The sequence below is a fragment of the Bradyrhizobium sp. SZCCHNGR1005 genome, assembly GCF_032489995.1.
GTDB lineage: Bacteria > Pseudomonadota > Alphaproteobacteria > Rhizobiales > Xanthobacteraceae > Bradyrhizobium.
On the sequence record NZ_JAUEZC010000003.1, the window covers coordinates 1,005,172 to 1,119,160 of the forward strand.

At 61.1% G+C, this 113,989-nt stretch carries 103 protein-coding genes, 1 tRNA gene and 3 pseudogenes (1 of these 107 cut by a window edge); 41 read left to right on the plus strand and 66 right to left on the minus strand.

Annotation, left to right across the window (positions count from 1 at the left end; translation table 11 throughout):
- A protein-coding gene (gene argH / locus QXZ85_RS17120) for an argininosuccinate lyase (RefSeq protein WP_316174500.1) crosses the window boundary here: on the minus strand, positions 1-514 show its beginning. 878 nt of this gene lie to the left of the window's left edge; the window shows 514 of its 1,392 coding nt (coding positions 1-514); it begins with the start codon at positions 512-514; the stop codon falls past the left edge of the window.
- A gap of 98 nt (positions 515-612) precedes the next feature.
- Here argH and tlpA point away from each other — a divergent pair, with 98 nt between their 5' ends.
- Positions 613-1,314 carry a thiol:disulfide interchange protein TlpA gene (gene tlpA / locus QXZ85_RS17125; RefSeq protein WP_315764092.1) on the plus strand — a complete coding sequence of 234 codons (702 nt, stop codon included), beginning with the start codon at positions 613-615 and terminating at the stop codon, positions 1,312-1,314.
- 34 nt (positions 1,315-1,348) lie between these two features.
- On the opposite strand, the gene QXZ85_RS17130 is transcribed toward tlpA, so the two are convergent.
- The 6 genes from QXZ85_RS17130 to QXZ85_RS17155 all read right to left on the minus strand — a co-directional run bounded on the left by QXZ85_RS17130 (position 1,349) and on the right by QXZ85_RS17155 (position 5,383).
- Entirely contained in the window at positions 1,349-1,546 is a 198-nt protein-coding gene (locus QXZ85_RS17130) for a putative motility protein (protein WP_315764090.1), read from the minus strand.
- Positions 1,547-1,616: 70 nt separating this feature from the next.
- Positions 1,617-2,495, minus strand: coding sequence for a 3-hydroxybutyryl-CoA dehydrogenase (locus tag QXZ85_RS17135; RefSeq protein WP_315706430.1), 879 nt, complete (start codon positions 2,493-2,495; stop codon positions 1,617-1,619).
- Positions 2,496-2,595: 100 nt separating this feature from the next.
- Complete coding sequence (locus QXZ85_RS17140) at positions 2,596-3,540, minus strand: electron transfer flavoprotein subunit alpha/FixB family protein (RefSeq protein ID WP_315743828.1); 945 nt, start codon at positions 3,538-3,540, stop codon at positions 2,596-2,598.
- Positions 3,540-4,289 carry an electron transfer flavoprotein subunit beta/FixA family protein gene (locus tag QXZ85_RS17145; RefSeq protein ID WP_315706432.1) on the minus strand — a complete coding sequence of 250 codons (750 nt, stop codon included), beginning with the start codon at positions 4,287-4,289 and terminating at the stop codon, positions 3,540-3,542. Before QXZ85_RS17145 ends, QXZ85_RS17140 begins: the two co-directional genes overlap by 1 nt.
- Positions 4,290-4,557: 268 nt before the next feature.
- Positions 4,558-5,130: a cob(I)yrinic acid a,c-diamide adenosyltransferase gene (locus tag QXZ85_RS17150; protein WP_316174502.1), complete on the minus strand. Its 573-nt coding sequence runs from the start codon at positions 5,128-5,130 to the stop codon at positions 4,558-4,560.
- A gap of 58 nt (positions 5,131-5,188) precedes the next feature.
- On the minus strand, positions 5,189-5,383 hold the full coding sequence (locus QXZ85_RS17155) for a twin transmembrane helix small protein (protein WP_315706434.1): 195 nt from the start codon (positions 5,381-5,383) through the stop codon (positions 5,189-5,191).
- A 134-nt stretch (positions 5,384-5,517) separates the two neighbouring features.
- Here QXZ85_RS17155 and QXZ85_RS17160 point away from each other — a divergent pair, with 134 nt between their 5' ends.
- The gene (locus QXZ85_RS17160; RefSeq protein ID WP_315706435.1) at positions 5,518-6,411 is read left to right on the plus strand and encodes a YihY/virulence factor BrkB family protein; all 894 of its coding nucleotides are present in this window, start codon (positions 5,518-5,520) and stop codon (positions 6,409-6,411) included.
- Here the strand turns inward: QXZ85_RS17160 and QXZ85_RS17165 are convergent.
- Both QXZ85_RS17165 and gluQRS read right to left on the minus strand, forming a co-directional pair.
- The gene (locus tag QXZ85_RS17165) at positions 6,338-7,486 is read right to left on the minus strand and encodes an ATP-binding protein (protein WP_409977561.1); all 1,149 of its coding nucleotides are present in this window, start codon (positions 7,484-7,486) and stop codon (positions 6,338-6,340) included. The two genes, QXZ85_RS17160 and QXZ85_RS17165, sit on opposite strands and share 74 nt — an antisense overlap.
- 517 nt (positions 7,487-8,003) lie before the next feature.
- Positions 8,004-8,873, minus strand: a complete 870-nt coding sequence (gene gluQRS, locus QXZ85_RS17170) for a tRNA glutamyl-Q(34) synthetase GluQRS (protein WP_316174504.1) — start codon at positions 8,871-8,873, stop codon at positions 8,004-8,006.
- 114 nt (positions 8,874-8,987) lie between these two features.
- On the opposite strand from gluQRS, the gene QXZ85_RS17175 reads away from it, so the two are divergent.
- From QXZ85_RS17175 to QXZ85_RS17195, 5 genes are all read left to right on the plus strand, one after another.
- Complete coding sequence (locus tag QXZ85_RS17175) at positions 8,988-9,734, plus strand: DNA-3-methyladenine glycosylase 2 family protein (protein ID WP_316174506.1); 747 nt, start codon at positions 8,988-8,990, stop codon at positions 9,732-9,734.
- 17 nt (positions 9,735-9,751) lie between these two features.
- On the plus strand, positions 9,752-10,843 hold the full coding sequence (locus tag QXZ85_RS17180; protein ID WP_316174508.1) for a DUF2855 family protein: 1,092 nt from the start codon (positions 9,752-9,754) through the stop codon (positions 10,841-10,843).
- Between the two features lie 246 nt (positions 10,844-11,089).
- The gene (locus tag QXZ85_RS17185; protein WP_315706440.1) at positions 11,090-11,647 is read left to right on the plus strand and encodes an HNH endonuclease; all 558 of its coding nucleotides are present in this window, start codon (positions 11,090-11,092) and stop codon (positions 11,645-11,647) included.
- A gap of 155 nt (positions 11,648-11,802) precedes the next feature.
- On the plus strand, positions 11,803-12,969 hold the full coding sequence (gene ercA, locus QXZ85_RS17190; RefSeq protein WP_315706441.1) for an alcohol dehydrogenase-like regulatory protein ErcA: 1,167 nt from the start codon (positions 11,803-11,805) through the stop codon (positions 12,967-12,969).
- Positions 12,947-14,227 (plus strand): sensor histidine kinase, encoded by a 1,281-nt coding sequence (locus QXZ85_RS17195; protein WP_315743832.1) that lies wholly within the window; start codon positions 12,947-12,949, stop codon positions 14,225-14,227. The genes ercA and QXZ85_RS17195 overlap by 23 nt, the downstream gene beginning before the upstream one ends.
- A gap of 199 nt (positions 14,228-14,426) precedes the next feature.
- Here the strand turns inward: QXZ85_RS17195 and QXZ85_RS17200 are convergent, their stop codons facing one another.
- The 4 genes from QXZ85_RS17200 to QXZ85_RS17215 all read right to left on the minus strand — a co-directional run bounded on the left by QXZ85_RS17200 (position 14,427) and on the right by QXZ85_RS17215 (position 16,634).
- The gene (locus QXZ85_RS17200; RefSeq protein WP_315706443.1) at positions 14,427-15,347 is read right to left on the minus strand and encodes a diguanylate cyclase; all 921 of its coding nucleotides are present in this window, start codon (positions 15,345-15,347) and stop codon (positions 14,427-14,429) included.
- A 124-nt stretch (positions 15,348-15,471) separates the two neighbouring features.
- Complete coding sequence (locus QXZ85_RS17205; protein ID WP_315743834.1) at positions 15,472-16,026, minus strand: A24 family peptidase; 555 nt, start codon at positions 16,024-16,026, stop codon at positions 15,472-15,474.
- Positions 16,027-16,035: 9 nt separating this feature from the next.
- A complete protein-coding gene (locus QXZ85_RS33790) occupies positions 16,036-16,296 on the minus strand; it encodes a Flp family type IVb pilin (protein WP_409977553.1) in 261 nt (86 codons plus the stop codon).
- 149 nt (positions 16,297-16,445) lie between these two features.
- A complete protein-coding gene (locus QXZ85_RS17215) occupies positions 16,446-16,634 on the minus strand; it encodes a Flp family type IVb pilin (RefSeq protein WP_315706445.1) in 189 nt (62 codons plus the stop codon).
- A 441-nt stretch (positions 16,635-17,075) separates the two neighbouring features.
- Between QXZ85_RS17215 and QXZ85_RS17220 the strand changes: the two genes are divergently transcribed.
- The 4 genes from QXZ85_RS17220 (at position 17,076) to QXZ85_RS17235 (ending at position 22,373) form a co-directional block, all read left to right on the plus strand.
- Positions 17,076-18,365, plus strand: coding sequence for a TadE/TadG family type IV pilus assembly protein (locus QXZ85_RS17220; RefSeq protein WP_315743836.1), 1,290 nt, complete (start codon positions 17,076-17,078; stop codon positions 18,363-18,365).
- A 13-nt stretch (positions 18,366-18,378) separates the two neighbouring features.
- The gene (locus QXZ85_RS17225) at positions 18,379-18,888 is read left to right on the plus strand and encodes a TadE/TadG family type IV pilus assembly protein (RefSeq protein WP_315706447.1); all 510 of its coding nucleotides are present in this window, start codon (positions 18,379-18,381) and stop codon (positions 18,886-18,888) included.
- A gap of 3 nt (positions 18,889-18,891) precedes the next feature.
- Positions 18,892-19,311, plus strand: a complete 420-nt coding sequence (locus QXZ85_RS17230) for a pilus assembly protein (RefSeq protein ID WP_315706448.1) — start codon at positions 18,892-18,894, stop codon at positions 19,309-19,311.
- 239 nt (positions 19,312-19,550) lie between these two features.
- Positions 19,551-22,373 (plus strand): EAL domain-containing protein, encoded by a 2,823-nt coding sequence (locus tag QXZ85_RS17235; RefSeq protein ID WP_315743839.1) that lies wholly within the window; start codon positions 19,551-19,553, stop codon positions 22,371-22,373.
- Between the two features lie 94 nt (positions 22,374-22,467).
- Here QXZ85_RS17235 and QXZ85_RS17240 read toward each other — a convergent pair whose 3' ends face one another.
- From QXZ85_RS17240 to QXZ85_RS17305, 15 genes and pseudogenes are all read right to left on the minus strand, one after another.
- Complete coding sequence (locus tag QXZ85_RS17240; protein ID WP_315743841.1) at positions 22,468-22,995, minus strand: tetratricopeptide repeat protein; 528 nt, start codon at positions 22,993-22,995, stop codon at positions 22,468-22,470.
- Positions 22,996-23,266: 271 nt separating this feature from the next.
- Positions 23,267-23,626, minus strand: a complete 360-nt coding sequence (locus QXZ85_RS17245) for a hypothetical protein (RefSeq protein ID WP_315706451.1) — start codon at positions 23,624-23,626, stop codon at positions 23,267-23,269.
- 29 nt (positions 23,627-23,655) lie between these two features.
- Entirely contained in the window at positions 23,656-25,164 is a 1,509-nt protein-coding gene (locus QXZ85_RS17250) for a type II and III secretion system protein family protein (protein ID WP_315706452.1), read from the minus strand.
- 467 nt (positions 25,165-25,631) lie between these two features.
- Positions 25,632-26,594 (minus strand): type II secretion system F family protein, encoded by a 963-nt coding sequence (locus tag QXZ85_RS17255; RefSeq protein ID WP_315727531.1) that lies wholly within the window; start codon positions 26,592-26,594, stop codon positions 25,632-25,634.
- A 19-nt stretch (positions 26,595-26,613) separates the two neighbouring features.
- Complete coding sequence (locus QXZ85_RS17260) at positions 26,614-27,573, minus strand: type II secretion system F family protein (protein WP_315743843.1); 960 nt, start codon at positions 27,571-27,573, stop codon at positions 26,614-26,616.
- Between the two features lie 3 nt (positions 27,574-27,576).
- Entirely contained in the window at positions 27,577-28,875 is a 1,299-nt protein-coding gene (locus QXZ85_RS17265) for a CpaF family protein (protein ID WP_410052719.1), read from the minus strand.
- 103 nt (positions 28,876-28,978) lie between these two features.
- The gene (locus tag QXZ85_RS17270; RefSeq protein WP_315743847.1) at positions 28,979-30,178 is read right to left on the minus strand and encodes a CpaE family protein; all 1,200 of its coding nucleotides are present in this window, start codon (positions 30,176-30,178) and stop codon (positions 28,979-28,981) included.
- Positions 30,178-31,128: a Flp pilus assembly protein CpaB gene (cpaB, locus tag QXZ85_RS17275; protein ID WP_315743849.1), complete on the minus strand. Its 951-nt coding sequence runs from the start codon at positions 31,126-31,128 to the stop codon at positions 30,178-30,180. The genes QXZ85_RS17270 and cpaB overlap by 1 nt, the downstream gene beginning before the upstream one ends.
- A gap of 225 nt (positions 31,129-31,353) precedes the next feature.
- The gene (locus QXZ85_RS17280; protein WP_315706458.1) at positions 31,354-32,952 is read right to left on the minus strand and encodes an HD domain-containing phosphohydrolase; all 1,599 of its coding nucleotides are present in this window, start codon (positions 32,950-32,952) and stop codon (positions 31,354-31,356) included.
- Positions 32,953-32,979: 27 nt separating this feature from the next.
- Positions 32,980-33,324 (minus strand): annotated as a pseudogene (locus QXZ85_RS33795) (response regulator); the annotation flags it as partial.
- 15 nt (positions 33,325-33,339) lie between these two features.
- On the minus strand, positions 33,340-33,804 hold the full coding sequence (locus QXZ85_RS17285; RefSeq protein WP_315706459.1) for a response regulator: 465 nt from the start codon (positions 33,802-33,804) through the stop codon (positions 33,340-33,342).
- A complete protein-coding gene (locus tag QXZ85_RS17290) occupies positions 33,797-35,374 on the minus strand; it encodes a sensor histidine kinase (RefSeq protein ID WP_315807276.1) in 1,578 nt (525 codons plus the stop codon). Before QXZ85_RS17290 ends, QXZ85_RS17285 begins: the two co-directional genes overlap by 8 nt.
- Positions 35,371-35,622 carry a hypothetical protein gene (locus QXZ85_RS17295; protein ID WP_315706461.1) on the minus strand — a complete coding sequence of 84 codons (252 nt, stop codon included), beginning with the start codon at positions 35,620-35,622 and terminating at the stop codon, positions 35,371-35,373. The genes QXZ85_RS17290 and QXZ85_RS17295 overlap by 4 nt, the downstream gene beginning before the upstream one ends.
- A gap of 78 nt (positions 35,623-35,700) precedes the next feature.
- Positions 35,701-38,283, minus strand: coding sequence for a PAS domain S-box protein (locus tag QXZ85_RS17300; RefSeq protein WP_315706462.1), 2,583 nt, complete (start codon positions 38,281-38,283; stop codon positions 35,701-35,703).
- 71 nt (positions 38,284-38,354) lie between these two features.
- A complete protein-coding gene (locus QXZ85_RS17305) occupies positions 38,355-39,380 on the minus strand; it encodes a phosphate/phosphite/phosphonate ABC transporter substrate-binding protein (protein ID WP_316174515.1) in 1,026 nt (341 codons plus the stop codon).
- A gap of 1,559 nt (positions 39,381-40,939) precedes the next feature.
- Between QXZ85_RS17305 and QXZ85_RS17310 the strand changes: the two genes are divergently transcribed.
- Positions 40,940-41,173 carry a hypothetical protein gene (locus QXZ85_RS17310; protein WP_315706464.1) on the plus strand — a complete coding sequence of 78 codons (234 nt, stop codon included), beginning with the start codon at positions 40,940-40,942 and terminating at the stop codon, positions 41,171-41,173.
- Positions 41,174-41,651: 478 nt separating this feature from the next.
- On the opposite strand, the gene QXZ85_RS17315 is transcribed toward QXZ85_RS17310, so the two are convergent.
- From QXZ85_RS17315 to QXZ85_RS17330, 4 genes are all read right to left on the minus strand, one after another.
- Positions 41,652-43,454: a hypothetical protein gene (locus QXZ85_RS17315; protein ID WP_315750834.1), complete on the minus strand. Its 1,803-nt coding sequence runs from the start codon at positions 43,452-43,454 to the stop codon at positions 41,652-41,654.
- A gap of 229 nt (positions 43,455-43,683) precedes the next feature.
- A complete protein-coding gene (locus QXZ85_RS17320; protein ID WP_315750832.1) occupies positions 43,684-44,676 on the minus strand; it encodes a phosphatase PAP2 family protein in 993 nt (330 codons plus the stop codon).
- A 210-nt stretch (positions 44,677-44,886) separates the two neighbouring features.
- The gene (locus QXZ85_RS17325) at positions 44,887-45,429 is read right to left on the minus strand and encodes a GDSL-type esterase/lipase family protein (protein ID WP_315706467.1); all 543 of its coding nucleotides are present in this window, start codon (positions 45,427-45,429) and stop codon (positions 44,887-44,889) included.
- 112 nt (positions 45,430-45,541) lie between these two features.
- Positions 45,542-46,858, minus strand: a complete 1,317-nt coding sequence (locus QXZ85_RS17330; protein WP_316174518.1) for a hypothetical protein — start codon at positions 46,856-46,858, stop codon at positions 45,542-45,544.
- A 1,025-nt stretch (positions 46,859-47,883) separates the two neighbouring features.
- Between QXZ85_RS17330 and QXZ85_RS17335 the strand changes: the two genes are divergently transcribed.
- Positions 47,884-49,140, plus strand: a complete 1,257-nt coding sequence (locus QXZ85_RS17335) for an Hsp70 family protein (protein WP_315706469.1) — start codon at positions 47,884-47,886, stop codon at positions 49,138-49,140.
- 22 nt (positions 49,141-49,162) lie between these two features.
- Here QXZ85_RS17335 and QXZ85_RS17340 read toward each other — a convergent pair whose 3' ends face one another.
- Together QXZ85_RS17340 and QXZ85_RS17345 are read right to left on the minus strand one after the other, a co-directional pair.
- Positions 49,163-49,663, minus strand: a complete 501-nt coding sequence (locus QXZ85_RS17340) for a cytochrome P460 family protein (protein WP_315706472.1) — start codon at positions 49,661-49,663, stop codon at positions 49,163-49,165.
- 161 nt (positions 49,664-49,824) lie between these two features.
- A complete protein-coding gene (locus QXZ85_RS17345; protein ID WP_316174520.1) occupies positions 49,825-50,874 on the minus strand; it encodes an alpha/beta hydrolase in 1,050 nt (349 codons plus the stop codon).
- A gap of 167 nt (positions 50,875-51,041) precedes the next feature.
- On the opposite strand from QXZ85_RS17345, the gene QXZ85_RS17350 reads away from it, so the two are divergent.
- Together QXZ85_RS17350 and QXZ85_RS17355 are read left to right on the plus strand one after the other, a co-directional pair.
- Positions 51,042-52,592: a winged helix-turn-helix domain-containing tetratricopeptide repeat protein gene (locus QXZ85_RS17350; protein WP_315743864.1), complete on the plus strand. Its 1,551-nt coding sequence runs from the start codon at positions 51,042-51,044 to the stop codon at positions 52,590-52,592.
- 146 nt (positions 52,593-52,738) lie between these two features.
- Entirely contained in the window at positions 52,739-52,915 is a 177-nt protein-coding gene (locus QXZ85_RS17355; RefSeq protein ID WP_315706475.1) for a Flp family type IVb pilin, read from the plus strand.
- Positions 52,916-52,986: 71 nt separating this feature from the next.
- Here QXZ85_RS17355 and QXZ85_RS17360 read toward each other — a convergent pair whose 3' ends face one another.
- Positions 52,987-53,391: a four-helix bundle copper-binding protein gene (locus QXZ85_RS17360; RefSeq protein WP_315706476.1), complete on the minus strand. Its 405-nt coding sequence runs from the start codon at positions 53,389-53,391 to the stop codon at positions 52,987-52,989.
- A 253-nt stretch (positions 53,392-53,644) separates the two neighbouring features.
- Here QXZ85_RS17360 and QXZ85_RS17365 point away from each other — a divergent pair, with 253 nt between their 5' ends.
- Positions 53,645-55,162, plus strand: a complete 1,518-nt coding sequence (locus QXZ85_RS17365; protein WP_315706477.1) for an AMP-binding protein — start codon at positions 53,645-53,647, stop codon at positions 55,160-55,162.
- A gap of 93 nt (positions 55,163-55,255) precedes the next feature.
- Here the strand turns inward: QXZ85_RS17365 and QXZ85_RS17370 are convergent, their stop codons facing one another.
- Positions 55,256-56,656: an ABC transporter ATP-binding protein gene (locus QXZ85_RS17370; protein ID WP_316174522.1), complete on the minus strand. Its 1,401-nt coding sequence runs from the start codon at positions 56,654-56,656 to the stop codon at positions 55,256-55,258.
- The gene (locus tag QXZ85_RS17375) at positions 56,632-56,928 is read right to left on the minus strand and encodes a hypothetical protein (RefSeq protein ID WP_316174524.1); all 297 of its coding nucleotides are present in this window, start codon (positions 56,926-56,928) and stop codon (positions 56,632-56,634) included. The genes QXZ85_RS17370 and QXZ85_RS17375 overlap by 25 nt, the downstream gene beginning before the upstream one ends.
- Positions 56,929-57,128: 200 nt before the next feature.
- Here QXZ85_RS17375 and QXZ85_RS17380 point away from each other — a divergent pair, with 200 nt between their 5' ends.
- Positions 57,129-57,359 (plus strand): hypothetical protein, encoded by a 231-nt coding sequence (locus tag QXZ85_RS17380; RefSeq protein ID WP_315706480.1) that lies wholly within the window; start codon positions 57,129-57,131, stop codon positions 57,357-57,359.
- A 78-nt stretch (positions 57,360-57,437) separates the two neighbouring features.
- Positions 57,438-58,409 (plus strand): S1C family serine protease, encoded by a 972-nt coding sequence (locus QXZ85_RS17385; protein ID WP_315706481.1) that lies wholly within the window; start codon positions 57,438-57,440, stop codon positions 58,407-58,409.
- Positions 58,410-58,462: 53 nt separating this feature from the next.
- Here the strand turns inward: QXZ85_RS17385 and QXZ85_RS17390 are convergent, their stop codons facing one another.
- Positions 58,463-60,406, minus strand: a complete 1,944-nt coding sequence (locus tag QXZ85_RS17390; RefSeq protein WP_315768605.1) for an Mbeg1-like protein — start codon at positions 60,404-60,406, stop codon at positions 58,463-58,465.
- A gap of 341 nt (positions 60,407-60,747) precedes the next feature.
- Here QXZ85_RS17390 and QXZ85_RS17395 point away from each other — a divergent pair, with 341 nt between their 5' ends.
- The 4 genes from QXZ85_RS17395 (at position 60,748) to QXZ85_RS17410 (ending at position 64,421) form a co-directional block, all read left to right on the plus strand.
- Positions 60,748-61,818 carry a phospholipase gene (locus tag QXZ85_RS17395; RefSeq protein ID WP_315768604.1) on the plus strand — a complete coding sequence of 357 codons (1,071 nt, stop codon included), beginning with the start codon at positions 60,748-60,750 and terminating at the stop codon, positions 61,816-61,818.
- Between the two features lie 140 nt (positions 61,819-61,958).
- A complete protein-coding gene (locus tag QXZ85_RS17400; protein WP_315768603.1) occupies positions 61,959-63,308 on the plus strand; it encodes a hypothetical protein in 1,350 nt (449 codons plus the stop codon).
- A gap of 3 nt (positions 63,309-63,311) precedes the next feature.
- Entirely contained in the window at positions 63,312-64,130 is an 819-nt protein-coding gene (locus QXZ85_RS17405) for a hypothetical protein (RefSeq protein ID WP_315743880.1), read from the plus strand.
- Positions 64,131-64,214: 84 nt separating this feature from the next.
- A complete protein-coding gene (locus tag QXZ85_RS17410) occupies positions 64,215-64,421 on the plus strand; it encodes a hypothetical protein (protein WP_315706486.1) in 207 nt (68 codons plus the stop codon).
- Between the two features lie 121 nt (positions 64,422-64,542).
- Here QXZ85_RS17410 and QXZ85_RS17415 read toward each other — a convergent pair whose 3' ends face one another.
- From QXZ85_RS17415 to QXZ85_RS17435, 5 genes are all read right to left on the minus strand, one after another.
- Entirely contained in the window at positions 64,543-65,205 is a 663-nt protein-coding gene (locus QXZ85_RS17415; RefSeq protein ID WP_315706487.1) for a DsbA family protein, read from the minus strand.
- 17 nt (positions 65,206-65,222) lie between these two features.
- A complete protein-coding gene (locus QXZ85_RS17420) occupies positions 65,223-66,008 on the minus strand; it encodes a sulfite exporter TauE/SafE family protein (RefSeq protein WP_315706488.1) in 786 nt (261 codons plus the stop codon).
- Between the two features lie 43 nt (positions 66,009-66,051).
- Positions 66,052-66,777 carry an LrgB family protein gene (locus QXZ85_RS17425; RefSeq protein ID WP_315706489.1) on the minus strand — a complete coding sequence of 242 codons (726 nt, stop codon included), beginning with the start codon at positions 66,775-66,777 and terminating at the stop codon, positions 66,052-66,054.
- On the minus strand, positions 66,774-67,178 hold the full coding sequence (locus tag QXZ85_RS17430) for a CidA/LrgA family protein (protein WP_316174544.1): 405 nt from the start codon (positions 67,176-67,178) through the stop codon (positions 66,774-66,776). The genes QXZ85_RS17425 and QXZ85_RS17430 overlap by 4 nt, the downstream gene beginning before the upstream one ends.
- 115 nt (positions 67,179-67,293) lie before the next feature.
- Positions 67,294-67,788 carry a hypothetical protein gene (locus QXZ85_RS17435; RefSeq protein WP_316174526.1) on the minus strand — a complete coding sequence of 165 codons (495 nt, stop codon included), beginning with the start codon at positions 67,786-67,788 and terminating at the stop codon, positions 67,294-67,296.
- Between the two features lie 192 nt (positions 67,789-67,980).
- On the opposite strand from QXZ85_RS17435, the gene QXZ85_RS17440 reads away from it, so the two are divergent.
- Positions 67,981-68,271: a PsiF family protein gene (locus tag QXZ85_RS17440; RefSeq protein WP_315706491.1), complete on the plus strand. Its 291-nt coding sequence runs from the start codon at positions 67,981-67,983 to the stop codon at positions 68,269-68,271.
- A 200-nt stretch (positions 68,272-68,471) separates the two neighbouring features.
- A complete protein-coding gene (locus QXZ85_RS17445; RefSeq protein ID WP_315807285.1) occupies positions 68,472-69,557 on the plus strand; it encodes an AbrB family transcriptional regulator in 1,086 nt (361 codons plus the stop codon).
- Here QXZ85_RS17445 and QXZ85_RS17450 read toward each other — a convergent pair.
- Entirely contained in the window at positions 69,554-70,048 is a 495-nt protein-coding gene (locus tag QXZ85_RS17450) for a disulfide bond formation protein B (protein WP_409977563.1), read from the minus strand. The two genes, QXZ85_RS17445 and QXZ85_RS17450, sit on opposite strands and share 4 nt — an antisense overlap.
- A 202-nt stretch (positions 70,049-70,250) precedes the next feature.
- On the opposite strand from QXZ85_RS17450, the gene QXZ85_RS17455 reads away from it, so the two are divergent.
- Both QXZ85_RS17455 and QXZ85_RS17460 read left to right on the plus strand, forming a co-directional pair.
- Positions 70,251-70,335: transfer RNA gene (locus QXZ85_RS17455), tRNA-Leu, on the plus strand.
- Between the two features lie 116 nt (positions 70,336-70,451).
- The gene (locus tag QXZ85_RS17460) at positions 70,452-71,927 is read left to right on the plus strand and encodes a tyrosine-type recombinase/integrase (protein WP_315727526.1); all 1,476 of its coding nucleotides are present in this window, start codon (positions 70,452-70,454) and stop codon (positions 71,925-71,927) included.
- 1 nt (position 71,928) lies between these two features.
- On the opposite strand, the gene QXZ85_RS33800 is transcribed toward QXZ85_RS17460, so the two are convergent.
- From QXZ85_RS33800 to QXZ85_RS17480, 5 genes are all read right to left on the minus strand, one after another.
- Positions 71,929-72,213, minus strand: a complete 285-nt coding sequence (locus QXZ85_RS33800; RefSeq protein WP_409997793.1) for a helix-turn-helix domain-containing protein — start codon at positions 72,211-72,213, stop codon at positions 71,929-71,931.
- 786 nt (positions 72,214-72,999) lie between these two features.
- Positions 73,000-73,431, minus strand: a complete 432-nt coding sequence (locus QXZ85_RS17465) for a universal stress protein (RefSeq protein ID WP_315727524.1) — start codon at positions 73,429-73,431, stop codon at positions 73,000-73,002.
- Positions 73,432-73,474: 43 nt separating this feature from the next.
- Positions 73,475-74,587: an ABC transporter permease gene (locus tag QXZ85_RS17470; protein WP_315727522.1), complete on the minus strand. Its 1,113-nt coding sequence runs from the start codon at positions 74,585-74,587 to the stop codon at positions 73,475-73,477.
- Between the two features lies 1 nt (position 74,588).
- Positions 74,589-77,369, minus strand: coding sequence for a ribosome-associated ATPase/putative transporter RbbA (gene rbbA / locus QXZ85_RS17475; RefSeq protein ID WP_315727520.1), 2,781 nt, complete (start codon positions 77,367-77,369; stop codon positions 74,589-74,591).
- Entirely contained in the window at positions 77,366-78,394 is a 1,029-nt protein-coding gene (locus QXZ85_RS17480; protein WP_315727963.1) for an HlyD family secretion protein, read from the minus strand. Before QXZ85_RS17480 ends, rbbA begins: the two co-directional genes overlap by 4 nt.
- Before the next feature lie 448 nt (positions 78,395-78,842).
- Between QXZ85_RS17480 and QXZ85_RS17485 the strand changes: the two genes are divergently transcribed.
- Positions 78,843-79,418 carry a TetR family transcriptional regulator gene (locus QXZ85_RS17485; protein ID WP_315727518.1) on the plus strand — a complete coding sequence of 192 codons (576 nt, stop codon included), beginning with the start codon at positions 78,843-78,845 and terminating at the stop codon, positions 79,416-79,418.
- Positions 79,419-80,036: 618 nt separating this feature from the next.
- On the opposite strand, the gene QXZ85_RS17490 is transcribed toward QXZ85_RS17485, so the two are convergent.
- The 5 genes from QXZ85_RS17490 to QXZ85_RS17510 form a co-directional block, all read right to left on the minus strand.
- Positions 80,037-81,830: a caspase family protein gene (locus QXZ85_RS17490; protein ID WP_315727516.1), complete on the minus strand. Its 1,794-nt coding sequence runs from the start codon at positions 81,828-81,830 to the stop codon at positions 80,037-80,039.
- A 257-nt stretch (positions 81,831-82,087) separates the two neighbouring features.
- Positions 82,088-82,795 carry a L,D-transpeptidase gene (locus QXZ85_RS17495; RefSeq protein WP_315727514.1) on the minus strand — a complete coding sequence of 236 codons (708 nt, stop codon included), beginning with the start codon at positions 82,793-82,795 and terminating at the stop codon, positions 82,088-82,090.
- A gap of 655 nt (positions 82,796-83,450) precedes the next feature.
- Positions 83,451-83,795, minus strand: coding sequence for an amidohydrolase family protein (locus QXZ85_RS17500; protein WP_315727961.1), 345 nt, complete (start codon positions 83,793-83,795; stop codon positions 83,451-83,453).
- A 39-nt stretch (positions 83,796-83,834) separates the two neighbouring features.
- Positions 83,835-84,053 carry a hypothetical protein gene (locus QXZ85_RS17505; RefSeq protein WP_315727512.1) on the minus strand — a complete coding sequence of 73 codons (219 nt, stop codon included), beginning with the start codon at positions 84,051-84,053 and terminating at the stop codon, positions 83,835-83,837.
- Between the two features lie 248 nt (positions 84,054-84,301).
- Positions 84,302-84,697, minus strand: coding sequence for a lysozyme inhibitor LprI family protein (locus tag QXZ85_RS17510; RefSeq protein WP_315727510.1), 396 nt, complete (start codon positions 84,695-84,697; stop codon positions 84,302-84,304).
- Positions 84,698-84,944: 247 nt separating this feature from the next.
- Here QXZ85_RS17510 and QXZ85_RS17515 point away from each other — a divergent pair.
- A pseudogene (locus QXZ85_RS17515) lies at positions 84,945-85,097 on the plus strand (transposase); the annotation flags it as partial.
- A complete protein-coding gene (locus QXZ85_RS17520; RefSeq protein WP_315730366.1) occupies positions 85,064-86,047 on the plus strand; it encodes an IS3 family transposase in 984 nt (327 codons plus the stop codon). The pseudogene QXZ85_RS17515 and the gene QXZ85_RS17520, both read left to right, overlap by 34 nt.
- Before the next feature lie 241 nt (positions 86,048-86,288).
- Here the strand turns inward: QXZ85_RS17520 and QXZ85_RS17525 are convergent, their stop codons facing one another.
- The 3 genes from QXZ85_RS17525 to QXZ85_RS17535 form a co-directional block, all read right to left on the minus strand.
- Positions 86,289-87,965 (minus strand): recombinase family protein, encoded by a 1,677-nt coding sequence (locus QXZ85_RS17525; RefSeq protein ID WP_315727508.1) that lies wholly within the window; start codon positions 87,963-87,965, stop codon positions 86,289-86,291.
- Positions 87,966-87,982: 17 nt separating this feature from the next.
- Positions 87,983-88,225: a hypothetical protein gene (locus QXZ85_RS17530; RefSeq protein ID WP_315727506.1), complete on the minus strand. Its 243-nt coding sequence runs from the start codon at positions 88,223-88,225 to the stop codon at positions 87,983-87,985.
- 474 nt (positions 88,226-88,699) lie between these two features.
- Positions 88,700-89,245, minus strand: coding sequence for a hypothetical protein (locus QXZ85_RS17535; protein ID WP_315727504.1), 546 nt, complete (start codon positions 89,243-89,245; stop codon positions 88,700-88,702).
- A gap of 408 nt (positions 89,246-89,653) precedes the next feature.
- Between QXZ85_RS17535 and QXZ85_RS17540 the strand changes: the two genes are divergently transcribed.
- Positions 89,654-90,529 carry an isochorismatase family protein gene (locus QXZ85_RS17540; protein WP_315727502.1) on the plus strand — a complete coding sequence of 292 codons (876 nt, stop codon included), beginning with the start codon at positions 89,654-89,656 and terminating at the stop codon, positions 90,527-90,529.
- A gap of 385 nt (positions 90,530-90,914) precedes the next feature.
- On the opposite strand, the gene kdsA is transcribed toward QXZ85_RS17540, so the two are convergent.
- Together kdsA and plsY are read right to left on the minus strand one after the other, a co-directional pair.
- A complete protein-coding gene (gene kdsA / locus QXZ85_RS17550) occupies positions 90,915-91,766 on the minus strand; it encodes a 3-deoxy-8-phosphooctulonate synthase (protein ID WP_315727500.1) in 852 nt (283 codons plus the stop codon).
- A gap of 136 nt (positions 91,767-91,902) precedes the next feature.
- Complete coding sequence (gene plsY, locus QXZ85_RS17555; RefSeq protein WP_315727498.1) at positions 91,903-92,583, minus strand: glycerol-3-phosphate 1-O-acyltransferase PlsY; 681 nt, start codon at positions 92,581-92,583, stop codon at positions 91,903-91,905.
- A 367-nt stretch (positions 92,584-92,950) separates the two neighbouring features.
- Here plsY and QXZ85_RS17560 point away from each other — a divergent pair, with 367 nt between their 5' ends.
- Positions 92,951-93,265, plus strand: a complete 315-nt coding sequence (locus QXZ85_RS17560; RefSeq protein ID WP_315727496.1) for a hypothetical protein — start codon at positions 92,951-92,953, stop codon at positions 93,263-93,265.
- 366 nt (positions 93,266-93,631) lie between these two features.
- Entirely contained in the window at positions 93,632-93,865 is a 234-nt protein-coding gene (locus tag QXZ85_RS17565) for a hypothetical protein (protein ID WP_315727494.1), read from the plus strand.
- Between the two features lie 255 nt (positions 93,866-94,120).
- On the opposite strand, the gene QXZ85_RS17570 is transcribed toward QXZ85_RS17565, so the two are convergent.
- From QXZ85_RS17570 to traA, 4 genes and pseudogenes are all read right to left on the minus strand, one after another.
- Positions 94,121-94,705, minus strand: a complete 585-nt coding sequence (locus QXZ85_RS17570) for a DUF5680 domain-containing protein (protein WP_315727492.1) — start codon at positions 94,703-94,705, stop codon at positions 94,121-94,123.
- Positions 94,706-94,725: 20 nt separating this feature from the next.
- Positions 94,726-95,362, minus strand: a pseudogene (locus QXZ85_RS17575) (tyrosine-type recombinase/integrase).
- 206 nt (positions 95,363-95,568) lie between these two features.
- The gene (locus QXZ85_RS17580; RefSeq protein WP_315727490.1) at positions 95,569-95,814 is read right to left on the minus strand and encodes an AlpA family transcriptional regulator; all 246 of its coding nucleotides are present in this window, start codon (positions 95,812-95,814) and stop codon (positions 95,569-95,571) included.
- Positions 95,815-95,930: 116 nt separating this feature from the next.
- Positions 95,931-98,942, minus strand: coding sequence for a Ti-type conjugative transfer relaxase TraA (traA, locus tag QXZ85_RS17585; RefSeq protein ID WP_315727488.1), 3,012 nt, complete (start codon positions 98,940-98,942; stop codon positions 95,931-95,933).
- Positions 98,943-99,113: 171 nt separating this feature from the next.
- On the opposite strand from traA, the gene QXZ85_RS17590 reads away from it, so the two are divergent.
- From QXZ85_RS17590 to QXZ85_RS17620, 7 genes are all read left to right on the plus strand, one after another.
- The gene (locus QXZ85_RS17590) at positions 99,114-99,440 is read left to right on the plus strand and encodes a conjugal transfer protein TraD (RefSeq protein ID WP_315727486.1); all 327 of its coding nucleotides are present in this window, start codon (positions 99,114-99,116) and stop codon (positions 99,438-99,440) included.
- A 1-nt stretch (position 99,441) separates the two neighbouring features.
- Complete coding sequence (locus QXZ85_RS17595) at positions 99,442-99,705, plus strand: conjugal transfer protein TraD (protein WP_315727484.1); 264 nt, start codon at positions 99,442-99,444, stop codon at positions 99,703-99,705.
- Between the two features lie 335 nt (positions 99,706-100,040).
- Positions 100,041-100,676 (plus strand): AbiV family abortive infection protein, encoded by a 636-nt coding sequence (locus QXZ85_RS17600; protein ID WP_315727482.1) that lies wholly within the window; start codon positions 100,041-100,043, stop codon positions 100,674-100,676.
- Positions 100,677-100,867: 191 nt separating this feature from the next.
- A complete protein-coding gene (locus QXZ85_RS17605) occupies positions 100,868-102,016 on the plus strand; it encodes a DNA cytosine methyltransferase (RefSeq protein ID WP_315727479.1) in 1,149 nt (382 codons plus the stop codon).
- Positions 102,017-102,115: 99 nt separating this feature from the next.
- Positions 102,116-102,490, plus strand: coding sequence for a very short patch repair endonuclease (locus QXZ85_RS33805; protein ID WP_409997810.1), 375 nt, complete (start codon positions 102,116-102,118; stop codon positions 102,488-102,490).
- Between the two features lie 60 nt (positions 102,491-102,550).
- Entirely contained in the window at positions 102,551-103,738 is a 1,188-nt protein-coding gene (locus QXZ85_RS17615) for a hypothetical protein (protein ID WP_315727475.1), read from the plus strand.
- A complete protein-coding gene (locus QXZ85_RS17620; protein ID WP_315727473.1) occupies positions 103,731-107,402 on the plus strand; it encodes a hypothetical protein in 3,672 nt (1,223 codons plus the stop codon). Before QXZ85_RS17615 ends, QXZ85_RS17620 begins: the two co-directional genes overlap by 8 nt.
- 22 nt (positions 107,403-107,424) lie before the next feature.
- On the opposite strand, the gene QXZ85_RS17625 is transcribed toward QXZ85_RS17620, so the two are convergent.
- Both QXZ85_RS17625 and QXZ85_RS17630 read right to left on the minus strand, forming a co-directional pair.
- Positions 107,425-109,452 carry a Z1 domain-containing protein gene (locus tag QXZ85_RS17625; RefSeq protein WP_315727471.1) on the minus strand — a complete coding sequence of 676 codons (2,028 nt, stop codon included), beginning with the start codon at positions 109,450-109,452 and terminating at the stop codon, positions 107,425-107,427.
- Positions 109,442-109,924, minus strand: a complete 483-nt coding sequence (locus QXZ85_RS17630; protein ID WP_316174529.1) for a hypothetical protein — start codon at positions 109,922-109,924, stop codon at positions 109,442-109,444. The genes QXZ85_RS17625 and QXZ85_RS17630 overlap by 11 nt, the downstream gene beginning before the upstream one ends.
- A 467-nt stretch (positions 109,925-110,391) precedes the next feature.
- Here QXZ85_RS17630 and QXZ85_RS17635 point away from each other — a divergent pair, with 467 nt between their 5' ends.
- Positions 110,392-111,891 (plus strand): AAA family ATPase, encoded by a 1,500-nt coding sequence (locus tag QXZ85_RS17635; protein ID WP_315727466.1) that lies wholly within the window; start codon positions 110,392-110,394, stop codon positions 111,889-111,891.
- A 178-nt stretch (positions 111,892-112,069) separates the two neighbouring features.
- Positions 112,070-112,723 (plus strand): HNH endonuclease, encoded by a 654-nt coding sequence (locus QXZ85_RS17640; protein WP_315727464.1) that lies wholly within the window; start codon positions 112,070-112,072, stop codon positions 112,721-112,723.
- A gap of 457 nt (positions 112,724-113,180) precedes the next feature.
- Here the strand turns inward: QXZ85_RS17640 and QXZ85_RS17645 are convergent, their stop codons facing one another.
- The gene (locus tag QXZ85_RS17645; RefSeq protein ID WP_315727462.1) at positions 113,181-113,927 is read right to left on the minus strand and encodes an endonuclease domain-containing protein; all 747 of its coding nucleotides are present in this window, start codon (positions 113,925-113,927) and stop codon (positions 113,181-113,183) included.
- Between the last annotated feature and the right edge of the window lie 62 nt (positions 113,928-113,989).

Sequence of the window (113,989 nt, forward strand, 5' to 3'; positions counted from 1 at the left end):
CCAGGAGGTGATGGCCGAAGGTGACGGGCTGGGCGGTCTGCAGATGGGTGAAGCCGGGCATCACCGTGCCGGCATGCTCCAGCGCCCGCTCCGCCAGCGCCTGCTGATAGGCGGCAAGCGCGGCATCGACCTCGTCGATGGTGTCGCGGACGAACAGGCGGAAATCGGTCGCCACCTGGTCGTTGCGGGAGCGTGCGGTATGCAGGCGGCCGGCGGCGGGGCCGATCAATTCGCTCAAACGGCTCTCGACATTCATATGAATGTCTTCGAGCGCGCGCTTGAATTCGAACGAACCCTTAGTGATCTCTGACAAAATCGTGTCTAGACCCTTGCCAATATTTTTCGCATCACTGGCGGTGATGATGCCCTGCGCGGCAAGCATGGCGGCGTGCGCCTTGGACGCGGCGATGTCCTGGGCGTAGAGGTGGCGGTCGACGTCGATGGAGACGTTGATCTCCTCCATGATCTCATCGGGACGCTCCGAGAACCGGCCGCCCCACATCTTGTTGCTCATGCCTTGTTGCTCTTAAAAACCTTGCCTGATCACCGCCGGGAGACGCCATGTTCGGGCGTGCCCCAATTGGCGCCTCTGATAGCCGCAACCGACCCGAAATGACAAACGATAAGCCCGATCCCTCCCCCGCCCGACCGACCGCCTTGCCGACCGCCTCGCGCCGGATGCCGGCCGTCCTCGGCGCTGTGGTCGCCGTCGCCGCGCTCGGCGCGATCGGCCTTTACGCCGGCGGATGGCTGCACGGGCGTCCGGCCGGCGACCAGTCTTGCCAGCCGGCCGTCGATACCGCCAGGAAGATCGCGCCGCTCGCCCATGGCGAGGTGGCCGCGCTGACCATGGCGACGACGCCGCTCAAGCTGCCGGACCTCGCCTTCGAGGACGCGAACGGCGCACCGAAAAAGCTCTCCGACTTCCGCGGCAAGACGGTGCTGCTGAACCTGTGGGCGACCTGGTGCGTGCCCTGCCGCAAGGAGATGCCGGCGCTGGACCGGCTGCAGGCCAAGCTCGGCGGCCCGAATTTCCAGGTGGTCGCGGTCAATATCGACACCCGCGATCCCGAGAAGCCCAAGGCGTTCCTGGCCGACGCCAAGCTGACGCAGCTGGATTATTTCAGCGATGCCAAGGCCAAGGTGTTCCAGGATCTGAAATCGATCGGCCGCGCGCTGGGCATGCCGACGTCGGTGCTGGTGGACGGCACCGGTTGCGAGATCGCGACCATCGCCGGTCCCGCCGAATGGGACAGCGACGATGCAGTCAAGCTGATCAAGGCTGCGACCGCGTCGGCCGCGGCGGGGCTGTAACCCCGGCGGCTTGCGCTCGGCCCGGACAATGCAATCAGGCGGCGATGTTGAGATTGCCGCCGACGCCGGGACCGACATTGGCGAGCGAGAGCGTCTGCTGCGCGCCGCCGAGCAGGGTCAGGACCGCTGATTTCTGAGAATCGAGATTCTGCTTCAGCACCGACGTGGCGACCTGCTGCTGCACCGCGCCCTGCTGCTGCGCCATCACGGCGGCGACGAGACTCATATCCATACGCAAACACCCCTCTTACCCGACGTTAACCGGCAGATCTTAACGAAGGGTGGAGGTAAGCGGCGGTGGCTTATCGCGTCGGGACCGGCTTCGGCCCGCGATAGTCGTAGAAGCCGCGCTGCGTCTTCCGTCCGAGCCAGCCGGCCTCGACATATTTCACCAGCAGCGGACAGGGCCGGTACTTGGAGTCGGCCAGCCCCTCATGCAGCACCTGCATGATGGACAGACAGATATCCAGGCCGATGAAATCGGCGAGCTCCAACGGCCCCATCGGGTGATGGGCGCCGAGCTTCATCGCGGCGTCGATCGCCTCGACATTCCCCACGCCCTCATAGAGCGTGTAGATCGCCTCGTTGATCATCGGCAGCAGGATGCGGTTGACGATGAAGGCGGGAAAATCCTCGGAGACCGCGACCTGCTTGCCCAGCCGCGTGACGAACTCCTTCGAGGCCTCGAAGGTCCTATCGTCGGTGGCGATGCCGCGGATCAGCTCCACCAGTTCCATCAGCGGAACCGGATTCATGAAATGAATGCCGATGAAGTGCTCGGGCCGGTCGGTGCAGGCGGCGAGCCGCGTGATCGAGATCGAGGAGGTGTTGGAGGCGATCAGCGCCTCCGGCTTCAGGACGGCGCAGAGATCGTGGAAGATCTTGCGCTTGACCTCCTCCTTCTCCGTCGCGGTCTCGATCACGAGATCGCAATCGGCGAGCCCATCCAGCGTCTCGGCCAAGGTGATCCGGCCCAAGGCCTGGCTGCGGGCTTCGTCGGTGATCATCTTCTTGGCGATCTGTCGCGACAGATTGCCGTTGATCGTCGCCATGCCCGACTTCAACCGGTCGGAGGAGACGTCGTTGAGCACCACGTCGAGCCCGGCGAGCGCGGCCACATGCGCAATGCCGTTGCCCATCTGTCCCGCGCCGATCACGCCGACCTTGTTGATCTGAGCCATCTTTTTGTCCACCGGACGGCGCGCATGTCGCGCCTGTCCATGCTCCTTACAACGTTCCAACACCGGCCGGGATCATCCCCTCCGGCCGGTGTCCACCAGTTTATTTGCCGAGCTTGCCAAGCGCCTCGGTCAATTCGGGGACCGCCTGGTAAAGATCGGCGACCAGACCGTAATCGGCAACCTGGAAAATCGGCGCGTCCTCGTCCTTGTTGATCGCGACGATCACCTTGGAGTCCTTCATGCCGGCCAGATGCTGGATCGCGCCGGAAATGCCGACCGCGACATAGAGCTCCGGCGCCACCACCTTGCCGGTCTGGCCGACCTGCCAATCGTTCGGGGCGTAGCCGGCATCGACCGCCGCGCGCGAGGCGCCGACACCGGCGCCGAGCTTGTCTGCCAGCGGCTCGATATATTTGGCGAAATTCTCGCGGCTCTGCATCGCGCGGCCGCCCGAGACGATGATCTTGGCCGAGGTCAGCTCGGGACGGTCGCTCTTGGCGACCTCCTCGCCGACGAAGCTCGACAGCGCGGGATCGCCGGCCGCGGCGACCGTCTCCACCGGCGCGCTGCCGCCTTCGCCGCTAGCTGCGAAGGTCGAGGTGCGCACCGTGATCACCTTCTTGGCGTCCTTGGACTTCACGGTCTGGATCGCGTTGCCGGCATAGATCGGCCGCTCGAACGTATCCGGCGAGACCACCTTGATGATCTCGGAGACCTGCATGACATCGAGGAGCGCGGCGACGCGCGGCATCACGTTCTTGTAGCGCGAGGTCGCGGGCGCGACGATCGCGTCATAGCCCGCGGCGAGTTGGACGATCAGCGCCGCCAGCGGCTCGGCGAGGTCGTGCGCGTAAGACCCGTCGTCGGCCAGCAGCACCTTCCTCACGCCCGCAAGCTTGGCCGCCGCGTCCGCGGCAGCCTTGGCGTTCTGGCCGGCGACCAGCACGTCGACCTCGGCGCCCAGCGCGCTCGCTGCAGTCAGCGTCTTGTTGGTCGCATCCTTGATGGAGGCGTTGTCGTGTTCGGCAATCAGCAGCGTGGCCATCAGAGCACCCCGGCTTCGGTCTTGAGTTTGGAGACGAGCTCGGCGACGTCCTTGACCTTGACGCCGGCCTTGCGTCCCGCCGGTTCCGCGGTCTTGAGCACATCGAGACGCGGGGTGATATCGACGCCGGTGTCGGCAGCGTTCTTCTCGGCGATCGGCTTTTTCTTCGCCTTCATGATGTTCGGCAGCGACGCATAGCGCGGCTCGTTGAGGCGCAGGTCGGTGGTGACGATCGCCGGCCCCTTCAGCTTGACGGTCTGCAGGCCGCCATCGACCTCGCGCGTGACCTTGAAGTCGGCCCCGTCCACCTCGAGCTTGGAGGCGAAGGTCGCCTGCGACCAGCCAAGCAAGGCGGCCAGCATCTGGCCGGTCTGATTGCTGTCGTCATCGATCGCCTGCTTGCCGAGGATGATCAGGCCCGGCTGCTCCTCCTGGGCGACGACCTTGAGGATCTTGGCCACCGCCAGCGGCTCGACATTGCCTTCGGCCTTGACCAGGATGCCGCGGTCGGCGCCCATCGCCAGCGCGGTGCGGATCGTTTCTGACGCCTGGGCGGGCCCGATCGAGACGATCACGACCTCGGTGGCCTTGCCGGCTTCCTTCAGCCGCAGCGCTTCCTCGACCGCGATCTCATCGAACGGATTCATCGACATCTTGACGTTGGCGAGTTCAACGCCCGACCCGTCGCTCTTGACGCGGACCTTGACGTTGTAATCGACCACCCGCTTGACCGGCACCAGAACCTTCATCGATCCTCTTTCGTGTAAATCTTTCGGGTTGACTGTTCGGGCGCGGAACCTAAAGCGGCCGTACCCCCCGGTCAACGCGCGAGAAGCGAAAAATCACGCATCGCAACGGCAGGGTCTTTGCTCCCGACGCGCGTCTCGCCGCGACCATCATCTTAGCCGCTTCCGCCCCGCTCCGGTACTGGCAAATCCATGATTTGCTATCGCTTTTCGATCTTGCGTCAATCCGCTGAACGGGCGCGAAAGGACGTCGTTCGGCACACGCAGCGCCTCAGCGGTTCTGCCCCGGCACCCACAAGACATCGCCCGCCCCGTTTCCGTTCACAGCCCGGCTGGCGACGAACAGGAAATCCGAAAGCCGGTTCATGTAGCGCAGGGCCGCCTCGCTGACCGGCTCATCCGGCTTGGCGGCCAGTTCCGCCATCAGCCGTTCCGCCCTGCGGCAAATCGTGCGGGCCACATGCAGATGGGCGGCGGCCGGCGTGCCGCCGGGCAGCACGAACGAGGTCAGCGGCGCGAGCTGCGCATTCAGCGTGTCGATGTCGTGCTCGAGACGCTCGACCTGGCTTGCGACGACGCGCAAGCGCTCCGCCTTGCCCTCGCGCTGGGGAACCGCGAGATCGGCGCCGAGATCGAACAGATCGTTCTGGATCAGCGAGAGCATCGCATCGACATCGGCGCGATCTGCAAGGTGCAGCCGCGCGACGCCGATCGCCGCATTGGTCTCATCGACGGTCCCATAGGCCGCGACACGCAGATCGAATTTCGGCCGTCGCTCACCATTGCCCAGCGCCGTCGTACCGTCGTCGCCGGTGCGCGTATAGATGCGATTGAGGACGACCATATGTGCTCCTTAGTGCCGCAAATGAGTGGCCCAAATTGGCGCCAAGTTGGCGGTCGAGTTAGCGGCCCATCGCCCAGATCGCGGCCATCGCAATGACGATGGCGACGAACTGCAGGATGACGCGCCAGCGCATCAGCTTCTGCGACAGGTTCGGCGAACCGCCACGCATCATGTTGACGAGGCCGAGGAACAGAACGAACGCGACGGCGCCGACTGCGATGGGAAGAAGGAATATGCTCAAAACGGACGTCATCGGCGTTAGATAACATTGGAATACGGTGGGCGCCATGGCGGATCAGGCGCTGCGGCGATCCACGATCTGGCTTTTCGCGGAAGAATGTCCGATGTTCGCCGGGACCGGGCGAGCGTCGCGGGTGCAGGTGCAAGGTGAAGCTGCTTCGCTATATCATCCACGTCAGCCTGGATGCGTTCTACACGTTCCTTGCCGATGACGGCTGGGCGATCGCAAGCCACATCGCGCTGTCGACCCTGATGGCGCTGTTTCCGTTCCTGATCGTGCTGACGTCGCTGGCCGGCTTTATCGGCTCCAAGGACCTTGCCGACCAAGCGGCCACATTGCTGCTGCAGACCTGGCCGACCCAGGTCGCCGACGCGCTCGCCACCCAGATCCACGACGTGCTCACCACCACCCGCACCGATGCGCTGACCATCGGCGCCGTGCTCTCGGTCTATTTCGCCTCCAACGGCGTCGAGGCGCTCCGTGTCGGGCTCAACCGGGCCTATAACGTCGTCGAGCAGCGGCGCTGGTACTGGCTGCGGCTCGAATCGATCGCCTACACGCTGCTCGCCGCCTTCACCGCGCTTGCCATGTCGTTCCTGATCGTGCTCGGACCCTTGATCATGGCGACCGCGCGCCCCTACCTTCCGGTTGCGGTGGAGGCCAATGAGCGCTTCGTCCACCTGTCGCGCTACGGCATCACGATCACGGCCCTGACCGTCGCGCTGTTCGTCCTTCATGCCTGGGTGCCGTTCGGCCGCCGCAGCTTCCTGCAGATCCTGCCCGGCATCGTCTTCACCTTGGTCGCCTCGCTGGTCTCCGGCATCGTGTTCGGCCAATACCTGGCGCGCTTCGCCAACAACTACGTCACGATGTATGCGGGGCTGGCCTCGGTGATCATCGCGCTGGTGTTTCTGTATTTCATCGCCGCGATCTTCATCTACGGCGGCGAGCTGAACGCCGCGATCATCAAGTCGCGGCTGCCGCGCGGCTCGTCACTTCGAGCAGCGCACTCGCGAGCGCCCGCGGAGCGACAGGCTTGAGCAGGAAAGCGTCGGCCCCGGCCGCGCGGGCAGCCGCCTCGTCTTCGCCGCGGCCTGACACGCCTATAATCGGTATGCTGCCGTAAGGCGGCTCGAGCTTGCGGATGCGCGCGATCGCCTCGACGCCGTTGATGCCGGGCAGCACCATGTCCATCAACACCGCGTCCAATCCGCCTTTTTGGATCCTATCCGGCGCCGCTTCGCCGCTGCCGATAAACTCGGCCTGATGGCCAAGCTCGTTCAGGATGGTGTTGAGCACGACACGCCCGAACGGATTGTCCTCGACCCCGAGCAGCCGCAGCGACCGTGTCGGCGCAAGGAAGATTGCCCCCTCCGGCCCGCCGGCTTGGGATTGAGGCGCCTCGGCGATCGTAACGCCGACCGTCAGGGTGAAGCTGGTGCCGCCATTCGGGCGCGGCGCAACCGACACGTCCCCACCCATCGCACGTGCCAGCTGCCGGACCGACGAAAGCCCGAGCCCGGCGCCCCCGAAACGGGAGGCGATCGATACGTTGGCCTGCGTGAACGGACGGAACAGCCGCTTGATCTCCTGCAAGGTCAGCCCGATGCCGCTGTCCGACACCTCGAAGGCGATCGTGACTTTGCCCTTTGCCACCTTGCCTCTGGCGCGTCCGGCCCGCCGTGCCACTGTGACCTTGAGCGCAACCCCGCCCTGCTCGGTGAACTTGACCGCATTGTCGATCAGATTTTCCAGCGCAGCGCGCAGGCGAACGGGATCGCCGACCACCAGCGCCGGCAATTCGTCGGAGAGATCGACCTTGGCGGCCAGTCCCTTGGCGGCGGCGCGCCCGGCCAGGGAATCACCGGCTGCGCGGGCCAGCACGCCCAGATCGAACAGGTCGGTCCGCGGCGCGGCCCCCGTGGTCCCGTTCCTGGTCCCGTTCTTGGCGGCGTCGACGAACAAGGTCGCGAGGCTGGAGAGGTGCTCGGCGCCTGCCTTGATCGTCTCGACCCAGCGACGCTCGCGCTCGCCAAGCTCGGAGGTCGCCAGGAGGTCGCTGATGGCCAGGATGCCGGTCAGCGGCGTGCGGACCTCGTGGGCGAACACCGCCAAGGCCGCCTCGACGACCCCACGGGTGGACGTTCGCGCAACCGGCTCGCGAGCTGCACGCGGCACGCCTCGCGCCACCGAGGTCACCCGAGGGGTGCGCTTGGTCGAATTGGTTTTGGTCGAATTGGGCGAATTGGGCTTGGTCGAACTCGCCTTGCTCGAATTCGTGCTGGTCGAACTTCTCTTGGCCAACCCCGCTGCGGCAACCTTCAGGCTGGCCGAGGTCGCGGCCGTCGCATTCGCTCTGGGCGAACCCGACCTCGACTTACCAGGCTTGGCCGACCGGGCTTGGCGCCCCGCACCCCGCTTCCGAACGCGTTTCATCATGGCCCTTCTGACATGAACTCCGGAAACGAAGGGGCACTTGCATGGTCATGTCGTCTCGTGCCGCTTTCGATTGAAGCTCCTGATTAACCCGCGCTATTAGCAGCATGGCACGGCTGCCCCCCGGGTGTCACGACAGGCTTTGGGTTGTCCCCGCAGGAAAAACGATCGAAAACACCCGGAAACGATCCGGAGGTCACAGCAGCCCAACAAGCCGGCGAATGTCCGATGGCGACGCGCCTTGGGCGCGCAGCGCCCGCAGTCCAACCGCCCGACTGGATTTGGAGAGCTTGTCGCCCCTGTCATCGCGAATCAGCCGATGATGGCGGTAGCGCGGCTCAGGCAGACCGAGCAGGGTTTGCAGCAGGCGGTGGACGCTGGTGGCCTGGAACAGGTCCTGGCCACGCACCACCTCGGTGACGCCCTGCAGCGCATCGTCGACGACCACCGACAGGTGATAGCTGGTCGGCGTTTCCTTGCGCGCCAGGATCACGTCGCCCCAGAGGCCCGGCCGCGCGCCGATGCCCCCCGTCTCTCCCGCCGGCCCTTCGCCTTGCTCCACCCAGGTCAGCGCGCCGACCTCGGCGATCGCAGCCGCCATGTCCAATCGCAGCGCATGCGGCAGACCGCGCGCGATGCGCTCGGCCCGTTCGCCGACCTCGAGCTGCTTGGCCGTGCCTGGATAGAGAGGCGCGCCATCGGGATCGCGCGGCCACCGGCCCTCCGCCTCGCGCTGGGCGACCAGCCTCGCGATCTCGGCGCGGCTCTCGAAGCTCGGATAGACCAGCCCGCACGCGGTCAGCCGCGCCAGCGCGGCGCGATACTCATCCAGATGCACCGACTGCCGCCGCACCGGCTCCTCCCAGGCGAGACCGAGCCAAGCGAGGTCCTCATAGATCGCCTGCTCGAATTCGGGCCTGCAGCGGGTCGGATCGATGTCCTCGATCCGCAGCAGGAAACGTCCGCCGCACGCCTGCGCCAGGTCGAAATTGAGCAGCGCCGAATAGGCGTGACCGAGATGCAGATAGCCGTTCGGACTCGGCGCAAATCGGAAAACGGGTGGCATATGATCGCATCATTGCCGGACTTGATCCGGCGATCCATCCTTTGGAAGCTTGTTTCCATAGGAGATGGATGCGCGGGTCAAGCCCGCTCACGACGATCACAAGGGCAGTCCGACATGACCCTCCACCTCGACAACCAGGACATTCTCGACGACGCGATCCACGCCTTGGTCAAGCAGGACCCGCGACTGAAGCCCGTTCTCGAAGCCGCGGGCATGCCGGGCCTGCGCCGCCGCGAGCCGGGCTTTGTGGGGCTCGCGCATATCGTCTGCGGCCAGCAGCTCTCGACCGCAAGCGCGGCCGCGATCTGGGGCCGCCTTTCCGCCGCATTCGATCCGTTCGATCACGACGCGATCCGTCGCGCCCGCGCCGACCGCTTGGGCCGGCTCGGGCTATCGGCCGCGAAGATCAAGACGCTGAAGCACATCGCACGCGAACTATCCGCCGAGCGGTTGAACCTCGACGTGCTCGCCAACGAAGACGCCGATGCCGCGCACAACACGCTCACCGCCCTGCCCGGCATCGGGCCATGGACCGCAGACGTCTACCTCCTGTTCTGCCTCGGCCATGGCGATGCCTGGCCCGCGGGCGACCTCGCGGTGCAGGAGGCGATCAGGGCCGGGCTGGGCTTGAGCAAGCGCCCCACCGCGAAGGAGATGATGCCGCTGGCGGAAGCATGGCGCCCGCTGCGCGGCGCGGCGGCGCATCTGTGGTGGAGCTATTACCGCACGATCAAGAAGCGCGAGGGCGTCATCGGCGCAGACCAAGCAGCAGCGAAAGCGAACGGCGTTTCAAACAAAGTTGCGGTTGCAAAACGGTCATCGTCGTCGAAGACAATCGCGGGAGACAAGCCAGCAAAGTAGCTTGAGGAGGTCACGCCATGAGATCCACCGACTTCGTCGTCGCGCGCCACGATCTCACGCAGTGCAAGACGATCGAGACCGAACTGCCCGATGTGGATGCGCTGCCGCCCGAAGCATTGCTGGTCAAGGTCGATCGCTTCGCCTTCACCGCCAACAACATCACCTACGCGCTGCTCGGCGATCAGCTGAAATATTGGCAGCTGTTCCCGGCCCCCGCAGGCTTCGGCATCGTTCCGGTGTGGGGCTTCGGCGAGGTGATCGCCTCCATCAATCCGTCCATCGCCGAAGGCGAACGGCTGTTCGGCTACTTTCCGATGGCGAGCCACCTCGTCATCGAGGCGAGCCATGTCAGCAAGTGGGGCCTACGCGATGCGGCAGCGCATCGGCAAGGCGCGGCGGCGGTCTACAACGCCTATGCGCGCGTCAGCGACGATCCGGCCTTCGGCGGGCGCCAGGGCGACTACCAGGCCTTGCTGCGCCCGCTGTTCATGCTGTCGTTCCTGGTCGATGACTATCTCGCCGAAAACGCGCTGTTCGGCGCATCGCAGGTGATCCTGTCCTCCGCGTCCAGCAAAACGGCCTTCGGGCTTGCGCATCTCTTGCACACGCAGCGGCCTGGCATCCGCGTGATCGGCCTCACCTCGCCGGCCAACGCGGCCTTCGTCCAGTCGCTTGGCTGCTATCACGAGGTCGTCAGCTACGACGAGGTGGAGCGGCTCGATGCCGCCGCGCCCGCGGCCTTCGTCGACATGGCCGGCAATGCGGCCTTGCGGGCGAGGCTGCATCAGCACCTCAGCGACAACCTCAAATATTCCGGCCGCGTCGGCCTGACCCATCAGGACGGCAACGACGGCCCCGCCGATCTGCCCGGCGCCAGGCCGAACTGGTTCTTCGCACCCGACCAGATCCGGAAGCGGGCCAAGGACTGGGGTCCGGGCGGCGTCGAAAGCCGATTGGGCGCAGCGTGGCGCGGCTTCGCGCCGAAGCTCGACGGATGGCTCACCGTCGTCGAGGGCTGCGGACCCGCGGCGATACAGCGGGTCTATCTCGATACGCTCGGCGGGCGGGTTCCGCCGCATCACGGACACATGCTGGCGGTGGCGGAGTAGGCGGCCCGCTGCGGACCTGCCCGGAACGGCGAATCAGCCGCGGGCTCTTCTCGCAAAGGTGATCGCGGCTGATGCAAGCGGGTTGCAGCAGACGCGCCAAAAGGTCATTGTCCATGGTTCCGGCCCACTTTCGGCCCGGACTGGCATGCAGGATAAGCTGTTCTCGGGGCTTCACAATCCCGTCACGCTGCATGTAGTATGTGGGTGCATGCTGCTTTGCAGCCGTATGGAGGCCAGGAGCGTTACTTGAACGCACATGTCTCACAAGGCGGTTGGCCGGTGTTGGTGCTGAACGCGGACTTCCGGCCGCTGAGTTATTACCCGCTGTCGCTTTGGTCCTGGCAGGACGCGATTAAGGCGGTGTTCCTCGATCGTGTGAACATCGTCGAATATTACGACCGGGCGATCCGAAGTCCTTCCTTCGAGATCCGATTGCCCAGCGTGGTCTCGCTGAAATCGTTCGTCAAACCGACCACGCATCCTGCCTTCACCCGCTTCAACGTTTTCCTTCGCGACCGTTTCGTCTGCCAATATTGCCTCTCCGGCGACGACTTGACCTTCGATCACATCATCCCGCGCAGCAAGGGTGGCCAGACCACCTGGGAAAACGTCGTCGCCGCCTGCTCGCCCTGCAATCTGAAGAAGGGCAACATGACCACGCAGCAGGCCAAGATGTTCCCGAGACAGACGCCCTATGCCCCGACGGTGCACCAGCTGCACCGCAACGGTCGCCTCTTCCCACCGAACTATCTGCACGAAAGCTGGCTGGACTATCTCTATTGGGACACCGAGCTCGATCCGTAGCGGTGCGGCGAGTGTTGTGCTGCGACTCATAAGAGCGCCAAAAGACACAAAAGAGTGTCACGTTTTCCAACGCCTGTTGACGCTTAGTCGGCCACGGTCCGCAATCTTAGATTGCGGTGCGGACACTTTGAAAACGACCCGAAAAGGGGAACAAAATGGACCCGCATGTCGCGTTCGATTTGCGCAAATTCGTTGCGCCGGAGTTCGTCTACGGCGTCGGAGCCCTGACGCTGATCGGACGCTACGCGAAGAATTTCGGCGCCGGGAAGGCGCTGGTGGTGACTGATCCCGGTGTGATCCGCCCCGGATGGGTAGACAAAGCGTTCGCCTCGCTCGACGCCGAGCACATTCCCTGGGCTACGTTCCAAAGCATCACGCCCAATCCCAAAGATCATGAGGTGGCCGCCGGAGTGAGGTTCTATCGGGAGCAGGGATGCGACGTCATCGTAGCGGTGGGGGGCGGCAGCCCGATGGATTGCGCCAAGGGGATCGGGATCGCGTCCGCCAACAACAAAGACGTTCTGGAATTCGAAGGGGTGGACGAGGTGCCAACGCCCGGCCCACCCCTGATTTGCGTTCCAACCACCGCCGGGACCTCGGCGGATATCTCTCAGTTTGCGATCATACTCGACACGCTCCGCAAGCTGAAGATTTCCATCGTCAGCAAGACGGTGGTGCCCGACGTTTCGCTGATAGATCCGGAAACCACCACGACCATGCCGGCCGATCTGACCGCCGCCACGGGTCTGGACGCATTGGTCCACGCCATTGAGGCCTATGCGTCCAACGCCAGTTCGCCCGTTACCGACATTAACGCTCTGGCGGCCATACCGCTGCTCGCGCAAAATCTGGCTCCAGCAATCGCCTCGCCAAAAAACCTGGAATACCGAAACAATATGATGTTGGGCAGCCTGTTGGCGGGCTTGGCGTTTTCCAACGCCGGCCTCGGCCTGGTCCATTCCATGGCCCACAGCATGGGTGGACTGCTCGACGCGCCGCATGGATTGTGCAACGCGCTGTTGCTGGATCATGTCATCGACTTCAACTACCCTGCAGCACCTGAGCGCTACGACAGAATTCTATCGGCGATCGGCGGCGAGACCGCGGGCGCGCCCGGCCGCAAGGCTGCGCTGTTGAAATGCATCGCGAAGCTGCGCGAGAATGCCGGCATCACCACGACGATCGGCGCGTTGGGCGTCACTGCGGCCGATATTCCCCAGCTTTCCATCAATGCCTTCAACGATCCTTGTTCCGCCACCAATCCCCGGCAGGCGAGCATTCAGGAAATAGAGAAGTTATATGAACGAGCGCTCTCGATCTGAGTCTGTTGGACCGCCCCTACGCGAGAAGATCATCGGGCTGGGAGAGCGCTCGATCCGAAAAAGCTATTATCCGCAGCTTCGACAGCAATTGGAGGAGCTGGAGACGGCGCGCAAGAAACTGACCGAGAGTGAGGCTCGCTACCGTTCGCTCGTAGAAAACATCAACGAAGTCATCATCAGTTTGGACAGCGAGGGGAGAGTTACTTATGCCAGCCCCGTCTTACAGAATTCGTATGGGCTGGCACCCGAACAGATTGTCGGCCAAAAGCTCACACAATTCATCCACTCCGATGATCAGCCCGTTCTAACGAACAGCCTCGAAAGCGCCTTGGCCGGGCGGCAGAAATTCGTTGAGTTTCGATTGCTCGGCAAGGAGGGCGTTCCTCGCTATATGCGCATATCCAGTCGACCGCTCATGGAACAGGGGCGCGCGGTCGGTCTGACCTGCATCTTGAGCGACATCACCGAGAGCAAGCTGGCCGAGGATGCTCTGCACAAGCTCAACGAAGAGCTGGAGCGGCGAGTAGCCGAGCGTACGGCCGACCTGGAACGCTCCAACAAGAATCTGGAGGCGTTCTCCTATTCCCTCTCCCACGACCTTCGGACGCCGCTGCGGGCCATCGATGGATTCTCGGGAATTCTAATGGAAGATTACCACGACCGGCTCGACAAGGAAGGTCTGCACAATTTGGAGGTCATTCGTAGCAGTTCTGCCCGAATGGCCCGTCTGATTGACGACGTCCTCGAATTTTCTCGCGTCTCCCGCCGGGAGTTGGCAACGGCACCAGTGGATATGGCCGCATTGGTGCGCGAGGTCTTCGAGGAAGCGCGGAGCGCAGCGCCGCAGCGCAAGATCGCCCTGCTGCTGGGAGCAGTCCCTCCGGCCAGGGGGGATTGCACCATGATCCGCCAAGTGCTGGCAAACCTGTTTTCGAACGCCATCAAATTCACGGCTCGCCGCGCCGAGGCAGTGATCGAGGTGGACGGCGCTGTCGAGGGCGACGAAGTCGTCTACCGGATGAAAGACAATGGCACCGGCTTCGACATGCGATACGTGGACAAACTGTTTGGCGTCTTCCAGCGGCTCCACCGAGCCGATGAATTCGAGGGCACCGGCGTTGGCCTGGCCATCGTCAAGAACGTCGTCGTGCGCCATGGCGGGCGGGTGTGGGCCGAGGGTAAAGTGGACGAAGGCGCGAGCTTCTACTTCACGCTGCCTGCGGCTCTTTCCGCTGAAACGCCACAGAATACTCCCTAGCGCTACTCTGACATATTTTTAGTGGCGGGCGAGCTTTGGGTATTCGTAAGAGAGGGTTTGCGTGATTCACGTGAGGTCGGCTTTTGGAGGACCGATCAATGGACGTGGACTGGCAAGCCGACCTCGACCTCTGGCTTGTGCGGTTTGTCGGGGCGCTACGGCACAAGACGCGGGCGCTTCATTACTGGCACGCCAGCATTTAGACGGAGGCCGCCGGGGATGCACTCATTGAATCATTCCAGGCGATGACGCGATTCCTTCCCATCGCCTTGGCGACGTAAAGAGCGTTGTCGGCGCGATCGATGGATTGCTCTACTGGTATATCCGGGTCCAAAAGGGTCAACCCGAACGAGACGGTGACTTGAAATATTTCCTTGCCATTCGCGTCAAATCGCAACGACCCGAGCTCCTCCCGCAACCGGTCAACGATGTCGTGGCCCGCCTTCAGGTCGGCGTCTGGCATAAAAATCAGAAACTCCTCGCCGCCAAATCGAAATATCTTGTCGTAGGGGCGCAGGTGCATGATGATGTGGCGCGCAAAACCAATCAGCACCTTGTCCCCGGTGGCGTGTCCATATTTGTCGTTGATGGCCTTGAAGTGATCCAGATCCATCATCGCCAGGGCGCACGGTTGCACGCCGCGCTTTACCAGCTCCCGTTGCTCGCGGAGGCTGGTCAGCATCGATGTTCGGCTCCGCGTCCCCGTCAACGGATCAAGGTTAAAGAGCGCATCCGCGAGTTCACGCTGGACGGTCGCGAGTTCCAGGCGCAGGCGTTTCACTGCGGTCACGAAACGTTCGAAATCTCCGATCTCGATCCGGTCGCCGCTCACGGACGCCCGCAGGAGTCTCGCCGCATGCTGATGCATCCGCTCATGCTCAAGTCCGATCTCTGCGACGCCGGGATGGTGTTCAAGCTCGGTCATCCCATCCTTGTAGTACCATTGGCCAAACCGGCACATGCGATGAGCGTCGTCGCTGATATCCCGTTGATCCGGCGTCAGGCGACAGATCAAGGTGCCGTAAATCATCTCGGCCCATTGCTCGTGATTGTAAGCGGCCTGCTCCAGTTCCTTCAGCGCCTTGCGCATTTTCTCGTCGGGCATGGTGGGAATGGGCATGTCACGAGTCCTCATGTCTTGCCTACGATTGACTTGTTATCGCGCAACGGCACACTGGATCATGGTCTCATCTGTTTAGCATGATCTCTTCGGAAAGCCGGTTCTCACCGTTCCGGATCGTGCTCTAACGTTGAAAGAACTCCATGGCGGAGTAAATGATGACGCCGCCCAGCACGGCCACGGCGTAAGGCATGGGATATCCTCCACCGATCCTGATGCGCTCCGCCTTGATCGCCCGGACAAACCCGCTCGTCCTCGCCGACGGAGCAGCTTCCGCCGCGGCGGGTCGGGGCGCGGGCAGACGCTTAAGCCCGTAACGCGCCGCGAGATAGACGCAGCTGAGCCCCCCGCCGGCCAGGACGATGTCGATCAAGAGCTGTCCAACGCGATCGGGCGGAACAAGAAGTGTTGCGGCGCTAATGAGCTTCAGGTCGCCGCCCCCGATGATCTTGAAGTGAGCAAAGATCCAGAGCCCAAAAAATACAATGATGGCGACGAGCAGGCTAAGCCAAAACGCCCCGGGTCTCAAAGCCAAGCCCTGAACAACTCCGATCACGGCGATCGCGACAACAAGCTCATTAGGAATGACCCTGTCCTTCAGATCGATGGCGGCACCGACTCCGAGCATAATCAGACTCGCCGGCTGACAGATAGCGTGGATGAAAAACGAGAGGCTCATGTTTTCTGTTCACCCCAATTGCTTTGCGTCCTGGTAAGCGACGCATCGCGATGGCTCCAGCGTCGCCGGCGGAAATTTTTCGGTACAGGGTGCTTTTGTCTTGCCTCCGATGTAGTTAAATATGGCTTCGAGGTTGGTGCCGATGAGCGTCACACCCACGATGATCACGACGGCGATCAGTGCGGCGAGAAGCCCATATTCGATCGCGGTGACACCCGACTCAGATTTGACCGAAAGCCAGCCGGCCACCTTTGTAGCGAACTTGCGCATCGTACGCTCCTCCACCGAAACCGACGAGATCAGAATACGCTCATAACGTCCTGATGCGGCCCAACGCCGCAGCGAGCTTCAATCGAGAGCCGATCCGCATCCTGGCAAGCGACGCATGGCGATGGCGCCCGCGTCGCTGACGGAGACTACTAGGTGGGTACCTTTAGCTTGCTGGCGATGTAGTTGAATACAGCCTCGAGGTTGGTGCCGACGAGCGTCACGCTCGTGATAATCACGACAGCGATCAGTGCGGCGAGAAGCCCATATTCGATCGCGGTGACACCCGACTCAGATTCGATCGAAAGCCAGCCGGCGACTTTTGTAGCGAACCTGCGCATCGCATGCCTCGTTGTTCAAAACAAATAGTACCATGACCAGCTAACGGAAATAAGTTATTGACATAGCTCAACAATCGCAAACGAATATGATTCTCGAGCCTGCGTGTCTTTTTCGGGCAGCACATGCTGCGATGCACCAAGAGGCATGAACAACGGCATGCCCGGGAGCAACGGCATGCCCCGCATCCCCCCGAGCGACCTTTCGATTTTGCTCCGGAGAAATCCGGGAGTTCCGGCGTTATGGTTCATGATGTTGCACGTTATCGATCGCCGCTCGGCGGCGGAACATTTTGCATCACGGACCGTTCTAATTTCGGGCTGGGCCATGTCAGATGAGCGTGCACGAGGCGAGCCGGCATTGAGCCATTCTGCAGCTGACCCGTTTTGCGGCTCCGTCTTGTGGCCGCATCGCCGGACAGCATCTGCAGGGGGTATATTGGGATGCGTATTTGGATCGGCGCCCTGGCGCGAAAACTTCGCCGGTCCCGGCAGGGCAGCGTCGCCATACAGATGGGCCTCGTAGCGGCCGTGTTGATCGGCATGGCCGCGTTGGCTGTCGACATCGGTTTCGCCATCTACAAGCATCGTCAAATGCAGTCGGCCGCAGACGCGGCGGCGTTCGGCGCCGCAACCGCACTGGCAACAGGCCATCCTGCCGATTTCAGGACCGAGGCGTATGCGCTCGCGGCCGCCGTCGGCTATGTCAACGGCGTCGATGGCGTCGTGATCACCGTCAATCATCCGCCGGTCAGTCCGCCGGCCAGCGCCGCGCATGCCGCGGATCCAGCCGCGGTCCAGGTGATCATTACCCAGCCTCAGACTCTCACTCTTGTCGGATTATTCGGCTCGGACCTCTTCACTCTGGGCGTGAGCGCGGTGGCGCTCCAGGGCAGTTCGTGCGTGCTGGCCCTTTCGCGTAGCGCCAACAAAGCAGTATCGGCATCCGGCGGCGCAATCGTGGACCTTACCAAGTGTGGGCTTGCGGTCTACTCAACGTCCGATTCATCGATCGACGTGTCCGGCGGCGGCACTCGAATCAATGCACAAACGGTATCAACTGCCGGCGACTACAGGACGAGCGGCGGTGGCTCGATTAATCCTGTCCAGCCGCCTATCAATACGAACGCGACCAACCTGCCAACCGACCCCTACAGCGGTCACACCGTGCCGACGCCTGGAACGTGCTTGAAGACCAACTACAAACTGACCGGAGCCGATAGCGACACGCTGATCCCCGGAACCTATTGCGGCGGGATTTCCGACAAGAGCAGCGGCGAACTCACGCTAATGCCGGGGGTCTACATCATCAATGGCGGCGATCTCACGTTGGGCCGCGGCGCCACGCTGAACGGGAAGAACGGCGTCTCCATCGTGCTCACGGGCGCCACGAGCAAACTGGTCGGGACGGCCCAAATTTCCGGCGGCTCGACTCTGAACATCTCTGCACCGACCGCCGGGCCGATGGCAGGAATTGCCTTGTTCCAGGACCCGAAGGCCAGCACAGGCAACGACAACAAGCTCTTGGGCGGCTCAACGATGACGATCACCGGCGCAGCATATTTTCCGAACGGTGCGGTCAACTACACCGGTGGCAGCGGAACCGTAACGACGTGCATGCAGCTTATCGCTTTGACGATAAATTTTAGCGGAAGTTCAACCTTGCAGCTCAATTGCTCCGGCGTACCGGTTCTTCCGATCGGTAGCAGCAGCGCGTCCCAGCTTGTCGAGTAGACGAGGCGCATTCATGTCCATGGCCAAGACGAAATCTGGAAAGCGGTCCGGACGCCGGAGTGAATCGGGCACGGCGGCCATCGAGTTCGCGCTGTTTCTCCCGTTCCTGTTCATTCTGCTGGTGGGAACGGTCGATCTCGGGTTCGCCATGTATGAGGCGATGCAGGTGAGCAATGCGGTCGAAGCCGGCATGCTGTATGCGGCCAAGAACGGTTGGGATTCTGCGGGCATTACCAACTCGGTGCTCAATGCCAGCAGCGTCTATCCGGACGGCACGCCGGCCCTGACAGCCACCCCCGCTCCACGGCGGTTTTGCGGCTGTCCGCAGGCAACCGGCATCACGGAGATGGCGTGCCTCTTCCCCATCCCCCCCAACCCCCCACCCACCTGCGCCGACGGGATCACCACGGCGGGCGTATATGTTCAGGTCAACGCGGCGCTCAATCACCTAATTATTCTGTCCCTTCCGGGACTGCCGGTGCCGTCCACATTTACCGCAAAAGCGGTGGTGAGGGTGAACTAGGCGATGGCGCCAATCCGGAAATCGCAAACCCGGTTTCGGCTTCGCGGTGCCGTCGCCATTGAATATGGCTTCGTCCTGCCGGTGCTGCTGCTGTTCACTTTCGGAATCATCGACATCGGCCGCCTGCTGTGGACATTTACGACCCTGAGCCGGGCGACCGAAGCCGCCGCGCGATGCGCCGCCGTCAACAGCACGGCGTGCGCCAACACCGGCCTGATCCAAAACTATGCCGTAGGCGAGGCATGGGGGCTCGATGTCACGGCTGCGGCGTTCACGGTCACGCAACCTGCCTGCGGCAAGCAGGTGAGCGCAACCTATACGTTCCAGTTTGTCATCCCGTGGTTTTATGGGACTTCAACGCTTGGCGGCGCCAACACCATGACGTTAAGCGCGACGGCGTGCTATCCGCCGCAATATCCGTAGCGGGCGTTGCGCAAGATCGAGCACCAGCGGCGTATCTCGCCCTTTCCAGGCCGGGATCGGCGGGTTGATCTGGATCAAGCCGATCAGCGCCCGAAAACGTACGTCTAACATATCGTATCATGGCAGGATGCAGGCGCGGCATCGTCGTTTCGCGGCGTTGTGCTTTCGAAGCGGAAGTCGACACGTCGAAAGTTACCGGGACGAGCGTTCGATCGAGATCTTGAAGCTGAGGTTCTGCAATGTCGCGAACGGTCAAGGCCCCGCCGCCGATCGAGGCCCTCTTCGACAAGGCGGAAGAACAGGTCAGCAGATTTTTTCGGGACCGGCGGGATGACCCCACCAAGGGCACCATTGAAATCTCGGATGAGCGGTTCGTCCTTGTTCGAGGAGCGTCGCTGTCCGTCGAATTCTTTGATGTCCTCAAACGCCTCTTCGCGCATTCGGAGCATGAGGCCACCGCCATTGCCAGCCAAATGCTGTTCGACATTGCTCATGCACTTGGGAAAGCGGACGCCCGCCACTTCCACAAAGCGATGGGATTGAGCGATCCGATCAGCAAACTCGCCCCCGGTCCCATTTTCTTTTCTCATGCCGGCTGGGCTTTCGTGGACATATCGGAAGAATCGAAACCCGAGCCCAGCGAAGACTATTTCCTTCTCTACGACCACCCTTACTCATTCGAGGCGGATGCATGGATGCGTGCCGGCAAGCACAGCGATTTCCCAGTCTGCCACATGAACGCTGGGTATTCCTCGGGGTGGTGCGAGGAAAGTTTCGGACTGCCCCTGGTCGCCACGGAGGTTTCCTGCCGGGCCAGAGGCGACGCGGCTTGCCGCTTCATCATGGCACCGCCGGCCCGGATCGAGGCGCATTTGGCGCGCCATCTCGGGCATGCTCCGAAGCAGCCAAAAAAGATCCCGTATGGAGAGCTCGGGAAGTCCTTCAATCGCGATTGGACCAAGGAAGCGCTGCTCGAAAAATCGCTACAGAAAAGCGAGAGGGACTATCGCGCTCTGTTCGATCTTTCACCCGACGCCATCCTCGTCTGGAACGCGGACGGCACCGTCGACGCAGCCAACAAGTCCGCCGCAAAGCTTCTCGGATATGAGAAGGCCGAGGAGTTGATCGGCAGGAACTGGCAAGATTTTCTGGCGCCGAAAGAGCGCCAGGCCGCGGTTGAACGCATCCAAAGCCTCGAAAAGCCCGGCCGTATAAGCGAATCCGAATTCAAAATGCAACGGAAGGACGGGAACCATGTGCTTGTTGAGGGGCGGGTATTCGTGGTTCTCGACAGTACGGGAAAGCCTGTCCAGGGTATCGCCTCGGCCCGCGACATCACCGGCCGTAAGGCGGCGGAACAGGCGATATACTTGAGTGAGGCGCGCTTCCGCAGCGCCTTCGAGTCCGCCGGGCACGGGATGGCATTGGTCGACCTGAACGGCCGCTTCATCAAGGTCAATGCCGCGTATTGCCGAATCACGGGCTACAGCGAGGACGAATTGCTGACCCGCAGCTTCGCGGATATCACTCACCCGGACGATCGCGCCGAAAACATCAAAAACGCCCGTCGATTGCATGCCGGTGAAATTCCCGTTTACGAAACGGAAAAGCGCTATATCCGCAAGGACGGCAAAGTTGTCTGGGTCCAGCTCAACGCCGCCGTGGTCTTCGACGCATCAGGTGCGCCCTTTCACCATATCACCCAGGTGCAGGACATCACGGCGCGCAAAGCGGCGGAAGCCGCGTTACTCGCGCAAGCGCTGCATGACCCGCTCACAGGCCTGCCCAATCGCCCAGCGTTCATACGTCGGCTCCACGAAGCTTTCGCATCGAACAGGCGCGGGGCCGGAGCCTTTGCGGTCCACTACCTTGATCTGGATCGCTTCAAGGACATCAACGATACGCTGGGCCATATGGAGGGCGATCGCCTGTTGCAGGCGGTCGCGATCCGTCTCAAGGATGAAGTGCGCGAAAGCGATTTCATCGCGCGGTTCGGCGGCGACGAATTTGCGGTTCTCCAAACCGACATGGACGACGCGTCGGACGCAGGGGTGTTAGCCGCAAAGCTGACGAAATCGATGGCAGCTCCATATCGACTAGACGGCAACGAGATTCACGTCACGGTAAGCATCGGAATCTCATTCTGCGATCCGACAATTACGGAACCTGAAACGATGCTGACCCAGGCCGATCTCGCACTCTATCGGGCAAAGGAAGAAGGCCGCGACCGCTATTGCTTCCACGCCGAAGAACTCGACCGGGAAGTGCGTGAACGCGTCGTGCTGACCAATGAGCTGCGCGCCGCGTTCGATAACCATGAGCTCGAACTCTACTACCAGCCACAGGTCGAGCTTACCTCAGGCCGGATCGTCGGGATGGAAGCGCTGGTTCGCTGGAACCACCCCCGACGCGGACTGCTATTGCCCGACCTCTTTATTCCCCTTGCGGAGAAGACTGGGACCATCTGCCCCCTCGGTCGCTGGGTGTTGGATCAGACATGCCGGCAGTTCAAGGCTTGGCGGGACCAGGGAATCGCGCCGCCTCGCCTAGCGGTCAACGTCTCCGCGGCGGAGTTGTGCGTTTGCACGGAGTTCGAGGAGGATTTGGCCGAGAACCTGAAACGGTGGAGCATTGCTCCCGGCGAAATCGAAATCGAGCTTACCGAGTCCGTCTTGATGGAAACCACGCAGATGCATAGCGACGCCCTGGCACGGATCGAGCGACTCGGAGCGAGTATTGCGATCGACGACTTCGGAACCGGGTACTCCTCTCTCGCCTATTTGAGCACCTACCCGGTGGGCCGTCTCAAGCTGGCGCAGCGCTTCATCCTCGGCATCCCGGAAAACGCCGGCGATATCGCGATTACCAAGGTGACGCTGAGTCTGGCGCGAGAACTCGGCATCAAGGTCATTGCGGAGGGCGTTCAGACCAAGGCCCAGCTCGATTTCCTTGTGTCTGCCGGCTGCCTGGTGGGGCAAGGCTTTTACTTCAGCAAGGCCGTGCCAGCCGAACGCGCCACCGAATTCCTGCGCCGGGGTGTCATCGAACCGGCTGCCTGCTGACTCCGATCGAAGCGTCCGTCATGGCAAGATGATCGTGTTCGATGCAACGCAACGATGCCCCGCGACGCCAACCCCGCTCAATACGGAATGCACTCTACTGCGGAGGCAGCTCTCGCTCGATGAATCGATAGCTTGAATTCAGCAGATTGATGTTGTTGAGGATCGTCGGGTTGTCAGGTTCACGCCGGTAAGCTTCCATGAATTTTGCCCGAGCCGCGGTCAGTTTTCCGCGCAGCATGTAGGAATAACCAAGGTTATTGAGAATTTGCGTGGTTTCTCCACCCAGCTTGATGGCTTGGCGATACGCGCGGTCCGCCAGATCGAAACGTCCAAGGCGGTCGTAGCTGGCGGCCAGTCCGATCCATGCACTCACGTCCTTCGGAGCCTTTTCGACCGCACTCTGGAAATACTGCTCGGCTGTTCCGTAAATCCCGCGATTGAAATATTCCTCGCCCAACCGCAAGGGTTCATCTGAAGGATAATATTTGACGTCCCCGGGCTCTGAGATCGTCACGGTGGTTCCTGCATCGTCGACGGCCGCAACCGGGCCCGCTACGGTTTCGCACCCTCCAAGCGCGATTGTGAGCAGTCCGGCCGACAACAAATGAAAAATGCGCGCCATTTCGATTCGAAATGCCCCTAGTACCGCCGACCCGAAGTGAAGTCCCTGCATCACCTGCCGCGAATTCGTCTCAGGGACTTCAGATCGAAAAGCGGTACTAGAATCATAAGCTTGCTAATACCCATGACTTTCCGAAGCTCGTGCACGAATATAGCAGCAGTGACTCACGAACTTCGGAAAGTGGGTGCTAGAGTCTGTAACTGATGCTCTGGCGCTTCAAGTCGGGAGATTCCCGGCACGAGCTGTATCCAGGTGATCGCCCCGCGCGCCCTTATTGCCCGCCGCCATAGCCTTCCCCGCCGCCACTACTGCTCGCGGTTGGAATAATGATCGGGGCAAGGGTCGGCGCAGCCGTGGTCTTACCCAGCCCACCTGGATTCCTGTAGCGTGTGATTGCACCGACCATGCGCTCGCCATTTGCGGGAATGCGCCGGTTGCGGACATGGCGCGGCCAAGGGTCGATGATGTGGGTGACCGCATTCACCTCTCTGGCGTCGCCGGAGGTCACCGAGATCGTATCGATCCGCTGAAAATACCGCGCCATTTCATCCCAAAACGGGTAGTCCGCCGCCCGCGCATCGCCAGAGGCGATCAGGATCAGGAGTGCGACCAAGCCGGTCATTTTCGTCATTCGAACCTTCCTTCCCATCGGTCGCGCCATCATTTCGGTTCGAGGGGCATCATGTGACCATAGGGTCCTTCATGCGCTCCACCCGAGGTCAGGTAGTCGGTATATTGCTTGCGGACTTCCGGCCGGCCCATCAGGAACAGGTCGACATCGTTGCCGGGAAGCTGTTTGTCAAATGGCGTCGCCAGGGCCTGGCCAGGAGCCGCGGGCGCGACAAGATGAGGCGTGACGATCACCACGAGATCGGTCTCTTTCTGCTGGTACGACGTGCTGCGGAACAGCGCCCCGAGAACGGGCACCGAACCAAGCCATGGCAGTTGTCCGACATCCCGCAAATTATCCGACTGAAGAAGACCGGCAATCGCGAAGCTCTGCCCGTCGCGCAGTTCGATCGCCGTCCGCGCCTCCCGTTTGCTCAGCGCCGGAACAAGAGTACCGGAGATCGAAACGGCGTTGGTGTAATCGAGTTCGCTGACCGAAGGCGTCAGGCGCAGATTGATGATTCCGCTGGCGAGGACGGTCGGAACGAACGTCAATTGCACGCCGAATGGCTTGTACAACACGGTAATGACAGGGGTGGTGCCCGACGAGGACTGCACGGAAGGCACAGGATATTCTCCACCCGCGAGAAAGCTCGCCGTGTCGCCGGAAAGAGCGACGAGATCCGGCTCCGCGAGCCGCCGTGCGAGTCCCTTCTTCTCCAGCGCAGTGATCAGAACGTCGACGCTGCCGCCCTTGTTGGCAAGGTTGAAAAGCCCAACGCCGAAGGGCGCACTCAAGGTGCTTCCAGCGAATGTTCCGATCGTGTTGAACACGGGAACTCCAGCGCTCGTGGCCGTGGGGCCAGCCTGGGTGATGGCGCCCGTTCCGGTATTGATGCCACGCGTTCCGCTGGCATTGGCACCAAACCAGTTCACACCGATTTCCCGCTCCGCTTGGCGGCTCACTTCGATGAAACGGACTCTCAGCATCACCTGCTGCGACGCGGCAACGCGCATCGCGTTGATGACGTATTTTTCGGGGTCCTTTCCTTCCGGCGGCGTCGCCATTCCCCTAGCGATCGCGACCGCCTTTTCCGCATCCACGGCATCCCTCGCCTCGCCGCTCAACACAATCTGGTTGTTGCTGCTGGAGACGCGGATGCCGGGGCTGTTCGTTCCGGAGCGAATCTTGCTCGCGATATTCTGGACATCGATCGTGACTTCCAGTCCGATCACGCCGATCACATTCTTGCCTTGATCGAACAGGGTAACATTGGTGGTTCCGATTTTCTTGCCCTGAATATAAACTATGCGATCGGACATCGGCAGGACATCGGCAATATCCGGAGCTCCAACGACCGCCGAGGCAAATGGCTTATCCAGCTTGATCGTGCGCGACTTGTCGCGCGTCACCGAAATCTGCCGCGCTGGTATGGGGTCATCCTGAACCACGTGCACCTGCGACCTCGCCGGGCCGGTGCCGTAGATTCCGACGCTGATGGCCGCAGCCATCAGTGCCACGGCCGCTCCCATGCGGCCCATCACGAGGCGGCCCAGCAACTGTCCTCGAATTGCCGATGCTGTCCCACTTTGTAGGGACTGGCTGATGCCGCCTGCCAACCTAAGGAACATGCCCGCCCCATCTGGAACCAAGCCATCATTTTTTTGGCGCGGCCAGCTAGGCTCCATGCGTCGCGGCGATTGGCGGCTTCATGGAACTCGTAACCAGCACACCTTCAATTTGATTGAAGCGCACCCAAACAACAGCCATGCCCGCCCTCAGCTGTCATCGAATTCAAGTGAAACTCATTCGCCCCAACCATCGAGACGAATCAAAGCCTGCCAACACAACCACCGGTGATTATTTGATTGTTTTAACTCGCGAATGTCAATGGCGGACAGGGGCTTGCTTGACATGATCACATGAAACCGCCCGACTGTTGTCCAAAAGCGCGGTCGCGCATCGAGCGGCGATTCGATCTCGGCAGCATGGTCCGACGCTCCGGCTTTGCATTGCAACAGCCGCTTCAGTGCAATCCAGATCGGAACATATCGATCAATCTTAGGGCGGCCGGTCCACCAACGAGCAGAAAGACCGTAGGCATGATGAACAGCATCACCGGAATGGTTAGCATCGCCGGCAACCGGCTTGCCCGCTCTTCCAACAGCGCCATCTGGTCATTGCGCATTTCCACTGCCCCCACCCGCAGCGATTGGGCAAGTGGCGTTCCGAATTGTAGACTCTGGGACAGCATGCTCACGACTGACCGCACGCTCGGAACGTCGATCCGATCAGCCAAGTTGGCGAGCGCCTGCGCGCGACTGGGCAGGACATTGATTTCAGCCCAGGTCAGAACGAGTTCATCGGCGAGCGCCGGTTGCGCCTCCCTGAGTTCGCGAGCGACCCTTTGAAGCCCGTCCTCGAGAGACAAACCGGCCTCGACGCAGACCACCAGCAATTCGAGTGCATCAGGCAGCCCTGACGCGACGGCCTCGGCCTGCTGCTTCACGACGCGATCGATATAGAAGAGCGGTGAAATCCAGCCCACGATCGCGGCCACGATCGCAGCCATGATCGGCAGCCACCAGTGCGCCGCAAAGAGGGCAAAACGCATGGCCGCCCCCAACGCCAATGCGGCAAAGCTCAAGGCCACAACAACCCTGGCGACGACAAAATATGACACTGCCCGATCGGCCGGCACACGGAGGTACGATAGCAGCCGGATGATCTGCTGCTGCTCCGCCTTCGAGATGCCGACCGCGAGCGAAGGAAGCTGCTGCACGATCGTTGGATGCGCCTCTCCCGGCGCTCCAGCCCCTGCCATCGCGGGTCGCGGCAGGGCCAGATTGACGCGCCGCGCCAGCGCGTCGGCATGCACCAGAATGCTGGAAGCAATCAGAACCGTGCCACCTGCGACCAGCGCAATTATGCCAAACAGCCCCATCAAGTCGGCGAAAGTCAGGGCATTCCAGAGCTGCCACGCATTCATGGCTTCGCCTCTATTTCCGTCACGCGTCGGTCACACTGCGCATCATCCTCCGCATCGTAAGGAACGATAGCAGAAGCAGAGCGCCAGCCAGCGCGAGAATCAAATGGCCGCGCGGGTCCGTCCATAAGGGGATGAGATAGCGCGGTTGAACGACGAGCAACGCTCCGGTGGTCAGAATCGGTATCGCACCGAGAGTATAAGCGGTGATGCGAATTTCGCCGGTGGCGGCCTTGGCCTTGAGGCGGGCCGCGCGGCGCTTGCGTATGATGTCGGAAAGAATTTCCAGCGTCGCCGTGAGGTTGCCTCCGGTCACATACTGCAGCGTCATGGCTACGGTGAAAAAGCGAAACTCCGGCAGCCCTATTTCCCGGCTGCTTGTCTCCAGGGTTTCCTCGAGCGGAACGCCAATTCGCAGGTCATCAGCGATCAAGCCGAATACCGTGCTGACGGGTGGCGATCCATCGACGGCGACAGTCCGCATCGCCGCAGTGATCGGCAGGCCGGCCCGGAGCGTGCGAGCGACGGTGTCGACCGCGTCCGGAAACAGGTCGACGAACTTGCGTTCGGTCTGCTTCTGCTCCCGGGAAAGAAGAAAGCGCGGCGCAAAGAACGACGCAGCCGCGCTCACCGCCACCGCGAGCAATGGCGAGAAACCGAGGAGCTGGCGAGTCAGGAGCCACATCCCGCCGGCCGATAGCGCGGCTATCAGCAGGAGCTTGAGCGAGCCGGACCGCATTGCCCAGGTGTATTTGATTCCGATCGTGAATATGCGGCGCACCTGCGCATCAAATTTTCTGGTTCGGACCTTCAGCAGTTCGCCGAGCGCGCTGCCCCCCCCGGACGTCTCCCTTTCGCCGGTGATAAGGTTCACGCGCCTCTCCGTCTCCAGGCGTGTTCTTCGACTCATCAGCAGCGCCGCCGTCAGTGCGACCACGCCGATCAGCAGCAGAACAAGCGCCAGCCCGATGACGGACGACATGAGTTATTCCTCGGTTTCTTTCTCCGGAACGCCAAGCGACCGCAAGAACGCACGGGCTAATCCGAAATACTCCAGCCGCGGAATAAATTGTGGTCGGACCTGTGTCGGTTCGAAACCTCCGCGGAGGGTGCCATCCGGGTTTTCGCCCTGGTATTTGTAGGTGAACAACGAACCAAGGGTGATGACCTCTCCTTCCAGCCCGACAATCTCCGCAACTTCGGTCACCCGACGAACACCGTCGCGCATGCGCTCGGTATGCACCACAAGGTCGAGTGCGCTGACGATCTGGGTGCGAATCGCCCGCATCGGCAAGTTGCCGGTCCCCATCAAGATCATGTTCTCGATACGCCCCAACGCGTCGCGCGCGGAGTTGGCATGAACCGTCGACATGGAGCCGTTATGCCCCGTGTTCATCGCCTGCATCATGTCGAAGGCCTCTGCTCCACGAACCTCCCCCACGATGATCCGGTCCGGCCGCATTCGAAGGGCGTTGCGCATCAAATCACGCTGGCAGATTTCGCCGTGCCCTTCGACATTGGGCGGACGCGTCTCCAGTTGAATGACGTGAGCCTGCTGAAGCTGGAGTTCGGCGGCATCTTCGATCGTGACGATGCGCTCGCCCGGATCGATCATGCGCGAAAGAGAGTTGAGCAGGGTCGTTTTACCGGAGCCGGTGCCGCCGGAGATGATAATATTCAGACGACAACGCGCGGCGATCTCGAGCGCGCTTGCGAGCTGCGGCGAAAGCGTGCCGCCTGTGACAAAGCTTGCGAAATCCATCATGGACTTGGAAAACTTTCGGATCGAAATACAAGGTCCTCTGAGGCTGAGCGGCGGAATGATCACGTTAACACGACTGCCATCCGCCAATCTTGCGTCCAGCATGGGACTTGATTCATCGATGCGCCTGCCGATCGATGATGCGATGCGTTGCGCCACATGCAGGACGTGCGCATCGCTGCGGAACTGCAGCTTGGTCAGCTCCAGCTTGCCCCGCCGCTCCACATAGATCATGCGCGGCCCGTTGACGAGGATATCGGCTACTGACGAATCCCGTAGCAGCGGCTCGATCGGCCCGAGTCCGACCATTTCGTCGACGATGCTGGCGCTGAGAACGCGCTGCTCATCCTGGTTCAGGAGGATTTTTCGCTCATTCGCGATCTCGGCCACCAGTTTATTGACGGAGACCATCAGGTCCTGCTGGCTGATCCGCACCGCAACCAATGGCTCGATGCGCAGAAAGATCTGGTCGCGGATGTAGTCCTTCGCCACGGAGACCGTCGACCTTGTCGAGGCCTTCATCAGTGCATCGCCGACCGCCGTCCCCCCGGCTTGCCGCAGGTTCGTCGGAGCCTGCTCCGCGGCAGGCGTCTCGCTGGCGGTTTTTCTGCCGAACTGGCCCATGTCAACCAAAGACCCGACTGAATATCGAACGCGTCGGCGCGTCAGTCTCTCCCGTCAAGTCGCGGAGCAACTGCGTCAAACCACGGTTGAGCACAGCGCATTTCCGTGTGGCCTTCACACCAAATTTTGAGGCCATCGCGATGTCCCGATCATAGGGGATGATGATATCGGGGGCCCGGCCAACCGCACGAATGAACTCGGATTCCGGCAGCGCTCCGTCGGCCCCGTTCATGTTGAGAACATGCAGCGTCCTGCGCTCGGCAGAATTGGGCCCGATCCATTCGCGCCAGCGCGACAGTTCTCGCGCCGACGCCAGACTGGCATCACTGACCAGGACACAGACGCTCGGCTGGTGCAGCACTTGAGCCAGCCCCAACGCAACGATCGACGGCAAGTCGACAAAGACGAAACGATACCGATGCAGCAATTTTCCCAGTAGCGAGAGCACGGCGTCTTCGGCCAGCGTCGTGCTCTCGCTCAGCGGTTCAAGAGCCGCCAGCAAATCGAGACGCTCGCGCACATGTATCGTTCCGCGTTCGAGAAAGAGCCTGTCGACGCGCTCGGGCTTTTCGAACGCTTCGCGGAGCGCATGGCCCGGCGTCGAATCAAATTGCAGCGCGGCGTCGCCGTTGTGCAGGTCGAGATCGACAACCATGACCCAGCGTTGCCTTTTCTCGGCCAAATACCAGGCCGCGTTGGCCGCGATCGTGGTGGCTCCGACGCCGCCGCGCACGCCGATCACGAAGACGAGCTTACCGGTGCGTTGATTCGGCGAATGTTCGCCTCCGTCACGCAGAATCCCGCGGCAGATCGCTTTAACCACGTCAATGATCAAAGGCTTGAAGAAATATTCGCTGACACCGGCGTTTTTCAGGTCGCGGTAGAGAACGATGTCGTTCCTGTCGCCGATCGCCACGACGCTGACGCTCGGTTCGCATCGTTCCGCAAGCTCATAAATACGTGCGAGCGGGTCATCGACGCCGCTCAGGTCCACAAAGAGAAGACGCGGCGACGGCTGCATGGCGAGGTAGGCTGTTGCGGTTTCGACCGTACCTTTCTTGAACTCGGCGTCGTCGACGCCGAGATCGCTGAGCGATTGACGGATGACTCCCTCGGAGTCCTGATCGGATACAAAGACCGTCGCAACCGGCGCCGCTTCCCGGGCGCGGGTCCGGCCGGGATCATGTCCGGGCGTATCCATCACTTTGGGCCTCTCTCGACGTTACCGGGCGCGATGACTTGCCGGGACAAAAAGGGCGCGCTGCCGCCAGACGAGTTGGGCGGACGGCGGACCAGACATTCGAGCGAACTCCCGGAAAGCGACTCGTCCGGATTGCATTTCCGTAGTACCTGTGCCCCGATCTCCCTGAGAGCTGGCGAAACATCCGACGCCCAGACCGGCCCGGCCTCCGTCTGTCCTTCAGGTCGCTCGACGGCTACGCGCTCGAGAGGCCGAACCGCAAGCTGAAACTTACCCAGCTGCGCGGCAACCATGAGCGCCTCCGCTTGCCGTTCAAGCAGCTCAAGCGTGACCGTCTTCGGAATACGGGCCTCGGCGCTCATCGCAGTCGCTACGTTGGTCGACTGAGTCAGTGATTGATCGATGGCGATCACTCGCACGTCGCGCAGCATAGTCTCGCTGACTGTCCTGCGCCCGGGATCAGTTGCTTGTTCGCCGAAGCTTTGCGTCAAAATCACATCCACACGATCGCCGGGCAAAACCATCCCTGCCGCGCTTTGTGCCGCATCAACGAAAATCGATACGGCACGGTTCCCCGGCTTGAGCACTGCGGCGAGAAATTGCCGATCGCCGGGCTTGACGAACTCGCTCGCGATCAGCGGCTCGCCCTCGGCGAAATTGCGCCGACTGATCGCGCCCAAGAATTCCGCTTCCGAAATCTGGCCACGCATGAGATATCCTGGGCGAACCTCACCCGGCCCCACGTCCTTCCAGGCAATATCCTCTTTTCGCAATAATGTGCCGAGGTCGATTGTACGGGCCGCCGCCAGGACCGCCGGTCGGCTTTCGACCGGTTTTTCGACTACAGCGACAGGGCGGTTTCTCATCTGGCCGAACCACACGATGAAGAGGCCAACTCCGACGAGCACGAAAACACCGCCTATGGCGAGCAGGATGTTGCGCAAAAACATTGAAAGGACTTTCTGGCGGCGATGTCGGTACGCCGCCCAGTATCAATGCAACCCGGCGGTCAAACCGGAATCCAGCTTGTTGTACTCATACTTGCTGCTAAGCTGATGATTTTGATTTGAATCAATGGTTCCAGCCCCTCGACGACCGCCTCGCGAGAACAACGAGACGGTTCGTCCCGGCCTCCGCCAATGCCGATTGCAGCGTGCAGTTCAGTCGAACTTGAATCAACTGAACTTGAAGCCCTTCTGGCGGAAGAGGGCAACGCAGGCGTCGACAGCCGCCGGATCGTAAATACGGTTTTTCCCAGCCTCGATCTCGGCCAGAGCCGCATCGAGACCAAGCCCGGCCCGATAGGGGCGATGCGACACCATCGCGTCAACTACATCGGCGACCGCCAGGATCTTGGCCTCGATCAGGATGTCCTCGCCTTTGAGGTGGTTCGGGTAGCCCGAACCGTCGAGCCGCTCGTGATGCTGCAGGATGGCTTGGGCGACGGGCCAGGGAAACTTGATGCCCTTTACGATGTCATATCCGGTTTGCGCGTGGGTCTGGACCATCTGGAATTCGAGCGGCGTCAACTTGCCGGGCTTGCTCAGGATCTCGGCCGGCACATTGATCTTGCCGACATCGTGAATCAGGCCTGCAAGGAAGACGCCCTCGATCTGCTCCTCTGTCAGACCGATCGCGCGCGCGATTGCGACCGCGAGATCGGCCACCCGGCGCTGATGGCCTGCCGTGTAAACGTCGCGCATTTCGACTGCGGCGGCGATCGCCTGGACGGTCGATTTCAGGTTTTCCTGCACGACCGAGAGCGCCGCCTCGTGCCCGGCACGGTCGCGCCGCGCTGAAATGCCAAACGCAAGATCTCCAGCCAGCTCCTTCAGCAGGACGACCTCCTCCGGGCCGAAGGCATCCTGTTCGCTCGCGTAGAATGCGACGCTGCCGAACACTTCCGATTTATTCTTGAGAGGCAGTGTGATGCAGGCGTTGAAACCGTATCTGAGCATGTCGGCCCGCCAAGGCAGCATATTCGGATTGGTCGCGACGTCCTGGTTGATCTGCACTTCACCGGTCCGGATCGCGGTCCCGGTCGGGCCCCGTCCCCGCTCGGTGTCCGCCCAGGTGATATTCGCCGTTTGAACAAATTCGGGATGCTCGCCAGCCCATGCCACCGGCCGTATCGACTTGGCCTCGTCGTGTTCGACAAAACCGATCCAGGCCAGGCGATAGCCACCGAATTCCACGCCGATCCGACACATTTCGTCGAGCAATTCCTGCTCGGTTGTTGCGCGCACGACTGCTGCGTCGGCGGCGCTGAGGGTTCTGAGCGTCCGGTTGAGTCGATGAAGTGCGCGTTCCGCCTGCTTCCGCCCGGTGATGTCGTGAAAAGTCGTGACGACCGCATGTGGAGCCGTCTCCCCCGCGAACAGCAAGGGCTGCGAATTGATGGAAATCCAGGTCGGCGCCCTGTCGGGTTGGCACAGGCCCATCACCACATCCTGTTGCGGCTGGCCGGTGCGCAAGGTGACCATGGAAGGGTGAGATTCTGCGGGGAACGGAGTTCCGTCTTCACGAATGCAGGGCCAGGGGACGGTGTCCGATTTCAACCCAAACAGCCGCCGTTCGGAAGGCCCCCCAAGGATTCTCGCGGCGGCCGGGTTGGTTGCAATGACGTCTCCGCTGGCTGCCTGAAACACAACGCCTTCGGCCATTGCCGCGACCAGCGAACGATACATCGCTTCGCTCTCGCGCAGCTTCACCTCGCTTTCACGCAGCGCCTCTTCCGCGCGTTTGCGTTCGCGCCGCCCTTCCGTCTCGGCCATGGCCCGCTGCACGGCGGAGGGCAACCGCGCCAGACGGTCCTTGAGCACGTAATCGTTGGCGCCTGCCCTGATCAGTTCGACCGCAGCCTGGTCGCCAATGAAACCCGAGACCGCGATCACAGGCAGCTCCGGATCCTTCTTTCGAACGAGCTTGACCGCTGCAAGCCCATCGAAATCGGGCAACTTGTAATCCGCCAATATGATGTCCGGCTTGAACTTGTCTAGCGCCTCGGCAAAGCCTCGCCCGGTCGCGGTCCGCTCCACGACGATTTTGAGGCCGGCCTTGCGCAGCGTGCGCTCGACCAGCTCCGCGTCGGTCGGCTCGTCCTCCAGGATCAGGATCTTGAGAGATCTATCCGGTGCCGGATCCATGCGCGTGCGTCCGATCTAAAGCGGCGGCTTGTTGACAAGCAGCCAAAAGAGGCCGAGCTGCGCGACCTTGGTGGCGAACTCATCGAACTCCACCGGTTTGCTGACGAAGGCGTTGGCGCCGAGCTTGTAGGCTTCCACAACGTCGCGATCCTCCTTCGACGATGTCAGAACGACGATAGGAAGTACCTTCAACACAGCGTCGGCCCGGACCTTGCGGATGACCTCGAGCCCATCGACCTTGGGCAGCCTGAGATCGAGCAGGACGACCTTCGGCTGGATCGAGGCCGCATGGCCGGCGGAGGCCGCGCGGTCGGCGAAGGCGCCCCTGGCGAACAGGAAGTCGAGCGCCTCGGCGCCGTCCTTCACCCATACAAGCCGGTTGGCCAGATTGTGCTTCTTGAGCGCGCGGATACAAAGTTCCGCATCGGTTGCATTGTCCTCGACCAGAAGAATTTCGACCACTGCGTTTGCGTCAGACATGAGAGTCCTCCTGGACAGGCAGGGCAAAATAAATCGTCGCGCCCTCGTTCACCTTGCCATCGGCCCACACCCGCCCATCGTGCCGCGCGACGATGCGCTTGACGATGGCGAGCCCGATGCCGGCGCCGGTGAATTCGGCGCCATGCAGCCGCTGGAACGCGTCGAACAGTTTACTGGCATATTGCATGTCGAAGCCCACGCCATTGTCCTTGACATAGTAGATTGTTTCCTTTTCGCCAGTGGTCGAGCCGATCTCGATGACGGCGTCGGGCTTGGGTCCGGTGAACTTGATGGCGTTCTCGATCAGATTGGTCCAGACCTGCCGGATCATGGCCGCGTCGCCCTGCGCCGGCGCCAGCGGCTTGATGTCGAAGGTCAGCTTGCGCCCCGCGACCGTCGGCTCGAATACCCTGAGCAGGTGGCGGACCAATCCATCCATGTCGATCTGCACCGAAATCAACTCACTGCGGCCGACCCCCGAAAACGCAAGGATGTCGTCGATCAGCTCGGCCATTTTGAGCGTGCTGTCGCGCACGACGTTCAGCACCCGCTGGCCCTCGGCGTCGAGCTTGCTGGAATAATCTTCCAGCAGGAGACGGGAGAAGCCGTCGATCGCCCGGAGCGGCACTCTGAGGTCGTGCGAGATCGAATAGGAAAATGCCTCCAACTCCTTGTTGGACGCTTCGAGCCTTGCGTTGGCCTTCGTCAGATCCGCTGTCCGGAGTGTCACCAGCTCTTCGAGGTGTTGATGTTCCCTGCGCAGTTCCTCTTCAATGGCCCGAACACGCAAGGCGTTTTCCTTGAAGACCTGAACCGCGCCAGCCATCGCGCCGACCTCGTCCTTTCGGCCGAGGGAGGGAATTTCGCTTTCCAATTCTCCACTGGCGAGGCGCTGCATGACATCGGTCATCTTGACGATCGGATGGATAACGCCCTTTACGACACCGGCGATTCCGGCACCAACAATAACAAGGACGAGTGCGAAAATGCCCGAGGGAACCCAAGTGAAAAATCTAACTCGCCTGGCGGCTTCGGCTTCAGTGGCAGCATTATCATCCTTGGTCTGTTTGACGATCTCTTCGATCACTGCGCGATGCGCAGTATAGGCCGCCGTTATGTCCGCATATGATTTGGCCGCCGCAGCGGCATCGGCCGTGGCCAGCGCGGGCAAAAAAGACTGTTCAACCAAGGTCCAGAAGCGCTGGACATCACGGTGCGATTTTTCGAGCAGCTTCTTCTTGATCGCGGGATCAAGGCCGGAATTCGACCAGAAGCTGTGTCTCTCATCATAGTCCTTCTTCAACTGAACCAGCCGATCGCGGTGCATCGCGAACGATGGGGGATCATGGAGGGCTAGTGTCGCTTCGAGATAGGCCTCGATGACGTATTCTGGCGGAGGCAGAATGTCCGAGACAAGATCGTTCCCAAGTACGATCCTGTTGTAAATAGGGCCGCCGACCTTGAGTTGGGAGAGCGCATAATTGCTCGCGACGATCACCACAACGAGACCGACCACCGTGAGCATGCCAAATGCAAAAATGGCGCGTGAAATCGTGATTCGAATTCTCATAGCCGCCATCGTTTAGGGTCGGCCAAGCGTGAAATGGCACTGCAAACGTACTCGGTGACGTCGCGCGCCGCGGCGAAGACGCCGGCTACTTTGCCCCTCTCCTCTTGGTAGACGCTCGCGTTGCGCGAAATTTGCTGCAGTGCCGTCAATGCGTGAACGGAGAATGCGATCAATATCACAGCCAGAAAGATCGCCAGTCCATGACCGACAAAGACTGCGATTATTTGCTTGTTCTCCGGCTGTTTCACTCGTCTCTCCGGATGCAAGGCTCCGCATCGATTGCCTTATCCCCGACGACCAGAAAGATTTCGACCACGGCGTGCGCTTCAGGCATGAGAGTCCTCCCGAACCGGCAGGGTAAAGTAAAACGTCGCGCCCTCGTTCACCTTGCCTTCGGCCCACACCCGCCCGCCATGCCGCACGACGATGCGCTTGACGATGGCGAGCCCGATGCCGGTGCCGGCGAATTCGGAACCATGCAGCCGCTGGAACACGCCGAACAGTTTTGTGGCGTATTGCATGTCGAAGCCCGCGCCGTTGTCCTTGACGTAGTAGGTGGTTTCGTCCTTGCCGGCGGTCGACCCGATCTCGATGACGGCGTCGGGCTTGGGCGCGGTGAACTTGACGGCGTTATCGATCAGATTGGTCCAAACCCGCCTAATCATGGCGGCGTCGCCTTGCGCCGGCGCCAGCGGCTTGATGTCGAAGGTCAGTTTGCGCCCCGCGACGGCCGGCGCCAATTCCTCGATCACGGCGCGGACCGCCTCATCCATATCGATCCGCGCCGGCGCGATCTCGCTGCGGCCTGCCCGCGAAAACGCAAGGATGTCGTCGATCAGCCGGGCCATCTTGATCGCGTTGTCGCGCACGACGTTCAGCACCCGCTGGCCCTCGGCGTCGAGCTTGCCGGAATAATCCTCCAGCAGGATGCGGGAGAACCCGTCGATCGCCCGGAGCGGCACTCTGAGGTCGTGCGAGACCGAATAGGCAAATGCCTCCAGCTCCCCGTTGGTCGCTTCGAGATCACCGTTCGCCGTGGTCAGTTCCGCCGTGCGCATCGCGACCAGTTCTTCGAGATGTTCGCGCTCTTTGCGCAATTCCCTTTCCGTCCGCCTCAGCGCGGTGACGTTGCGCGCCGCGGCGAAGACGCCGGCCACGTTTCCTTTCTCGTCGCGGTAGACGCTCGCATTAAAGAGAACGTCGGTCACATTGCCCGAGACGTGACGAATCGCGAGCGGATAATCGGTCACGAACCCCTTCGCGTAGACCTCCTGGTATCCGGCGCGCGCCTTGTCCGGCTCGGTGAAATAGGCGGAGACATCACTCCCGATGAGCGCCTCGCGCGCGATCCCGGTAGCCAGAATCGTCGCTTCATTCACGTCGGTGATCCTCCCGTCCGGGTCGATCGTCATAAGCGGATCGAGGCTAGCCTCGATCAGACTGCGGGTGTAGAGCGAGGCCACACGCAGGTCCGCCTCTCGTTGCCGCAGCGCGTCCCCCGCCTGCTTCAGCTCGGTGACGTCGCGCTCGATCGCCGATGCGCCGATGATGTGCCCCGCGTCATCCTTCACCGGAGACATCGTCAGCGACACGTAAATTTCCTTCCCGTCTTTCCTGCGCCGCGGTGTCTCGAAATGCACGATATGGCGTCCTTCCCGGATCAAGGCGAGATTGCTTGACATCTCCTGCCTGCGCCCGGGCGGCATCAGGACCGAGACCGACCTGCCGACCACTTCCTGCGCGGTGTAGCCGTAAATCAGCTCTGCGCCCTTGTTCCAGCTGGTGATGACGCCCTCCAGCGTCTTGCCGAAGATCGCATCGTCGCTGGACTCCACGATCGCCGCGAGCTGCGCGTTCCGCTCCTCGCTCCGCTTGCGCTCCGTGATGTCGCGCGCCGCGGCAAAGACTCCGGCCACGTCGCCCCTCTCGTCGCGGTAAAGGCTCGCATTATAGAGAACGTCGATTGCAGCGCCAGAGACGTGACGAATCGCCAGGGGATACTCGGTCACGAAACCCTTCGCGTAGACTTCCCGGTAGCCGGCGCGTGCCCTATCCGGCTCGGTGAAGTAATTGGAGAAATCGCTTCCAACCAACACTTCGCGCGCGACCCCGGTGGCCCGGATCGTGGCTTCGTTCACGTCGGTGATCTTGCCATCCGGGTTGATGGTCACCAATGGATCGAGGCTCGCCTCGATCAGACTGCGGGTATAGCGCGCGGCCGCCCGTAGGCTCCCTTCATTCCTCGCCAGCGCATCCAGCATGTGATTCAAGCTGGAAGCCAGCCTGGTGATTTCGTCCTCGCCACCCGGAATGTTCGCTCGCGTCGCGTAATTCCCGGCCTGCACTTCCTCAGCCACCCTCACCAGCAATCCGATCCGATGCCCAAGCCGGTTCGCGATAAGGAGGGCTGCGAGCAACGCTGAGATCGTGGCAAGCAGCACGAAGAGCGCACTTCCCAACGTCAAGCGTCGCAGCTCGCCGGAATTTTTCTCTCGCCCCAGCCCGATCCTTGCCCAGCCGACATGCCTTTGACCGACACTGACGGGCACGGCGACCTCGGCTACGGACGCGTCGTCTCTCATGACCCGGTTCTCGGGTGGCGCCTCGAGGAGAGCCAGGCTCTTCTCGTCGGAGAGGAACTGTCCCACCTTCGCCAGGTCGCTGTGCGCCAGCACACGGCCCGAGGGAGAAATGACCATGGCATAACGAAACTCCGGATACCTCTGCAAGGAAAGAACGACTTCCTCCAAGCCCTCCACGTCGTTTGCCAGCACCCAGGGAACGGAGTTGGCCGCAAGTGACTGCGCCAAGCCTGTCGTTTCATTGATGCTGTTGAGATGACGCTGGGTCCTTTCGGACTCCACCAAATAGATCGAAAAGGCCGAAATCAGGAAAAAGAAGCCGACCACGAAAGTCAGAATGATCTGCCGCCTGAACGACCTTCGCGATGCAATTTCCGAAGGACCCATTTGCTCTCTCGCTATTGGTTATCGAGCGGACGCACGGTCTGGCTGAATTTTTTCAGAAAATCGTCGATCACGCGGTAGCGCCGGTCATCCGCAAGTTCGAAGCGGGATAACGGCATGCGCGCCAGGATCTTCTTCCCTTCCTCACTGGTGTGCAAGGTGTCGAGCAGTTGCGCTACGCGCTTCACGAGTTGTTCGGGGAGATCATCCCTGGCCACGACCCCGTTGTTGATGAGCGGTTCGGTTTCCCATTTGAGTTCCAGCTCGCTTGCCTTGTCAGGGTGTTCTTTCTGAAACGCCTCCCACGGCAACGGCCAGGTCACACCGGCGGCGACATTGCCGAGATACACGTTCATGATGGATGATTCCTGCGAACCGACATAAATGTTCTCAATGTCGCGGTTCACGTCCAGGCCGTGGGACTGGAAATAGTATTGCGGCATCATGGCGGCGGCGAGCGCAGTGCCGGCGGGATACGACACCTTCTTGCCCTTGAGGTCTGACAGGTTCTTGATGCCACTGTCGCGCCTGACAAGAACGACGCCGGTGAACTTGTAGTCGTCCCCCATCTTGGCGATGACGTGGTAGCCGTGGCTCAGCGAAATCAGCGTCTGGTATGGATTGGGGAGAGCGAACTCAAGCTCCCGTGCGTACAGCTTTTTCTCGAAGGCCTCGTAATTGCGCGAGGCTTCCAACCGGAACGAGGCGCCCTGAATGTTGCGATTGAGATAATCGATCAACGGGCCATAGATTTCGAACATGCGTACCGGATTGTGCAGGGGATGGATGGCGAAAGCATATTCCTTGCCGGCCGCCGCCGGCGCCTGCTGCGTGAACTTGGGTTCGGCCGCTTTGTCCTCCTCGCTCTGACCGCATCCCACAAGCACGAGCGCAACAACTCCAAGCAACAGGATTCTCCTCGCCTCACTCATACGAGGCGGTTCGAAAACCAGGTGGCAGAAGGCTACAATCCGCCGACACAATACCGCCGGGGACATCGCTCCATTTTGGATTTCGAGCCCGGCGTGCGCTTCAGACATGAGAGTCCTCCCGTACCGAAAAGGTAAAATAGAGCGTCGCCCCTCGTTCACCTTACCTTCGGCCCACACCCGCCCATCATACCGCGCCACGATGCACCGGCCGATAGCTAGCCCGATGCCCGTGCCGGCTAACTCGGAACCATGCGCCCGCCGGAACACGCCGAACAATTTGCTGGCGCACAAGGGACAAGAGCCATTACTTTGGAGTCGCAATGCCGCTGCAATAGAGAAAGCCGCTCAAACGGCACCTGTATCTCTACGAGGCGTTCTTCGCCGTCCTGGTGACGCCTTCGACAGACCCGACGTTCGGCGGAAGCCGTGCGGTACCGCGTTTCCGTGGTTGCTAATTGCAACGCACGTGTTTGCAGCGCCCGGTCGAGACGCCGATCTTGATCTTCCAATTCTTTGCGACGTCCGGAACGCTTGCGTATCTGAGCGTGCTGTTCAGCGATGAGCTGATCCGACAGATCGAGTTGCCCGATGCGAGACTGCTCCGCCAAAGTCGAACGTGTCGATGAAGCCAGAGAGGACTCATGCACTCCCCCACAGCTCTTTCTTTGAGAGTATTTCTTCATTGTTTCCTTGGGCCCGTTCATGTCGGACATTCGACAGAAAATGCCCGCTCGACAAAGCTTGTACTTATGACTTCCCAGAAGGCATACGGCTGAGAGCCGAACGGCTCCACTTGCTGACCAACGGCTAACGCTGCATGCATGCGGCGTCGCTTCGTTGATGCAGATCAACCTCTGGAAGATGTTTGCGTCAGATTCTCTTTCAGAGCGACAAGGCCGCGACAAATAAGACGCGCCCACAATGTCCCAGATGCTATCTGAGCAATGTCGTGTCTACAATGTATGGGGCGCTCCGACGCGGCGGTTCAACATCGCGCTCGGCGGCCGGCGAGCCGTGGATAAGCCGAAACCTTCGAGCAGAAAGGAAGTCGAGATGAAGTTCAGAACTACGTAGCTCATGGCGAACATGACCGCCTACCCGGTCCCGCTCAGAAATCAGGCATAGATCATCGATTCCGCGATGCTCGACCTGGACCTCAGGCCGTTCGTGACGACGGTGATCGACGTCCACGCGCGTTGTCCCCTGAGCGCGACCGTATCGCTCACGGCCGCCATTGATATCGCCGCGACGCTGGACCGGCGAGTCCTTCGGTCGGGACTTCCTGAAGAGGTCTGGATCGACAACAACTTCGAATACCGCCGCCATTCGGCGCTTCGCTCCTGGGCTGAGCGACATGACATCTCGATCATCTATGGCCCCATGCTGCGGACGAGGGCACTCACCGAAAGGCCTCTGCGCGAGCTGAGCGAACTCCTCCGCAACAAGCGTTTCACGACGCTGACGGAGCTCTGCGACGACATCGAACGCTGGCGCCAGTCCTACGCCGGAGCCGCCCGCACCATCCCCAACGTCAACGAGCAGTACACGATGATCATCGTGACGGCCGACGACCGCATGAAGGGCATGACGCAACGGCTGCGCAGGGTGTCAAGCTCAAGCATGCATTCTGCCTCGATCTCGCCGCCCGATCGTGTGGCTTCAAAGATTTGCACAACTACCTTCGGCGCGACCTCGAAGAGCCGCTCAGCCTGCTCGATGACGACCTCTCGGAGGATGACTTCGCCGCTCGCGACGCATTCCAGATGGCCGCGTTGCAGACCGCCGGACTGGGCGCCGTTGCCGGCGAGTTGTTGGACCGCGCGAACCCGACGGGGTCGTGGGCCAAGCAGCCAGCCGAGGAGCCGGTCTGGGAAGCGGTCGCCGACAACGACCCGCTCTAGCACGACATCTGACTGCCTCACACCATCAAAAGCCGAGAGGAGCGGCTTCCGAAAAGTTGGCACACCCAACCGGCTGCAAATAATGAAAATCACAATATATTGTTGTAATTCTATTGCCCAGCGCCGTGCGGCGGTTTCACCATCGAACGGGCCTTAGGTCACATCCAACCAGACCGTTTGGCAAACGGATCCCCCTGTAAACGGCGCGAAAAGTCGGTCGCCGGATATTTCCGATCCGCCACGCTCGCCGCAACCACCCTACCAGCATGCGCTCTGTCGCAGGCGGTCCGCGCGGTTTCGCAAATTTTTCGATACGCTCTTATGTGTCGCGTGCGACAATCTTATGCGTCGCACCGCCAACGGAATCATTGGATTTTTGGTTAATTTCACCGCTTTATGCGGTGCGGCACACAGTGTGTGACCTTTGACGGTCTCTCAGGGCCAGATAGGAGGAGGTTGGCCGCTTGCGACCGAGGCTTCACTTTCGCAGCCGCCATGCCGCAATTTTGTTTGTGGATCCGAGGCCTATCGGCTCAAGAAATTCAGGCGTTTCGCCGCGGACCAGAGCTGCCTCCAAACCATCTGGCGCGCGTTCAATGACGCTTCGATCTGGGGACGTACGGCAGATCACCACGTAATCGATCTGGCGGTCCAACAGCATTCGATGCGCAACCGGCGCTGGCGCCATCATCAGCTGGAGCATTGCGAGATTGCCGTCATTGTTGCGATGGTACGGCGCGGCGAACACGTCGTGGTCCGTTTCAGCCAGTATGGCCGGTCCAAAATCGATCGGCGCCATCACGCGCCCCTTGGGAAGCTGCCTCATGGAAGCGGCGTCCGAAACGCTCTGGCACCTCAACGCATCGGGGTCGAAGATCATCGGCTGCGACTTGAAGATCAGCTCGATCAGCGGCTTCGCGGAAGGCCCCAATATTGCAAACATCATCGGTGAAACGGCGAATGCCAGCAGCACCAGGTTGCTTCCAATGGCGAGCGACGGCCAGAGCGTCACGGCGCCCGCGGCGAAAATCGGGGCTGCCACCATGTTTGCGCCGGCTGCGCCTCGCACCTCCCAAGCGCTAATTCCGATCAACGAGGCGAGCGTCACGACGCCAAGCACCCAACGGAAGCGATCCTGCGGATTCGAGCGGAGAAGCGCCGCAACAGCTATCCCCAACGCAACGAAAGGAAAGGCGTAAAAGCCGAGAACCACCTCCGCACCAAGCCGGAGCATCCTCGCAAGTGAGACAGTCTCTTGAACGTTATCGAGCCATATCGACACCACAAGCGGATCAAGCTGTGCGTAAGGCAACGCAAGTGATCCCGCAAACAGCGCGATCAACGCGCCCATCAAGCCGACCGCCACTGCGCTTGCAGTGACAACGCGGAGCCATAGAGCAGAGCGGACATGATCAATTCCGACCATGAAGACCAGGCCGACGCCACCGCCGACGGTCAGCAGCAGTAGCGGACCGCCCAACGCGTCACAGACGGGCGCCGCCAGCGCTTGCGGCGAAAGCAAAGCCAATGCGAGTAGCAGCGACGAGGCCGCCAGCGCGATCGCAAAGGCTGCAACTTGGCGTGCGACGGGAGCGCCCCGCCATATGAATAGCCCGACCACAGCAACGCTTATCGTGGCGATCGCAGGCAGCATCTCGACGCCGATGGCCAGCGATAACGACGCAGCAAGGCCCGCCAACGCGGCCTTGATCGCACTCCGCTCGATCTGCAACGTGAACAGGACCATGGAAAGCAACAGATCGATCTGGGCGTTGTGATGATCGATCCCGCCTGGCCGGAAATGAACGAGCGCCGGCACCGCCAGCATAGCCAGCACGGCGGCGCCGATCTGTGACGTTACCGCGCCGTCGCTCATCTGCCGGGCGATCGCGACGGCAAGCGCGATAGCGATGGCGAACAGCAGCAGAGGCCAGATAAACAGCGTCACCGCCTCGGCGTGGTGCATTCCGATCAGAGGCTTCAACAGCAGGATCGAGACGGCCAAGGGCAGATCGATAAGGCGCGACCAGTGCATCGGCACGCCAGGCGGGTCCAGTCGATATTGCCGGAGGTCAAACCACCCTTGCCCGTTGATCAGGTCGCGCACTTCGACCAAACGCATGGCATCGTCGGTGGACATGGCATCGAAGACGCCGGTCTTGATCGACAACAGTTTGATCGCGAGCACAACCGCGAGTCCGAGCCCCGTTATCAGGACCCCGGCACTCACCCTTCGCGGCTCCGTCGGAGAAAGGCTCGAGATTGAAACGAGATCCGACATCGGTCGTCCATCAATACCAGCCGCGACAACGACCGGTTTCCACATCAAAATCAAGAACGCGAGGCGCCTGCGATCCCTCCCACACGCCGGCGGCCGGAGCGCCTCAGATCGCCCGAGCGCTCCAAGTTATCATCACATGTTAAAGAAACTACTATGCACGGACTGCTCGTCCTGGATTCGCGTCGATCCGTCATGACAAGCGGAGAGATCGCACGAAGCGATTTGGCGACTACTTGAGGCTGAAGCGGAGCTCGGGCTGATTCACGTCCACCAGAGACGCTTTTCGACGCCTGGATCCGAGAAGCAAGGATCTGGAGAGATGTTTGGTCAGAAGAACGGCTCCGGCAGCCACGACGGCGCCGCCCACGACGTCGATGATATAGTGCGCGCCGATCAAGGGCGTTGCCGCAATCATCCATGTGTTGAGCGCAATCGTTGCCCACCGGAAAGCTCGGACCGGCCACACCGCCCACATATAGAGAACCGCCGACGCCGTATGGAAACTTGGAAAGGAGACGATGCCCGACAACCTGAGCAGTTCAAGATGACGGAGCGACCCATCGCGTAGCGCCAGGATATCACGAAGCTGCGCCGCATAATTGGTCGAATCAATCAACGGAAATTGCTCTGCCGGCGACAAGCCAAGACCATAGTAGGTCCCGACGGCCGGAACGAACACTGAAATGACGATCGTCACGGCGAGCGCAAGGTTCAACGCAAGTACGAACTGCTGAAGCCTCGTGAATCGCAGCGTCATCGTCAAAATGATGGGGATGCCCAGCAGCGGCCATTTGATGAAGCCATAACCGACGTTCAGGTACTTCACGAGCCAACTGTGCTCGTTGAAAAAGGCTGCGATCGGTTGAGGGTCCATCCCGATGGCACGGTCAATTACCAATAGCGTCTGGTCCTGCAGCGGCCAGTTCAACGCGTTTGCGACGTAGCTCAGCGGTCCAACAATCGCCGTGACCACTATGATCTGGGCCGTCGCGCCAAACCAGAAGACGAGCTTAGGATCTGCAACATCCGGCTTTATGAGCGCGGAACCATAGGCGACAGCCGCAAGTAGAAGAGCAATTGCAACGGCAACGCCGAAGGCCATCGGTTCCAGGGAAAAGTTCGTACACAGTGTGACGCAGAACAGCACAGCCCCGAGAATCGCGACGGGTATCCAATTCAAGTTGAATGTGCGCCAAGCAAGACCGGCCTCGTCGCTGTTCATTTCCGACCAAATTGCAATTGCTCTTGGCGGCGACTATTATCGGCATTTGCTAATGTAGACTAAAGACGCCCCCCTACATTGTATTCCGATCGTCCGGCAGTCCTCGTCGGGGGCTGCCTTTACGTTTCCGGTCGGCTTGACGCTCTTTTGTATCCCGAGACGCACGCTTGGCGCCAGGACCGGCCAATGAATTGCTGCTGCAATGGCAGGCTATCGCAACCCAGCAGCGACCTTCGGAAGCAACCAGGCTGCGATCGCCGCATGGCCCGCTTTGTTGAAGTGCTGACCGTCGACCTCAAGATTGCTCTTGCCGGCAATGCTTCCCAGGCGAACGAGCAAGATCGACTTGATGCCGCGTGCCCGAAGTTGTTGCTGCATCTCAGCCACATTCTTCGCTGTGTCGAACCTGCAAGTGCCTTTCCAGGCGTCGTTGCCGCCGGGTTGAATGATGACCACCTTCGTGTCGGACCCGATTTCGCTGTCCAATCGAGATAGCATGTTGCAAGTCGTGTCTCCGGCAATACCGGCGTTCTTCACCTCGACGCCGATGCCGCGGGCATGGAGCAGCTGTTCAAGTTGAGCGGGCCAAGCGTCCGAAGGCACCACCCCGCCATGGTGGCTACCCCGTCCTGCGCCGATCGTATTGCTCGCACCGATAGCGACGACTTGGGCGGCCGAGGCCGGTCGGCCCGCTTCCATCGTCAACAAGAGCAACGCCGCAGAAAAGGCGGCAAGTCTTCGGTTCAAAATCATATAAAATCCCCTTCGGTTTTATGTCCGCTTGTATTCCGGCTCTTTGCTCGCCCAAGCCCCGGTTCAGTAGCTAACGTAACCTAAATTCGATCACCCATTTCAATCGAAAAGTTTAGTGTGCGTTGCTCCTGCGAGAGACCGGCTGCGCCACGACGTGAGCGCGTTTGGTGTGCGGCGACCGGACCTGACCCGAACGCCCATCGGATGAGCCGACCCTGCGAACATCCGCGCTCGGCCGCAGCGCGAGTTCGGCGCGGCTCTGCGCCGGACCATCAGTCGCAAGGGCGGCATCCGCGGTGCCAACGATTCGTGCTTCGCTGAGAGCGCCGGGATTCATCAGCATAGGCACCATGCCTGCCGATCTCGGCTGGGCCGCCGGGAGCTGGGTCTCGACGCCCCGGATCGATCCGGTGGTCCACAGCTCCTCTTGCTCCGGCACAGAACCGAACGGCACCAGCGCGGCGCCAAACAGCAGCGTTGCCGCCAGCCCTTTCGCAAGCGGAGGCGCAGCGCGAGGCGACATTGCGAGCGTCGCGAAGGACCGTATCGCGCGCCAAGCCGGCATCCCCGCCGACGAGCCTCGGCCAGCGCCGGGTCCCCGAACGCCGCTATCGCACTCTCCCGCAACGATCGCAGAGGTCGCCGAGCGGAGGACGCGGCGCGAGGTGTCCAACACCAGTACCGTCAGGCATGCGAGAAAGCCGAGGCTGCCGCCGACGGCGGGCAGGATCGGACAGGTCTCGGCAAGAAGGACGGTCAATACCAACGACACCAACACCGGCCGGATCGGACCTGCCAACCGCTCCGGCGACGACATGCCGAGAAAGCACCCCGCATAGAATGCGTCTTGCAGACATGGATCATTCGGCTGCATTTCATGGAGCGCGACGAGGCCGACGAACGCAACGGTCGCGGCGGCGAAGATCCTGATCACGCGGCGCGACTCGGCCACCCGCGGTTGCCGCAGCACCAACAGGGTGGCGAGCATGCCGGTCGCGCACACCGCGAAGATCCGTGCCACCGCGCCGGGATCGCTGTCGAAGGCGTCGACACGAGCAACGCGAAACAACTCGCCATCCGAACCGAGCAAGGGCCCGAGGCCGACGAAGAGAAAGGACGCGATGGCCGCGAGCCCACCGAGCCGCCCGCCATAGCCGCGCAAGATCCCCCTCCGCAGCCGCAGGTCCATTGCGCAGGCGAGACAGAACACCAGCCCGCAAAAGATCGACAGCAAAGAGAACGACGCACTGACCGGCAGGCCCGATCGGGCCACGCTCTCGCTGAGGACCGCAACCGGCGTCATCCCGCCGAAGCTTCCTCCATAGGCCGAGGAAAAGAAAGCGCTCGGCACCAGTTCGGCCCACCCCGACAAGATCAGTGAGGCGCACAAGAGGATCGTGACGGTTGCCGATGCAATTGCGGGAGGCACCCCGGAACTGCTCAGATCCAGGGTAAGAAGGCAGCCCAGGAAAGCCCCCACGAAGGAAGCGACCGGCGGGCAGCAGAGCTGCAGCGCGTTCCCGGCGCCGCCGGGATGGATCGTGGGGCCGTTCACCTCCCGCCACGACCGGGGGTCAAAGGTCCGCGGCACTTCTTCAGGGAGAGAATGGAAATCTTCCATCCGGTTACTCAACTCACAACGCCACACACTGCATCACGCCGATGACGCCGAGCTGCACCCGATCCGGGTCGACCTCAGCACCAGCTGGCTACGGCGACGAGCATCGAGCACGACAGCCGCACCAACTGACGCGTCAAGAATGTCTCAAATTTGCCGCGACCTGGAAGTATCCGGTTCCAGATTGAGAAAAATACGTTCGGAAAATGCACCGATCGTTAATTTTACAACCTGTGTGTGTAGCTCGCCCCCGCCGGGCTCGAGCAGCCAGCACCAGGGCGACGCCGGTCCGCGCCCTTGATATGATGGTTAACAGACATTGATAGACCGTGACGTGCCGACATTCGGCGCGAAGAGCGCGGCGCGACGGAAGTCCGTCGTAAGGCGCCCAAGCTGATCCCGGGATGGCGCCAAACGTCGGCCTCTCATTCGACGGGCCTGCCGCCGCCGTCCGATGCGCGTTCTGCCGGTGCTTGCCGCGGCCGACGCCGACATCGCACGATCGTTCGTAAAGCCGCATGGCGCGAACCGCATTCGCCGCAGGGCGATCGCATATGGCGCAAACTGGATCGGGCCTCATGGTTCTCCCGGCGATGCGTAGCATCGTCCGGAGACGCGCCGCATGCGGCGCTCCTCACCATGAGGGTCTGCCATTTTGCCGCAAACCAGCCCTCGTCCCGAGGAGCTCGCCGGAGGCGAGCGTCTCGAAGGACGGCCGCGGAAGAGATCCGTCGGCCGAGTTTTTCCCCATATGCAGTAGCCCTGGCATTCGCCGGATGACACGACGCCGCCGAGCGGGTAAGCCGTCGCCCCGGACTGACACGAGCAAGACGAGCATGGTTGCGGCCTATTGCGGCATAGACTTCGGCACTTCGAACACCACCATCGGCATCAGCGATCCAGAGAAAGCCCGCCTGCTCCCGCTCGAAGACCGCCACCTGACGCTCCCGAGCGCGATGTTCTTCGATTTCGAGGATCACCGCACCCATTTCGGACGCAGCGCGGTCGATCATTACCTGAAGGGCCATGACGGGCGCTTCATGCGCGCGCTGAAGAGCATCCTGGGCACGGCGCTGATCCACGAGAAGACCTATATTCGCCAGAAGGCGGTGCCGTTCTCAGGGATTCTCGGACTCTATTTCGCGCATCTGAAGTCGCAGATGGAACGCCAGCTCGACCGAGAGATCACGGAGGTCGTGCTCGGCCGCCCGGTGCGCTTCGTCGACAAGGACGATGCGGCCGACGCTGAGGCGCAACATGCGCTGGAGAACATCGCCCGTGCGCAGGGCTTCCGGACCATCGCCTTCCAATACGAGCCGATCGCCGCCGCGCTCGATTATGAGCAGCATGTCCGTGGCGAAGAACTGGTCCTGATCGCGGACATCGGCGGCGGCACCTCCGACTTCTCGATCGTGCGCGTCTCGCCCGAGCGGCGCAAGCGGGCCGAGCGCGCCGGCGACATCCTGGCCAATGGCGGCATCCATATCGGCGGCACCGATTTCGACCGGCTGCTGAGCCTTAAAAGCGTGATGCCCGAGCTCGGCTACGGCAGCCCGACCGCCGACGGCAAGCGCAGCCTGCCCTCGCTCTATTATCATGAGCTCGCGACCTGGCACCGCATCAACCAGCTCTACAAGAAGAACGTGATGCCGGAGCTGCGGCAAATCCGCTACGAGGCCGCGCGACGCGACCTCGTCGATCGCTTCATCGCGCTGGTCGAGGCGCGCCAGGGCCATGCGGTCGCCATCGGGGTCGAGGAGGCCAAGATTGCCCTGACGCGCGCGGAGACGGCGGTCTCGGCGCTCGCCGATCATGGCGCATGGGCGAAGTTCTCCTTCACGCGGCCCGCGTTCGACGCCGCCATCGCTGACGCCGTCGAACGCATCGTCGCAACGGTGCAGCGGCTGTTGAAAGACGCACGCGTCGCGGCGACCGATGTCACCACGATCTTCCTAACCGGCGGATCGAGCATGGTGCCGTTGCTGCGCCAGGCAATTCTGGCCCCCTTCCCCGGTGCACGCGTCGCCGAAACCGACCTGCTCGGCAGCGTCGGCATCGGGCTCGCGCTCGACGCCCGACGGAAGTTCGGCTGAGGCGTCGCCTGCGCGCGGCCCGTCATCGCCCATAACGCGTGAAGACGAAGTCGTGATCCTTCGCATGCGCCTGATGACAGGCGAAGCAGGTCCGATGCTGCGCCTCGTCGGCCGGCCTGCCGCCGACGAACCGGCCGAAGCCCCAACCGCCCGTCGATCCATATTTCGCGGCGTCCTTGACCATCACCTGGATCGTGGTCGGCGTGTCAGAGGTGAAGGCGCCCTCGAGGCCTGCGATCGGCACCTGCTTCCAGGCCAGCTTGACCAGCACGCTGCCATCGGGAAACGGCAGCTTGCCGTTCCGATAAGCCTGGAGCGCGATGGCATTGCCAACCACGCCGCGCAATTCTCCGAGACTGTCCTCGCGCCCTACCCCGATCAACGGCCAGTCGCGATAACCTTGCGGAATCGTGACGCCGAAGATCGGCGAGGCGCCGTCATCGGCTACTCCCGCCAGAGGCAGAAGCAGCACGGCTGCTGTTGCCACCGCGGCGGCGATGGCCATCTTGGCGAGTTCATTCATTTGCTTAGCCTGACATCCGTCACTTCACCTTGGATCCTTCGGTCTCTCACCGTCATTGCGAGCGATAGCGAAGCAATCCAGAGTCTCGCCTGTCGCTCTGGATTGCTTCGGAGCTCACGCTCCTCGCAATGACGGCTGCAAGAACTGAGACAACACCATTCTCAGCCAGCCGCCACGTCGAGTACGGCCTGCGCAAAGGCCTGCGGCGCTTCCTGCGGCAGATTGTGGCCGATGCCGCCCTTGATCAGCCGGTGCTCGTAGCGACCTGCAAACTTCTTGGCGTAGGCCTCTGGCTCCGGATGCGGCGCGCCGTTGGCATCGCCCTCCATGGTGATGGTCGGCACCGCGATGATCGGGAACGTCGCGAGCTTCTTCTCGAGCGCGTCATATTTCGCTTCCCCCTCTGCAAGGGCGAGCCGCCAGCGATAATTGTGCACGACGATGTCGACATGGTCGGGGTTATCGAAAGCGGCTGCGCTGCGGTCGAAAGTGGCGTCGTCGAATTTCCATTGCGGCGAGGCGATCTGCCAGATCAGCTTGGAAAAGTCGTGCCGATACTTCGCATAGCCCTCGCGGCCGCGCTCGGTCGCGAAGTAGAACTGGTACCACCATTGCAGCTCGGCCTTGGGCGGCAGCGGCATTCTGCCGGCGTCCTGGCTGCCGATCAGATAGCCCGACACCGAGACCATCGCCTTGCAGCGCTCCGGCCACAGCGCGGCGATGATGTTGGCGGTGCGCGCGCCCCAATCATAGCCGGCGAGCGTCGCGCTCTGGATCTTCAACGCATCCATCAGCGCGACGATGTCGGCCGCAACCGCCACCGGCTGACCGCTCCGCATCGTCGCAGGCGACAGGAAGCGCGTTGAGCCGTAGCCGCGCAGATACGGAACGATGACGCGATAGCCTGCGGAGGCGAGTGCCGAAGCCACGTCGGCATAGCTGTGGATGTCATAGGGCCAGCCATGCAGCAGGATCACCGCGGGGCCGTCGGCGGGCCCGGCTTCGGCATAGCCGGTGTTGAGCACGCCGGCGTCGATCTGCTTGAGCGTGCCGAACGTGGTCGTCATTCCCGGCCTGATCGCCGGCAGCGCGGCCTTGGCCTTGAAGGTCTCGGCCCTGGCCGGGTTGATCACACCGAACTGGGCGGCTGCGACGCCCGCGGCGGCAACGCCGAGGAAACGACGGCGACGATTGTCGATGGTCTCTGACATGACGATCTCCTTGATCTGTTGGCCACCTTGTGCCCGAACCCCGATCACTCTGCTTGGAGATGGCTTGGAGACGACTTGGAGTTTTCCTTGAGATCGTCCTGATTTCAGCGTGCCCGAAGCGTGCTAGATCTGGCTCCGCTACAACAGCCAGCTGGCGGTCTTGACGTTTGCCTTATCATTTCAACGACTTCATTCTGGATCCAGAGCGGCGCGAGCTCCGCCATGACGACGCTCTCGTCGCCATGGAGCCGCAGGTCTTCGATCTCTTGGAGTTCCTGATCCGCAACCGCGACCGCGTGGTGAGCCGGGACGATCTGCTGGCGGCGGTCTGGGGCGGCCGCATCGTCTCGGAGGCTACCCTGAGCAGCCGGATCAGTGCTGCGCGCGCCGCGATCGGCGACGATGGCGAGGCGCAGCGCCTGATCCGGACCATCCCTCGCAAGGGCTTTCGCTTCGTCGGCGAGGTGCGGGAGCCGGCGGCGGCAGAACCGAACGACCAAGGCGAGATCGCAGCTCCGCCGTTCGAAGGCCCGTCCATCGCCGTCCTCCCCTTCGCCAATATGAGCGGCGATCCCGAGCAGGACTATTTCGCCGACGGCATGGTCGAAGACATCATCACGGCGCTGTCCCGCTGCGGTGGGCTTGCCGTGATCGCGCGCAACACATCCTTCACCTACAAGAACAAGCCAGTCGACATCCGCCAGGTCGGACGCGATCTCGGCGTCGGCTATGTGCTGGAAGGCAGCGTTCGCCGTGACAGGTCCCGCCTGCGCATCACCGGTCAGCTGATCGACACCGCGACCGGAGCTCATCTCTGGGCCGACCGGTTCGATGGCGATGCCAGCGACGTGTTCGCGCTGCAGGACTCCATCACGGAATGCGTGGTGGCGGCGATCGAGCCGACATTGGAATTGGCGGAGGCTGAGCGGCGTCGATCGCTACCGGCGAACGCCCTTCACGCCTACGACCTGCTCCTGCGCGCCGCCAGCCTTCGCGACGCGTTCACGGCCGACAGCATGGCGGCTGCGATCGGCTGCCTCGAACAGGCCCTGACGATCGATCCTCTCTACGCGCCGGCGATGGCGGCAGCCGCCTATTGCCACGCGCTGCGTCACTTCCAGGGCTGGATCAAGCCGGACGAGACCTATCGCGACGAGGCCGTCGCACGCGCCTGGCGCGCGACCGAGCTCGCGCCGAACGATCCGCAGGTGCTGTGGATGGCGGCCTTTGCAATCTGGAACATGGCCGACGAGATCGAGCCGGCCCGCGAGCTCTTCAGCCGCTCGCTCGCGATCAATCCAAATTCCGCGATGGCGCTGACGCTTGGCGGCTGGATCGAAGCCATGAGCGGCCATCAGGTCGCCGGCCGCACCATGATCGAACGCGCGATGCGGCTGAACCCGCGCGATCCGCGCGGCTGGTTCGCATCCGGCGCCATGGCGATCTGCGCGTTGGCTGACCGCGATTTTGCCCAAGCGATCGCTTGGGCGGAGAAGGCGCTGGCGCAGAACCGGCGCTTCGCGGTCGCCTTGCGTGCACTCCTGGTGGCGCTGGTGAACACGAACCGGCGCGACCGCGCCGCCCAAATCGCGCAGCAGCTGCTGATCGTGGAGCCCGACCTGACGGTCTCGGGCTTCCTGTCCCGAATTCCGTTCCCGGTGGGCACGATGGCGGCGACCTATGCTGAGGCCCTCAAGGCCGCGGGCGTGCCCGACTGAGGCCTGCGCGGCTTGCGCCGACCATCTGTCTTCAGGAAATCCCGGCGAGTGCGGAAAGTTGGCGGCATCATCTTTATACGACCTTAGGTTATCACCCGTAGTTTCCCGGCCCGTGAGATGGACAACGACGTTCGTCCGGGTGCGGAATGAAAAAGATTCTGAAAAGACTGGCGCTGAAGCTGCTGAAGGACGAGTCCGGCGCAACGGCGATCGAATACGGCCTGATTGCCTGTGGAATTGCGCTCGCGCTCATTACCATCATGAACAAGCTTGGCCTGACGCTGCTCGGCATTTTCACGTCGCTGACCAACCTGCTCGGCTGACCGGTCAAATAATCTGGAAAGCATCCTGAGCGGCCGGGCCGGGGCTGACACCCGGTCCGGCCACCGCGTTATCAATGTGCCATGCCGCGCCCGGCCTCCTCGCAAGCGCTCATGCAGCGCCGGCAAGCCTCGGCGCAGATCCGGCAATGCTCGTGCATCCGCGCGTGCTTCTCGCATTCCGCGGCGCAGAGGCGGCAGGCCGCGGCGCAAGTGTCGAGCATGCGCCGGATCACCTCCTGATCCGACCCGGTCCGTCGCGTCGCGATGCGCCCGGTAATGTTGCAGATGTCGGCGCAGTCGAGGTCGAGCCGGATGCATTGCGTGAGCGACTTGACCTTGTCCTCCGCGAGGCAGGCGTCAGCACAGGACGTGCAGGTCTGGGCGCAGGAATAGCACTCCTCGATGCAGCGGATGAGCGCGTCATTGGTCTGGCCGCGGACCTGCGGATGGCTGGAGATCATTTCTTGAGCGTGCATAGGGAACTCCCATCAGTTCGCCCCCTTCCGCCTCAATGATTGCTGACGCTAAAGGTTCGAGCTGATCTCGCAATAGGCCGCAACATGCAGCTCTATTTCGCGACGCGGCATTTCCAATCATGAGCAGTGTGCATATGGACGAACCAACATGAGTTGAGGCACAACGTCTCTCATCACGGGACGCGCGGCCGGCTCGACCTGCCGCGACGACAACGAGATGGCGATCTGAACGCCTGACAATGCGGAGGAACCTATGCTGATTCCCTTGGCGGATGTGCCGCGCTGGTATGCCGAGCGCAAGCCGAAGGACACGATCGCGATCCGTCACGGCAACGACACCTTGACGTGGGAGCAGCTTGAGCACGCAGCCAACCGCCGCGCCCACGCCTTCATGGCCAAGGGCGTCAAGCCCGGCGATTTCGTCGCCATCGGCCTGCCCAACGGCAATGCCTTTTTCGAGACCAGCTTCGCCGTGTGGAAGTGCGGCGCCACGCCGACGTCGCTGTCCTGGCGGCTGCCGCGCGGCGAAGCGGCTGCGGTGCTCGATATCCTGAAACCCTCGCTCGTGGTCGGCGGCGAGGCCGATTGGAACGCACCGAATTCGTTGCCCGCGAATTTCGTGCCCGAAGGCTTCTCCGACGAGCCGCTGACGGCACCGGTCGCGCGCTATTGGAAGGCCATGACCTCGGGCGGCTCGACGGGGCGGCCCAAGGTGATCCTCGACCATCTTCCCGCCGTGACCGACACCGCGGCCGAGCCGCCGCTCGGGATGCCGAAAGGCGCGTCGCTGCTCAACCCAGGGCCGCTCTATCACAACGCGCCCTTCATCGTGTCGCATTTCGCGCTGTTCGCCGGCGGCCGGGTCACCGGCATGGTGAAGTTCGACGCCGAGGAGACCTTGCGCCTGATCGAGGCGGAGCGCATCCAATGGGTCAATTTCGTGCCGACCATGATGCATCGGATCTGGGCGTTGCCGGAAGAGGTGCGCAATTCCTACGATGTCTCCAGCCTCAAAATCGTCTTCCACATGGCGGCGCCGATGCCGCCATGGCTGAAGGAGAAGTGGATCGAGTGGCTCGGTCCGGAGAAAATCTACGAACTCTATGGCGGCACCGAGCGGCAAGGGCGCACGGTGATCTCGGGCACCGAATGGCTCGAGCACAAAGGGTCGGTCGGCAAGATCGACGAGTCCTGCAAGCTGCGGATCATCGGTCCTGACGGCAACGACGTCGCGCCCGGCGAGAGCGGCGAGATCTATTTCCTGCCCGAGGACGGCCCAGGCACGACCTATCATTATCTTGGCGCCGAGCCCAAACGGCGGCCGGACGGCTGGGAGTCGCTCGGCGACATCGGCCGGTTCGACCAAGACGGTTACCTCTATCTCGGTGATCGGCTCGCCGACATGGTGCTGCGCGGCGGGGCCAACATCTATCCGGCCGAGGTCGAGGCGGCGCTGATGGCGCATCCGGAGATCCGCTCCTGCGTCGTGGTCGGGCTGCCCGATCCCGAACTCGGCCAGCGCGTGCATGCGATCGTCGAGATCGACGAGCGCAAGGATGTTCGTGCGATCGTCGATGGCATGAGCGATTTCCTCGCCGATCGGCTCATCCGCTACAAACATCCGGAAAGCTACGAGATCGTGAACACGATGCTGCGCGACGATTCGGGCAAAGTCCGCCGGACGCTGCTGCGCGACGAGCGTGCTGCCTGGCTGAAGGAAGGACGCGATTTCCGTATCCTGCCGGTGCGTGCCCAAGTGGAGGCCGGGTAGCCTCAACCCACGCGCCGTTCGCCGGCCACCGTGAGCGGGGTATCCGCGACGATGACGGCGCCGCCGACCCGCCGCGCGATCGTGAGCTTGCGGTCATGAAAGGCCTCGAGCTCCGGCCGATGCCCGACGGTAATGATAGTGGCCTTCCGGCAACTCGCGCGCGAGGGTGGCCATCAACTCCGCCTGGCCCTCGACATGCAGCGCCGAAGTCGCCTCGTCGAGCACCAGGATCGGCGGATTCTTCAGAAGCGCCCGCGCGATGGTGATGCGCTGCCGCTCGACGACCGACAGCAGCGCGCCGCGTTCCCCGACCATCGCGTCGTAGCCGTCGGGAAGGCGCATGATGAAATCATGCGCATAAGCCGCTTTCGCCGCCGCCTGGAATTCCTCATCGGTGGCTTCCGGCCGGCCATAGGCGATGTTGGCCTTGATGCTGTCGTTGAACAGCAGCGGATCCTGCCGGACCACGCCGATGTGCCGGCGCAGCGAACTCTGCTTGATCTCGCGCAGATTGCGCCCATCAATCGTGATGCGTCCCTCGACCGGATCGTAGAAGCGCATCAGCAGCGCCATCAGCGTGGTCTTGCCGGAGCCACTCGGGCCGACGATCGCGATGGTCTCACCGGGAGCGGCATGCAGGGTCACGCCATCGAGCAGCGGACGCTGCGGCTGCTCGTAACGGAAATGCACGTTCTCGAAACTGACATCGCCATTGACGTCGGTGAGCTCGACGGCATCCGGGCTGTCGCCGAGATGCTCCTGCACATTGAGGATACCGAAGATCTCGTCGAGCGAGACCGAGGCCTTGCGCAGGCTGGAGTAGACGCCGCTCAAGCCTTGCACCGGGCCGAACAGGCCGCCGATATTGCCGAGAAACACAACCACGGTCCCGACTGTGATGTCGCTTTGCAGGACGAGGTACGCACCGAATGCGAGACCGCCGAGTCGCGCCAGCGCTACCGCCAGGTTGCTTGCAGAGGAATAGCCGGCGTCGATCGCAACGCCATGGATCACGACCTTGTTCGCCGCAGCGACATCGCGCAGGAAGCGCGCCTTCTCGGTATCTTCCATCGCGAAGCTGCGGACGATCATGATGCCCGAGAGCACCTCGTTGAAGCGCGAATAGATCTTCGCCCAGCGGTCGAGCAGCGTGCGCTCGCGCTGCATCTGTTCGGGGCCGGCGCGCGCGGCAATCAGCGCCGGCAACGGCGCAAACAGCAGCACCAGCAAAGCGAGCCGCCATTCCAGCCGCAGCATGATCACGACCGCGATCGCCAGGAAGATGACGGATGGCATGATGCTGAACAGGATCGCGGTGACCGCGCTGGTAAAGCCCTGGATGCTGCGATCGAGCCGGGTCATGATGGCGCCGATCCCTTCGCTGCGCTGGATGCGCAGCGGCATCCGGTGCAGCTTGCCGATGGTCGCTTCGAGAAGCGCATATTGCAGGCCGACGCGGGTGCGCCAGGTCAGCCAGTTGGAAAAGCCAGCCATCGTCTCGCGGGCCAGCGCGAAGCCGAGCAGCAACAGGATGCCGGCGAGGATGGCCCCGGCATGTTCCGGTCGGTGAGCTGGTCGAATACACCCTTGAGCACCAAGGGCTCGAACGCATTGATGCCCGCAACCGCCAGCACCAACAACACGATCACCAGAATCGCATGTCGCTGCGGCAGCGCAAACCGCACCGCCACGTGCAGCCGCCGTAGCCGCGCCAGCATCTCGCCGGCGGCTTCGGAGCTGGAGTTGGAGGTCCTTGCCTGGGCCATCAATGCCACCTCGCCTGATGTGCCGGCCACCGCTCAGGCGCGGCACGCGCGATCGTGCCGCGCCGATGCCGTCTCACCGGCGGCAGATCTCAGCCTGCCCGCCGCTGCAACGTCCGTCTCCCAGTGCGCGCGCCATTGCGACAATCGCAAGTTAAAAGAGCGGTTCCAGGGGAACGCACTGGGCGGAGACGGTCGCGCCGATGGCCATCATGGCGCTGAATCCCGGTACCGATGACATTGCGGCCCTGGCGTTGGCCGGTGCGGCTTCTCACGGAGCCATATCCGACGACGAGCGTTTCCATTCTGCGGACACCGCTCGAGCGAGCATATCCGTCACGTTCCACGTGGCCGGCGATCAAGCCGTCATCGCCAAGACACCACGGCTCAGAACTGGAACGACTGGCAGCAATGGTGTTAAACTGAAGTCGTAGCTCGGCCGCGCCCATCGAAGCCGTGGATCGCAGACGTATCGGCGCAAGCCGCGCGCCGACGGAGTGGGAGATTGAAGAATGCCCTCTTTGACCGAATGGAAGGTGCCGTTCGCATTCCAGCCTCGTCCGAGCGATTACAAATTCGATCTCGACCACGTGCTGGCCTCGGTGGTCGGCCTGCATGCAATCATTCCCTCAGATGCCTTCAGCGCGGAGACGCTCGGCACCGAACGCGCCGGCAATGCGGTCGTGATCGATGACGGGCTGGTGCTGACGATCGGCTATCTGATCACCGAAGCAGAAAGCGTATGGCTGCACCTCAACGATGGCCGCGTCATCGAGGGCCATGTTCTCGGCTTCGACTTCGCCACCGGCTTCGGACTGGTGCAGGCGCTGGGCCGCCTCGACCTCGAGCCGCTGCCGTTGGGCTCCTCCGCCGCGACCCGGGTCGGCGAGCAGGTCGTGCTCGGAGGCGCCGGCGGCCGCACCCGCTCGGTGGCGAGCCAGATCGTCGCCAAGCAGGAATTCGCGGGCTATTGGGAATATCTCCTGGACGAAGCCATTTTCACCCTTCCGGCTCATCCCAATTGGGGCGGCACCGGCTTGATCTCGGCCAAAGGCGAGTTGATCGGCATCGGCTCGCTGCAACTCGAACGTGAGCGCGATGGCCGGTCCGAGCATGTCAACATGGTGGTGCCGATCGATCTGTTGAAGCCTGTCATGGACGACCTGCGCCGCTTCGGGCGCGTCAACAAGCCGGCGCGTCCTTGGCTTGGCATGTATTCGACCGAGATCGACGACCGCGTGGTCATCATCGGCGTCTCCAGCAACGGCCCGGCCGCGCGCGCCGAGCTGAAGGCCGGTGACGTGATCCTCGGCATCAACGGCGACAAGGTGACCGGGCAGAGCGACTTTTACCGCAAGCTCTGGGCGCTCGGTTCCGCCGGCGTCGACGTGCCGCTGACGGTGCACCACGAGGGCGTGACCTTTGACGTCACGGTCGCTTCGACCGACCGCGCCAAGCTGTTGAAGGGTCCACGCCTGCACTGAAGCCGGCAGTCGAAGACGGCAGCACGTCACATCCGCGCCGCACCAGCTTTGCGTCAGGCGTTGATATGCCAGGCGCCAGCGATGATCTCGTGCAACTGTGCATCCGAAGGCATCTGCGAGGCAACCGTCGGATCGAAGCCTGGATGGCTCTGCGCATAGGCCGACATCGCCTGCGCCAGCTGCGCAGCAGCATTGGCATCGATTTCGAGACCGCCGGCCTTGATCTCCTGCAACTGATAGGAGCCGCCCAGGAACCAATCGGCCACCGTCACCTGCTGATGGGTACCCAGGAGATCGATCTGCAGGTCATTGCCCGATTTGACGAACCAGAGCGAGCCGGCCGTGGCGGCATTGCTGAAGTCCAGGGTACCGGTCGGAGTCGAGACCGACGCGGTGCCATTGATGATGACATCGCTGCCGTCGCCGCTCTGGTAGAAATAGAAGGCGTTGGCGCCGCCCACCAGGATGTTGTTGCCGGCGCCGCCATCGAGCTTGTCGCTCCCGCCGCCCCCGATCAGCAGATCGTTGTTGCCGGTGCCGAGCAGCGTATCGTTGCCGGCACCGGCCACCAGCAGCGCCCCGGCGGACGCCGCGACCGTGACGCCCGGCAGCGCATCGAGCGCAACGGTGGTGGCCGCATCGCTCAATGCCGCGCTGAGCCAGTCGAGATTGCCGGTCTGCCCGCCCCACAGCGTCGTGATCGCGCTGTCGATCAGACCTGCGTTCTCGCCATCTCCGGTCGCGATGGCGTCGATCAGTGCCATCTTGCCGATGACATCGACAGTCGCTCCGGTGTCGGCGCGCAGCCAGAGATCCGGCGAAAAATCTGCGACCAGCAGATTCGCCGCGGTATCGTTATAGATCACGCCATGTTCGTGGCCGATGACACCCGGCGTTGCGCCCGGCACCTCGTCATGGTTCTGCGCGAGCAGCGCCGAATATTCGACGACGACATCGGCAAAGGCCGCTTGCACACCGCTGGCTTTCAGATAGCCGGCGGCCGAGCTCGACCCGACGGCGTCGCCGAGCACATCGCCGCCATGGAACAGGGCCTGCACCGCGCTGTTGCCGTAGCCGCTGGCATCGGTCACCGTCGAATAGGCGATCATGTCCTTCATCTTGGCCGACGGCGAGCCTTCGCCGGCGGTGGCGCTGGCTCCGGGAATGCCGACCGCGGACGCGATGGCATCGTCCTGGAGCGGCGCCAACAGCGCGGCGGCCGCCTGCTTCCAGTCGGAAAGGCCGTTATCGCTCGCCCACTGCATCATGGTCAGCAGCGCGATCGAGTGGAGGCTGACCGGATCGAGCCCGAGATTGGTTCCGGAGCCGAGCACGCTGTCGCTTTCGGAGGCGATGCCGACCGCCGCGTGGGCGATCGCGATAGCACCGTCGACCGGGCCGAGCTGCAGTAGCGCCAGTGGCGCCTCTACGATGGGCGCGGCATCGCGCACATATTGCAGCACCTCGCCGGAGACCGACACCATGTGAATATCGGAATAGCGCGGAATCGGGTTCGAGGTGAGCGCGCCCCAAAAACCGTGAAGCTGATCGTAGCGGACTTCGGCGGCGAATTCGAACGGCATCGCATCGAACGCATAGGCCTGCTTGTCGTTGAGGGCGGCGATGTAGCCAGCAAGACCTCCACCCAGAGAATGTCCGGTCAGCGACACGTTCGACGTGGTCGCCCAGGTCTTGTAGTAGGCCTCCGCGTCCGGAAATTGCGTCGGCCAGCCGGTGAGACCGGCGCCGCCAAGCCACGCCGGAACATCGGCTACGCTGTCGGTGCCGCGAAAGGAGATGATCCGAGTGGAGGGATCGCCGGCGAGTTGGTAGGTTGCGGCCTCGAAATTGTCGGCAGTGGACGTCACGCTTCCCGCAATCAGCTCGTAGTTACCGATCCGGTCGAAGTTGACGACCAGCGCAGGGTTGACGCCCCTATTGTACACGTCCATGGCCAGGACTGCGTTGATCAATGCGGCCGATGGCTGCTGCGTCATGATCCGATTCCCCCTTTTGGCGGCAGGTTTTTCCGCAAGGCTTATGCCCTCGAGGCATGGCGCTCCTTGCCGGAACCTCGCCCTACGGCTGCTTCTCTAAGAAGCCTATCTCGTCTATTCTTTGTCAATCGGAATGACCCGAGCCAACGGCAGAGAACGAGACTGCGTGACATCGTTGCAAACACGGCCACACGCGACGATTGCAGACCATCATCCACCTGGCTGGTCGCGCGATCGTATGGTCGTTCCGCAGCACCGATGACACTGAAAAGTTAGCGTTCCGCTCGCCGCATGCGTGCGCTTCGATCCAGACAGCTTCATAGAAATGCGAGGAAGGCGCCATGACCGATGCAGTGGTGGACGACATCATGGCCGTGCTGCCGCCGCTGCTGCAGTCGCTCGAGGCGCTGTCCTACGTCGCGCGTTATCTGAACCCGCCGGACTTCGACCGTGTCATGGCCGATGTCGGCGCGCCGGATCAGGCCCTACAGGCGGCGTGTGCGCAGCTCACGGCTTGGCCTGCGGAGTTTTCCGACGCGCGCGTTGCGTTCGATGGCGCGAGCGAAGCCGCACTTGCGGCCTTCGCCGGCCTGCGCACTGTCCAGCACGGAGACGGGGATCTGGTCGATGTCTTCCGCGCACTTCGGCACGGCCCGCGCGCGCTGGAGGCACTTTATCCGCTTGCTGGCAAGCTGCCGCCCGTGAGCGAGTTCTTCCTCACCCATGCTGCGCGCGACGATGACACGCTGAAGGAGCGCTTGAGCGGTCCGGCGGACAAGAACACCGGCGTCTTTCACGATCACAATGACCGCGGCGAACGCACTGGCTTCTCGCTCTACGTCCCGGAATACTACACGCCCGATCGGCCCTGGCCGCTGGTGATGGCGCTGCATGGCGGCAGCGGCCATGGACGGGACTTCCTCTGGACCTGGCTGCGCGACGCCAGGAGCCTGGGCGCCATCGTAGCGGCTCCAACCGCTACAGGGCGAACCTGGGCCTTGATGGGCGAAGACACCGACAGCGCCAACCTCGCGCGCATTCTCGACCTCGTTCGCGGGCGTTTCAATGTCGATTTCAGCCGCATGCTGCTGACCGGCATGAGCGATGGCGGCACCTTCTGCTATGTCAGTGGGCTGGAACGCGCATCTCCCTTCACGCATCTGGCGCCGATCGCCGCCACGTTTCATCCGCTGATGGCCGAACTCGCCGATCATGATCGCCTGCGCGGACTGCCCATTCGCATCACCCACGGCCGGCTCGATTGGATGTTTCCGGTCGAGGTCGCGCGGCATACCAGCGCTGCGTTGGCCAAGGCCGGCGCCGACGTCAGCTATCGCGAGATCGACGATCTCAGCCATTGCTATCCGCGCGAGATCAACAGTGAGCTTCTGGCGTGGCTCACCAAAGGGTGATCTTCACGTAGTGCCCGCTCACTTGGCCGATCGACAGTCAATAGCGACATAATCTCGGCGGATTTTTTCCGCATCGATGACCATTGAGCTGAACAGCGGGGGCGCCGCTTGACGCGGCCACGACGCCGCAAGGATCGCCCATGCCCTCGCCGTCCACACCCGTTTCCCAGCTCTCGCTGGCCCGCTCGCCCACCTCCGTCGTGCTCGTCAGCGGGGTGCAGCGCCTCGAAGTCACCCTCAAACTCACCACTGCCATTCTGGCGCTGGCAGCCGGCGTTTACACCTATCTCGGCGTCCGCGAGCTGTTGAACGGCAGCCCGACGACGGTCTTCTTCGCGGCCGTGATCTATTCAGTTGCCGTCTCGGTCGGCATCTACGCGTTCTGGGTGTTCATGATGCAGTTCATGCCGCACGTGACCAACGGGGTCGGCCGCGGGCTGATGGCCGGCTGCATGCTGCTGGGCGCGCTGATGATCGTCGCCATGTCGTCGTGGCTGAATGCCTCCGCGCTCGCCGGCGCCGCCGCGATCCAGCAGCATCTTTCGATCACAGTGCAGAACTACACGCGCGACCTCGATCAGGCCAACACCAATGCGATCGCGGCGCAAGGCCTGTTGCCGGACATTCAGCTCGCCTCCTCCCGGTTCGCCAAGCTCGCGGAGGCCGAGCGTGCGGGATCGCTGACGGGCACAGCCGGGTCGGGAACGGTGGTGCAGCTCCTGACCCAGATGTCGACCCAGCTCGATGGCCTCGGCCAGCAGGTCCAGGATTCGGCCAAGCGCGTCTCAGCGCTTTATGACCAGGGCAGCAAGAGCCTCGCCAAGATGCGCGAGCTGATCTCGGATCGCGGACCGATCGCCGCACGCAGTGACGCATTCTCGGCGGAGTCGCTGAACCTGATGGGCGTGATCGCCAACCTGCAACAGACCTCAGTGGCACCGGCGGTCAAACGCGCAGCGACATCGCTGTCATCGGGCTTCATTGCGCCGGCTGCCGGCGGCCGCAGCGGCGATCTCGCCGAGCGCCAGACCGCCGTCGTCGGCAAGGTCGAGAGCTCGATCGCCAGCCAAGCCGCCTCGCTGGCCGGCGCCGCCGACAAGATCCTGGCGATGCCGCGGGTCGAGACGGCGAGATTCCAGACGTTGTCTCCGGCCGAAGCCGTGCTCCGCTATGCCGGCGATTTCGTCCCGAGTTGGGCCGGCGCGATCTCGATCGACCTGATGCCGGCGGTGCTGGTGCTCATCCTCTGTGTTGTACATGCCGCCATCCGCCGCGAGGGATTGCCGGCCGTCAACGCCTCCAACCTTACCGCCGGAGATCTGCTGGCAGCGCTGCAGGTAGCGCGCGAGGTCGAGGATGCGCGGCGCGCGGCTGCACCACGCAGCCCGGCGGCCGCATTGCAGGCGGAGCCTGGCGCGGAGGCATCTCCAGCCACGCCGGCCGCGGACGAGAACGTGACCTCCTTGTCATCGGCGCGCGGCGGGAAATAGGCGATGCGTGCGGCCGTCTCGGACCGGGTTCATACCTGGCTTGCAGGCAATCCGGACGAGAGCATCCTGCGCTGGATCTTTCGTTTGGTGCTCGTTGTCGCCATCAGCGCGCTCGCAGCTGATCTCGCCGAACGCGCCGGCTGGGTCGCCAGCTCAGATCCATTGTCGCAGACGGAGGTCCGAGAGGATACGCCCATCACGGGCTCGCCGTCCGATTCACCGTCGATTTTGGCGCCGCTGATCAAGCGGCTGATCCCGCTACCGCAGCCTGATCCCGCGCTGGCGCGACCGATTACGTTCGAGCTGGGCGGCGGCGGGCGGCTGCTGGCCACCGGCACGATCACCGCCGGCAGTTCGCAGGCCTTCGCCGCTGAAGTCGAACGGCACGGCGAATACATCAAGACGGTGGTCCTGAACTCGCCCGGCGGCTCGGTCGCCGATGCGCTGGCGATGGGACGGCTGATCCGCGGGCGAAATTTCGCAACCGAGGTCGAAGCCGGAAAGTATTGCGCCTCGTCCTGCCCGCTCGTGCTTGCCGGCGGGACCGAGCGTCGGGCGGGCGAACGCGCCGTGATCGGCGTGCAACAGGTCGCCGCTGTGCGGTCCGCGAACGCAGCGACACGCGACGAGATGAGCGTGGCGCAAAATATTTCCGCGCGAGTCGAGCGCTATCTGGCCGATATGGGCGTGAAGCTCGACGTATGGATGCACGCGATGGAGACGCCGCATGACAAGCTGTTCATCTTCAAGCCGGAGGAGCTGAAAGCGCTCAATCTGGTCACGTCAGGGCCGAATTCGGCACCCGAAAAAGCGCGCACTTAGCGCCTTAGCTGAGGACGAGGTCGACGCGGCGCGGAACCATCATCCGATGTCGGCGTTATTGGCCGTCACTGGAGGAGTTCCGTCATGCAGACCTTCTTGGGGATGATCCTGGGTGCGCTGCTCTTGGGCTTTGGCGTCTATATCTACGATTCCATGCAGACGTCGGGGGTCGCCAACGGTCAGACCGCGGAGACGCATCGCACGATCGTAAACTGGGACGTCGCCGCTGCGAACTGGCATGCACTCAAAGAGCGCGCGCACGATGACTGGGTTCGCATCTCGTCCAAATAGCTCGGCAGAGTAACTCAGCAGGGCAACTTGGCAGCGTAAATTAGCGAAGTAACGTTGCAAGGCTTCTCAAGACGCAAGGCGCCATCGCGGAATGCGATGGCGCCTTCGTTATGTGCAATCCTCACTTTGCGCCCTTTGCCTGACGCGCATCGGCGATCACCTGCTCGAACTGCGCCATGGTGAGAACGCCCGGCACCCTGAATTTCCCGACAATGAAGGACGGCGTCCCGCGGAAGCGCAAGCCGCGAGCTTGTGCGTCGTTGCGCGCCAGCATGGCGTCGATCGCCTTGGCCTTGTCGGCAAGATCGCGCTTCGCGCGATCGATGTCGATCCCGGCACCGGCGAGGATCTCGTCGATCCTGGATTCCGTCAGCTTCGAATTGGTGCCGATCAGCGCATCGTGCGCCTGGACATACTTGTCCTGATATTTGCAGGCGAGCGCCATGCGCGCAGCCGCCACCGAAGCCGGCCCCAGAATCGGCCACTCCTTCAACACCCAACGCACCTTGCCGTCATCGTGCACCACCTGCTGCAGTTCCGGCTCCAGCTTGCGGCAATACGGGCAGTTGTAGTCGAACCATTCGACGATGGCGATGTCGCCATCGGGATTGCCCACCACCGGGGCCTCGGGATCGCGCAGCACCGAGGCTTCGTCCGGCTCGTCAGCGTCCTGCGCCATGGCGATGCGCGGTCTGAACGGCAGGGTGAAAGTACCGGCCGCCAGCAAGGCCAGCACGCTGCGCCGGCTGGTGGCAGGGACGATGCGATCGGAAACCTGTCTCACAGCCGTCTCCATTTCGCCTAGCCCCAGATCTGCAGCAGGCTGTGCGTCAGCATATAGAGCGCAACGGCCGTGATCACGACAGAAAAGACGATGTTCAAGGCGCCGCGCCGCTCCGACAGCCGGCGCGCCGACCACGTGCCGGCTATGCCGCCGAGAATGCCGCCCGCAATGAACAGCCCGGCGAGATCCCAGGCGACCAAGCCCGACCAGGCATAGCTCGCCGCGGTGGTCAGCCCGAACGTGGTCACCGCGACCAGCGAAGAGCTGACCGCGTTCATGATCGGCATGCCGGTTGCCGCCATCAGCGCCGGCACAATCAGAAAGCCGCCACCGATACCGAAAAATCCGGACAGCGAACCGGTCGCGAGACCGAAACCGATCACGGCCGGAAGGTTGGCCATGCTCATCTTGACGTCGGGGATGCCGACCCGGGCGCGGGTCTTCAGCATCAGCATCGAGATCACGAGCATCACCAGCGCGAACAGCGCGAGCAGCTTCTGGCCGTCGATCATCTTGCCGAGCAACGAGCCGAAGAACGCGCCGATGATGCCGGCCACGGCAAAGACCGCAGCAATCGGCCAGATCACGGTGCCACCGCGGGCGTGATTGAACAGGTTGACCGCCGCATTGGTCGCGACCGCAATTGCGCTCGAGCCGATCGCGATGTGCGGCTCGGGCACGCCGACCACATAGACCATCAGCGGCACGGCCAGCACGGAGCCGCCGCCGCCGACCAGCCCGAGCGAGAAGCCGACCATCGCGCCGCAGATGAGTCCCAGGATGCCTTGTGTCGTCGAGATCATCGCAGCAGCAGGCTCATGTCTTGAAATGAAAGGCAAGTCTGCATCAGCGGAGCAGCAATGTGACCGCGAGCGGAGCGAGAAAGGAGGTGACCAGCGCGTTGAGGGCCATGGCGATGCCGGAAAAGGTGCCGGCCAGTTGATCGACCTGAAAGGCGCGTGCGGTGCCGATGCCGTGCGCGGCGAGACCGGCCGCGAAGCCGCGGGCCCGGAAATCGGTGATGCCGGTCCGGTTCATCAACGGCGTGACGATGATCGCGCCGATGATACCGGTGAACACCACCGCCACCGCTGTCAGCGACGGGTCGGCATGCAGCGATTCGCTGATGCCCATCGCGACGCCCGCCGTTACCGATTTCGGCGCCAGCGACAGCACCACCTCGCGCGGCAGGCCGAAGGCTTCGGCCAGCCACACCGCCGAGACGATCGCGGTGATCGCGCCGACGATCAATGCGGCCAGCATCGGCAGAATCGCCTGCGCGACCAGTTTGCGGTTCTGGTAGAGCGGCACGGCCAACGCCACGGTCGCAGGCCCGAGCAGGAAGTGGACGAACTGCGCACCGGCGAAATAGGCCGTATAGGGCGTGCCGGTCAGCAGCAGGAATGCGGCGATGATCCACATCGCATGCAGCACGGGATTGGCGAGCGGATGCCGCCGCGTGCGCAGCGAAATCGCATCCGTGAACGCGTAGACGACGAGCGTCACCGTCAGCCAGAGCAGAGGCGACTGCGAAAGATAGACCCAGAGCGAGAACGGGCTGCTGCTCGTCATGGCTTGGCTCGGCCCCGCGCCAGCCACCGGCTCGTCGCCACGAACACCGCGACGGTGGCGAGCAGCGTAATCACGACCGACAGCAGGAGCACCGCCGCGATCGCGAGGCCATGGGCCGCGATGAGATCGAGCCTCTGCACCACGCCGACCCCGGCCGGCACGAACAGCAGCGACAGATTGGCAAGCAGCACCCGGCTAACGTCCTCGACGCCGTCCTTGGCGCTCGTGGGGTCCCGGACGAGCGGCCCGATCGCCAGCCACTTGCTGCGGTCGCGCAGCAACAACAACCCGAGCAGCAACGCCAGCCCGAGCACCGGTCCCGGCAGTGGCAGCGCGACGGAGCGGACCACGGCTTCGCCAATCAGCTGGCACAGCAGAATAAGACTGAGACTCGCAATCATCGTCGATCTGTCGGACGCGCCGCCGATCGCAGCGCGCCCGCTCAAGAAATTCACTCAAGACGTTCACATGACCGCAGCGGGCTGTCACGATCCGGCCGCTTGGTCAATGGGCCGATCAGGCCGCTCCTTTCAGGCGCTTGGTGCATTCGCTGTAGTAGCCGCCGCCCTTCTGGATCCACTTCAGCCCGCCATTGCCGTTGCTGGCCTTGTTGGCGTTGTACTGGTCGACGCAGGTATGCATGCGCGCTTTGCCAGGAGTCTCCTTGGCATATTTCGGATCGACAGCCGAGGGGAATACGGCGTTGCCGACTGCAGCCGGCGCCGCGGCAGGGGCGGCCTCCTTCGCTTGCTTCGCCGGCTTGGCCTCGGCGGCAGGCGCCGCCGCCGGAGCGGCAGCAGGCGCAGCTGCGGGAGCCGCCGCCGCGGCATCGGCACCGCACTGCGCCTTGCGGAAGTCATTCCATTTCTGGCCGTTGAGCGTGCCCGCCTCCTTGGCCTGCTTATACTTGGCGCTGCATTCCTGCATCGTGAGCGCCTGTGCTGGCGCGACGACGGCGAAAGCCGCCAAGCTCGAAACGGCGGCAATCAATAATTTGGCTTGAAAGGTCATCCTTGGTCTCCCTGAAGGGCATGACGAATGAGATCCCGATTGTAGCCACGGGCAAGGGGGGTGACCAAGCCGCGGCGGTATCCCGCGGCGAAAATATAGTCGGGCGGAATCCATATCCCGCATTGCGTCATTCATGTACCGTTCAGTATCGAAAGCTGAGCCTTCACGCTTTCGCCACACAAGGGTTTCGACATGACTCTCACCACCCGTCTGGCTATCGCCGCTTTTGCCTCGCTCCTGCTCGCCGGCCCCGTCTTGGCGCAATCGACCACGACGGCTCCGGCCAAGACCGAGGCTCCCGCCTCGGACAAGGCTGCGCCAGTGGAGAAGAAGGCGCGCAGCGCCGCCTCGCTCGAATGCTCCAAGGAAGCCGACGAGAAGGGCCTGAAGGGCAAGGAGCGCCGGAAATTCCGCTCCGCCTGCAAGAAAGAAAAGGCCGCGGGCGGCGCCGCCGAGACCAAGACCGACGCCAAGTCCAAGTGATCAGCTGATCAAGTGAGCCTGGGGCGGCGGATCTGACGTTCTCCACTGATGACCCCGCCGCCCGAGCGCCCTCCAAGCACGATCCCGGAGCGCGGCCACCCGTCTCCGGGGCGGATCCATGTTGCCGGCTGCAACGGCCTGCATTGCTGCTCCGCAGCCGCAATAATTGTTCGCAAACGCGGGATTTGGCATAAGGCGGCGTGCGCCAAATCATCTCCTCCCTCCCGATCGATCTGCCCAGCCGCGCCAAGACCTTGAGCGCGATCGAGACGCTCGCCATCGGCACCGCCGGCGGCCTTGTTTTTCTCTTTGCCCACCTGCCGGGCGGCCTGATCTCGGGCGCGATGGTCGCGACGGGAATCGCAGCGATTGCCGGCCGGCCGCTCGCGGTGCCGGCGATCGTCACCCAGACCTTGCTCCTCCTGCTCGGCATCTCCATCGGCTCGGTCGTGTCGCGCGACCTGATCAATCATGTCAGCGCCTATCCCGTCACCATCGGCCTGCTCGCGCTCGCGACGTTCTGCTCGACCTTCGCTTCCAGCCTGTATCTGCAGCGCATTCACGGCTGGGACCGCACCTCGGCCTTCCTCGCCGGCAGCCCGGGAGCGCTGTCGCAGATCACCATCCTCGCGGTGGAGCGCGGCGCCGACCTGCCGGCGATCGCGGTGGTGCAGACCCTGCGCGTCATCATCCTGACCGCCGCGCTGCCGCTGGTCTTGGCGATCGCCGGCGTCACGCCCTCGTCCTCGCCGGCCATGGCCATGCCGGTTGCGTCGGCGCTCGGGCTCGCCGCCATGCTGGTCGGCTCGCTTGCCGTCTCGGTGCTGCTGCAGCTGATCAAATTTCCGGCCAGCTGGCTGTTCGGCGCGATGCTCGGCGCCGGCCTCCTGCACGGCCTTGACTGGGTCGACGGCGGCCTGCCGCCCTGGATGCGCGGCGTGGCACTGATCGGCATCGGCGCCCTGATCGGCAGCCGCTTCGCCCGCATGCGGGTCAAGACGCTGCTCGGCCACGTCCATGCCGCGCTCGGCTCCTTCGCCGTCGCCGTGATGATCTCGGCGCTATTCGTGGTCCTGATCGTGCTGACCACGCATGTGCGGTTCTCCGACGCCATCGTCGCCTTCGCGCCCGGCGCCATGGACGCCATGATGGCGCTGGCGCTGACCTTGCACATCGACCCGATCTTCGTCGGCGCGCACCATCTGTCGCGCTTCGTGTTCGTCACCATCGCCACCCCCGGCATCGTCCATCTGTTCGGACGGCCGCAGGACGATGTGGACGACTAAGCCCTGAGCGCGGTGCCGCGAATGCCCCAGGCCGCGATCGCGGCGATCAGCAGCGAGATCAGCACGCTGTAGCCGGCGAGCGACAGGCCGAGGAAGCGAAACTGCACCTCGTCGCAGCGCACCACTTTCACGCTATCGAGCCGCTCCAACAGGCTGCTGGCGCTGCCGAGATTGCCGACCGGCCCGGTGCATTCGGTCGGGCCCGGCCAGAAGCCCCATTCGACGCCGGCGTGGTACACGCCGAGCCCGGCATTGCCGAGCGCAGCCAGCGCGATGAGCACGATCCCCGCCACCAGCAGTCCGCGCGGCGCGACGCTTCCCGCCAGCGCCAGCAGCAGCCCGAGCGGCACGATCGCGTAATAGGCATAGCGCTGCTTCAGGCAGAGTTCGCAGGGCTGCAGGCCCCAGACCAGCTGCATGTACCAGGCGCCGGCCAGGGCCGCGGCGGCAATGCCGGCGGCGAGCAGCGCCGCGGTTACGGCCGGGTTCAGCACACGGGAGGCCGGGCGCGCCAGCGCTGAGGTCTCGGTCACCACCTTCGTCTCCTTCGGCTGCGGTCCATTGCCCGCGTCCTAACTCTGCGGCGCGATCCTGTCGAGATCGGGAACAATCACGTCCGCGCGGGTTGACCCTGCCCGGCCGCCCGCTATAGTCCGCCCGCTTCGCCACCCCCGGCCACGGGGAGCCGCGAATGCCCCTGTGGCGGAACTGGTAGACGCGCTCGACTCAAAATCGAGTTCCGCAAGGAGTGCTGGTTCGATTCCGGCCAGGGGCACCAACTCGATCGTTCGGGCCCGTTCGCAGGCGTCCGCACCCGACCGCGCAGCGCTCCAAACCCTTGAAAAATAGGCATTTCTGCGTACATTTTCGTCCGTCACCGTTTGTTCTCCTCCGATGCCAGTCGGCCGATTTGCTGGTATTTTTGCTGGTATCGTGCAGGTATCGGGAGAACAAACGTTCACGGCGACTTTCGCTATTCCGAATGAAGGAATTGAGCAGATGGCCCGCAAGAAGGACGGCGCGCGCGCCAATCCCAAGCAGATCAGGACCGACGTCGACTGCCGCGCCGCCCGACCGAAATTCGAGAATGGCGCGTGGAGTCCCGCCAAGATTTCCGACGTGACCGGCGGCTGGCTCTATCTCTTTGTCACACCGGATGTGGGCAGGCCCGGTAACGCTGCCTCCAAGCTCTGGCGGATGGACTACCGCTTCCATGGCCGCCAGAAAACCTACTCCATCGGCCCTTACGGCAACGGCAAGGATGGCACGTTCTCACTCGCAGACGCACGGCGCGAGCGCGACAAGGCCAAAGATCTGCTCAAGGAAGGCAAAGACCCGAGCATCGAGAAGCAGCTCGACAGGCACAGGCAGACCGCCGCCCGGCCTTTCGGGCAATGGGCCGACGAGTGGCTCGCAAAGAAGAAGGTCGAAAAGGTCAAACGCGGCAGGATCGTCGCGGTGCGCGACCCCAAGACCATCGAGGTGCTCGAGCTGCGCGTCGGCTACGTCAAAGCTCGCTTCGGCAAGCTGAGCAGGCAGGACATCAAGCGTCCGGACGTGCTCGCTTTCATGCGTTCATACGAAGCCGACGGGAAGCTGGAAACCCGCGACCGCGTGCGCAGCATCGGTGAGCAAATCTGCGACTATGCCGATGTTGAAGGCGACGGTTACAATCCATTCCGCAACCTGAATGGGCAGATGATTGCCAACATTTCGACGCCGCGTCCCGGCGTGACTGAACCACGCGATGTGGTCCGCGTCTTCAAGCTCATTAGCGCACCATGGACGAGAGCAAGGTTTAATGACGTTGTTGGACTTGCCTTGCGCTTCGATGCCCTGACCATTCCCCGCCCCGGGATGGTCAATGAAATGGAGTGGAGCGAGGTCGATTGGGATACAGAACGCTGGATTGTTCCAGCCGCCAAGATGAAGACCGGTTGGGACCATGTCGTGCCTTTGTCGCGGCAGGCGCTTGCAATCCTTCGCAGCGTTCAGGAGCTGACTGGCCATCGCCGGTACGCGTTTTCCTGCTCGAAGGATGCCCCGCTATCGAACAACACGCTCAACAAGCGCTTGCGGCTGCTTGGCATTGACACCAAGACCGATCATTGCGCCCACGGATTCCGGACCACCTTCTCGACCCTGTCTCACCACGAAGAGATCAAGGACGCCAAGGCATGGGATGGCGATGTCGTCGAGCTGCAGCTCGCGCATCTCGATAATTCGACAGTGGAAGGGCTCTACAAGAAGCACGGACCACTCGCGCTGATCGGCTCGCGCACGAAGCTGATGCAGCATTGGGCTGATCGGATCGACCACTGGCTGGATCCCAGGCGGGTGTTGCCGATCAAGGGAAGCGCGCAGCGTTGAGTCAACTATTAAGGTTTTGTCTGCCCGGAATAGTCGTGTCCACAAGTTGGAGAAGCGATCGCACTATCACCAGCCGCCGACGCCCGATTGTTGTCGTGACAAGCTGACCAGATCCTATCAGCTCATAAAGCTTTGTACGTCCCAAGCCCGTTACCACGCAAGCTTCCTCCACCGTGCAGCTGAGTCGCTCGCGAAACGGGACCACTTTCCCGTCGCGATCATTCGTAGGCGAAAACGGGTCTCTAGGCGGCCTTCGTCGATCCTCTTCCCGCGAGTCGTCCGTCATAGTCTCTCCTTGTCACGAGAGCAGTCGCTTGGTTACCGCGCGCTGGAGACAGATCGAACGTACAAAACCCAACAATGAGTAAACTTCAACAACTCTGAAAATTCCCGAAGTCGCTTGCGGCAACTTCAATCAAGTTACGCCATATGCACATCAAGCTCTGGCAACCTTCGGCGCGTGTGGTTAAACTGTTCAATAAGGCGTGAGTAGTCCAATCGAAACTGCCCCGTTCCCGAGTTCGGACACACGGACGTGCGCAAAAGGATTGATAAGCGAGGATAACCAGGTCGCGTCAGCTCGACCGCTCATAACGGTCTGGTTGCAGGTTCGAGTCCTGCCGGGCCCACCAATGAAATCAACCACCTAGCTTATCTCTTTTGGGCCGATCTGGATCGCCGCACCAGAAACCGCACCAGATACGTGCACTTTTCGTTCGTGATCGAGTTCGAGCACCGCAATCCGCTCGATGGCGCGCCAGACCGACCCGGGTGATGGTGAATGTAATTGTCTCCCACTCATCGGTTTGGTGGAGATGCTCCGACAGAGCCGCTGATTAAGAGGCACATGATTTCCTCAAAAACTCAAAGGCTGTTCCGACAAACGCATCTCCACCCCGTATTGAACCTACAAAGGATCTTGCTTTTGTCGGAATGACCTGGTTGCAGCCTTTTCGGACGCTCAGATTATCGGGAGGCTCGAGTCGCTGGAGCGCTACCGCTCTTTACTACCTCTCGATCCGACTTTCTATGCGCCACAGTGGCGTGTCGCTCACCTGTTACGATGCCCCGCTCACGGCACCACCATGACGACGCAGGGCGCGAGACAGGACAATTTCTGCGAAACGCTGCCGAGCAGCAAACCTTGAAGCTGCCCTCGACCGCGCCGGCCAACCACGATCGCATCTGCCCGCTCACGCACGATGATATCGATCAGCACTTTGGCGGGGTCACCGCCGCCGATTATTGTCCTGATATTCGAGACACCAAGATGCTGCGCGATCCCCTTGGCACTGGCCAGGAAACGCCGGCTCACCTGCTCCAGTGCATCGCCTTCCGTGATCCGGATTTGATCGAGCATCAGGAGTTGGTCGCTTGAAAACACGTCTTCGCCCACATGCACGAGCAACAAGGTGGCGTTCAGCCGCTCCGCAAGTTCGGCGGCAACTTTGACCGCACGCTCCGCACCTTCGGAGCCATCCGTGGCTGAAACAATGAGCTTCATCGGTTTCCTCGTTGTCTTCATCGTCCCACGTTCCCGCGCGCGATTACTTCAGGTACATCCTGAACCTGCGGAGTGAGAACGTGAACAGGACGGCGCCTATTGCGAACAGGGCGGCAAACTGGATCCAGACCACGTCGAGCCCGGCACCACGGAACAGGATCGCTTGCGCCATCGTCACGAAATGCGTGTTCGGCGCCGCGAGCATGATGTCGCGGATCAGCTCGGGCATGCTTTCGCGCGGCGTCAGCGTCCCGGAGAGCACCTGCAGCGGCAGCAGCACCAGCATCAGCAGCAACCCGAACTGCGGCATCGTGCCAGCCTGTGTCGCCAGGAAGATGCCGAGGCTGGTGGTGGCAAACAGGTAGAGCGCCGTCCCGGCCAGGAACAACAGCCAGGAGCCTTCGATCGGTACCGCGAGCAGACCATGGATAACGATCATCAACGATAGCGCGGAGGCGGCCAGCACCACCACGCCCATCGACCAGATCTTGCTCATCATGATTTCGATCGCCGTGACCGGCATGACCAAAAGATGCTCAATGGTCCCGTGCTCGCGCTCCCTGATGAGAGCAGCGCCAGTCAGCACGATCGATAACATCGTGATGTTGGACATCAGATTGCTGATGGCGCCGAACCACACCTGCTTGAGCTCCTGGTTGAAGCGCGCGCGCAGGTCCAGGTCGACCTGAGGCGCAGCCGCGCTTCGGTAGCGCTTGACGAATTCGCTGACCTCGCTGGTCACGATCGACTGGATGTAGCCCGCGCCTGTGAACGCCTGCGAGACGCGGGTCGCATCGATGTTAAGCTGAATAGCGGGTGATTTCCTCGCCAGGAGATCGCGCTGAAAGTTCGGCGGGATGTCTAACGCAAAGGTGTCGACACCCCTGTCCATCCGGTGATCCATCTCGGGCTGCGTTATAAGCTGGGGTATCGAAAAGTACGGCGGATGAAACGCGGTTATGATCCGTGACGAGGCTGGTGATTGGTCTTCATCGACGACGGCGATGGTCGCCATGTTCAGTGTTTCGGGCATCGCCTTGGCGGCCGTATAGATTGCAGCCGAGAAGGCGTATACGATCAGCACGAGCATCATTGGATCGCGCAACAGGCTGCGCAGCTCCTTGATGCCAAGTTGAATGACGTTGGCCAGCCGCATGTCAATTCGCCTGTTTCTTGAGGAGGGCCGCTCCAGTGCCGATCAGAATCGGAATGGCCGCTAAGAGCGGCAGCAGCTCCTGCCAGAGGTCGCCGAGATCGAGTGCTTTGGAGAAGGTGCCGCGCGCAATCGTGACGAAATAAGTCGTCGGATAGATTCGTCCGATGATGGCTCCTGCCCCTTGCAATGAGGAGACCGGGTCAATCAGCCCGGAATACTGGATCGCCGGGATCATGGTGAGCAAGGTGGTGGCGAACATTGCCGCGATCTGGCTGCTCGTGAATGTCGAGATGACCAGCCCCATGCCGGTCGTAGCGCTGACATAGAGCAGCGCTGCCAGCATGAAGGTTGGGAAGCTGCCGGTGAACGGAACACGGAACGCGAAGACTGCGAAACCGGCGAGCAGGACAGCATTGAGCGCTGCAAGCGCCACGTAAGGGAGCTGCTTGCCGATCAGGAATTCGAGCCGCGTGACCGGCGCGACATAGAAATTGATGATCGATCCAAGCTCCTTCTCGCGGGCGACGCTGAGCACGGCCAGCATGGAAGGGATCATCAGGAGCAGCAGCGGGATCACGGCTGGCGCCATGGCCACGAGGCTTTCCACCCCGGGATTGTAGCGGTAGCGCAGTTCGAGCTGAAAATCACCGAGAGCAGCTGTCTTCCCCAGAAGCTGGGTGGCCTTTTTCGACAACCAGTCCGCGTGCATGCCTTGCACGTAGCCGCGGACCGTTTCGGCCCGGCTCGGCATGGCTCCATCGATCCATGCGCCGATCTGGACATTGCGGCCGTGCTCGAGGTCACGGCCGAAGCCCGGCGGAATCTCCAGCGCGAGGCTGAGTTCGCCGCTCCGCATGCGTCGGTCCAGATCAGCGTAGTCCAGAATCGGTGGCTTCTCGACGAAATAGCGCGAGCCTGCAATCTGCAACGTGTAATCACGGCTGATGGTGGTGCCGTCGCGATCGAGAACGGCGAACGGCAGGTTGTCGACGTCCAGATTCAAGCCGTAGGCCATCACCAGCATCAGCACCACGCTGCCGATCGTGGCGAGCGCGGCCCGGATCGGGTCCCGCCGCAGTTCAAGCGCCTCGCGCCGGCTGTATGCGAGCATCCTGCGCGGATCGAACAGGCCTCGTTGGGCCTTGCGGTCCACCGAAGCTGTTGCGTCTCTCCGGGGCAACGCGGCCGATTCGCTTGCCGCTGACGGCTCACCCGCGCCTTGGGTCACGTCCTCCAGATAAGCGATGAATGCATCCTCCAGCGTGGAGACTGCACGCTGCTTGACGATGGCAGAAGGCGTGTCACTGACGAGCACCCGTCCGGCATGCATCAGCGAGATCCGGTCACAGCGCTCCGCCTCGTTCATGAAATGGGTGGACACGAAGATGGTGACGTTATCCCTGCGCGACAGATCGGACAGGATCCGCCAGAATGCGTCGCGCGCGACGGGATCCACGCCGGAGGTGGGCTCGTCGAGGATCAGCATCTCTGGCAGGTGAATCATCGCCACCGCCAATGATAGCCGCTGACGGATCCCGAGCGGCAGCGCATCCGGCAACGCATCCATGATCCCGCCCAGCGCGAAGCGTTGCGCCATTTCTTCGATACGGGACGGGATGGCCGCGGGCGCCAAGCCGAACAGCCGCGCGTGCAACTCGAGATTCTGTTGCACCGTCAGCTCGGAGTACAGCGAGAAGGCCTGTGACATGTATCCGACGCGACGTCGCACGGCCATGTCGTTGGGATCGACTTCGTGTCCGAACAATCGCGCTTTTCCCGAAGTGACCGGCAACAATCCGGTCAACATCTTCATGGTCGTGGTCTTGCCGCAGCCGTTCGAACCGAGAAAGCCGAAAATCTCGCCGCGCCTGATGCGAAAGCTCACGTCGTCGACCGCGGTGAAATCACCGAACCGCATCGTCAGGTGCTCGGCTTCGATCGCGATTTCCTCATCGTCTCGAGCCGGATGCGGCGGGATCACCACCGGCGCGTGCCCTTTGCGTTTTTCGGTGGGAAGAAGCGCGATGAAGGCATCATCGAGCGTGGACGTCCCGGTCTGGGCGAGCAGTTCGCGAGGCGGCGCCGCGGTCAGCACGCGGCCGGCGTCCATTGCGACCAGCCAGTCGAAGTTCGCGGCTTCCTCCATATAGGCGGTGGAAACAACGACGCTCATGCCAGGAGAGTCGGCGCGGATGTTGTCGATCAGCCGCCAGAATTGGCGCCGCGACAGCGGATCGACACCAGTGGTGGGCTCATCCAGAATCAGAAGATCGGGATCATGGATGAGCGCGCAGCACAGCCCCAGCTTCTGCTTCATGCCACCGGACAGCTTGCCGGCTGGCCTGTCCGCAAAGGGGGCAAGACCGGTCCGCTGCAGCAGCTCTCCGATGCGACGCTCGCGCTCGCGCCTGTCATGCCCGAACAGACGGCCGAAGAAGTCGACGTTTTCGAACACCGAGAGGGTCGGATAGAGGTTCTTGCCGAGACCTTGCGGCATATAGGCGATTCGCGGACAGACCTTTGTGCGATGCGCGAGGTCCGCCATGTCGCCGCCGAGCACCTCGACGTAGCCATCCTGGATGACTCGCGCGCCCGCGATCAGCGACAAGAGGCTGGACTTTCCGACGCCATCAGGGCCGTCCAGGCCCACCATGCAGCCGGCCGGCAGATCGAGCGTAATGGCGTCGATCGCCCGCGTCTTGCCGTAGGACAGCCCGACCGCTTCGAGACGGACAACCGGCGGACGCGACAGGGATTCGAATTCGACCGGCCCCTCGCTCATTGCGCCAGCCCTCGTTGCAGAGACGCAGGCCAGACTGCATTGGCATCGAGCTGGACATAGGCCATGCCCGGCAACCCGGTCTTGACGTTGCGAATGTGCTTCTTGAGCAGTTCGGGTGATATCTGCGCCTTGATCCGGAACATCAGTTTCTGACGTTCCTCCTCGGTCTCGACCGTCTTGGGGGTGAACTGGGCAACGTCGGCGACGAAGCTCACCTTCGCGGGCACCACATATTGGGGCGCGGCATCCAGCACGAGGCGGACCTCGGCGCCCATCGCGACCCGGCCTGCCTGGGCGGTGGGCAGAAAGAACGTCATGTAGACATCGCCGAGATCGACGAGGTTGAGAACCCGGCCGCCGCCCGACAGCACCTCGCCAAGCTGGGCAACGCGATACTGCACACGCCCGTCGCGCGGCGACTTCAGCGTGCTATCGTTGATGTCGGCGGCAATTGTTTCAATCGCTGCCTTCGCCGCGTCGACGGCGGCTTCGGCATCGACGACCTGAGCCTGTGCAGCGCTCAGCGCGGCGTCGGTCGCCGCCGCCTGAGCGTTCGCCGCGCTCACGGCCGCCTTTGCAGCGAGGGAGTTGGCGCGATCATCGTCCAGGACCTGCTGCGAAACGGCTTCGGTCGTAATGAGATGCTCCGAACGCGCGCGTTTTTTCTCGGCCTGCTCGAACTTCGCCTCTTGCTGGGTGACCGTTGCCTCTGCCGCGGTGCGCTCCGCCTCCCTCTGGCGGATCAGGCTCTTAGCCGTATCGACACCGATCCTCGCGCGCCGCAGTTGCGCTTCGGCCTGACGACGCTGCGCTTCCAACTGCTCGGTGTCCATTCGGACCAGCACCTGGCCTGCCGAGACGAAATCTCCCTCATTGACGAGGATTTCCTTGATCCTGCCCGGGATCTTGGTGGACACGTCGATCTCGGTCGCCTCGATGCGCCCGTTTCCGCTCGCGATTCCCGACGGCAGCCCGGGATATCTGATCTTCTGCCAGGCATAGTAGCCGCCGCCCGCCCCCACCATGAGGAGCGCCAGCAGGAGCCAACGTCCCGCGCTTTTCGTCAGCACGCCGTTGCGGAGCCGCCGCGGTGTGGCGGCATTGGCTGCCGCTGGAACGCTCGGAGCGTTGGCAGCAGACGCGTCCTTGACGTCATCGGCCATCGATCAGCCCTCGCGCCGAAACGCGGCCGCAGCGCGCGCTTCCGTCTTTGTCTTCGCAAGCTCTCTGAAACTCCGATAATCTCTTTGGCACATCCAGGATGTCACAAGGCGATGCGGGTGGCTGTTGCGTTTCGCTGACCATCGAACTTCCTCTGCACGACCGAAAACCAACGTGATCGTACGGGGGAGTCGACGTTTGGACTTGACCCAGGTCAACGGTTGTTGACTGCGCATTGGGCAAGAATCGCGACGGTTGACCCACCAACATGCCCATGCAGCCGTCTTGGCCGGCCGCCTGCAAGAGAAGCTCATGACCAGCACCGCAACATCGCGTTCAAAAACCAGTTCTCGCGACCGAATTCTGCAGGCCGCAATCAAGCGGTTTGCGCGCAACTCCTACGAGAAGACCAGCCTGCGCGACATTGCGGCCGACGTCGGGATTGACGTCGCCTATGTGCACCGCTGCTTCGGGTCGAAGGAGAAGCTGTTCTCAGAAGCGATCGAAGCGGCGGCGGATCTCGCCGGCTTCGCCGCCGGCTCGACGGACGAACTGGCCCGTTCGCTGGCCGGGCGCGCGCTTTCGGGCCGCCCTCAAAAGAATCAAGCGCTCGGGATTTTCATTCACTCGATCGCGAGCCCGGAGGCGCTGCCGATCCTGCGGCAGTTCGTCCTGGAAAATGCGATCGAGCCGCTGTCGGCGCAAAAGGGAAAGGCGAGCGGCGAACGGGCCGCGCTCGCCATGGCGCTGCTCACGGGCGTGGCCCTGTTTAGGAACGTGCTGCGGATCAAACCTTTGACCGAGGCCGATGGCGGAGAACTGCAGGATCTCATCGCCGACGCAATTCGGGGCATTCTGGACGGTAATGCCCAAAGCGGCGCGCGATGAGAACTATCCTCTGTGTTTTGAATATTGATAGTGAGATGATCTGTTCGCGAAGTTCTCGGGCGGGCTGGCAAGTGGATGCCGCCGCGGGAACGGCGTTTTCCGGTCTGCAGGATTGGAACCTGGACGAACTGCTCGCCGAAGCCCTTTGGCGGAGTGGCACGGGCGATTTTGTAATCCCGAGCCCTTATCGCTTGCCGTTTCACGCTACGATCGTCGAGACCGACTTGCGTTCTCACGTTATCACCAGCAGAAAGTACCTGCTATCTCGTCCCCAAGCGTGGGGTCCTTTCTGGCGGGGTGAACGGAATCGCCGCAACAATCCTCCTTAACCGCTGGACAGGTGAGATTGATGTCTGCTCACTGGACACTAAGTCCAAGCATGGCGCAACTGCGTGCGGGCTCAAGCTAACGTGCGAGGTGCAATGCCCCCTAAGCGCCCCGTAACCCCAACTAACAAGCGATATTTGGGATCGCGAGAAAGCTGGCTACGAGGTCCGACACTAACGTTCCCGTCGGGTGCCGCCCCGGGGGGACCGGACGCAGGAGAGGTGAATCGAGTCTGCGGATATGCCTACGATTCAACCAGAACTCGTCGCGCTCCGACGTATCGAGCACGAGCTACTTCGCCGCATTCTGCCTCGCGCTGTCAAAGTAGAAATCCTCGCTCCCTGGGACCGAGCCATAGCTGAACGGCTGCTGCCGCCTGTCAGTTGCGGCCATCACGTCGTCGCGCACCAGATCGAACAGCTTTCGGATCTCTAGCCGCGGCGCCTGGATGCGCTTGATGAGGGAGGTGACAAATGGGCTATGGCCGTCTTCGCCGTCCAGCGCGACCTGGCCATGCTTGGCGGCAAAGACCACCAGTGTTCCGGCGTCGGGCTCGACTTCAGCCAGTCCCCTTCCGATCGAGCGCGATGCCGCCGTGCGCCTGATTTGATTGGCGAACGGATTGTTGCGACAGGCATCGAGGATGACGAGATGCAGCTTTCGCGCTCCCTCCGTGGCGCCCATCATCTGATCGAGCGCGACGGTCTCGAGCGGGACATCCCGATCGGTCGCGAGTTTTGCGTCCACAGGCACGAGATAATTTTCTCCGGCCATCTCCAGGCCATGCCCGGCATAGTAGATCACTGCCCAGTCTGCGCTGTCCGCCGCGCTCGCGAACGATTTGAGCGCGTCTACCAGGCCATCCCGAGTGGCATCGTTGACCAGCCGCACATCCTGAAAGCCCACGGCGCGCAGCGCGTCAGCAATTGCCGCAGCATCGCCGTCAGGATTAGGAAGTGCCGGGACGGACCGGTATTTTGAATTGCCTATGACAAGAGCGACGCGCTTTTCGCTCACGCCTGTCGCACCAGCCTTTTGAGCGATCGCCTTCTGATCGACGGCGGGCTCAGCCACGTCTGCCGTTGCCACGACAGTCGGGGGCTTTGCCGGTTCGTGATCCGCGCCGGCGACCTTATCCAGCCGTTGCAGGCCTTCCCTGGCGACGCGCTGTCCCTGCGTACGGTCGAGTTGATCGATGCCTATGACATCAAGCGCGTGCCGGAAGTCTGCGCGCGCACCGTCGATATCACCCTTCTTCTCGTCGGTCAGTCCACGGCGAGCATAATTCAGAGCTCCCTGCGAATCCAATTGAGTTGCATGGTCGTAGTCGACCAAGGCCTGATCAAGCTCGCCTCTGCTCGCGAATGTTAGGCCTCGAAGCGAGTAGAACTCGGACCGTTCGGAATCGATGCCGAGCGCAAGTCCAACGTCGTGTGTGGCGCTGTCGATGTCGCCGGCACTGGCTTCGATGACGGCCCGACAAAAATATGGCCCGGCGGCGCGCGGATCGAGCTTGATGGCCTTCTGGCAATTCAGCGCCGCAAGACGATCCTTGCCCACAAAGTTATAGACAAGGGCGCGATTGACGTATCCATACCACGAGCCCGGATCGCGTTCGATGGACTTGCCGTAATCGACCAAAGCACGCTCGAAATCTCCGATGGCCACGAACAGCTCGGCGCGATTGCCGTACCACAAGGAGCTGAACGGGCTGTCAGGTTTCAGCCGAATGGCTTGATCGAGATCGCTCAGGGCCCGGTCATAGTTTTGGTTTTGCAAGAAAACTTTGCCGCGCTGGCCGTAGGAGGGAGCAAAATTGGGGTCGATCGCGATCGATTGGTCGTAGTCTGACTTGGCTTTCTCCAGGTCGCCTTTGCCGTGCCAGGCCAGACCGCGATTGTAATAGATGATGGAAAGATTGAGCCCTCCGGGATGGGCCGCAATGACGCGCGTGCAGGCGGAGATGGTGCCCGGAAGCGGCACCTTCGCATCGCAGACCGCGCTGTCCTCTTTCAGTCCCGCGTAAGACGGTGAGTTCAGCAGCAGCAGCCCGATCGAGGCCAGCTTCAACAGGGTGATTCGCATTCCAGTCGTCCGATTTTGCGTCTGGCAGGTGAAAATACAAAGTTGTTCGTGCCGTGGCAAACGTGGGCGAACAGCGCATTGAGCAGGGTCCCCGAAAGTTGCATCAAGCGCAACAAGTCACGTCGCGGACGGCATCGGTCCAGCGGGCACCAGCCCCAAGCACTGCAGCACCTCGGCCGGCACTTGTATTCGCGCATGGGCTGTAGAGATATTTGCTGATCACTCGGTGCAACGCCGGCGGCGGCCGGCGCCGTTGCCTATGCCGACAGCACGATCACCTTCGTATTGACGGGCGTTCGCGCATAGAGGTCGATCATGTCCTGGCTGAGGAGACCGGTACAGCCGCTCGTAATGCCGTTCCCAATCGTTTCGGGGTCGCTGGTGCTATAGATCGTGTAAAGCGTGTACACCCCATTTTGATAGAGGTAGAGCACGCGGGCACCAAGTGGATTGTCGAGACCTCCCCGCATGCCGCGAGCATATTTGCCTGCCTCCGGCTGGCGCGCGATCATCTCCTTAGGCGGCGTCCAGGTAGGCCATTCGGCTTTGCGCCCGACATACGCCTCCCCGCTCCACCGAAACCCATCGCGGCCGACATTGGCACCATAGCGGGTCGCGTTTCCCTCGCCTTCGATGCGATAAACATAGTATTTGCTTGGATCAATGATGATCGTACCGGGCGCCTCATTGCTGTCGTAGCGCACTGTCTTGCGAAAATATTTCGGATTGATCTTGCTAACATCGACCGCAGGGATCGGGAATTTTTCGTCGGGCACGGGCCCGTAGACTTTCTCTGCTTCGGTCAGACTCATGTAGTCGGATGCGCAACCGGCAAGGCCCACTGCGGCGAGACCGGCAGCGGAGCTGAACAGAAATGCCCGGCGGTTGAGAAACCGCGACTGAAGCCCGGACAGAGCCCCCTCGCCCATCGCGTCGGCGTCGGCGATTTCACGATCCATGATCATGATTTCGGATTTTCCATTGTCTTGTTGAACGGCCGGACCAGACTTTGGCATACGGGGTAGGGAGGGAGGAGAAAAAGTTCTTCGTCATTCGAGGTTGAATCTCCTTGACCAACAGACGGCCTTTTGGCTGTCGCCTGGGAGGAAGCGGCTCGCGGCCATTTCCCATCCATGTGGCGGCCGGCGACTTCAAAGCCAAACGGGGGTTTGTGGTGCGCTCGGATCGCGCTGCAATTTACTGAGATTTCAACACGTTAGTGCAACGGCGAGGGTCGAAAGGATTGCCCCCAAAAGGGGCCTTTCAGTTTCCGTCGCGCAAGCTCTTTGTCCCAGTTGCCGTTCATCACGGCTTGTTTTCGAGCAGTCACGCAATGTAAACGGCCTCGCCCGACCGAATCTCCCGGGCTGCCCTGGCAAGATCCGCCGGCCGGGCAACGATCGCCAGCGTCGGCGATGCTGCGATCGACTCGACGAAGTTGGCGGCAGTCTGGGTGTGGTCGTCGTCAACCACACGACCTTGCCCCCCGGAAGTCCAGTTTACCGACATTTGCTGATCGCCGACATCCGAGCGCTTATGTCCTTTAGGCCATTGAATTATCGGCTCGGAGTAGCCGGTGCCCAGACGCCACGCTAGAGCGCCTTCCTGCACGGACAGGAGCTAGAGCCTATAGAACCGCGCCGCATTGTCGTGGAACAGCTTGCGACGATCGCCGACGGGAAACCCGGACGTAATGTCATTGAACGCATCGAACAGCTTGTCATAGCTGCTGAAAAGTCTGTCGACGGGGAAGTTGCTGGCGAATGCAGCGGTCCACGCCAAACGCCTCGATCGTAGACAGCACATAAGGACGGAACGACTCCACCGTCGAGGTCCAATCCCCATTCCGACGCCCGAGATCTTGCAGGCGACGTTCGGTGCCTGCGCCAGCAGCTTCATGCCGGCCTTCCACGCCTCGAAATGATCGGGGCCGTCGATCTGCATGCCGGTATGGTTGAGGACGATCTACGTGTCCGGGAAATCGCGCGCGAGCTCGTAGGCTTCCTACATCTGCGGATAATAGATCTGCAGGTCGAACGATTTGGTCTCGCCGACGGGATCACTGGGATCAAAACCGACGTCGAGGTGAACCGACTTGACGACGTTCTGATTCTTGCAGCCGACTAGGAAGTTATCGATCAGATAGCTATGGCATATCGCCGTATAGTTGCCGAAGGCCGCCGGCTTCACGCCATCCTGCAGCCAGGGATAGCGATGGTTCACGAGATCGTAGAGGTGATGATGCGGATCGATGATGGGGAAGTCGGTCAGGGTGGCCTCAGCAGTCCTGTCCAGGCTCGCGTTGCTGGCGCCTGACCAAACAGGCGCCTGCGCCGACGTTGGGTGAGATCAGTAGTCGCCCGCTGACGGCGGATAGACCCGCTTGAGCTTGGCCTGCGCCTCCGGCGTCCGGCGTCCGGCGTCCGGCGTCCGGCGTCCGGCTCAGCCGTAAGACAGAACGGAGTGACCGCTCAAGACTTCCCGTTGACGCGCTTTTCCAGCTGCAACGTTCGCTCGACCAAATCATCCAATTCGAAAGACTGCGAGTCGAGGAACGCGACGGACCCGTTGTTAGGGTCAGTGGCCAGACGGCGGATCTTGCTCAAATGTTGTTTGAGCCAGACCCTCTGCTCTTGCTGCAATTGCGCTCGCATCTTGTCCGCGGACCTATGCAGAAGCGTCTGATAGGCGGCATTCAGCCTCGCGTCCCACTTGCCGATTTCGGCTTTGCCGCAATCCAACATTTTCGAGGAAACGCCGCCGGCTTGGGCCATGCACGCGTCAAACTCCACGCTCTGCTGCGCGCTTGCAGGAAATGCGGCGATATAGAGGGCGGTCCCCAAAGCGAGAGATGATTTCCAGAACATTATAGCGGTCCCATAAGTCTTTCAGACTGAGTAAACTCTAGCCCGTCTGTTGTGGCTATTTGGCGATGACTCTGAAAGCCAGTGACACCGCGAGAATCGCTCTCCCCTCTACCATTCGAATCGCGTGATGACACGACAGCCGGACCGAAGCTCTCCGAGAAATCTTGATCTGAGGCCGGAAAACTGGACCATTTTTGGCTAGAGTCTTGCGCTGCCGAATCCCGTCGGCTGGGAGGAGCGGAAGACGATGAAAGCCTCGAAGTTTTCGGACGCCCAGAAGGCGTTCATTCTGAAGCAGGGCAATGACGGCGTGCCGGTTGCCGAGATCTGCCGCAAGGCCGGGATCAGCCAGGCGACCTATTTCAACTGGAAGAAGAAGTACGACGGGCTGCTGCCGACCGAGATGCGTCGACTGAAGCAGCTCGAGGACGAGAACGGCAAGCTGAGGAAGCTGGTGGCCGATCTGTCGCTCGACAAGGAGATGCTGCAGGACGTGATCCGCCGAAAGCTGTGAAGCCTGGTCGGAAGCGCAAGCTCGTCGACGAGGTCTGCGACGAGTGGCAGGTGTCGATCCGCAGGGCGTGCGAGGCTCTTGAGTTCGATAGGTCGACCTACCACTACAGATCCCATCGCTCCGACCAGGCTGCCCTGGAACAACGGATCAGGGAGATCTGCCATGTCCGCGTTCGCTACGGTTATCGCCGCGTTCACGTCGTGCTTCGCCGCGAAGGATGGCGTCACGGCCAGAACAAGACGCGGCGGATCTATCGCGAGTTGGGCCTGCAGTTACGCAACAAGACGCCGAAGCGTCGGGTCAGGGCCAAGCTGCGGGACGATCGCAAGCCGGCGACGCGATCGAACGAGACCTGGGCGATGGACTTCGTTCACGACCAGTTGGCGACGGGACGCAAGCTGCGGGTGCTTACGATCGTCGACATCTTCTCCCGGTTCTCGCCGGCACTGGTGCCGCGGTTCAGCTTCCGCGGCAGCGATGTCGTGGACACGCTGGAAATAGTCTGCAAGGAAGTGGGATTCCCGGCGACCATCCGGGTCGATCAAGGCACCGAGTTCGTGTCGCGCGATCTCGATGTCTGGGCCTATCAGCGCGGCGTCACGCTGGACTTCTCACGGCCCGGCAAGCCCACCGACAATGCCTTCATCGAGGCATTCAACGGGCGCTTCCGGGAGGAATGCCTCAACGCCCACTGGTTCCTGAGCCTTGCGGATGCCCAGGAAAAGGTAGAGAATTGGCGCAAGTACTACAACGAAGAACGTCCCCATGGCGCGATCGGCAACAAGGCGCCGATTTTGCTGCAAAACCACGCTGGCGCATCCAGCCCGCCACCGTGAGAGAGGCGCAAAACTCTAGTTATGGGTGGTCCAAAGTTCGGCCTCACTGCAAGAGGCGCAAAACTCTAGTTATGGGTGGTCCAAAGTTCGGCCTCACTGCAAACCCGACCGGACTCTAAGTGCGGCTGGATGAAACTTCGGTGGCAGGTCAGCACCACTGGGTTTATCCGACCGAGAGCGGGCATTCGTCGCACGATCACCGCCCCGTTCTCTGAACACGCGCTACTTTGACTTTACGGGGTCAACCGCGACTACAAGGCGACCGATCGATAGGTTCAAATCGGGGACAAGCAGCCACTGCCGGCATAACAAGACTACTTCTTTGATTTTCCTGGGTATTCGAGAATTCAAGAATACCCATCAACTCGCCGCGCAGTTCGGCATGGACCTCGCCACGTTTCGTGCCGGGAGTGAGTACGATCTCGCCGATGAGCGAGCGCAGCGCCTCGGCGGCCTCGCGCCCGCCATCCGGATCGGCGAGCGCCTCGGTGAACCGGCCGACGTTCTTGCGATAGACATTGGCGATGTTGGGGTGCATGTCGGGAATGTCGGCGGGACCCTCTGACAGGCGCTGTGTGATCTCCGCCTTCTGCCGTTCAAGCTCGTCGATCCGCGCCTTCATCGACGGCTGGTAGAGGCCGTCCTCGATCGCTGCCATGACGCCGGCAACGGCCCGCTCGATCTTCTGAAGCGCACGGTGGTCTGTTTCCGCCCGTGCCCGCCGGTCGTGGTTGAGGCGGTTCATTTCCTCGGCATAGGCACGCACCGCTTCTGCGACCGCCTCGGAGGAGACGAGGCGATCCTTCAGTCCCGCCAACACCCTCGCCTCGATCTTCTCGCGCATGATGGTGCGATTGTTGGCGCAAGTCCCGCGACGATGATGGTTGAGGCAGCCATAACGCTTCGGCGTCAGGATGCCGATCTTGCCACGGCAGCAGCCACAGGTGAGAAGGCCGGAAAGGAGGGAGACGGGCCGGTTGGCGAGGTGCAGCCGCTTGGCCCTGCCCTCCCGCGTATTGGCCGGGTTGGGGCCAAAGAGTGCCGCGATTTGCTGCTGCCGCGCCCGCGCGGCCTGCCACAGTTCATCGTCCACGATCTTGAGATGCGGCACCTCGATCCTGATCCACTGGCTTTCCGGATTCGGCCGTGACACGCGCTTGCCAGTCGCTGGATCCTTGACAAAACGCTGCCTGTTCCAGACCAGGACTCCGGCATAGAGTTCGTTGTTGAGGATGCCGGTGCCGCGCGAGACGTGGCCTCGGATGCTGGTGTCGCCCCAGGCCCGGCCGAGCGGGCCGGGAATGCCGTCCTTGTTCAGTTCGACCGCGATGGCCTTCGGGCTCTTGCCGGCGGCAAAGGCGCGGAAGATGCGTCGGACAATCCTCGCTTCCTCCACGATGATCTCGCGATCGCCCCGGATCGGCTCACCGTTGGCGTCGAGCCCCTTCATGACGTTGTAGCCGTAGCAGAGGCCACCGCCGGCCTTGCCCTTCTCCACTCGGCCGCGCAAACCACGATGAGTCTTCAGGGCGAGGTCCTTGAGGAACAGGGCATTCATAGTGCCCTTGAGGCCAACGTGAAGCTCGCTGATCTCGCCTTCGGCCAGGGTGACGATGGAGACGCCCGCGAAGCGCAGATGCTTGAACAGCGTGGCGACATCCGCCTGGTCACGAGAAATCCGGTCCAGCGCCTCGCCCAACACGACATCGAACAGACCGCGTTGCGCATCCTGCAACAACAACTGGATACCGGGCCGCAGGATCATGCTCGCGCCCGAAATGGCGGCGTCGTGATAGGTACTCGTGACCTTCCATCGCTCGCGCTTGGCGTGCTCTCGGCAGAGGCGGAACTGATCCTCGATCGAGCTCTCGCTCTGATTGTCGGACGAGTAGCGGGCGTAAAGCGCAACGCGGGGCATGACGGTCTCCGTTCTGTCTAATCCTTGCCGGCCTCGTCCTCCGCATCGTTCGTGGCTTGAGGCCTGTTATCATTGGCGGCGCTGAGCGCCGCGACCTGTTTCCGTGCAATCCGGCGTCCGATCAGCCGGGCAATGGTCAACGTCACCTGCTCCAACTGTCGCCGCGTCTTGTTATCCGCCTTGCTCGTTCCATTCTCCGGACCTTGATTGTCGTTGGCCGGTCTGATGTCGTCCAGCTCCAGTTCTGTGTCATCTGCCATACCGTCGCTCGCCCGATTGGTGAAGTCAAACGAGCATCAAGCGGCGACGAATTCAGGAAGAGAAGACCAAAAATCCTGCCATCGTACGTGAGCGCGCAGATACTTGCGAACGGCCGTTTTGGCGTAGATTTCGAACGCATCAGACAGCCTGCAAAGCCTTCTGCACTGCCTTCGGGGCGCGCTCGATCGCGAGAAGATAAACGCGTGTCGGCCCTTCCGGCTGTCGCGACCTTGCTCCGAATGGCATAGCGTATTGAGCGCTGAATCCGAAGCGAGCTGCGAACTCTTCCTGCGTCACGTCTAAGCGCACCCGGATCGCCTTCACGTCGATTCTTCGGCCTTTTGTGGAGCTGAGATGTGGCACGATGGTCGTAGGTCGGAGATATCCGTTCGCACCGCTTTCGTCTGGCGGCGCCTTAGCGGTTCGACCAGGCCTTCGCTTCCACATCCCGCTCGTAGGAAGGCGCGCAATCGTTATCGAGGATCAACACCACGATTCGGAATAGCGAGACCAACGGCCGCGCAAATCGCGCGTTCAGTTGAGAGCAGCAGCAACCGGTAGCCATCCTCCTCGTAAAGAGGGTACTGGCGAGCTTCGTAACACTCGCGCACGTACTTTAACGCCGCGGCCGCTCCTTTGAGGCTTCCCGGCACGATGCCGGCGAGCTGACGCGAGGCCTTCATCTCAGCCCGGCCGAGTGCACCTTCAGCCTCGCAGAGGCCACTTAACTTGGCCTCCAGCTCGGCCCGCCTGCTGCAGGGCGCACGGCGCAGCTCGCGCTCGGCAGCATCCTGCTCGGCGAGCAGGCGCCCCAGTTCCTCAAAGGCTCGGCGGTGGCCCTCGATGGCATCGAGGACCGGGTCGGGCGAGGTCGAAATGCCAACACTTTCAGCCCGCGAGGGGGCGACGACCCCGGCCAGGATGGCGGCACCGCCGGTGACGAACTGCCGGCGCCGAACGGCCGGGCCGGCAGGAAAGAATAAACGACTCGTGGTATAGGCAGAATCAGCCTGAGACATGGTGTACTCCATGTTGAGGGTTAGGCTCGCGCAGGTGTTCCAGCATCTGTGCGGGCCGCTTGGCTGGCCTTTAGCGGCCAGTGCCGCGAATCGAATCACGGTCGATTCGTTACGTCAATGGATATCCGGTTTTCCCCTACGGCCAGGCCGTGTACCCATAAACCTTGCGGCGTGATGCGACCAAAGAAACGTCTGCTTTGTCCCTATAGCGACCGACTTCGCGCAGACGCGCAATATGTCGCGATGGGTCGATCGCGACGGCTTTGCCTGATATCTGGCAGGTCCGGTCTACTCCCTCAGATCCTTCATGCAGGCCATAGGCGGATTTCGTAGCGATCGGCCATAAGCTGACAACTAGCCTGTCTCCTGTTACACGTCGTTCGACGATCATCATAAGGGCTATCGCTTGTGGATACTCTCATCGTAGTCGACATGCAGGTTGGGCTATTGCGAGGCCCCGCCAAGCATAATCTGCAGGGTGTGATCGAGCACATCAATCTGCTGTCGAAGAAGGTGCGGGACGATGGAGGCCAGATAATCTGGATTAGGCATTGCGGTAATGCAGGCGACGTCTTTGAACCGGGCGCGCCCGGCTGGGAGTTCCTTCCAGACCTAATCCGAAGTGATGCCGATCTCGTCGTTGATAAGACGTTGAACGACCCATACGTCAGGACGTCTCTCGCCAGCCTCTTGGCTCACATCTGTCCAAACCGCGTGGTTGTCACAGGATGGGCGACGGACCTTTGCGTCGATGCGACTGTCCGTTCAACGGTCTCTCATGGTTACGACGTGATCGCAGTCAGTGACGGTCACACGCTCAGCGACCGACCTCACTTGCCTGCGACGGTCGTCATTGCGCATCACAACTGGCTTTGGGGAGAGCTGATTACCAATCGATCCATCCGCGTCATACCAACCAGCGAACTAATGGCTGCGGTTTTCGATTCTAACGCTATTCAAGAAAAATTGCGCAAGTCGTGGTCGTTGGCGACCTCCAGCAAATGGACCATGCAAAATCCGGCAGCCGGACAGTGCAATGTCACTTCGCTACTCGTCCATGAACTATTTGGGGGGGAATTACTGAGAACTCCCCTTGTGCAAGGAGATCACTTTTACAATCGAATTGGAGGGGTACGATACGATTTCACTGAAGGCCAGTTCGATCAACCAATCCCGTACTCAGACATCCCGGCTGATCGAGCCGAGGCGGAGAGAGGCGCAACGAGCACGCAGCTTGCAGCGCTCAGGGCGGCCTTCACGCGCCAGACCATCGCGTCGAACTAAGCTCCGGAGCTATGCCGACCGAAACCACTTGCCACTTCGAGGGTAGCCAACGCCCGGTTGAACCCAGATAGTAGACGTCGTAAGCACCGGCCAGAAGGTCCGAGATGGGCCATTTCCGGACTTATTAGGCCTGTCGCGGATTTGAAGCGGCGCACCACTTTCGCGCGGGAAGTATGTCGACCTCCCGGGCAGCGTTCTCAAGCAGAGAGAAAGCCTGGAACAGCTTAGAGCGATCGAGCACGGCATGCGGATCGACGCGAAGGCGATCCAGACTGAGCCGTTGGGGGTGACGCGCTGGCTGATTTGGAGCGTGCCCGAGAACTTTTGCCCGTGAGGAGCGCCGAGCGGTGCCACGCGATAGGATTTCCGGTTGTTGTTTGCTGAGTTAGGCCCGCACTACCTGATGCACTGCTTTCAGAGTCGAAAGCAGACTCGCAGCCGCGTCGAGTGGAAGGCAACTAGGCCCATCGCATAGCGCCTTGTCGGGGTCAGGATGGAACTCCAAGAATACGCCGTCGGCCCCTGCCGCCACGGCGGCCTTTGCAATGACCGGCACGCCATCGCGCCGGCCACCAGTCGAACCGCCGTTGGTGCGGGGATCAGCGCCCGGGAGTTGCACGGCATGAGTGGCGTCGATGGTCACCGGAACGCCTAAGCGCTGCATCTCCCCGATACTCAACATGTCGACCACCAAGTTGTTGTAACCGAAGGAATTACCCCGCTCGCACAGAATGATGTCGACCCCAGGTGCGGCCTCACGGGCCTTCGCAATGATGTTCTTGCACTCCCAGGGAGACAGAAACTGGGCCTTCTTGACGTGCAGGCAGCCGCCAGCGGCCTTGGCGGCGCGAGCGGCCCCCACGACCAAGTCAGTCTGGCGACAGAGGAAGGCGGGGATTTGCACCAGATCTGCGACCGCAGCCACGGCTTCGATCTGGTCGTTCTCGTGGACATCGGAGACGATGGGCACGTTGAGCGCGCGCTTGACTGCGGCCAGTATGGACAAGCCCTCGCTCAGGCCGGGGCCTCGATAACTCGTGATCGACGAACGGTTGGCCTTGTCAAAGCTGGCCTTGAACACGAACGGCAGGCCGAGGTCCGCCGTGACCGCCTGCAGATGACGCCCGACAGTAAGGGCCAGTTCGAGGTTTTCCAAGACATTCAAGCCGGCGATTACGAGCAGAGGTTGGCCGGTCCCGAGCGAGAGATTCCAGCGCTTTAGATGAACGACCGCCATCACATTGTCCCTTGTCGATCAAGTCGAGCAAAATAGTATATTCAACGACCAAATGGAGAAAGAGACCCTGCTGCAAAGTCTGCAACGGGTCACTAGCGGCCCATGGCGAGATCGAAACCTAGAAGAGTGTCCAGATCTAGGTTTGTACTTTCGCATCCAGTACACTTCGACCGATGCGCGGCTCTGTCCTTGCCAATAGCCGTTGAATATTCGCACGATGACGAACGATCACATAGATCGCGCCTGCGATCACCAGCGGCCGATGGGGCAACGGTTGCGTGAGAACGCAGACGAGACCGATGGCCGTCAACGCCGCAAGGATCGACCCGAGGGAAACGATCCGCACCGTCGCAAGCACAATGCCAAAGACCAACGCAGCCCCCAATCCGACCGGCCACGACATGGCCAGCAACACACCTAGCCCCGTCGCAGCCGACTTGCCGCCGGTGAAGTTCAACCAGATCGAGCGGCTGTGCCCCAACAGGACCGCAATTCCGGCTAGGCAAACGACCCATGGCAGCCAACTTTGCAGATCAATGGGGGAGAGCGGCGTTGCAGATAACTGCGCTGAGAGCCATGGACAGAACGAGCGGGCAACGATGATCGCAGCCGAGCCTTTCAGCACGTCGGCAACCAGCACCACCAAGGCAGGCCATTTACCAAGGGTCCGCAAAACATTCGTCGCGCCGGTCGATCTTGAGCCATGCTCTCGGAGATCGATACCCTTGAGGAGCTTTCCCGCCAGATAGCCCGTCGGTATAGAACCCAATAGATATGCGATCATCCATCCAATCACGCTCGCTGTCCAGAAAGCCATGGGTTCTACTTCCAGTTTCACGCAACCGGTGTTTTATCGCCGATCTGATTTGACCGCTATGGGTCAAAGACTGAAATTCTCATGACGAGCAGACCTTTTCTGTAAAACCTCGAATAGCCGACGTGGCATGGCCCTAACGGCTTTTTTTGCCGGGCCATATGCGATCCTTCCGGAATGGGTTGGCGCTATGGTCGGTGTATCCCAGATAATTGCCGACTTTCCGCAGTGCCGCGAGTCGGCAGCCATGGGCCAGTTCCAAACGATGCGCTGCAATCTCTCAAGCTTTCTTATTTCTGTAGACGCTGTTTTACACGCCGCGCAGTAAGTAAGGGCGGCTGGCGGATAAACGATTTTCGCTGACTGTGCGATGTTCGACGACAATGTAACGGTTAAAATCTTGCTCGCGTTCGTGGCGGCCGTCGCTATGGCACTCCGAATCGTGCTCGCCGACAGACGAATGCGGCGTTTGCAACCAGGCTTTTCGTTAGCTGCCGATACATGGTCAACAGAGAAATTTGGCATCTGGTGGGCAGGAAGAGGTGTGATGGTTTTGGCCATATTTGTTGCTGGAATCTGTTTCGCCTTTCTCGGTAGAGGAAGTTCTGCCGGTTCCTCGATTCTCTCGGGCTTTTCAGTTGTGGGAACCGCCCTGGAATTTATTCGTAGTAACATGCAGCTGTAAGCTTCCGCGACGATCCCCGGTCCGCTTCGGATCAAACTGCGAAAATCCGACCTGAGCAATTCTGGTCCGTTGACCACGCCAGAGCGGACCTCAACGCGGCGGCTCGCCACTTCGCTGATGGGGAAGAAGCAGCCGTCGATGCACCCCACCCGGATGGTCGGCTATGGGCGAAGAACGGACGTGGCGGGGCCGCCCGACCGTGCCCTGAATGGCCCCGGAGGCTGCCGACTTGCGGCGCTGCATCAAGTCGGCAACTATCTGAGGTACACCGGCCGTGACGCTAGCTCGTTCGGGAAGGCAGCACATGACCCATTGGAGACGTTCACTGAAGGTACTATGGTTGTTCCAAACGGAGACTGCCGGGCTATGCTGGTCAGCGTCATCAGATCGATCCTGATTGTGGCTGTGTGCGTGGGGTTTGCCGGCTCATTCTGGTTTCAGGTGCTCGTCCTCAAGAAACAGCGCGGAACGGGACGGCCACTATGGCTACTCGATCCCATAGCCCAGCTGACGGGCATGTTTTCAAAAGAATGCGCGATTTCGTGGGGGTTTTTGATTGTGGGTTTGTTAGCACTATTCGGTTTGGACAAACTTGAGTAAAGCCGTCTCCGGTGGCGGAATATTTACTCCAAGTCGATGTCACCTTCTGGCCCATGGCTGCCGACTTGCGGCACTGCGGCAAGTCGGCAGTTATCTGGGATACACCGACCGTGGCGCCAACCCGTTTCGGAAGGACAACCCATGGCCCGGCAGAGAGAGCCGTCAGGGCCATGCCATGTCGGTTATTCGAGGTTGTGCAGAAGAGATTTGCTCGGCATGAGAATTTCAGTCTTTGACCCTTTGCGGACTTCGCGCTTACCGGATCAGACCACCGTTGTAGCGCAACTCATATTGCGTCGCCCCATCGCGCGATATCTGTTCAATGCCATGGAAGCAAACCAATGTGCCCTCGACGCTATTGCGGTAGATCAAGGCACCATCAGCAAAGGTCTCGGGCCCGCGATAGGGACGGTCAACGTGCCCTGCGAGCAAAGCTTTCCGAAGGAACGTGTATATCGATAGCAATGTGTCCCGGTCAGAGATCTCCAGACCAGTCCCTCCGCTGTAGCACATTGACCAGATTGCTTTCTCGTCCCTGAAAACGGTCTCCTGCCCGACAAAGAAGCCCATGCCGAAATAGATGTCGCGATACGCGTAACGACCTGAGCGGTGCTCGAGCTGTTTGGAGCCGGCGAGCAACGGTACCGCCACGGTTGCGTCATCATCCAATCCGGCATAGGTGCGGCGTTTCGCTTCGAGCAGGAACGCTGCCAATTCCACCAATTCGTTCGACATTTCACGACCAAAGTGTGAACGGTAGCCGGTAGCTTGCCTCTGTCGGGCAAGAATCTCAATGTCTGGATTTGGCCCAATCCGTACGTCGAAAATCGGGCGGAGCATGCCCGCTCCGCCCGAGTATTTCAGACATCGACTTGTTCCGCTATTGCCAGGGCGTCATCTACTTCGATGCCCAGATATCTGACGGTGCTTTCGATCTTGGTGTGCCCGAGCAGAAGCTGGACCGCCCTGAGATTTCCGGTGCGCCGATAAATCAGGGTCGCTTTGGTTCGTCGCAGTGAGTGCGTCCCATATAGTCTCGGATCAAGCCCGACACTGCCGATCCAATCCGATACCAGGCGCGCATATTGGCGTGTGGTGATGCTTTTTTGGGGACCACGACGGCCCGCGAACAAGAACTCGCCAGGCTTCTTGTTGGTGGCCTTCAGATACTCATCTGACCGCCTGACGAGTCTGTTCGGTCAATTCAAATCGGACCGGTCGACCGGTCTTCTTCTGGCGTACGGTTGCGCGATCTGCAGTGTATCCGCCCGCAGCGACATCCTCGACTTTGATCGCCACGACATCGCAGCCACGGAGCTTGCTGTCGATCGCCAGATTGAACATCGCGAGGTCTCGGACACGACCTTCGATCTGGAGCTTCGTTCGAATTGACCAAACATGTTTGGGACGCAGTGGGGGCTTCGCCCCCGTCAGCTTGCCCTTATTCCAAGGCGTGTGCTTGTGGGTCGTTGGGATTGCGTTCTCTTGATCTTGCATGTCACGCTCCTCGGTTAGGAAGGCCGAAGAGCATGAGCCGCTGGCGGAGGCGTTGAAATTGGCGCGACTCTCGGGTCACGGCGAACTTGGCCCCGCACTGCACAAATGCCGGTAGCCCACGTCCGTAATGGGCTGGAAGGGGACGCTGCTGACTTGATCGAAGATTCAGCTTCGGGTCAGATGTCGCCTTTCGGTCCTGCCGTGCACTACTTCCGGTTGGCCCCGGAGCGGACATCGCCCGTGCAGGCGACGGACAGGCATGTCGGACGCCACGCCGCCGGATCGGCGATCCATCTGTTGATGTCAGATTCCCGCCAGCCTGAGCCGTTGACGCTGATCCTGAGTTGGGCCGGGAATGTGCCTTCGCCGATCTTGCGGTAGATGGTGGATCGGGACAGGCCGGTACGGGCAAGAACGGTTTTCAGGCGGACGATCCGGTCTGGTTCGCGCATGGCTGCGCTGCCTCCTGCTGACTGCTCCTGATCTACACAGAGCAAGCAGTCACGCGCGCAAGAGCGTTTTTCAAGGCGTCGTACTGTGGCGGGCAGACGGGGGCAAACAGGCCGGGTCAACGTTCGAGGCCTCTGTCTCTTCCAAAGCCTATGCCATGGGCGATGGCCAATTGCTGGCCGAGCCGGCGACCTGATTCGACGGCGATGCCGAGGTCTTTCCTGCGGCTGGCGAGGATGGACTCCAGTTGCGGATCGCGTTCGAGGCCTTTGGCCATGTCGCCCATCGCCGCACGCGTCGCCCTGTAGCCGGACATGTCGCCGGCCTGATACTGTCGCTGGCTGGTGTGGTCGAGCTTCTGCCAGCGCTCCACGAAACGGGCGGCGCGGCGGCTCGGATCGATGCGCAGTTCGGTCTCAAGCTGGAGCGCGCGTATGGCGCGGTTGAGGCGTCCGCCGGCGGCCTCGCGGGCAAGCTCGGGGATCTTCTTGTAGGCGGCCTCAGCGTCGTGGGAGCCATAGGGGCGCACCTTTTCGAAGGCTTGGCGGGCGGTCTGTAGCTCTTTGACCTGTTCGGGGCTCGCTCTGCCGCCCGTCTCATGCGCTGCGAAGATCGCATCCACGGCACGGGCATGGCGCACCAGCGCCCGGGTCCGCACGCGACGGGCTTCCGCTTCGGGATCTTGCGCCACGGTCCTTGCCGGCACTTCGGCTTCGCGCCGGTCGGCTGCCGTGCCGCTGTTTTCTCTTTCGGGGGATCCCCGCTCGGGCCGTCGTCCGCCATCACGGTCGAGCACCTCTCCAGGAACGCTAAAGCCGTCGAACATGCCGCGCAGCTTCTCCGGCACGGCCTTGCGCACGATCTCGGCCACGCGCTCGCGGAACGTGATCCCGCGTCGCTCGGCGTAGCTCTGGACGGGATCGGCACGGTCGTAATCCGAGGCCATGTCCTTCGACCGGTCGCGCGACAGGGCACGGTTGAGCCGATCCGCATCAGTAAAATCGTCGCGGCCATAATGCAGGTCCACGCTGTCGCGATGCCGCGACAGGGCGACATAGCTGCCGTGGGCGTCCATGCCGGGCGTTGCCAGTACGTGGACCCGGTCGACCGTCATACCCTGCGCCTTGTGGATCGTCGCGGCATAACCGTGATCGATCCGGTTGTAATCCTTGAGGTCAAAGCGCACGGACCGGCCATCGTCGATCTGCACGGTCATGGATTGCGCGCTGACCATTTCAATGGTCCCGAGTGTGCCGTTTTTGACGCCAAGCCCACGCTCGTTCTGCAGGAACATGATGCGGTCTCCGCCGGCGAAGCTTCTCGCGCCGCGCTCGACCGTGACACCCACCTCATTGCCCAGGGCGCCGGCTGCCCGCATCCGCTCGCGCGCTGCCTCGTTGAGCGCTCTGACCTCGTCATTGGTATGGGTCAGGATGATCCGGCTCCGGTCCGGCGAGACCTGCCGGTCGCGGTCCCAGCGCGCGATCAGCTCGCCCCGCGCCTGCTCGCGGGTCGTCGCCTCATGCACCATGCCATTGGTCCGATAGGCTTCCAGCGCATGGCCGACTTTACCGGTCGCCAGATTGCGCGTGGCGTCGCGCTGCCAGTCTTCGCGCTGGCGGCGTATTTCGCCGATCTCCGTCCCGCCATGACGCTCATGGATCGACCGGAAAGCTGCGCCCGCCTCGATGGCCTGCAGCTGCTGCGGATCGCCGACCAGCACCACTTTGGCGCCCGCCTCGGCAGCACGGGACATCACGCGCTCGAGCTGGCGTGTCCCGACCATGCCCGCCTCGTCGATGACGAGCACCTCGCTCGCTTTGAGCAGATCACGACCCTGTTGCCAGCCATGCTCGAGGCTGGCAATCGTTCGCGACACAATGCCCGATCCGCTCTCGAGGTTTTCCGCGGCAATGCCGGACAGGGCTACGCCCCGGACCTCGAAGCCTGCCGCTTCCCAGGCCTCCCGCGCAACCCCCAGCATCGCGCTCTTGCCCGTCCCGGCGTGGCCGACCACGACGCTGAGATCTCGTTCGCCGGTGACATGCGCCAGCGCCTCGGCCTGCTCGGACGACAGCACCAGGCCGCGCGCTTCCGCACGCGCCAAAGCAGCCTGGCGATCGAGATCGCGCACCTCATGGCGCGACCGTTCCGCCATCCGTTCAGCGGCCCGGTGCAGGCGCTGCTCCGCCTCGACCATTCCGCGGGTGGTGAACCGATCCTCGCCGCGAACGTCCTTACCGAGTTCGACCAGATCGGGCGCTCCCTGCATCGCGCCCATGACCTGGTTGAACTGCTCCATCCCGTCACTGTGACGGTGCGCGAACTTGGCGAGGTCGCGGCGCGTGAAGGTCGATTGCTGCTGGGTGATGGCCTCCAACCCAACGCTGGGATCAGCGATGATCCGCGCGCCATTGTTCCGCGCGATCTCGCGGTGCATCTCGGCCCGATCGGCGTCACCGCCTTCGTCCGCGATGCCCCGAACCTCGATCCGTTTCGCCGGCGCGCCAATTTGAGTTTGCGGCTCGAGCGCAATGCCCTGGTCTTCCAGACTGCGGTGGTCGATCCGCGCGTCGATGTCGAGCTCCGCCAGCCGCTCGTTGGCAAGCTCCGCCCAGCGTTCACGCCAGCGCTCGACCAGCTCGGTACGGTTCCAGTCCCGCACCTTCTGGCCAAAGCCGTTCTCGTCGATCACGCGCATGGTCAGCATGACATGGGCATGGGGCTTGGGCATGCCGTCCTCACCCCTATCCCAATGCACATTGAGATCGGCGACCATGCCGAGCCCCACGAATTCGCCGCGAACGAAGTCGCAGGCCAACTCGATGCCCTGCGCCTCAGTCAGCTCGCGCGGAAGGGCGAATTCGACCTCGCGGGCCAGCTGGGCATCTTTCCTGACTTCGATCGTTTCGACAGAATTCCAAAGCCGCTCCCGATCGCGCCAGGCTTCCGGCGCGTTCTCTGGCAGCATCACCTCGGAATGGACTACGCCCCGCTTCCCGGAAAAATCCTGATCACGGCCGAGCCGCTCGTCGCGCAGTCGTGAGGCCGAGCGGTAGGCCGCCGATGCCACCGCGCTGCTCCCGGCCTTTCGGCCAATGACCTTGACGTGAAGATGATAGATCGCCATCGCGGCCAAATCACTGGCACAGCGAAGCGCACGTCGGAACGACGTATAAGCGCGCCCTCCCTCAAAAAATTCTCGGGAGGGACTACCGCGTCTCAGGCTATCCCGACGACCTTACAGCATTGTGCCAGGCGTTCGACTATCATTTCTCCATTGACAGTCGTGGAGGCGGCGATGCGTAAACCAAGAGATTTCGATGGGGAACTGAAAGCGCTTCAAGACAAAGCGCGTGACCTCAAGAGCCGCAAGGTGCACCAGCTCGGCGAATTGGTCATCGCGACTGGGGCTGACACACTTACCGCCGAAGAGCTGGCAGGCGCCCTGATCGTGCTGACCGAGACGAAAGATACCGGAAAGAGGGAGGCATGGGCCAGGCGCGGGGCCGCGTTCTTTCAAAGCCGGGCGCGACGAAATGCGCCAGCAACTGACCGCAACATGGACGGCGCTCCGACGCAACCGAGCGGCGCGCAACCGGCATCAAGCCGCAAGGGCGCGACATGACATGCGCACGTGGCAGGTCGAGCGCCGCAAGCGCACGCGGCACCTGATCGAACTGGGCGGTCTCGTCGTCAAAGCCGATATCGTGGACCTTACCGGTGACGACCGCGCGATCATCCTAGGCGCGCTGTTCTGGATTGCCGAGAAACTCAAAAGCGATCAGGGACAATTGGCGCGTGAGCTATGGATCGCAAAGGGAAAGCAAGCGTTCGAGGCGGAGCCGGCGCCAAAGGGAGCAGATCGAAGTGTTCCAGTAGTTCATCGTTGATGCACCATAACGGTGCGTCAGCCGTGCGATTAAACGCCCAGAGCGATGCTGACAATACGATGGCGCCGGAAGCGGCGGCGGCCGAATTCGCGATTCTCTAGGGCCGGGACTTGAGCGAGGCACGATGCGAGGAAGTGACGAACGGTACGGCTGGCTTGTCAGCTTCCACTCTTATCAAGCTGGCGACTGCGTTGAAACGCCGGCTGGAGAATTTCTTGCGATCGGACTGACGGACCCTGCAGAGTTACCCAATTTTTCGCACCTAGCGCCGTAAAGATCCTCCTCATCGGATCGATCGCTGATATAGATAATTGGCAATTTTTTTGGAGCTAGAAATGTCGGATGCCAAGGAACGGCCGCAGCCTGTCCGAAATGGGCTTCTCACAATCGATGAAGCCATCGCCTATGGAGGCAAGCTATTCGACACGTCAGCGGATTTTGACGCAGCGCTCGATCATGTATTGGTATTGCTTGAGGATGCCGCCACCCTTTTCGAGCGGAGATCTTTTGGTTCGTCGGTCTTCCTTTCGATCACGGCGCTTGAAGAGATAAGCAAGGCGCATGTCGGCATTTTCCGCCGCGATAATCCCGGGCCAAAGCCTAAAGGCGGCGACCCATTCAGGAATCATAGGGCCAAGCACAGTATGGCGATCCTGGAGAGTGTCTTCATGACCGAGAGGATCATCGAGGCCTTAGGCCGCGAACGCGCCGACGCCTTGTACAGTGAGGCGCAGACGACGGGATTCACGACAGTACGTGAAGCAGCGCTTTATTGCGCTCGAGGGCCATCGGGGTTCGAAAGCCCAAAGATCGCTATCGCGCCCCATCGTGCCTGGGAGTTCGTCATTTTGGCTATCGAGACAGCCGATGACGCATTAGTGGGATGTACCACGCATTCCTATCGGGTCGGCAAGAGCTTTGATGCTCTGTTTGAGAGGGTGCTCGCGCGGCAACCTGGTGACGAAGCTTGAATTGTACGAAGCGCGACGCCCGTGGTCCGAAACGATTGCTCGACTTCGCCCGGTGTCGGTCTTCCAAATCGAAATATGTCGACAGCAGGGTCCCGACGGACCTGGGGAATCATTTTTTTGGGGATGGCGAACCAAAAGCAAGCATCGATCCACATAGCGTTCCCTTTAAATCAACGTGAATTCAATAACTTATGACCGCCATCTCAACGCGCTTGAGCGAGGGTGCGTGTTTCGTCAAAGATGTGGCTCCTGCGGTTCCGGCCGTCCTCTGCGACATTGCGCTTCCTCGAATGAAACCCAAGTACACTGCTATCGACTTATTTTCCGGCTGCGGAGGCCTCACGCTGGGGTTGAAGCTTGCTGGTTTTCAGGTCCTTGCCGCGATCGAGAAAGATGCCCTCGCGGTAGAAACTTACAAAGCGAACCATTCCGGCGTCGTAGTCTGCCATGACGATATCCGTGCGGTGAAAGCTGCCTCACTCCGCAAGCATTTGAAGCTCGCGACTGGCGAGCTTGATCTTTTGGCTGGTTGCCCGCCTTGCCAGGGCTTCTCCGCCCTCCGCACACGAAACGGTGCCAGGCAAAAACGTGATAAGAGAAATGGTCTTATCACTGAGATGTTGCGCTTCACGCGTGCCTTTCTTCCAAAGACGATCATGATGGAAAATGTGCCGGGCCTTGCGGAACATTGGTCATTCAAGAAACTCTGTCGCGATCTTCGAAGCCTCGGCTATCGTGTCGAGTGGGACATCAAAGACGCCCGTCACTACGGCGTGCCGCAGAGACGCAAACGATTGATCTTGGTTGCCGGACGCCGCTTTGAAGTTCCCTTGGCAAAGGAGTCTAACGCCATCAAGACGGTTTGGAACGCAATAGGCGACTTGAAAGCCCCGGGTCGCAGCCGTGACAAACTGCAGAACGTTCCGGAGAGCCGAAGCAAAAAAGTCTTGAGCTTGATACGCGCAATACCGAAAGACGGCGGCAGCCGTACCGACCTCCCAAAATCGCGGCAACTTGCTTGCCACAAACGGACGAATGGCTTCAACGACATATACGGCCGCATGGCGTGGCATGAGCCTGCGCCCACAATCACCGGCGGCTGTTTCAACCCTTCGAAAGGGCGCTTTCTTCATCCGTCTGAAGATCGAGCCATCACACTCCGGGAGGCTGCGATCCTTCAATCATTTCCGCGGCGATACCGCTTCCCTGCGAATAAGAGCAAGGAATCGATCGCACTGATGATCGGGAATGCTCTTCCGCCGACATTCATTCGACGCCATGCAAGCGAAATAGCCAAGAGCTTGGCGAACTTAAAAGAGAAACAAAGCCGCCCGACGTAACGATGTCTTCGGAACTGAGACCCCCCTGGGACCTTGAGCGATGCGGCGCGACGAAAGCAGATGACAGACGTTTTTTCCGCACGCAAGCGCTCGGAGATCATGTCCCGGGTAAAAGGAGCCGGCAATAAGGCGACCGAACTGCGCCTTATCACTATATTTCGCACCAGCGGGATTACCGGATGGCGAAGGAGATCACGGGCTTTTGGGAAGCCGGATTTTGTATTCCCAAAGGAAAAAGTGGCGGTGTTCGTCGATGGTTGCTTTTGGCATGGCTGTCCGCACCACGGATCAATCCCGATGGCCAATCGTGATTTTTGGCAGCAAAAGTTGCGTCGCAACCGTCAACGCGACTTGTTGGTGAACAGAACTTTGAAGAAGCAAGGGTGGACATTGGTACGGTTATGGCAGCACGAGCTGAGGGCGCCGGAGTGCGTTGTTCGACGCGTCGCACGCGTTCTCCGAAGTCGTGACTAGACCCAACCCGAGTCAAGCCGCGCGTTTTCAAAAGCAATCGGTACAGGGAAGATGCGCTCGTTGAATCTGATAGAGGATCTTGAACAGAATCCATCCGAAGCGGCGATGGCATCGGTCGTTGCGTCGGCGCCCGCGTGGGGCGTCGACGAGATCGGCCGACTGGCTAAAGTGCTGGCGGATAGTGGAAGCGCTCTTGCTTTTCCTGCCGACATTGCGACTGCGGACGTCGCCTCGACCGGAGCGCCCTCATCGCTTTCGACACTGTTGTGCCCCCTTTACTTGCGTAACCTGGGCTTCAATGTCCCGAAACTAGGTGTGCCGGGCCGCCCCGCGGGAGGCATCGATGTCCTTGCCCAAGTCCCCGGGTACAGGGCTGACCTGAATGCTCCCGCCGCGCGGGCGGTTTTGGAGCAATCCGGATATGCTCACTTCCTAGCCGGGCCTGACTTCGCGCCGCTAGACGCCGCCCTCTTTCGATATCGTCAGAAGGTGGGCGCGCAAGGCGTGGTTCCCTTGGCGGTGGCCAGCATCCTTGCCAAAAAGATCGCTTGCGGCATCAAGCTGGCCGGCATTGATGTACGGGTGGCTCCCCACGGCAACTTTGGCGGCGATTTTGCTACCGCCAGGAAGGCGGCTCAATCGTTCTGTCTCGCCGCAAAAGCAGTAGGAATTGATGCCGTAGCTGCGCTCACCGATGCGCGCAGTCCCTATCAGCCGTACATAGGGCGGGGAGAATCTCTTCTGGCCCTTCGAGAGCTAATCGACGGTCGCCCAGATCAATGGCTTTCCGAACATGCCGATCGTTGCCTGTTGCTGGCGGCGCATGTCGGCGCTCTGCATCTCGGGCCATACCAGCTCACCGACAAAATCGCGAAGCCGTTCTTTGAGAACATTGTCGCGCAAGGAGGAACAGAGAAAGGCTTCCTCAACAAAGTCGATTCAATTGCGCAATCGCCTCGGACCGAGATCGAGGCACAGCAAAGCGGGTTTTTCTCGCTCGATCTAGCCGAACTGCGTTCGGTTTTCGTTGCGGCTAACGCGCCCACTAATGACGAGCCGTTTCCGGACAAACTGGGCCTGATTCTTCGCAAAAGGCCGGGCAGCTACGTTAAAGACGGAGAAATACTCGCATCGGTTCGGGCGGCCGATGAGGTTTGGACTGTCTGCGAGCAGCCATTAACAACGTGCTTCCGCGTCGTCGATCTGGTGGACTACGCTGTCGGCCTGGAGGAATTTGTCCGTGCCTAGCTATTGTTGCTTCTTTTGTCCCGCAGCCACTTATAACGACAATACGCTGGCCGACCCTTGTCCAACCTGCAGCCGTCCGTTCGGCTTCCCGCTCACGAGCGCCCCCGCCGAAATCGGCCCGTTCAAAATTCTTCGGCCCTTAGGGCGCGGCTTCTATGCGGCGACATACGTGGCTGAGCGCAAAACAGGATTGAGAAATAGATCGGTTTTAAAGGTTACGCCCAAATCGTTCTACGAGTTCTTCCCCGGGAAGAATTTCGAGCAAGAGTGCCTGCTGCACCGCGATGTCGCCGAGGGAACCGAGCACCTCGTAAAAATCCGCGACATGCTTCCCGATGTGGACGTGCTTTTCGGCGACCGATCGCTGCCGTGTTGCGTTGCGGAGCTTGATTTCGTCGACGGACCGCTGCTCACAGATTATTTCGATGGCGGGCAAACGGTCACGGCAGCCATCGCGGCACAAATGGCTATCGATCTCTTGCGCCTGCGCGAAGAGCTTGAACGCAAGCAGGTGTTTCACAATGACCTGCATGCTGGCAATATCATCGTCGAGCGACTGAGAAAGGACAGCTTTCGAGCCGATGCGGTGGACCCGTCCATACGTGCGGTTGCAATCGATCTTGGCTCTGCCGCGGTGGAGACTAAGAGCGACCCGGCTAAGCAACGTGAGGGCGATATCAGCCGGATTGCCGAGCATATTGCGCGTTTGAGCGCCCGACTAATGGCCAATCCGGATCAAGTTTCTGATCACGATTTTCGGCTCGCGAGCACACTGCAAGATATTTTTCAGGTGCTGGCCGCGCCGGCCGAGAATACGCGCTTTCCACCCGCGCAAGACCTTATCCGCCAAGTTCGTCTCGCATATGAGATGATACCACGTCATTCATGGCGGTCCTGGCGACAACCTTTGGCATTGACCAGCTTCGGCTCCGCTTACAACGCGCTGACTTTGGAACCATGGCACGTACCGGCCCTCCTGATCGATCCGGAAGGAACTTGGCTGAAGCAGATCAGCACGCCGGGGCCGCAAATCATTACAGGCATGCGCGGTTGCGGAAAGACAATGTTGTTACGCGCGCTGCAATTTCATGCACGCGCTTCGCAGGCACGTGGCGAAAGCGCCGATGCCGTTGTCGGACGTATTGGCAATGACGGATACATGGGGTTGTTTGTCTCGGCTCAAAGGCTCATCGACCGACGCGAGCCCGGACAGACCGTCAATGCCGATCCGTTCGCACGTCTGATACTGGCATATGCGGTTGAGGCGGTACGCTCAATCATGCACCTGCGTGACATCGACGCCGGTAGCGTCAACGAACACATCCATAAGGTGATTGGCAGGGCGTTGACCGATATCCTCACCAATTCCGGTGAACTGGCCAATGCCATCGATCTCGACGACTTCGACGCCCGACTGCGAAAGGCGCTTGTGCAGCACAGCCAGCTCGGTAACACCTTGCGCTTACAAGTGAACCCGAGCGATGCATTCATTCACCTGGCGGAGAGCATCCGGGTGTGCTCCCCGTACTGGATGGCCGGCCGCGTGTTGTTCCTGCTCGACGACGTCTCTACGCGCTACCTGAAGGGTGGTCCGATCCGGGAGTTGCTTTCGGCATTGTTGTTCCAGCACCCCGTTTGCGCGTTCAAGATTACGTCTGAAGTACAAACGATGGAACTGGAGCTCAAGACGCCCGGCGAGAACTTTCCGGCTCGCGAGGGCCGAGACTATTCCGTTTTCGACCTCGGTTCCGAAGTCTATGACAAGATCAAGGGGCCGCAGGGAAAACAGTTTGTGGAGCGGATTCTAGCGCAGCGCGCCGAGCACTTCTCCGCTCACCCACGTGCTGCGCCGTCACAATTGCTTGGCGATGAGAACATGGAGACGATCGCGCGGGAAATCGCCGAGACCGCCTCCACCTCTGGCAAGCGCAAGGAAGTCTATCGCGGCATCACAGCTCTCGCCCACGTCTGCGTCGGTGACATCGGCGATGTCATCAGCTTGTATGAACGGATCATCAAAGCGGCAAACGGACGAATCCCCGTACCACCGCAAGTTCAGTGCGATTGCTTTCAGGATCATTGCTCGCACCGTCTCTATGACCTCAACCGACGGCGAAGCGAACTTAAAGACGTAGCCCGATCGTTCGCGGAAGCCTCTTATGAACTGCTTCTCAAGTCTTTCAAAGAAGCCAAGAAGAATGGAAAGACCGCGCCTCGTTTGCGGCAGTATTCATCCATCTACGTACGCGTAACTACTGGCGATACGGGCAAACAGATGGCCCAGCTTCGCGATTTGATCGACGCTGGCGTATTTGTGTTTACAGGCGGAAGCCCGCGAACGAAAACCAAGGACTCTGATCCCATTCTCCAATTCAAACTCACCTTCCGGCGCATTTATGGATTGACCAATTTTATCGGGCTCGCCGAGAGAGACCGTTTCGAGCTGTCCGGAGCGAACCTCGAGGAATGGCTAGCAAATCCGGCAGCCGGCAAAGAGATCCTGATGCGCAACCTTGGGGGACCCCTCACGGAGGAGGAAGAAGCGGAAGCGGATCAGCCCGCCATCGAGCCGACCGTCGCATCAGTTTCGGCGAAGACAACGATGGATCTCTTTGAGAATTTGCCGCAAACGCAGCCTCCAGCACCAACGGCTCCGGAGGAGTCACCGCCGAACCTGGACCGCCTTCCGACGCAAAGCATCAACGTTAGAATGCTTAGCGGTCGGGACGCGGCTGCAGCGAAGCCGGCACAAATTGTCATCGGCCTCGGCTTTGAGGATCGCACCCTTGCATCAGTACTCGCCCTGACCAAAGCGTTGCCTCCGACAAAAGTGCTTGCCATTCAATATGAAGATGCGGGCCGGTCGAAGGAGATTTTGGGTACCCTTGAAAGTTGGGGAGCCGAGATCGAGCTCATCGCCTATCGCACCGCGATTGCCGAGGGATTGCCGCTCGCAAATGAACCCACACTAATTGATGTAACGGGATTGGCCAAGCCCGTCATCTTCCATGCCGTCCGTCATGGATTGCAGAAATCGGGTGCCGTTTTGGTAGCTCATACGCAGGCAAAGAGCTACTATCCGACCGATCGTGATATGAAAGCCCTGCTCAAGGCGGAAGAAGAGCACAATCGGCAGAAGTTCTTCGATAATCTCTCGGGTATTTTAACCGGCGAGATCGGGCCTTATGAATGTCTGCCGCTGCTTCAAGCCGACGCCGACGAAACGAGACGCAATGTGTTGTTTGCATTCGCGTCTCCAAAGCATGAGCGCCTTCTCTCATTGATCGACAACCACGTGATCGACCGGCTGGAGGTCGTTGCACCGGAAGGAACAACTCCCCGCAACCGCGTTGCGAAACAGATCGCCGAAATTGCTGCGACGGACAGCGCCAGTTCGGAAGTGACCTATATCAATTCGGACGATTTGGAAAAGGCTACCGAATTTCTTCTTAGGGGGTTCAACAAATGGTATGTGCGCCAAGGCTTCAATTTTGAGGTTGGGCTTACCGGCTCGAAAATGGAGGCGGTCGCATCGGCCGCCGTTTCTTCAGTGTGCAAAATAACCCAATGCTGGTACGTGCGCCCGGCGAGGTTCGATGCAGCCAGGTTCACGAAAGGCGCTGGCGAGACGCGATACTTCCGATTAGACCGAAGCGATGTCTAATCCGATGGTACGCTGCCGTGTGCTATTCAAAACTGAAGGCAATAGCGTAGTTTCCGTCGGGAAAGCGCACTTGGGGTAACCAGACAGCCTCGCCTTTGGCGCTCTTCTTTAGTCGGTACATGAAAAGCGTAACGGCATCAGCCGGAACCTCGGCATCTTCTCCACCGCTGTAGAAGCCCTGCGTCTCACGGCGAGGAGCTTCCAATTCACGGTCTCGGCTGACCCGAATATACGCCTTCGCGCCTTTCAACACCTCCATCTTTTCCAACGCCGCGCCGATAGTTTTGGTGTTCCAAAGCTCTTTGCCAAGCTCGGGATCGGCTTCACATTTCTGAATCAATTCGATGACTGAGGGGATGTCCGTCACATAGTAAGGCCGTGTACCGTCATAACGTGAGAGCTTAGCATCGATCCATTGCGTCGCTTCCGCCGTTCCCGGCTTACGAAGCGGATAGCGCGGGTTCACCCATCCGCCGGCTACGTAAACACCGATAGCGTTCGGGTCGAGCACGTTCCGGCGCGTAGCCTGCAAAGGTGAAGCCAAGCAAATGCCCTCGAACTCGCCCTGAGGATGGCGCTCGATAAGCGCGCGAAGAGCCGTCTCCATTTGGTGAATGATGCGAAAATGCTCGGCCAACTTGTCCGGCAAAAAGAGGCGGGTGACGCCTATGTGCTTCTGCCGATAGCCGTACATACGTGCATGTTGCAACACCGTATCCGAATTGGGCCGCTTCGGATTTCTTCCGTAGTAACTGGTGATCAGGTTCGGGATCGTTACACCGCGGCCGAGTTTGTTGCCGCCCACGAAGATACTATAGGGATGATCTGGGACGATTTCCTCGTTCGAGTTGGAGTTGATCTCTTTGATGCTGGCCGCAGGCAAAAGAAAAGAAATCTTCTGCATCACGGCATCGAACGGCGGAAGGCTTGGCTCAGTTTCCGCTAACTGATGGAACGCCTCGACCAGATCGTTGCGGAGTTTCACATATGCAGTTGTTCCCGCTTCTGCGAGAGTGTTGACCGTATGTTCCCGAAACCGCTCGAACAATTCGACTATATGGCGATGATCGATCTTCGTGTGGCTGATATGGCAGAGAAACGAGAAATTTTCCTGCGGAAACTGAATGTTTTTTGCAGCGGCTGCAACGAAGAACGTCAATAGTGCTTTGCGAATTCCGACTGGAAGGCGATGTGTCGGGCTTGGTTGATATCCCGATTTAAGTTCATCGACCTCATCAATGTCAACGGGCACCAGAAGCTTCGAGTCGTCCTCGAAAAAAGCCTCGCCTCCGACATATCCAGGACCGGGATTGCTAAGCACAGTGAACGAAGGGCGATAGGGATGATCCGGAGTCTGCAAAAAGAGCGCCTGCGGCGTCGCCGTAACCTGCAAGTAGGTATTGGTTCTGAAGAAGCTTCTGAATTCGGATATCAGCTTGTTGATAGTGCTGATCTCGTTCGTACTCTTCGTCGAATTCTTCAGAGTATGCGTATTGAGGCTCGCTTGATCCGCCTCGTCGTCGATGATCAGAGCGGGAAGCCCGCGCGCGCCGTTCGCGGCTCCAACCTTTCGAAATGCCTCGATCAAGCTGGACAAGTGATCGGAGTTCTTTGAGCAAACGACGACGAATGGCGACGTCCGCAACTGCCGTTCGAAAGCTGGGCCGTCCCACTCGGACTTTCCAAAGACTTTGAGCCCCCGCAATTGGCTCCGAATTCTTCGCAATGTCTGCGTATAGAGCGGATTCAGGTCAGATGTCAGGATGATGATACACTTAAAGCCGTTGTCGACAGCCATTGCAGTTGTAATGGCAATAACACTGGTCTTGCCACTTTGAATAAGGCCATACAAAAGGCCGTAGCTTGGCTCTTCATCGCCGGACACCGGATCGATTGCGTATTGAAGAATATTTGCAGCGCGTTCCGCAATAACATGCAGCGAGGCGGGATCGGAGATCTCATTAGCCAATGCGCTCAGGGCCTCCGTCGTGTGCTGGCCGTCGCGAATGATTTCCCGTCGATGGATGGGAACCGCGGCGCTAAGCGGCATTAGCGGTCTCCGATGCTTCGATGTCGAAGAGGAGTGCTGGCCATTGGCCAAGCGATATCTTCCGCTTCAACTCACCACCTGCTCCCCAAACGGTATAACTGTGGTTATGCTTGCGAGATGCCGCGATCCAGCCGGGCTTGTTTCCAAGTAAATCGCGCCCTTGAAGCCCGTCGATCGCACATACGCCGTCGCTGCCGCATACGAAGCCAAATACTAGCCGCCGATACTCGGCAGCCATTTTGGCTGACCGATCTACATCTTCTTGGTCGAACGTGAACCGCCAAGGCGATCGTTCTTTGGTCGTGTACTTTATGAAGAGAAAGATATCGTCGTTTAAAACATAACCTAGTGAACCCAATTTGCGTATGGATCGGCAGCGAGCATCTTCCAGGATCGGAATGACGGCTGCGCCATGGTAGTAAGTGGACTTATCGAGCATGCGAATCACATCTCCAGAAGCCAGTTGAGCCATATTAATGCTGCAACGTCTGGGAGGGGTAGTCCGTTCTCCGCGGTGCGATCATTTGCGCGCAGGTGCGACGCCAAATCATGTGCCGTTTAGGAAAATTGTAGCGCTCGGCAGTCGGTTACGCGAATGCACCGTAAAGCAATGATGATGAAAGGCTTTTCGGTGTGAGTGATTATACTGCGTCGGAAACCCCTGCAATTCGTGAAAACGCGCGCCAGAGGCGGGCTAATTCTTTGATTCTATTTTGACATCCTGGTTGCGGCAGATTTGAACCTATGACCTTCAGGGAAGGAGCTTGACGAGTTGGCGGCTGCTCCGCCCCACAGCAAGATTTTACCGGTTGGCCTTTGGCAAGCCGCCTAGCTTCTAAATCGCATCACTTTGGGCCTACTTGGGGCCCGTGATCGCATCATGACGGGGTCTGACACCACTGGCTGGGCACCCGCCGTGCTTTCCGGGTATTATTCGAAATGATCCATTTTTACGTATACCGTCAACCCAAGAGGCCGAGGCCTAAGAAGGTCAAGTACCCGGCGGTTTTCCTGTTTGACGACAATTGGGACGACTACGGTTACAAGACGCTTTTTAATGCCAGCATCGTTTTCGAGGAAGGTGCGGAGGAAATCGAACTCGGGCCGGTAAAACTTCTCGAAATCGGCGACAGCCCGATCTACGCTCCGCGCATCGATGATCACTTCACAAGCCTCAATACGAATTTTTGCTCTCTCGGACAGTCAGTTCGCTACTATCGACATCTACGTGATGATCTGCCGCAAAAACTCAGGCGGGAATACCTACGAGGCTTGCGAGACATAGTGTCTCGACCAAAACAACGGCCTCGCTTTGAACAGGCTCCCGGCTTCGAAACGTCGTTGCTGCGCAATGGCAGTGCCCGCGACGCGTTGAACCGGGGTGGGTTCTATATTGGCTATCCTACGTTGGAGCTACCACCGCCGAGGTTCATGTTCGTAATGCAATTGCCCGATGCAAGCACTCCTCACGAACTCGAAGTGGATTTCCGCCCTTTTGGATCGCTCCCGCATAGGATCAATCTGCTGATCGGCCGAAATGGGACAGGGAAAACCCAACTTCTGGCGCACCTTGCACAGACCTTATACGGAGCAGGAGATATCGACGATCCGAAGACGAAACTGCACGGCACGTCCAACGTGGTAGGTGACTTTCCCGATTTCAGCAAGGTAATCGCAATATCCTATAGCGCATTTGATCAGTTTCCGATTCCCAAGCGTATTCCAAGACAACGCAGAAAATCACTCTTTGACTACAAGTACTGCGGCCTGCGGAATGCCTCTGGCGCCATTGACATAAATGAGCTCAAAACGATGCTCGACGTCGCGATGGACGCTGTCGAGCGCGAAGACCGCAACGACATACTGAGTAAGCTTGTCATTCGGCTTCTCGGCCAGGAAACAGGCGGCGAATTTGTTTCCAGCGAAGATTACCGCAATGAGGTCTTCCAAAGGCTGAGTGCGGGGCAACGGTTCATCATAGCGGTTGCCGCCGATGTAGTTGGCTTTATCGAAGAACGATCCGTCATTCTGTTTGATGAACCGGAGACGCATCTGCATCCCGGCCTCCTGAGCACGATGATTGCGATTCTCCACGAGATACTTGATGAATTCGACTCTTTCGCAATCATCGCCACGCATTCGCCTATTCTTCTGCAACAGGTCCCCCGCCGTTTTGTGCGTCTCATGAAGCGGCGCGGCTCAAGAACATCCATTACATTGCCGCCGCTAGAGACCTTTGGCGAAGACCTGGGTGAGTTGACGCGTCGGGCGCTTGATCTGGCTGAGCCTGAGATCGATTTTCATGCACTTATTGAACGGCTCCTCACTTCGGGCAAAAGCGCCGACGAAATACGTGCGATGTTTGAGCGGGGCTTACCCCTTCCCGTTGAGATCTATTTGGACTCGCTGACCGAACAGCGACGCGATGCAGCGGACTGATATGCGATACGTTCCGCCCCCTCCGCTCGCTGCGCTACCGACCATCGCTCAAATCGAAGCGAGTTGCACGGCTGCCGTCAGAGCGTCGATTGGACCTCTCCTTCCTCAGATATTGGCAGCATACACGACCTATGAGGGCGCTCGCCCCGAGCACCTCCACGAGCTGATCTCATTTGGAATGACCGTCGCGCAAAAAGAAGCCTTGCACGTCGTGTTCAAACGACGTCAAGGGCGGTTTCGGGAGCTATGGAACGGACTGAGCGATCACTTCGAGCAATCGGGCGAAAGCACCTGTCCCTACTGCAACTTCGTTGAACAATGGGAACACGATCACTATCTGCCGCGAGCACGATTTCCCGAGTTCACACTTTATCCCAACAACCTTATTCCTATCTGCAAACATTGTAACGGGAAGAAGCTGGCGCACTATCAGCGGAACGGTATCCGTCTCTTCCAGCATCTGTTTACGGAACTAAACGGCGTTGTAGGTTTCCTACGCGTTGAGGTCACCTACGATCCAAAACTCGCCGTTGAATACAGTCTCGTCCATCCTGCCGGGTTGACGGCTCAACAGTTTGCCGTTCTGGAGCTTCACTTTGAACAGCTCGATCTTGCCGATCGCTATGCGCGGCAAGCATCGACTGTTTTGGCAAAGTTGGTGAGGCAGTTCCGCACGCCAACCAGTTTGGCCCTTGGTCGAAACGCGCTCCGAAAGCGCCTAAGGCAAATGGCTTCCGATCGCGAAGCCTCCACGCCGCCCAATCACTGGGAGACTGTTCTCATGCATGAAATTGCAGCAACTGCAGACTTCGCCGATCACATCTTTGATTAGACAGAAGGAAAATATTGTTAGTTCGCAGAACACCTGACCTTCAAGAGAAGTACGACGATAGCGCCTGGGAATTCAATCCACTCAAAGCGATTGATTGCGTGAACTTGAGCTTGAGTTCGAGCGGAGGCCCCTTGCCGCATTTGGGTTACCCGTCCGGTGACTCATTAGACTGTCGATGGCTATCTGGGGCCTCTGCGGCGATCAGCCTATCCCTATAGTAAAGCTGTGACGCAAGAATAGACGGTATGGTACTTTGAAGGAATTCCATCCCTTCCAAGGATCGAAGAGATCAGATACGTTGGTCGCGCCGTGCCAAGCAAGAAGGAACTTGTCGGCTTTGGTCATCCTGATTCTCGAAGAACGCGATCTGAAAAACTGTAGGAAAATTTCGGTCTGGGCCCAGCTATCTAAAGATTCTCTTTGTGAGCGCGGACGTGGTTTCTAAAGAAGGATCGTGTTACGAAGTGTGTACTGCTTCGGCTCGTCCTGCTTTCAGCGCGTTGTAGCGCAGCTCAATATGCGGCCATAGCTCCTCCAAGAACGCGAATATCTTGGCAAGCCCCGGCATCATCTCCTCCGGCGGCCTCCAGCCAGGGTCTTTCTCCAACTCGTCTTTGATGTACGCGGCTATAGCCGTCAGCACCTTCAAGAACTGCTCGGGCGTTCTGATGATATTGCGCCGCCGTTCCTTGATTTCATCAAAGCCCCAATGCCAGGGGTAGGTCCGTTTTCGGGGACCCCACTCCTTCCAATCGTCGAATTTGTTGAGAAAGAACCGGCGCCTCCAATATTTGAGGGACCCCATCCGGTTCTCAAGCTGGCTTTCGTAGAGCCTGATAATTCGGTTGTCGTAGGCGTAGATGTAGGTTTCCCAGTCACTGTCCGAGATGTAGCTGTAAACGTCGTCGAACGCGCGGTACTCGCCGTTGAGGTCCTTCTCGTAGATCATGAGGTGCCAATTGCACCGTTGGCATACGAGCCCTCGGATGTTGAACGTCGTGAGCTTGTCACCGGTCCCGAAGAGGGGATCGTGGTCATGTTCGATGACGAGGTTGCGCTCGCGCGAACAGTGAACGCACTTAAACTTTTGCTCCTCAGCAAGCGTCACGATCAGCCGCTTGACGTCCATGTCAAGCCGGTCCCACGCCCTGAATTGCTTTTTCAGCAGGCCGCGGGGGAGCCTATTCCAAAGTACCCAGCTCATGACTTCTGTCCGAGTTGAACGGCGTGCAGGAGGACGTAAGCACTGCTCTCGGTAGAAATAAG

What these genes read in the sequence shown, in the direction of transcription:
- tlpA (WP_315764092.1), top strand. Translation starts at nt 613, where the DNA reads ATGACAAACGATAAGCCCGATCCCTCCCCCGCCCGACCGACCGCCTTG.
- QXZ85_RS17130 (WP_315764090.1), bottom strand. Translation starts at nt 1,546, where the DNA reads ATGGATATGAGTCTCGTCGCCGCCGTGATGGCGCAGCAGCAGGGCGCG.
- QXZ85_RS17135 (WP_315706430.1), bottom strand. Translation starts at nt 2,495, where the DNA reads ATGGCTCAGATCAACAAGGTCGGCGTGATCGGCGCGGGACAGATGGGC.
- QXZ85_RS17140 (WP_315743828.1), bottom strand. Translation starts at nt 3,540, where the DNA reads ATGGCCACGCTGCTGATTGCCGAACACGACAACGCCTCCATCAAGGAT.
- QXZ85_RS17145 (WP_315706432.1), bottom strand. Translation starts at nt 4,289, where the DNA reads ATGAAGGTTCTGGTGCCGGTCAAGCGGGTGGTCGATTACAACGTCAAG.
- QXZ85_RS17150 (WP_316174502.1), bottom strand. Translation starts at nt 5,130, where the DNA reads ATGGTCGTCCTCAATCGCATCTATACGCGCACCGGCGACGACGGTACG.
- QXZ85_RS17155 (WP_315706434.1), bottom strand. Translation starts at nt 5,383, where the DNA reads ATGACGTCCGTTTTGAGCATATTCCTTCTTCCCATCGCAGTCGGCGCC.
- gluQRS (WP_316174504.1), bottom strand. Translation starts at nt 8,873, where the DNA reads ATGCCACCCGTTTTCCGATTTGCGCCGAGTCCGAACGGCTATCTGCAT.
- QXZ85_RS17175 (WP_316174506.1), top strand. Translation starts at nt 8,988, where the DNA reads ATGACCCTCCACCTCGACAACCAGGACATTCTCGACGACGCGATCCAC.
- QXZ85_RS17180 (WP_316174508.1), top strand. Translation starts at nt 9,752, where the DNA reads ATGAGATCCACCGACTTCGTCGTCGCGCGCCACGATCTCACGCAGTGC.
- ercA (WP_315706441.1), top strand. Translation starts at nt 11,803, where the DNA reads ATGGACCCGCATGTCGCGTTCGATTTGCGCAAATTCGTTGCGCCGGAG.
- QXZ85_RS17195 (WP_315743832.1), top strand. Translation starts at nt 12,947, where the DNA reads ATGAACGAGCGCTCTCGATCTGAGTCTGTTGGACCGCCCCTACGCGAG.
- QXZ85_RS17200 (WP_315706443.1), bottom strand. Translation starts at nt 15,347, where the DNA reads ATGCCCATTCCCACCATGCCCGACGAGAAAATGCGCAAGGCGCTGAAG.
- QXZ85_RS17205 (WP_315743834.1), bottom strand. Translation starts at nt 16,026, where the DNA reads ATGAGCCTCTCGTTTTTCATCCACGCTATCTGTCAGCCGGCGAGTCTG.
- QXZ85_RS33790 (WP_409977553.1), bottom strand. Translation starts at nt 16,296, where the DNA reads ATGCGCAAGTTCGCTACAAAGGTGGCCGGCTGGCTTTCGGTCAAATCT.
- QXZ85_RS17215 (WP_315706445.1), bottom strand. Translation starts at nt 16,634, where the DNA reads ATGCGCAGGTTCGCTACAAAAGTCGCCGGCTGGCTTTCGATCGAATCT.
- QXZ85_RS17220 (WP_315743836.1), top strand. Translation starts at nt 17,076, where the DNA reads ATGCGTATTTGGATCGGCGCCCTGGCGCGAAAACTTCGCCGGTCCCGG.
- QXZ85_RS17225 (WP_315706447.1), top strand. Translation starts at nt 18,379, where the DNA reads ATGTCCATGGCCAAGACGAAATCTGGAAAGCGGTCCGGACGCCGGAGT.
- QXZ85_RS17230 (WP_315706448.1), top strand. Translation starts at nt 18,892, where the DNA reads ATGGCGCCAATCCGGAAATCGCAAACCCGGTTTCGGCTTCGCGGTGCC.
- QXZ85_RS17235 (WP_315743839.1), top strand. Translation starts at nt 19,551, where the DNA reads ATGTCGCGAACGGTCAAGGCCCCGCCGCCGATCGAGGCCCTCTTCGAC.
- QXZ85_RS17240 (WP_315743841.1), bottom strand. Translation starts at nt 22,995, where the DNA reads ATGGCGCGCATTTTTCATTTGTTGTCGGCCGGACTGCTCACAATCGCG.
- QXZ85_RS17245 (WP_315706451.1), bottom strand. Translation starts at nt 23,626, where the DNA reads ATGACGAAAATGACCGGCTTGGTCGCACTCCTGATCCTGATCGCCTCT.
- QXZ85_RS17255 (WP_315727531.1), bottom strand. Translation starts at nt 26,594, where the DNA reads ATGAATGCGTGGCAGCTCTGGAATGCCCTGACTTTCGCCGACTTGATG.
- QXZ85_RS17260 (WP_315743843.1), bottom strand. Translation starts at nt 27,573, where the DNA reads ATGTCGTCCGTCATCGGGCTGGCGCTTGTTCTGCTGCTGATCGGCGTG.
- QXZ85_RS17265 (WP_410052719.1), bottom strand. Translation starts at nt 28,875, where the DNA reads ATGAAGGCCTCGACAAGGTCGACGGTCTCCGTGGCGAAGGACTACATC.
- QXZ85_RS17270 (WP_315743847.1), bottom strand. Translation starts at nt 30,178, where the DNA reads ATGGATACGCCCGGACATGATCCCGGCCGGACCCGCGCCCGGGAAGCG.
- cpaB (WP_315743849.1), bottom strand. Translation starts at nt 31,128, where the DNA reads ATGTTTTTGCGCAACATCCTGCTCGCCATAGGCGGTGTTTTCGTGCTC.
- QXZ85_RS17280 (WP_315706458.1), bottom strand. Translation starts at nt 32,952, where the DNA reads ATGGCCGAGACGGAAGGGCGGCGCGAACGCAAACGCGCGGAAGAGGCG.
- QXZ85_RS17285 (WP_315706459.1), bottom strand. Translation starts at nt 33,804, where the DNA reads ATGTCTGACGCAAACGCAGTGGTCGAAATTCTTCTGGTCGAGGACAAT.
- QXZ85_RS17290 (WP_315807276.1), bottom strand. Translation starts at nt 35,374, where the DNA reads ATGAGAATTCGAATCACGATTTCACGCGCCATTTTTGCATTTGGCATG.
- QXZ85_RS17305 (WP_316174515.1), bottom strand. Translation starts at nt 39,380, where the DNA reads ATGTCTGAAGCGCACGCCGGGCTCGAAATCCAAAATGGAGCGATGTCC.
- QXZ85_RS17315 (WP_315750834.1), bottom strand. Translation starts at nt 43,454, where the DNA reads ATGTCGGATCTCGTTTCAATCTCGAGCCTTTCTCCGACGGAGCCGCGA.
- QXZ85_RS17320 (WP_315750832.1), bottom strand. Translation starts at nt 44,676, where the DNA reads ATGAACAGCGACGAGGCCGGTCTTGCTTGGCGCACATTCAACTTGAAT.
- QXZ85_RS17325 (WP_315706467.1), bottom strand. Translation starts at nt 45,429, where the DNA reads ATGATTTTGAACCGAAGACTTGCCGCCTTTTCTGCGGCGTTGCTCTTG.
- QXZ85_RS17335 (WP_315706469.1), top strand. Translation starts at nt 47,884, where the DNA reads ATGGTTGCGGCCTATTGCGGCATAGACTTCGGCACTTCGAACACCACC.
- QXZ85_RS17340 (WP_315706472.1), bottom strand. Translation starts at nt 49,663, where the DNA reads ATGAATGAACTCGCCAAGATGGCCATCGCCGCCGCGGTGGCAACAGCA.
- QXZ85_RS17345 (WP_316174520.1), bottom strand. Translation starts at nt 50,874, where the DNA reads ATGTCAGAGACCATCGACAATCGTCGCCGTCGTTTCCTCGGCGTTGCC.
- QXZ85_RS17355 (WP_315706475.1), top strand. Translation starts at nt 52,739, where the DNA reads ATGAAAAAGATTCTGAAAAGACTGGCGCTGAAGCTGCTGAAGGACGAG.
- QXZ85_RS17360 (WP_315706476.1), bottom strand. Translation starts at nt 53,391, where the DNA reads ATGCACGCTCAAGAAATGATCTCCAGCCATCCGCAGGTCCGCGGCCAG.
- QXZ85_RS17365 (WP_315706477.1), top strand. Translation starts at nt 53,645, where the DNA reads ATGCTGATTCCCTTGGCGGATGTGCCGCGCTGGTATGCCGAGCGCAAG.
- QXZ85_RS17370 (WP_316174522.1), bottom strand. Translation starts at nt 56,656, where the DNA reads ATGGCTGGCTTTTCCAACTGGCTGACCTGGCGCACCCGCGTCGGCCTG.
- QXZ85_RS17375 (WP_316174524.1), bottom strand. Translation starts at nt 56,928, where the DNA reads ATGGCCCAGGCAAGGACCTCCAACTCCAGCTCCGAAGCCGCCGGCGAG.
- QXZ85_RS17380 (WP_315706480.1), top strand. Translation starts at nt 57,129, where the DNA reads ATGGCCATCATGGCGCTGAATCCCGGTACCGATGACATTGCGGCCCTG.
- QXZ85_RS17385 (WP_315706481.1), top strand. Translation starts at nt 57,438, where the DNA reads ATGCCCTCTTTGACCGAATGGAAGGTGCCGTTCGCATTCCAGCCTCGT.
- QXZ85_RS17390 (WP_315768605.1), bottom strand. Translation starts at nt 60,406, where the DNA reads ATGACGCAGCAGCCATCGGCCGCATTGATCAACGCAGTCCTGGCCATG.
- QXZ85_RS17395 (WP_315768604.1), top strand. Translation starts at nt 60,748, where the DNA reads ATGACCGATGCAGTGGTGGACGACATCATGGCCGTGCTGCCGCCGCTG.
- QXZ85_RS17400 (WP_315768603.1), top strand. Translation starts at nt 61,959, where the DNA reads ATGCCCTCGCCGTCCACACCCGTTTCCCAGCTCTCGCTGGCCCGCTCG.
- QXZ85_RS17405 (WP_315743880.1), top strand. Translation starts at nt 63,312, where the DNA reads ATGCGTGCGGCCGTCTCGGACCGGGTTCATACCTGGCTTGCAGGCAAT.
- QXZ85_RS17410 (WP_315706486.1), top strand. Translation starts at nt 64,215, where the DNA reads ATGCAGACCTTCTTGGGGATGATCCTGGGTGCGCTGCTCTTGGGCTTT.
- QXZ85_RS17420 (WP_315706488.1), bottom strand. Translation starts at nt 66,008, where the DNA reads ATGATCTCGACGACACAAGGCATCCTGGGACTCATCTGCGGCGCGATG.
- QXZ85_RS17425 (WP_315706489.1), bottom strand. Translation starts at nt 66,777, where the DNA reads ATGACGAGCAGCAGCCCGTTCTCGCTCTGGGTCTATCTTTCGCAGTCG.
- QXZ85_RS17430 (WP_316174544.1), bottom strand. Translation starts at nt 67,178, where the DNA reads ATGATTGCGAGTCTCAGTCTTATTCTGCTGTGCCAGCTGATTGGCGAA.
- QXZ85_RS17435 (WP_316174526.1), bottom strand. Translation starts at nt 67,788, where the DNA reads ATGACCTTTCAAGCCAAATTATTGATTGCCGCCGTTTCGAGCTTGGCG.
- QXZ85_RS17440 (WP_315706491.1), top strand. Translation starts at nt 67,981, where the DNA reads ATGACTCTCACCACCCGTCTGGCTATCGCCGCTTTTGCCTCGCTCCTG.
- QXZ85_RS17460 (WP_315727526.1), top strand. Translation starts at nt 70,452, where the DNA reads ATGCCAGTCGGCCGATTTGCTGGTATTTTTGCTGGTATCGTGCAGGTA.
- QXZ85_RS33800 (WP_409997793.1), bottom strand. Translation starts at nt 72,213, where the DNA reads ATGACGGACGACTCGCGGGAAGAGGATCGACGAAGGCCGCCTAGAGAC.
- QXZ85_RS17465 (WP_315727524.1), bottom strand. Translation starts at nt 73,431, where the DNA reads ATGAAGCTCATTGTTTCAGCCACGGATGGCTCCGAAGGTGCGGAGCGT.
- QXZ85_RS17470 (WP_315727522.1), bottom strand. Translation starts at nt 74,587, where the DNA reads ATGCGGCTGGCCAACGTCATTCAACTTGGCATCAAGGAGCTGCGCAGC.
- rbbA (WP_315727520.1), bottom strand. Translation starts at nt 77,369, where the DNA reads ATGAGCGAGGGGCCGGTCGAATTCGAATCCCTGTCGCGTCCGCCGGTT.
- QXZ85_RS17480 (WP_315727963.1), bottom strand. Translation starts at nt 78,394, where the DNA reads ATGGTGGGGGCGGGCGGCGGCTACTATGCCTGGCAGAAGATCAGATAT.
- QXZ85_RS17485 (WP_315727518.1), top strand. Translation starts at nt 78,843, where the DNA reads ATGACCAGCACCGCAACATCGCGTTCAAAAACCAGTTCTCGCGACCGA.
- QXZ85_RS17490 (WP_315727516.1), bottom strand. Translation starts at nt 81,830, where the DNA reads ATGCGAATCACCCTGTTGAAGCTGGCCTCGATCGGGCTGCTGCTGCTG.
- QXZ85_RS17495 (WP_315727514.1), bottom strand. Translation starts at nt 82,795, where the DNA reads ATGATCATGGATCGTGAAATCGCCGACGCCGACGCGATGGGCGAGGGG.
- QXZ85_RS17510 (WP_315727510.1), bottom strand. Translation starts at nt 84,697, where the DNA reads ATGTTCTGGAAATCATCTCTCGCTTTGGGGACCGCCCTCTATATCGCC.
- QXZ85_RS17525 (WP_315727508.1), bottom strand. Translation starts at nt 87,965, where the DNA reads ATGCCCCGCGTTGCGCTTTACGCCCGCTACTCGTCCGACAATCAGAGC.
- QXZ85_RS17530 (WP_315727506.1), bottom strand. Translation starts at nt 88,225, where the DNA reads ATGGCAGATGACACAGAACTGGAGCTGGACGACATCAGACCGGCCAAC.
- QXZ85_RS17535 (WP_315727504.1), bottom strand. Translation starts at nt 89,245, where the DNA reads ATGTCTCAGGCTGATTCTGCCTATACCACGAGTCGTTTATTCTTTCCT.
- kdsA (WP_315727500.1), bottom strand. Translation starts at nt 91,766, where the DNA reads ATGGCGGTCGTTCATCTAAAGCGCTGGAATCTCTCGCTCGGGACCGGC.
- plsY (WP_315727498.1), bottom strand. Translation starts at nt 92,583, where the DNA reads ATGGCTTTCTGGACAGCGAGCGTGATTGGATGGATGATCGCATATCTA.
- QXZ85_RS17560 (WP_315727496.1), top strand. Translation starts at nt 92,951, where the DNA reads ATGTTCGACGACAATGTAACGGTTAAAATCTTGCTCGCGTTCGTGGCG.
- QXZ85_RS17565 (WP_315727494.1), top strand. Translation starts at nt 93,632, where the DNA reads ATGCTGGTCAGCGTCATCAGATCGATCCTGATTGTGGCTGTGTGCGTG.
- QXZ85_RS17570 (WP_315727492.1), bottom strand. Translation starts at nt 94,705, where the DNA reads ATGCTCCGCCCGATTTTCGACGTACGGATTGGGCCAAATCCAGACATT.
- QXZ85_RS17580 (WP_315727490.1), bottom strand. Translation starts at nt 95,814, where the DNA reads ATGCGCGAACCAGACCGGATCGTCCGCCTGAAAACCGTTCTTGCCCGT.
- traA (WP_315727488.1), bottom strand. Translation starts at nt 98,942, where the DNA reads ATGGCGATCTATCATCTTCACGTCAAGGTCATTGGCCGAAAGGCCGGG.
- QXZ85_RS17590 (WP_315727486.1), top strand. Translation starts at nt 99,114, where the DNA reads ATGCGTAAACCAAGAGATTTCGATGGGGAACTGAAAGCGCTTCAAGAC.
- QXZ85_RS17595 (WP_315727484.1), top strand. Translation starts at nt 99,442, where the DNA reads ATGCGCACGTGGCAGGTCGAGCGCCGCAAGCGCACGCGGCACCTGATC.
- QXZ85_RS17600 (WP_315727482.1), top strand. Translation starts at nt 100,041, where the DNA reads ATGTCGGATGCCAAGGAACGGCCGCAGCCTGTCCGAAATGGGCTTCTC.
- QXZ85_RS17605 (WP_315727479.1), top strand. Translation starts at nt 100,868, where the DNA reads ATGACCGCCATCTCAACGCGCTTGAGCGAGGGTGCGTGTTTCGTCAAA.
- QXZ85_RS33805 (WP_409997810.1), top strand. Translation starts at nt 102,116, where the DNA reads ATGTCCCGGGTAAAAGGAGCCGGCAATAAGGCGACCGAACTGCGCCTT.
- QXZ85_RS17625 (WP_315727471.1), bottom strand. Translation starts at nt 109,452, where the DNA reads ATGCCGCTTAGCGCCGCGGTTCCCATCCATCGACGGGAAATCATTCGC.
- QXZ85_RS17630 (WP_316174529.1), bottom strand. Translation starts at nt 109,924, where the DNA reads ATGGCTCAACTGGCTTCTGGAGATGTGATTCGCATGCTCGATAAGTCC.
- QXZ85_RS17635 (WP_315727466.1), top strand. Translation starts at nt 110,392, where the DNA reads ATGATCCATTTTTACGTATACCGTCAACCCAAGAGGCCGAGGCCTAAG.
- QXZ85_RS17640 (WP_315727464.1), top strand. Translation starts at nt 112,070, where the DNA reads ATGACCGTCGCGCAAAAAGAAGCCTTGCACGTCGTGTTCAAACGACGT.
- QXZ85_RS17645 (WP_315727462.1), bottom strand. Translation starts at nt 113,927, where the DNA reads ATGAGCTGGGTACTTTGGAATAGGCTCCCCCGCGGCCTGCTGAAAAAG.